Source organism: Enterobacteriaceae endosymbiont of Plateumaris braccata (assembly GCF_012563325.1).
Taxonomy (GTDB): Bacteria; Pseudomonadota; Gammaproteobacteria; order Enterobacterales; family Enterobacteriaceae.
This window is the reverse complement of the sequence record NZ_CP046232.1, coordinates 175334-290676: the sequence shown is the minus strand read 5'-3', so window position 1 is coordinate 290676 and position 115343 is coordinate 175334. Positions and strand designations below refer to the sequence as shown.

At 20.2% G+C, this 115343-nt stretch carries 92 protein-coding genes, 8 tRNA genes and 1 pseudogene (1 of these 101 cut by a window edge); 68 read left to right on the top strand and 33 right to left on the bottom strand.

The features are described from left to right. The 7 genes and pseudogenes from GJT80_RS02500 to GJT80_RS01300 form a co-directional block, all read left to right on the top strand. Positions 1-681 (top strand): annotated as a pseudogene (locus GJT80_RS02500) (hypothetical protein) (it extends 69 nt beyond the left edge of the window). Between the two features lie 3 nt (positions 682-684). Continuing rightward, the gene (locus GJT80_RS01325) at positions 685-1059 is read left to right on the top strand and encodes a class I adenylate cyclase (RefSeq protein ID WP_168867812.1); all 375 of its coding nucleotides are present in this window, start codon (positions 685-687) and stop codon (positions 1057-1059) included. A gap of 132 nt (positions 1060-1191) precedes the next feature. After that, complete coding sequence (gene trxA / locus GJT80_RS01320; RefSeq protein WP_168867593.1) at positions 1192-1521, top strand: thioredoxin; 330 nt, start codon at positions 1192-1194, stop codon at positions 1519-1521. A gap of 257 nt (positions 1522-1778) precedes the next feature. Continuing rightward, complete coding sequence (gene rho / locus GJT80_RS01315; RefSeq protein ID WP_168867592.1) at positions 1779-3038, top strand: transcription termination factor Rho; 1260 nt, start codon at positions 1779-1781, stop codon at positions 3036-3038. Between the two features lie 207 nt (positions 3039-3245). After that, positions 3246-3319, top strand: a tRNA-Arg gene (locus GJT80_RS01310). A gap of 28 nt (positions 3320-3347) precedes the next feature. Beyond that, positions 3348-3420, top strand: a tRNA-His gene (locus GJT80_RS01305). Between the two features lie 16 nt (positions 3421-3436). After that, positions 3437-3510, top strand: a tRNA-Pro gene (locus tag GJT80_RS01300). 26 nt (positions 3511-3536) lie between these two features. Here GJT80_RS01300 and ribB read toward each other — a convergent pair. Then, the gene (gene ribB / locus GJT80_RS01295; RefSeq protein ID WP_168867591.1) at positions 3537-4193 is read right to left on the bottom strand and encodes a 3,4-dihydroxy-2-butanone-4-phosphate synthase; all 657 of its coding nucleotides are present in this window, start codon (positions 4191-4193) and stop codon (positions 3537-3539) included. A gap of 91 nt (positions 4194-4284) precedes the next feature. Continuing rightward, entirely contained in the window at positions 4285-5253 is a 969-nt protein-coding gene (gene rfaE1, locus GJT80_RS01290; RefSeq protein WP_168867590.1) for a D-glycero-beta-D-manno-heptose-7-phosphate kinase, read from the bottom strand. Positions 5254-5399: 146 nt separating this feature from the next. On the opposite strand from rfaE1, the gene GJT80_RS01285 reads away from it, so the two are divergent. Beyond that, positions 5400-6632 carry a multifunctional CCA addition/repair protein gene (locus GJT80_RS01285; RefSeq protein WP_168867589.1) on the top strand — a complete coding sequence of 411 codons (1233 nt, stop codon included), beginning with the start codon at positions 5400-5402 and terminating at the stop codon, positions 6630-6632. Here the strand turns inward: GJT80_RS01285 and GJT80_RS01280 are convergent. Both GJT80_RS01280 and tsaD read right to left on the bottom strand, forming a co-directional pair. Further along, positions 6625-7434 (bottom strand): undecaprenyl-diphosphate phosphatase, encoded by an 810-nt coding sequence (locus tag GJT80_RS01280; RefSeq protein WP_168867588.1) that lies wholly within the window; start codon positions 7432-7434, stop codon positions 6625-6627. The genes GJT80_RS01285 and GJT80_RS01280 overlap by 8 nt on opposite strands. A 23-nt stretch (positions 7435-7457) precedes the next feature. Next, a complete protein-coding gene (gene tsaD / locus GJT80_RS01275; protein WP_168867587.1) occupies positions 7458-8471 on the bottom strand; it encodes a tRNA (adenosine(37)-N6)-threonylcarbamoyltransferase complex transferase subunit TsaD in 1014 nt (337 codons plus the stop codon). A 134-nt stretch (positions 8472-8605) separates the two neighbouring features. Here tsaD and rpsU point away from each other — a divergent pair, with 134 nt between their 5' ends. The 4 genes from rpsU (at position 8606) to rpoD (ending at position 12614) form a co-directional block, all read left to right on the top strand. Further along, positions 8606-8821, top strand: coding sequence for a 30S ribosomal protein S21 (gene rpsU, locus GJT80_RS01270; protein ID WP_168867586.1), 216 nt, complete (start codon positions 8606-8608; stop codon positions 8819-8821). A gap of 77 nt (positions 8822-8898) precedes the next feature. Next, entirely contained in the window at positions 8899-9435 is a 537-nt protein-coding gene (locus tag GJT80_RS02530) for a CHC2 zinc finger domain-containing protein (protein ID WP_168867585.1), read from the top strand. Further along, positions 9432-10658, top strand: a complete 1227-nt coding sequence (locus GJT80_RS02525; protein WP_168867584.1) for a DNA primase — start codon at positions 9432-9434, stop codon at positions 10656-10658. Before GJT80_RS02530 ends, GJT80_RS02525 begins: the two co-directional genes overlap by 4 nt. A 135-nt stretch (positions 10659-10793) precedes the next feature. Beyond that, positions 10794-12614, top strand: coding sequence for an RNA polymerase sigma factor RpoD (gene rpoD / locus GJT80_RS01255; protein WP_168867583.1), 1821 nt, complete (start codon positions 10794-10796; stop codon positions 12612-12614). Positions 12615-12703: 89 nt separating this feature from the next. On the opposite strand, the gene map is transcribed toward rpoD, so the two are convergent. After that, positions 12704-13483, bottom strand: coding sequence for a type I methionyl aminopeptidase (map, locus tag GJT80_RS01250; RefSeq protein ID WP_168867582.1), 780 nt, complete (start codon positions 13481-13483; stop codon positions 12704-12706). Between the two features lie 114 nt (positions 13484-13597). Here map and rpsB point away from each other — a divergent pair, with 114 nt between their 5' ends. The 10 genes from rpsB to tilS all read left to right on the top strand — a co-directional run bounded on the left by rpsB (position 13598) and on the right by tilS (position 27845). Then, complete coding sequence (gene rpsB / locus GJT80_RS01245) at positions 13598-14326, top strand: 30S ribosomal protein S2 (protein WP_168867581.1); 729 nt, start codon at positions 13598-13600, stop codon at positions 14324-14326. Between the two features lie 18 nt (positions 14327-14344). Next, positions 14345-15148 carry a translation elongation factor Ts gene (tsf, locus tag GJT80_RS01240; protein WP_168867580.1) on the top strand — a complete coding sequence of 268 codons (804 nt, stop codon included), beginning with the start codon at positions 14345-14347 and terminating at the stop codon, positions 15146-15148. A 71-nt stretch (positions 15149-15219) separates the two neighbouring features. Then, entirely contained in the window at positions 15220-15951 is a 732-nt protein-coding gene (pyrH, locus tag GJT80_RS01235) for a UMP kinase (protein ID WP_168867579.1), read from the top strand. Between the two features lie 81 nt (positions 15952-16032). Next, complete coding sequence (locus tag GJT80_RS01230; RefSeq protein ID WP_168867578.1) at positions 16033-16560, top strand: ribosome-recycling factor; 528 nt, start codon at positions 16033-16035, stop codon at positions 16558-16560. Between the two features lie 49 nt (positions 16561-16609). Next, positions 16610-17830 carry a 1-deoxy-D-xylulose-5-phosphate reductoisomerase gene (gene dxr, locus GJT80_RS01225; protein ID WP_168867577.1) on the top strand — a complete coding sequence of 407 codons (1221 nt, stop codon included), beginning with the start codon at positions 16610-16612 and terminating at the stop codon, positions 17828-17830. Between the two features lie 19 nt (positions 17831-17849). Further along, positions 17850-18587, top strand: a complete 738-nt coding sequence (gene uppS, locus GJT80_RS01220) for a polyprenyl diphosphate synthase (RefSeq protein WP_168867811.1) — start codon at positions 17850-17852, stop codon at positions 18585-18587. 180 nt (positions 18588-18767) lie between these two features. Beyond that, the gene (gene rseP, locus GJT80_RS01215) at positions 18768-20141 is read left to right on the top strand and encodes an RIP metalloprotease RseP (RefSeq protein WP_168867576.1); all 1374 of its coding nucleotides are present in this window, start codon (positions 18768-18770) and stop codon (positions 20139-20141) included. Next, positions 20122-22605: an outer membrane protein assembly factor BamA gene (gene bamA / locus GJT80_RS01210; protein WP_168867575.1), complete on the top strand. Its 2484-nt coding sequence runs from the start codon at positions 20122-20124 to the stop codon at positions 22603-22605. Before rseP ends, bamA begins: the two co-directional genes overlap by 20 nt. 345 nt (positions 22606-22950) lie before the next feature. Beyond that, a complete protein-coding gene (gene dnaE, locus GJT80_RS01205) occupies positions 22951-26442 on the top strand; it encodes a DNA polymerase III subunit alpha (protein WP_168867574.1) in 3492 nt (1163 codons plus the stop codon). Between the two features lie 77 nt (positions 26443-26519). After that, entirely contained in the window at positions 26520-27845 is a 1326-nt protein-coding gene (gene tilS, locus GJT80_RS01200; RefSeq protein WP_168867573.1) for a tRNA lysidine(34) synthetase TilS, read from the top strand. Here tilS and GJT80_RS01195 read toward each other — a convergent pair. From GJT80_RS01195 to GJT80_RS01185, 3 genes are all read right to left on the bottom strand, one after another. Beyond that, entirely contained in the window at positions 27838-29568 is a 1731-nt protein-coding gene (locus tag GJT80_RS01195) for a proline--tRNA ligase (RefSeq protein ID WP_168867572.1), read from the bottom strand. The two genes, tilS and GJT80_RS01195, sit on opposite strands and share 8 nt — an antisense overlap. Before the next feature lie 72 nt (positions 29569-29640). Next, positions 29641-30528, bottom strand: coding sequence for a homoserine O-succinyltransferase (locus GJT80_RS01190; RefSeq protein ID WP_168867571.1), 888 nt, complete (start codon positions 30526-30528; stop codon positions 29641-29643). A gap of 133 nt (positions 30529-30661) precedes the next feature. Further along, positions 30662-31237 (bottom strand): NifU family protein, encoded by a 576-nt coding sequence (locus GJT80_RS01185; RefSeq protein ID WP_168867570.1) that lies wholly within the window; start codon positions 31235-31237, stop codon positions 30662-30664. 179 nt (positions 31238-31416) lie between these two features. Here GJT80_RS01185 and GJT80_RS01180 point away from each other — a divergent pair, with 179 nt between their 5' ends. The 7 genes from GJT80_RS01180 to dapE all read left to right on the top strand — a co-directional run bounded on the left by GJT80_RS01180 (position 31417) and on the right by dapE (position 39763). Beyond that, positions 31417-32196 carry an inositol monophosphatase family protein gene (locus GJT80_RS01180; protein ID WP_168867569.1) on the top strand — a complete coding sequence of 260 codons (780 nt, stop codon included), beginning with the start codon at positions 31417-31419 and terminating at the stop codon, positions 32194-32196. Positions 32197-32330: 134 nt separating this feature from the next. Then, on the top strand, positions 32331-32624 hold the full coding sequence (locus tag GJT80_RS01175) for a BolA/IbaG family iron-sulfur metabolism protein (protein WP_168867568.1): 294 nt from the start codon (positions 32331-32333) through the stop codon (positions 32622-32624). An 83-nt stretch (positions 32625-32707) separates the two neighbouring features. Beyond that, complete coding sequence (gene tig, locus GJT80_RS01170) at positions 32708-34027, top strand: trigger factor (protein ID WP_168867567.1); 1320 nt, start codon at positions 32708-32710, stop codon at positions 34025-34027. Between the two features lie 99 nt (positions 34028-34126). Beyond that, positions 34127-34753 (top strand): ATP-dependent Clp endopeptidase proteolytic subunit ClpP, encoded by a 627-nt coding sequence (gene clpP / locus GJT80_RS01165; RefSeq protein ID WP_281349003.1) that lies wholly within the window; start codon positions 34127-34129, stop codon positions 34751-34753. A 52-nt stretch (positions 34754-34805) separates the two neighbouring features. Continuing rightward, a complete protein-coding gene (gene clpX / locus GJT80_RS01160) occupies positions 34806-36059 on the top strand; it encodes an ATP-dependent Clp protease ATP-binding subunit ClpX (RefSeq protein WP_168867566.1) in 1254 nt (417 codons plus the stop codon). A gap of 122 nt (positions 36060-36181) precedes the next feature. After that, a complete protein-coding gene (gene lon / locus GJT80_RS01155; RefSeq protein WP_168867565.1) occupies positions 36182-38527 on the top strand; it encodes an endopeptidase La in 2346 nt (781 codons plus the stop codon). A 54-nt stretch (positions 38528-38581) separates the two neighbouring features. Then, a complete protein-coding gene (dapE, locus tag GJT80_RS01150) occupies positions 38582-39763 on the top strand; it encodes a succinyl-diaminopimelate desuccinylase (protein WP_168867564.1) in 1182 nt (393 codons plus the stop codon). A gap of 91 nt (positions 39764-39854) precedes the next feature. On the opposite strand, the gene lpdA is transcribed toward dapE, so the two are convergent. The 9 genes from lpdA to GJT80_RS01105 form a co-directional block, all read right to left on the bottom strand. Continuing rightward, positions 39855-41267, bottom strand: coding sequence for a dihydrolipoyl dehydrogenase (gene lpdA, locus GJT80_RS01145; RefSeq protein ID WP_168867563.1), 1413 nt, complete (start codon positions 41265-41267; stop codon positions 39855-39857). Between the two features lie 53 nt (positions 41268-41320). Continuing rightward, positions 41321-42817 (bottom strand): 2-oxo acid dehydrogenase subunit E2, encoded by a 1497-nt coding sequence (locus GJT80_RS01140; RefSeq protein WP_168867562.1) that lies wholly within the window; start codon positions 42815-42817, stop codon positions 41321-41323. A 16-nt stretch (positions 42818-42833) separates the two neighbouring features. Beyond that, positions 42834-45494, bottom strand: coding sequence for a pyruvate dehydrogenase (acetyl-transferring), homodimeric type (gene aceE / locus GJT80_RS01135; RefSeq protein ID WP_168867561.1), 2661 nt, complete (start codon positions 45492-45494; stop codon positions 42834-42836). A 329-nt stretch (positions 45495-45823) separates the two neighbouring features. Next, complete coding sequence (gene parE, locus GJT80_RS01130) at positions 45824-47722, bottom strand: DNA topoisomerase IV subunit B (RefSeq protein ID WP_168867560.1); 1899 nt, start codon at positions 47720-47722, stop codon at positions 45824-45826. A gap of 229 nt (positions 47723-47951) precedes the next feature. Further along, positions 47952-48041, bottom strand: a complete 90-nt coding sequence (gene cydX / locus GJT80_RS01125; RefSeq protein WP_168867559.1) for a cytochrome bd-I oxidase subunit CydX — start codon at positions 48039-48041, stop codon at positions 47952-47954. 34 nt (positions 48042-48075) lie between these two features. Further along, positions 48076-49209, bottom strand: coding sequence for a cytochrome d ubiquinol oxidase subunit II (cydB, locus tag GJT80_RS01120; protein ID WP_168867558.1), 1134 nt, complete (start codon positions 49207-49209; stop codon positions 48076-48078). Between the two features lie 52 nt (positions 49210-49261). After that, positions 49262-50824, bottom strand: a complete 1563-nt coding sequence (locus GJT80_RS01115) for a cytochrome ubiquinol oxidase subunit I (protein ID WP_168867557.1) — start codon at positions 50822-50824, stop codon at positions 49262-49264. A 211-nt stretch (positions 50825-51035) separates the two neighbouring features. Further along, the gene (gene odhB, locus GJT80_RS01110) at positions 51036-52214 is read right to left on the bottom strand and encodes a 2-oxoglutarate dehydrogenase complex dihydrolipoyllysine-residue succinyltransferase (protein ID WP_168867556.1); all 1179 of its coding nucleotides are present in this window, start codon (positions 52212-52214) and stop codon (positions 51036-51038) included. 30 nt (positions 52215-52244) lie between these two features. Beyond that, on the bottom strand, positions 52245-54971 hold the full coding sequence (locus tag GJT80_RS01105) for a 2-oxoglutarate dehydrogenase E1 component (RefSeq protein ID WP_168867555.1): 2727 nt from the start codon (positions 54969-54971) through the stop codon (positions 52245-52247). A 337-nt stretch (positions 54972-55308) separates the two neighbouring features. Here GJT80_RS01105 and GJT80_RS01100 point away from each other — a divergent pair, with 337 nt between their 5' ends. Beyond that, positions 55309-56772 carry an amino acid permease gene (locus GJT80_RS01100; protein ID WP_168867554.1) on the top strand — a complete coding sequence of 488 codons (1464 nt, stop codon included), beginning with the start codon at positions 55309-55311 and terminating at the stop codon, positions 56770-56772. Positions 56773-56991: 219 nt separating this feature from the next. Here the strand turns inward: GJT80_RS01100 and corA are convergent, their stop codons facing one another. The 4 genes from corA to rpiA form a co-directional block, all read right to left on the bottom strand. Then, the gene (corA, locus tag GJT80_RS01095) at positions 56992-57939 is read right to left on the bottom strand and encodes a magnesium/cobalt transporter CorA (RefSeq protein ID WP_168867553.1); all 948 of its coding nucleotides are present in this window, start codon (positions 57937-57939) and stop codon (positions 56992-56994) included. Between the two features lie 126 nt (positions 57940-58065). Continuing rightward, complete coding sequence (locus GJT80_RS01090; protein WP_168867552.1) at positions 58066-60240, bottom strand: UvrD-helicase domain-containing protein; 2175 nt, start codon at positions 60238-60240, stop codon at positions 58066-58068. Between the two features lie 66 nt (positions 60241-60306). Then, positions 60307-61125: a diaminopimelate epimerase gene (dapF, locus tag GJT80_RS01085; protein ID WP_211080450.1), complete on the bottom strand. Its 819-nt coding sequence runs from the start codon at positions 61123-61125 to the stop codon at positions 60307-60309. 72 nt (positions 61126-61197) lie between these two features. Further along, positions 61198-61881 (bottom strand): ribose-5-phosphate isomerase RpiA, encoded by a 684-nt coding sequence (gene rpiA, locus GJT80_RS01080; protein WP_168867550.1) that lies wholly within the window; start codon positions 61879-61881, stop codon positions 61198-61200. 208 nt (positions 61882-62089) lie between these two features. Between rpiA and GJT80_RS01075 the strand changes: the two genes are divergently transcribed. From GJT80_RS01075 to lysS, 4 genes are all read left to right on the top strand, one after another. Continuing rightward, entirely contained in the window at positions 62090-63559 is a 1470-nt protein-coding gene (locus GJT80_RS01075) for a Do family serine endopeptidase (protein ID WP_168867549.1), read from the top strand. 66 nt (positions 63560-63625) lie between these two features. After that, positions 63626-63698, top strand: a tRNA-Ile gene (locus GJT80_RS01070). Positions 63699-63796: 98 nt separating this feature from the next. Further along, positions 63797-64895 (top strand): peptide chain release factor 2 gene (prfB, locus tag GJT80_RS01065; RefSeq protein WP_211080447.1). Its coding sequence is split into 2 segments (ribosomal slippage): positions 63797-63871 and positions 63873-64895, totalling 1098 coding nucleotides; the frame shifts between segments, so codons are not numbered across the junction. A gap of 21 nt (positions 64896-64916) precedes the next feature. Beyond that, a complete protein-coding gene (gene lysS, locus GJT80_RS01060; protein WP_168867547.1) occupies positions 64917-66422 on the top strand; it encodes a lysine--tRNA ligase in 1506 nt (501 codons plus the stop codon). Here lysS and tpiA read toward each other — a convergent pair. Both tpiA and GJT80_RS01050 read right to left on the bottom strand, forming a co-directional pair. After that, positions 66415-67191, bottom strand: coding sequence for a triose-phosphate isomerase (tpiA, locus tag GJT80_RS01055; protein WP_168867546.1), 777 nt, complete (start codon positions 67189-67191; stop codon positions 66415-66417). The two genes, lysS and tpiA, sit on opposite strands and share 8 nt — an antisense overlap. Positions 67192-67223: 32 nt before the next feature. Continuing rightward, positions 67224-67976 carry an FAD-binding oxidoreductase gene (locus tag GJT80_RS01050; RefSeq protein ID WP_168867545.1) on the bottom strand — a complete coding sequence of 251 codons (753 nt, stop codon included), beginning with the start codon at positions 67974-67976 and terminating at the stop codon, positions 67224-67226. Positions 67977-69494: 1518 nt separating this feature from the next. Between GJT80_RS01050 and GJT80_RS01045 the strand changes: the two genes are divergently transcribed. The 6 genes from GJT80_RS01045 to ilvC all read left to right on the top strand — a co-directional run bounded on the left by GJT80_RS01045 (position 69495) and on the right by ilvC (position 76421). Further along, a tRNA-Trp gene (locus GJT80_RS01045) sits at positions 69495-69568 on the top strand. A gap of 317 nt (positions 69569-69885) precedes the next feature. Then, complete coding sequence (ilvG, locus tag GJT80_RS01040) at positions 69886-71550, top strand: acetolactate synthase 2 catalytic subunit (protein WP_168867544.1); 1665 nt, start codon at positions 69886-69888, stop codon at positions 71548-71550. Further along, positions 71547-71777, top strand: a complete 231-nt coding sequence (ilvM, locus tag GJT80_RS01035) for an acetolactate synthase 2 small subunit (protein WP_168867543.1) — start codon at positions 71547-71549, stop codon at positions 71775-71777. The genes ilvG and ilvM overlap by 4 nt, the downstream gene beginning before the upstream one ends. Before the next feature lie 49 nt (positions 71778-71826). Continuing rightward, positions 71827-72753 (top strand): branched-chain amino acid transaminase, encoded by a 927-nt coding sequence (locus GJT80_RS01030; protein WP_168867542.1) that lies wholly within the window; start codon positions 71827-71829, stop codon positions 72751-72753. Between the two features lie 38 nt (positions 72754-72791). After that, entirely contained in the window at positions 72792-74651 is a 1860-nt protein-coding gene (gene ilvD, locus GJT80_RS01025) for a dihydroxy-acid dehydratase (RefSeq protein WP_168867809.1), read from the top strand. Positions 74652-74945: 294 nt separating this feature from the next. Beyond that, positions 74946-76421, top strand: a complete 1476-nt coding sequence (gene ilvC / locus GJT80_RS01020; protein ID WP_168867541.1) for a ketol-acid reductoisomerase — start codon at positions 74946-74948, stop codon at positions 76419-76421. 101 nt (positions 76422-76522) lie between these two features. Here the strand turns inward: ilvC and lpcA are convergent, their stop codons facing one another. Beyond that, a complete protein-coding gene (gene lpcA, locus GJT80_RS01015; protein WP_168867540.1) occupies positions 76523-77110 on the bottom strand; it encodes a D-sedoheptulose 7-phosphate isomerase in 588 nt (195 codons plus the stop codon). 153 nt (positions 77111-77263) lie between these two features. Between lpcA and carA the strand changes: the two genes are divergently transcribed. The 5 genes from carA to fabA all read left to right on the top strand — a co-directional run bounded on the left by carA (position 77264) and on the right by fabA (position 84667). Next, positions 77264-78430 carry a glutamine-hydrolyzing carbamoyl-phosphate synthase small subunit gene (gene carA / locus GJT80_RS01010; RefSeq protein ID WP_168867539.1) on the top strand — a complete coding sequence of 389 codons (1167 nt, stop codon included), beginning with the start codon at positions 77264-77266 and terminating at the stop codon, positions 78428-78430. A gap of 2 nt (positions 78431-78432) precedes the next feature. After that, positions 78433-81642: a carbamoyl-phosphate synthase large subunit gene (carB, locus tag GJT80_RS01005; protein WP_168867538.1), complete on the top strand. Its 3210-nt coding sequence runs from the start codon at positions 78433-78435 to the stop codon at positions 81640-81642. 121 nt (positions 81643-81763) lie between these two features. After that, positions 81764-82768: a tRNA-modifying protein YgfZ gene (gene ygfZ / locus GJT80_RS01000; RefSeq protein WP_168867537.1), complete on the top strand. Its 1005-nt coding sequence runs from the start codon at positions 81764-81766 to the stop codon at positions 82766-82768. A 165-nt stretch (positions 82769-82933) separates the two neighbouring features. Further along, complete coding sequence (locus tag GJT80_RS00995; RefSeq protein WP_168867536.1) at positions 82934-83989, top strand: OmpA family protein; 1056 nt, start codon at positions 82934-82936, stop codon at positions 83987-83989. A gap of 177 nt (positions 83990-84166) precedes the next feature. Further along, on the top strand, positions 84167-84667 hold the full coding sequence (fabA, locus tag GJT80_RS00990) for a bifunctional 3-hydroxydecanoyl-ACP dehydratase/trans-2-decenoyl-ACP isomerase (protein ID WP_168867808.1): 501 nt from the start codon (positions 84167-84169) through the stop codon (positions 84665-84667). Between the two features lie 18 nt (positions 84668-84685). On the opposite strand, the gene GJT80_RS00985 is transcribed toward fabA, so the two are convergent. Both GJT80_RS00985 and GJT80_RS00980 read right to left on the bottom strand, forming a co-directional pair. Next, positions 84686-84758 (bottom strand) — tRNA-Phe (locus tag GJT80_RS00985). Between the two features lie 90 nt (positions 84759-84848). After that, positions 84849-86123 carry an anaerobic C4-dicarboxylate transporter family protein gene (locus tag GJT80_RS00980; RefSeq protein WP_168867535.1) on the bottom strand — a complete coding sequence of 425 codons (1275 nt, stop codon included), beginning with the start codon at positions 86121-86123 and terminating at the stop codon, positions 84849-84851. 261 nt (positions 86124-86384) lie between these two features. On the opposite strand from GJT80_RS00980, the gene GJT80_RS00975 reads away from it, so the two are divergent. From GJT80_RS00975 to acpS, 17 genes are all read left to right on the top strand, one after another. Next, the gene (locus tag GJT80_RS00975) at positions 86385-86678 is read left to right on the top strand and encodes a co-chaperone GroES (RefSeq protein ID WP_168867534.1); all 294 of its coding nucleotides are present in this window, start codon (positions 86385-86387) and stop codon (positions 86676-86678) included. 66 nt (positions 86679-86744) lie between these two features. Then, the gene (gene groL, locus GJT80_RS00970; RefSeq protein ID WP_168867533.1) at positions 86745-88406 is read left to right on the top strand and encodes a chaperonin GroEL; all 1662 of its coding nucleotides are present in this window, start codon (positions 86745-86747) and stop codon (positions 88404-88406) included. 153 nt (positions 88407-88559) lie between these two features. Then, the gene (efp, locus tag GJT80_RS00965; protein ID WP_168867532.1) at positions 88560-89135 is read left to right on the top strand and encodes an elongation factor P; all 576 of its coding nucleotides are present in this window, start codon (positions 88560-88562) and stop codon (positions 89133-89135) included. Positions 89136-89398: 263 nt separating this feature from the next. Continuing rightward, positions 89399-89941: an oligoribonuclease gene (gene orn / locus GJT80_RS00960; RefSeq protein ID WP_168867531.1), complete on the top strand. Its 543-nt coding sequence runs from the start codon at positions 89399-89401 to the stop codon at positions 89939-89941. 81 nt (positions 89942-90022) lie between these two features. Beyond that, positions 90023-90096 (top strand) — tRNA-Gly (locus tag GJT80_RS00955). 25 nt (positions 90097-90121) lie between these two features. Next, complete coding sequence (gene mutL / locus GJT80_RS00950) at positions 90122-91837, top strand: DNA mismatch repair endonuclease MutL (RefSeq protein ID WP_168867530.1); 1716 nt, start codon at positions 90122-90124, stop codon at positions 91835-91837. 1 nt (position 91838) lies between these two features. Beyond that, on the top strand, positions 91839-92780 hold the full coding sequence (gene miaA / locus GJT80_RS00945; protein ID WP_168867529.1) for a tRNA (adenosine(37)-N6)-dimethylallyltransferase MiaA: 942 nt from the start codon (positions 91839-91841) through the stop codon (positions 92778-92780). A gap of 97 nt (positions 92781-92877) precedes the next feature. Continuing rightward, positions 92878-93636, top strand: coding sequence for an FtsH protease activity modulator HflK (gene hflK, locus GJT80_RS00940; RefSeq protein WP_168867528.1), 759 nt, complete (start codon positions 92878-92880; stop codon positions 93634-93636). A gap of 138 nt (positions 93637-93774) precedes the next feature. Further along, positions 93775-94518, top strand: a complete 744-nt coding sequence (locus tag GJT80_RS00935; RefSeq protein ID WP_168867527.1) for an SPFH domain-containing protein — start codon at positions 93775-93777, stop codon at positions 94516-94518. Positions 94519-94833: 315 nt separating this feature from the next. Next, positions 94834-95058 (top strand): hypothetical protein, encoded by a 225-nt coding sequence (locus GJT80_RS00930; RefSeq protein ID WP_168867526.1) that lies wholly within the window; start codon positions 94834-94836, stop codon positions 95056-95058. A gap of 709 nt (positions 95059-95767) precedes the next feature. Further along, complete coding sequence (rlmB, locus tag GJT80_RS00925) at positions 95768-96514, top strand: 23S rRNA (guanosine(2251)-2'-O)-methyltransferase RlmB (protein ID WP_168867525.1); 747 nt, start codon at positions 95768-95770, stop codon at positions 96512-96514. A gap of 65 nt (positions 96515-96579) precedes the next feature. Further along, the gene (locus tag GJT80_RS00920) at positions 96580-98628 is read left to right on the top strand and encodes a M3 family metallopeptidase (protein ID WP_168867524.1); all 2049 of its coding nucleotides are present in this window, start codon (positions 96580-96582) and stop codon (positions 98626-98628) included. 29 nt (positions 98629-98657) lie between these two features. Continuing rightward, positions 98658-100448 carry a translation elongation factor 4 gene (lepA, locus tag GJT80_RS00915; protein ID WP_168867523.1) on the top strand — a complete coding sequence of 597 codons (1791 nt, stop codon included), beginning with the start codon at positions 98658-98660 and terminating at the stop codon, positions 100446-100448. 28 nt (positions 100449-100476) lie between these two features. Beyond that, positions 100477-101415 (top strand): signal peptidase I, encoded by a 939-nt coding sequence (gene lepB / locus GJT80_RS00910; RefSeq protein ID WP_168867522.1) that lies wholly within the window; start codon positions 100477-100479, stop codon positions 101413-101415. 37 nt (positions 101416-101452) lie between these two features. Then, on the top strand, positions 101453-102130 hold the full coding sequence (gene rnc / locus GJT80_RS00905) for a ribonuclease III (protein WP_168867521.1): 678 nt from the start codon (positions 101453-101455) through the stop codon (positions 102128-102130). Positions 102131-102151: 21 nt separating this feature from the next. After that, positions 102152-102994, top strand: a complete 843-nt coding sequence (gene era, locus GJT80_RS00900; protein WP_168867520.1) for a GTPase Era — start codon at positions 102152-102154, stop codon at positions 102992-102994. Between the two features lie 38 nt (positions 102995-103032). After that, entirely contained in the window at positions 103033-103416 is a 384-nt protein-coding gene (gene acpS / locus GJT80_RS00895; protein ID WP_168867519.1) for a holo-ACP synthase, read from the top strand. A gap of 25 nt (positions 103417-103441) precedes the next feature. Here acpS and djlA read toward each other — a convergent pair whose 3' ends face one another. After that, on the bottom strand, positions 103442-104398 hold the full coding sequence (gene djlA, locus GJT80_RS00890; protein WP_168867518.1) for a co-chaperone DjlA: 957 nt from the start codon (positions 104396-104398) through the stop codon (positions 103442-103444). 184 nt (positions 104399-104582) lie between these two features. Between djlA and GJT80_RS00885 the strand changes: the two genes are divergently transcribed. Genes GJT80_RS00885 through rsmC form a run of 5 tightly spaced genes read left to right on the top strand, consistent with a single transcriptional unit; the run spans position 104583 to position 109046 of the window. Continuing rightward, the gene (locus GJT80_RS00885; RefSeq protein ID WP_168867517.1) at positions 104583-105911 is read left to right on the top strand and encodes a peptidylprolyl isomerase; all 1329 of its coding nucleotides are present in this window, start codon (positions 104583-104585) and stop codon (positions 105909-105911) included. Between the two features lie 52 nt (positions 105912-105963). Beyond that, on the top strand, positions 105964-106767 hold the full coding sequence (rsmA, locus tag GJT80_RS00880; RefSeq protein WP_168867516.1) for a 16S rRNA (adenine(1518)-N(6)/adenine(1519)-N(6))-dimethyltransferase RsmA: 804 nt from the start codon (positions 105964-105966) through the stop codon (positions 106765-106767). A gap of 13 nt (positions 106768-106780) precedes the next feature. Continuing rightward, complete coding sequence (gene apaG / locus GJT80_RS00875; RefSeq protein ID WP_168867807.1) at positions 106781-107158, top strand: Co2+/Mg2+ efflux protein ApaG; 378 nt, start codon at positions 106781-106783, stop codon at positions 107156-107158. 23 nt (positions 107159-107181) lie between these two features. Next, positions 107182-108015, top strand: a complete 834-nt coding sequence (locus tag GJT80_RS00870) for a symmetrical bis(5'-nucleosyl)-tetraphosphatase (protein WP_168867515.1) — start codon at positions 107182-107184, stop codon at positions 108013-108015. A 5-nt stretch (positions 108016-108020) separates the two neighbouring features. Beyond that, positions 108021-109046 (top strand): 16S rRNA (guanine(1207)-N(2))-methyltransferase RsmC, encoded by a 1026-nt coding sequence (rsmC, locus tag GJT80_RS00865; protein WP_168867514.1) that lies wholly within the window; start codon positions 108021-108023, stop codon positions 109044-109046. Positions 109047-109172: 126 nt separating this feature from the next. Here the strand turns inward: rsmC and secF are convergent, their stop codons facing one another. Genes secF through yajC form a run of 3 tightly spaced genes read right to left on the bottom strand, consistent with a single transcriptional unit; the run spans position 109173 to position 112366 of the window. Beyond that, complete coding sequence (gene secF, locus GJT80_RS00860) at positions 109173-110117, bottom strand: protein translocase subunit SecF (protein WP_168867513.1); 945 nt, start codon at positions 110115-110117, stop codon at positions 109173-109175. A 41-nt stretch (positions 110118-110158) separates the two neighbouring features. Then, positions 110159-111985 carry a protein translocase subunit SecD gene (gene secD, locus GJT80_RS00855; RefSeq protein ID WP_168867512.1) on the bottom strand — a complete coding sequence of 609 codons (1827 nt, stop codon included), beginning with the start codon at positions 111983-111985 and terminating at the stop codon, positions 110159-110161. Positions 111986-112012: 27 nt separating this feature from the next. Continuing rightward, the gene (gene yajC / locus GJT80_RS00850) at positions 112013-112366 is read right to left on the bottom strand and encodes a preprotein translocase subunit YajC (protein ID WP_168867511.1); all 354 of its coding nucleotides are present in this window, start codon (positions 112364-112366) and stop codon (positions 112013-112015) included. Between the two features lie 129 nt (positions 112367-112495). Between yajC and GJT80_RS00845 the strand changes: the two genes are divergently transcribed. Then, complete coding sequence (locus GJT80_RS00845) at positions 112496-113101, top strand: redoxin domain-containing protein (RefSeq protein ID WP_168867510.1); 606 nt, start codon at positions 112496-112498, stop codon at positions 113099-113101. Here GJT80_RS00845 and aroC read toward each other — a convergent pair whose 3' ends face one another. The 3 genes from aroC to GJT80_RS00830 all read right to left on the bottom strand — a co-directional run bounded on the left by aroC (position 113102) and on the right by GJT80_RS00830 (position 115314). After that, positions 113102-114175 (bottom strand): chorismate synthase, encoded by a 1074-nt coding sequence (gene aroC, locus GJT80_RS00840; RefSeq protein WP_168867509.1) that lies wholly within the window; start codon positions 114173-114175, stop codon positions 113102-113104. A 4-nt stretch (positions 114176-114179) separates the two neighbouring features. Further along, the gene (gene prmB, locus GJT80_RS00835) at positions 114180-115124 is read right to left on the bottom strand and encodes a 50S ribosomal protein L3 N(5)-glutamine methyltransferase (protein ID WP_168867508.1); all 945 of its coding nucleotides are present in this window, start codon (positions 115122-115124) and stop codon (positions 114180-114182) included. A gap of 117 nt (positions 115125-115241) precedes the next feature. Continuing rightward, positions 115242-115314: transfer RNA gene (locus tag GJT80_RS00830), tRNA-Asn, on the bottom strand. Positions 115315-115343 lie beyond the last annotated feature (29 nt).

Genomic DNA, 115343 nt, shown 5'->3' with positions numbered 1-115343 from the left:
ATTTATAGATCTATAAACTTAATGAATTATATTTTTAAAAAAATATATATCTTATTACCTATATTATTACATTATAATCATCCATTAATTCCAGGATATATTTCAGATAATATTCCATACGGCATAGATAATTTTTATCCTAACAAAAAATATTTATCTTTATTAACAAAAAATTTTAATATTTTTATAAAAAAGAAATATTTTAAATATAACAATCCAATTACAGGAATATATTCTATGGGTAGTATATCATCCATTGGTCAAAATAAAAATTCTGATTTTGATATCTGGGTGTTTCATCAAATATAGTTAAGTAAAAAAAAATGTTTATATTTAAGAAAAAAATTTTCTATTTTAAAAAAATGGTGTAATTTAATGGGTGTGAAAGTAATTTTTTTTTTAATAGGTGAAAAATATTTTCGTAAAGAAAATATTTTAATAAAAAAACCCTCTTTTAATATTATTAATAAAAATCTTTTATTAGATGAATTTTATAGAACAGCTGTTCGTATGGCTGGTAAACCTATAATATGGAATATTATACCAATTAATAAAGAAAATTGTTACAATGATTATGTAAATTTTTTATATAAAAAAAATTTTTTATTAAAAAATGAATGGTTAGATTTAGGAGGATTAAAAAACATTTCTGTTGAAAACTATTTTAAATATAGTTTATGATATATTTATAAAAAAATAGATTTAGATCCTTATAAAACGATCTTAAAAATATTATTATTAGAAAGTTATTTATACGAAAATCCTAATATTAAATTATTAGCTATCGATTTTAAAAAATATTTACATGATGGTAGTATCACTTCATTAGAATTAGATTCTTATTATATGATGTTAAAAAAAATTACAATTTACTTAATTAAAATTGGTGATTTAAAAAGATTGGATTTAATTAGAAAATGTTTTTATATTAAAACACGTGTAAAATTATCAATAAATAAAAAAATTTGTAATTGGCAATATTATGAAATAAACATTTTAGTTAAAAATTGGAAATGGAATTTTAATAAAATAAAATATTTAGATAATATTAAATATTAATAAAAATTAAATTTGTATATTTATTAAATTCATTATACAATAATAGATCATATTTGTTTTAAATAGTTATTTAGTATAAACAATTATTTTTAATAATATATAAATATATACAAAAGGATATTAATTCATTTTATGAAAAATTCAACTATTATTCATTTAACTGATATAAATTTTAAAACACAAATTAATATTAATAATTTTATTATAGTTGATTTTTGGGCCGATTGGTGTAATCCATGTAAAATGTTTTCTTTAGTTCTAGATGAAATATTTAAAAAATATAGTAAAAAAATATTTTTTGCTAAATTAAATATTGATAAATATCCAAATATAGCTCAAAAATATGATGTCCGTAGTATACCAACAATTATATTATTTAATAATGGTATTATCATAGATCAAATTACTGGCTCAATTAATAAAATTCAATTAACAAAGTTTTTAGATAAACATTTAAAGTAATAAATTTATATTTTAATAAAAATTAAATTTATTAATTTTTATTAAAATAATATAAATTATATAAATTATAGGAGGATTTTATAATGTTTAATTATAAATATTTATTTTGATATAAAATATATACTAGTAATATATAACTTAATTAAAATTTTATAAATTATATTAAAATATTAAATATAATATATATATTAATTATTTAACAATGCCATTTCAAAAGAAATGTTTCAGATTTATTCAAAGATTAAGACCTCACCATTATGAATCTTACCGGATTAAAAAATAAACTAATATCGGATTTACTTAATTTAGGAAAAAGTATCAATTTAGAAAATTTATCTAGAATGCGTAAACAAGATATTATTTTTGCTATATTAAAACAACATTCTAAAATTGGAGAAGATATTTTTGGTGATGGAGTATTGGAAATATTACAAGATGGATTTGGATTTTTACGTTCATCTGATAGCTCTTATTTAGCTGGACCGGATGATATCTATGTTTCTCCAAGTCAAATTAGACGTTTTAATTTACGTACTGGAGATACAATTTCAGGTAAGATACGTCCTCCAAAAGAAGGAGAAAGATATTTTGCTTTGTTAAAAGTTAATAAAGTTAATTACGATAAACCTGAAAATGTTCGTAGCAAAATTCTTTTTGAAAATTTAACTCCATTACATGCTAATTCTCGATTAAGTATGGAAAGAGGTAATGGATCTACAGAAGATTTAACAGCTCGTGTTTTAGACTTAGCTTCACCTATTGGAAGAGGTCAAAGAGGATTAATTGTAGCACCACCTAAAGCTGGAAAAACTATGTTATTACAAAACATAGCACAAAGTATAGCTTATAATCATTCAGAATGTATGTTAATAGTATTATTAATTGACGAACGCCCTGAAGAAGTTACTGAAATGCAAAGATTAGTTAAAGGAGAAGTTATTGCATCAACTTTTGACGAACCTGCATCTAGACACGTTCAAGTATCAGAAATGGTTATTGAAAAAGCTAAAAGATTAGTTGAACATAAAAAAGATGTTGTAATCTTATTAGATTCTATGACTCGTTTAGCTAGAGCTTATAATACAATTGCTCCTGCTTCAGGTAAAGTATTAACAGGTGGTGTAGATGCTAATGCTCTTCATCGTCCTAAACGTTTTTTTGGTGCTGCAAGGAATGTTGAAGAAGGTGGTAGTTTAACTATAATAGCAACAGCATTAATTGATACTGGATCTAAAATGGATGATGTAATTTATGAAGAATTTAAAGGCACAGGTAATATGGAATTACATTTATCACGTAAGATAGCTGAAAAAAGAGTTTTTCCTGCTATTGATTATAATCGTTCTGGAACTAGAAAAGAAGAGTTATTAAGTTCTCAAGAAGATTTACAAAAAATGTGGATTTTAAGAAAAATTATTCATCCTATGAGTGAAATTGATGCTATGGAGTTTCTTATAAATAAATTATCTATGACTAAAACAAATGATGAATTTTTTGATATGATGAAAAGATCATAAATGATAAATTTATAAAATTTATTATTTATTTAAACTAAAGAAATTATTTTTCATAATAAAAATAATATATACAATATACATTTGAAATTTTTAATTTTACATATATTTATATAAACATTTTATTTACTAAAATTTTTTATATTTTTTATCAAAATTACTAGACATTAAAGTTATGAATTTGTAATATCAATTATATAAATAATTAAAGCATCCGTAGCTCAGTAGGATAGAGTACTGTTTTCCGAAAACAGAGGTTTCAGGTTCAATTCCTGTCGGGTGCATAAAATTTATTTAATATTATTTATTATGGTGGCTATAGCTCAGTTGGTAGAGCACTGGATTGTGGTTCCGGTTGTCATGGGTTCAAATCCCATTAGCCACCCATGTAGAAAAATTAACGGCGAGTAGCGCAGTTTGGTAGCGCAACTGGTTTGGGACCAGTGGGTCGGAGGTTCAAATCCTCTCTCGCCGATAATTATTAATTATTATTATTTTTTTTTAAAAAAAAAGATTATATTTAATTCTAAAGTTAATGATATCTTTTACAGTTAATACTGGCATATGATTTTTTTTAGCAAATAAAATAGTATCTTTAATACGAGCCATTGATCCATTATCATTTGTTAATTCGCATAGTATTCCTGTAGGATTCATTTTTGCTATTTTTAATAAATCTATAGTAGCTTCTGTATGTCCTTTTCTTTTTAAAACTCCTTCTTTAACAGCTCTTAATGGAAAAATATGTCCAGGTCTATTTAAATCTTTAGGTTTTACATTAATATTTATAGCTGTTTTAATAGTTGTAAATCGATCCTGTGCGGATACTCCAGTAGTAATACCTTTTGCTGCTTCAATTGTAACTGTAAAACCTGTTTTATAAAAATTAGTATTATTTTTGACCATCATAGGTAAATGTAATTTTTTACGTAAATGTTCAGTAATACATAAACAAATAATACCACTCCCATATCTAATAGTTAAAGCTATTTGTTTTACAGTAATTTTTTCTGCAGAAAAAACAATATCACTTTCATTTTCACGATTTTCATTATCTAATATTAATACACCATTTCCATTATTAAGAGATAAAATTGCATTATTTATTCTAGTAATTGAATTACCAAATTGATAACAAAGTAAACTATGATTATTCATAATATATATATAATAACTTTAAATAAAATTAATATATTCATTATAAATAATAAATTAAAATATCAAATTAATTAAATATCAATTATTTGATTTATTGATGTTTATCAAAATTTTCTTTTATTAAATTTTTTAATTCATCAAAACTAACAGTAGCAGTACCAAATTTACTAACTGCTATACTTGCTGCCATATTAGATAAAAAACATGAATCTTCAAGTGATATTTTATCTTGAACTAAAAATGCTGATAAAACACCAATAACAGTATCACCAGCACCAGTTACATCTAAAACTTGATTTGCTTGAGATTTAAAATGAATAGGTTTTTTATTTTTTTGAATTAAACTCATTCCATGTTCTGACCTAGTGACTAACAATGAATTTATATTATAACGTAAAATTAAATTTAAACCTTTATTAACTAATTCTTTTTCAGAATTACATTTACCTACTACTAATTCAAATTCAGTTAAGTTAGGAGTTAATAATGTAGCACCAGAATATTTTTCATAATTTTTGCCTTTAGGATCAATAATAACGGGTATTTTTGACAAATTAGCTAATTTAATCATAGATTGTATATTACATAATGTTCCTTTATTATAATCAGAAAAAACAATAATATTAATATTAGATATAATTTTTCTAATATTTTCTAATAAAAGATTATTATAATGTATATTTTTATATTTTTTTTCACAATCTAATCGTATTAATTGTTTATTTAAAGATAATACTCTTGTTTTAATTATAGTTTTAAACTTAATACTTTGAATAAAATTATAATCAACATGATTTTTTTTTAATTTATTTTTAATGATATTTGCTGCATAATCTATACCTAATAAGCCAAATAATTTAACATTAGCACCAATAGAAGCTATATTCATAGCAACATTTGCTGCTCCTCCAGGTATATAATTTATATTTTTAATTTTTATTACTGGTGCATCAGCTTCTGATGATATTTTATTTATTGATCCATGAAAATAGCGATCTAACATTATATCACCTACTACTAAAATTGTTTTGTATTTTAAATCAGGTAATATTAATTTCATTTTAATAGTCCATTATAATAATCTTAGTTTATAATTATATTAAATAGTTTTATTATAATAAATTTAATATAAAAATAATATTTATATAAAATTAATATTTTAACAAATTTATAACATAAATTATATTTAATTAAGGAGTATAATAATTGAAAATTTATTTAGTAGGTGGTGCTGTTAGAGATATTATCTTAAATTTAAAATTTTCAGATAGAGATTGGTTAGTAGTAGGTGCAGACATAAATTTAATGATTAAATTAGGTTATAAATTAGTTGGAAAAGATTTCCCTGTATTTTTACATCCAATAACACATGAAGAATATGCATTAGCTAGAACTGAAAAAAAATCAGGACATGGATATGAAGGATTTACTTATTATTCATCACCTAATGTTACATTAGAAGAAGATTTATTACGTAGAGATCTTACTATTAATGCTATTGCTCAAGATCAATCTGGAAAATTTTATGATCCATATAATGGAATAAAAGATATTCATGATAAATTACTTAAACATGTTTCTAGTTCTTTTAAAGATGATCCTTTAAGAGTATTAAGAGTTGCTAGATTTGCTGCAAAATTATCACATTTAAAATTTAGTATCGATAAAAATACATTTAAATTAATGAAAATAATGAGTTCTTCTGGAGAATTATCTTACTTAAAACCAGAAAGAATTTGGAAAGAAACTGAAAATGCTCTTAAAGGATCAAATCCACATATATATTTTAAAACATTAAGAAAATGTGGTGCATTATCTATAATTTTTCCAGAAATTGATAAATTATATGGCGTTCCGGCTCCAGCTAAATGGCATCCTGAAATAGATACTGGAATTCATACTATGATGACATTATCTATTGCATCAAAATTAACTTCTAATATAGAAATAAGATTTGCTGCTTTATGTCATGATTTAGGTAAAGGAATTACTCCTAAAAAATTATGGCCTAGACATCATGGACATGGTATTGCTGGAATACCTTTAATAAAAAAATTATGTAAAAGATTAAAAATACCAAATAATATTCGTGACTTAGCTGTTTTATCTGCTAAAGTACATGATATAATACATGATATTTATAATCAAAAAGCAGAAGATATACTTAATATATATAATATAATTGATGCATGGAGAAAACCTTATAGAGTTAAACAAATTGCATTAATTAGTGAATCTGATGCTAGAGGAAGATTTACATTAGATTCTATTTGTTATAAACAAGGAAAATATTTTATTGATATATATAAACATATATTTAAAATAAATAATAAGGATATAATTCAAACTGGTATCAAAGGATTCAATATTTCTAAAATAATAAATCAACGTAGATTAAAATTATTAAAATTATTTATCTTATCTAAAAAACTTAAATAAATTTTATATATAAAAATAAAACAATGAATAGACGATATATAGCAAACCATTTTAAAGAAAAATTACTTATAATATATAAAAAAAATTTAATAGTCATTAAACTAATAATAAATGATATGATGAAACCTATAATAATAAATTTAATATCTTCTATAGAAAATATTCGAAAATGTTTATACATTTCTAAAAAACTAGCGCCAAAAATTATTGGTATTGCTATGATAAAACAAAATTCTAATGATGCTAAACGACTTATTCCTAATAACAAACTAATTGATAAAGTTGAACCTGATCTAGATATACCAGGAAATAAAGATAAACATTGAAAAAATCCAATAATTAATATTTGATTATATGTTAAACAATTAATATTATTAATGCTAGGTGTCTTTGGTTTAAATATTTCAGATAAATATAGCATTATACTACCAAACATTAATCCGTAAATAACTGTAATAATATTCATGAAAGATTTAATTTTATTATAAAATAATAATCCAATAATAATTATTGGTAATATACATACTATTATATGTAATAATGTTAGTTTCTTTTTATAAAAAATACCATAAGTTAATGTATTATTAATAATTTTAATTATTTTAGACCAAAAAATAATACAAGCTGATGTTATAGATCCTAATTGAATTATTATTTCAAAAATTTTTATTTTTTCATTTTCAGTTATATTAAGTATATTATTAAATATAATCATATGTCCTGTAGATGATATAGGTAAAAATTCAGTTAATCCTTCAATAATACTTAATAAAATAATTGTAGAATATTGTAATATAATCATAATATAAATTTAATTTATAAAAATTATTTATTAAAATTTAATTTTAATTTATTATTAATAATAATATTGTGTGATATATAATTATTTTTTTGATAAAATTTTTTTATACCAACATATGCAATCATCGCTGCATTATCAGTACATAACTTAGTAGTATTATAAAAAATTTTAATTTTAGTTTTTTTAAATTTTTTTATTAAATATGATCTTAATTTTTTATTAGCACTTACTCCTCCTGAAATTACTAATTTTTTTATTTTATATTTTTCTAAGGCCCATAAACTTTTTATAAAAAGAGTATCTATAACAGCATCTTCAAAAGCACAAGCAATATCTGCTTTTGTTTGAAAATTTAAAAAATTATATTTATTAATAAAATTTTTGGTAAAAGTTTTTAATCCAGAAAAACTAAAATTTAAATTATTTTTATTTTTTATCATAGGTCTAGGAAAAATAAAACGTTTTGAAATACCAAATTTAGCTATTTTAGATAAATTTTTTCCTCCTGGAAAATTTAAACCTAACATTATTGCAATTTTATCTAAAGCCTCTCCAGCTGCATCATCAATATTATGTCCTAATATTTTATATTTTCCAAACTTATAAACATAAATTAATTGTGTATTACCTCCAGAAACTACTAAAACAATAAAAGGAAAATCTGGTTTTTTTTTTTCTAACATTATAGATAACAAATGTCCTTCAATATGATTAATAGGAATAACTGGTATTTTTAAAGAAAATCCTAATGTATGTGCCATAATTGCACCTATCATTAATGAATTAATTAATCCTGGACCTGCAGTATAAGCAATCATATTAATTTCATTTATTTTTTTTCTACTAAAAAATAATGTTTTTTTAATTAACGGAATAATTTTTTTTAAATGTTGTCTAGCAGCTAATTCAGGAACGATACCTTTATATTTTTTATGTATTTTTTGATTATAAACATTATTACATAATAATCCATGTATACTATCATAAATAGATATAGCAGTATCATCACATGATGTTTCTATCCCCATTACTAACATTTTTTCACCTATAATAAAATTTTTAATATAAATTATATTTAACTAAAAAAAATATATTTTATAGTATATATTATAAAATATGATATAATTTATTACTTATAATAGTAATTATATATAATAGAGAATTTTAAAAAATGCCAGTAATTAAAGTACGTGAAAATGAACCATTTGACTTAGTTTTAAGACGTTTTAAACGTGCTTGCGAAAAAGCAGGTATTTTATCAGAAGTTAGACGTCGAGAATTTTATGAAAAACCTACAACAGAAAGAAAAAGAACTAAAGCATCAGCAATTAAACGACATGCAAAAAAAATAGCAAGAGAAAATTTAAAAAAAATTCGTTTATATTAATAAATATATAACTAGAGTAAATAGATAATATACAAATATAAATAGTTATTTACTTATTTAAATAATATATCATATCCATGAAAACATATATTTCCCATACATATATAAATGATTTACTTAGTAAAAGTAATATTTTATCAATAATACAAAACAGGATACAATTAAAAAAAAGAGGTAAAAATTTTTTTGGTATTTGTCCATTTCATTTAGAAAAACATCCTTCATTTGTTGTTAGTGAAGAAAAACAATTATATCATTGTTTTGGCTGTGGAGTACATGGTAATATAATTGACTTTATAATGAATTATGATCATATTAATTTTATTGAAAGTGTTAAATTAATATCTAATTTTTTTGGTATTATAATTCCTTATAAAAATGACAAAAACAATTTACATAATATAAATAAAAAACAATATATATATAATTTAATGTTTGATATTAATAAATTATATAAAGATTCTTTAGTAAATTCTTCTTTAGGAAAAAAAGCTTATCAGTATTTATTAAATCGTGGTTTTAATAAAAAAATATTGGATGAGTTTTCTATTGGTTTTTCTAATAAAAATTTAATTTATTTCATATGTGATGATGAAAAAAAAAAAAATATTTGATTAAAGAATTAAAAATATTAATTTATAGTAAAACTACAAAAAACTATTTTGATATTTTCTATAATCGTATAATATTTCCAATTAAAAATATACAAGGTCAAATTATTGGTTTTGGTGGTCGAACCTTAGAAAATAAAGAACCAAAATATTTAAATTCCCCAGAGAATATTTTTTTTCATAAAAGAAATGAGTTATATGGTTTATATGAAATAAAAAAAAAATTTCATTTATTAGAAAAAATTTTAGTTGTAGAAGGATATACTGATGTTATTAGTTTATTTCAATTTAATATAAAATATGTAGTAGCAATTTTAGGTATATCCATCACAAATGAACATATAAAAAAGTTATTTCAAATTACTAATAAAATTATTTATTGTTATGATGGGGATAATGCTGGAAGAAAAGCTAATTGGCATTCATTAAAAATTAGCTTATCTCATATGGTACATGGTAAACAAATAAATTTCTTACTGCTTCCAGATGGAGAAGATCCGGATAGTTTAATAAAAAAAGAAGGAAAAATTTTGTTTGAAAAACATATTAATAATAGTTTATCATTTTCAGATTTTTTTTTTAAAGTTTTAATAAATAAAATAAATCTTAAAGATTGCGAAGGAAAAACTAAATTTATTAATATAGCATTATCATTAATACATAGTATACCAGATTATATTTTTCAAGTTAATTTAATAAAAAAAATAGGAGAAAAAATAGGTATTTTAAATTTTTTTGAAATATATCAGTTAACTATTAAAAAAAAAAATATAAAAAAATTATTCAATAATGATTATTTAAGTAACTTTAGAAAAACAACAGTACGAATGTTAATTAGTTTATTATTACAAAAACCTGAATTAATTAAAATTATACCAAAATTAAAATTATTTAAAACATCTAATATTAATGGTTTAAATTTTTTTGTAGAATTAATCAAGATTTGTAATAAAGAAAAAATCACAACAGTACAAATATTAGAACGATATAGAGGAACAAAATTTAAAAAACCTCTTGAAATATTAGCAGTATGGAACCATATGGTTCCAGAAGAAGAAATAGAAAATTTTTTTATACATTTAATTAATAAGTTAAAAATGAATCTTATAGAAGAAAGACAAGAATATTTAATTTTTTTAGATAGAAAAGAGGGATTAGATCTGAAAAAAAAAAAAGAATTATGGTCTTTAAATAAAAATTTGGTTAAAATTAAAAAAAATTTTTAAAATATATTAAATTTTATTTTTTATTAAATATTAGATATATATTATAATATAATTATGAATAAAATATTCGTTTTTTATTTGTTTTTGTAAAATAATAATCTTATAAAATATGATAGTAGAAGTATGGAATTTTTTATGGAGCATAACTCACAATTACAGTTTAAACTTCTTGTTATACGTGGTAAAGAACAAGGATATTTAACTTATTCAGAAGTTAATGATCATCTACCAGATGATATTATTGGTTCCGATCAAATTCAAGATATTATTCAAATGATAAATGATATGGGAATTCAAATAATGGAAGAAGCTCCTGATGAAGACGATTTAAATCAAAATGATAATATAAACAATGAAACAGAAGAAGAATCTTTAGTACAAGTGTTATCTACTAATATTGATTCAGAAATAGGTAGGACTACAGATCCAGTACGTATGTATATGCGTGAAATGGGTACGGTAGAACTATTAACAAGAAAAGGCGAAATTAATATTGCTAAAAGAATAGAAGAAGGTATTAATCAAGTACAGTGTTCTTTTGTTGAATATCCAAAAGCTATTATTTATTTATTAAAAAAATATGATCAAGTAGAATTAGGAAATATTCGTTTATCTGATTTGATTAACGGTTTTATTAATATAAATATTAATGAAGAAATTATGTTAAATAAAATTATTAATATTAAAAAAGAATTCTCTGAAGAAGAAAATGAATCAAGTGATAATGAAAATATTATAGATCCTAAATTAGCTAAAGAAAAATTTTCAGAATTAAGAAATCAATATCATATTACATCTTTTATAATAAAAGAAAAAGGTAGAAATCATAATCATTCTATAAATGAAATACAGAATCTTGCAGAAATATTTAAACAATTTCGTTTAGTGTCTAAAGAATTTGATTTTTTAGTTAATAATATTCGTTCTATAATGTCACGTATTCGTATACAAGAACGTTATATAACAAAATTATGTGTTGAAAAATGTAAAATATCTAAAAATAAAACTATTTTATTACTTGTTTCAAGTAAAACTAATATAAATAATTTTTGTAATCAATTAGAAAAATTAAAAATAAATAATAAATTATCATTATCAGAATTAAAAAATTTATTTGAAAAAATAGAAAATAGTTTTATACAATTAATTAAAATTGAAAAAGAAACTGGATTAACTATTAATCAAATAAAAAATATAAACAAAAAAATATCAATAGGTGAAGCTAAAGCTAAACGTGCTAAAAAAGAAATGGTTGAGGCTAATTTAAGATTAGTTATTTCTATTGCAAAAAAATATACAAATAGAGGATTACAGTTTCTTGATTTAATTCAAGAAGGTAATATTGGTTTAATGAAAGCAGTAGATAAATTTGAATATAGAAGAGGTTATAAATTTTCCACATATGCCACTTGGTGGATAAGACAAGCTATAACAAGATCTATTGCTGATCAAGCTAGAACTATACGTATTCCAGTTCATATGATTGAAACTATTAATAAATTAAATCGTATTTCTAGACAAATATTACAAGAAATTGGTAGAGAACCTACTCCTGAAGAATTATCAGATAGAATGATGATTCCAGAAGATAAAATTAGAAAAGTATTAAAAATAGCAAAAGAACCTATCTCTATGGAATCTCCTATAGGAGATGATGAAGATTCACATTTAGGTGATTTTATTGAAGACAGTTCTCTAGAATTACCTTTAGAATCAGCAACTTCAGAAAGTTTACGCTTAGCTACATATAATATATTGTCTAGTTTAACTCCAAGAGAAGCTAAAGTATTAAGAATGAGATTTGGTATTGATATGAATACTGACCATACATTAGAAGAAGTAGGAAAACAGTTTGATGTAACTCGAGAAAGAATACGTCAAATCGAAGCTAAAGCATTAAGAAAATTACGTCATCCAAGTCGTTCAGAAATACTTAAAAGTTTTTTAGATGATTAAATCATATTTAATTATTTTTTGATATAATCAAGTAACTATTGTGAATAATAAATTATTTGATTATATCTAAAATTTAGGTAAATAAATTATTATATTTTGTTATATTCTTCTTTACGTATCGTTAATATTTTACATCCATTATTATTAACTAAAATAGTATGTTCATATTGTGCAGATAAAGTTTTATCTTTTGTTTTTACTGTCCATCCATCATTTGACAAATAAACATGATGTTTACCAATATTTATCATAGGTTCAATAGTAAAAACCATACCTGGTTTTAATATAATTCCATAATCATAAGCATCATAATGTAAAATTTGTGGTTCTTCATGAAAATTTTTTCCAATACCATGACCACAATATTGTCTAACAACAGAAAAATTTTTAGATTCAACATATTGTTGAATAGTTTTTCCGATTAAACTTAAAGATATACCAGGTTTAATTATATTAATAGCTTTATATAAACTTTTTTTAGCTGTTAAACATAATAATTTTGATTTTTCAGATATATAATCACCAACTACAAACATTTTAGAAGTATCACCATAATAATTATTATTAAATATAGTAACATCTATATTTAGGATATCACCGTATTGTAAACATTCTTGTTTATTAGAAATACCATGACATACAACATCATTAACAGAAATACATACAGATTTTGGAAATCCTTTATATCCTAATGTGGCTGGTTTAGCTTTTTGAACATTTACAATATAATCATGACATATATTGTTTAATTTTTCTGTATTAATACCTGGTTTTATATATTTTTCAATCATTTCAAGAACTTCTGCTGCTAATTGACATGATTTATTTATTTTTTTTATTTCTTCATCATTTTTAATTAGAATAGTCATTAATATTTCAATATAATTATTAATTGTATAATAATTAATATTACATTATAAATAACTAATAAAATAATAATTTTACAAATAATTAATACAAAAATAATAGAGAGGAGTGTAATAATGGATATCTCCATAAATAAAATGTTTAATGTTGGTATACATTTTGGACATCAAGCACGTTATTGGAATCCAAAGATGAAAGAATTTATTTTTAATAAACGTAATAAAATCCATATTATTAATTTAGATAAAACTATTGCTATGTTTAATATTGCTTTAATAGAATTAAAAAAAATTAGTTCTCGTAAAGGAAAAATTTTATTTGTAGGTACAAAAAAATCAGCTTCAAATTTAATTAAAGAAACAGCTAATACTTGTAATCAATTTTTTGTTAATCATCGTTGGTTAGGAGGAATGTTAACAAATTGGAAAACTGTAAAACAATCTATTAAAAAATTAAAAGAATTAGAAATTGAAAGTAAAGATGGTACTTTTATTAAGTTAACAAAAAAAGAAGCATTAATTAGAACAAGAAAATTATTAAAATTAGAAAAAAGTTTAGGAGGTATAAAAAATATGGGAGGATTACCTGATGCATTATTTATAATAGATGCTAATTATGAAAAAATTGCGATTAAAGAAGCAAATAAATTAAATATTCCAATTTTTGCTATTGTTGATACTAATTCAAATCCTGAAGGTATTAATTTTATTATTCCTGGAAATGATGATGCTATACGTGCTATAAAATTATATTTATATTATATAAAAAAAGCTATTTTACAAAGTCAAATAATAAATAATAATATAACATTAGAAAACAAAATTGAAAATTATAAAATTTATTAAAAATAAAAGAGATATTTAATGATTAAAATTACTGCTAATCAGGTAAAAGAATTAAGAAATATTACTGGTATAGGTATCATGGAATGTAAAAGAGCATTAATAAAAACAAACGGAAATATAAAGTTAGCTATAAACTATATTCGTAAATTTTCAAAAGTACAATCTATAAAAAAATCAGTTCTTATAACAAAAGAAGGATTTATTATAGATTTTATACAAGATAATTATGGAATTTTATTAGAAATAAATTCTCAAACAGATTTTGTTGCTAAACATAGTTTAGTGCAAAACTTTGCTAAAGATATAATTAAATATTCTTTTGAAAAAAAAATTACGAATATAACTGATATAAAAAGTATTTTTGAAGAAAAAAGAATAAAATTAATTAATATTATGAAAGAAAATATTATTATTAATCGTTTAGGTGTAATTATAGGAAATTTTATAGGAAAATATTTACATCATAGCAAACGTATCGGTGTAATAGTACAATCTAATATAAATAATCCGTTAATAATAAAAAAAATAGCCATGCATATAGCTGTATTAAAACCACAATATATAAGTAAAAAAGATGTATCTAAAAAAATTATTCAAAATGAATATAAGTTACAAATGGAAATTGCAAAAAAATTTAAAAAACCTTCTAATATAATAGAAAAAATAGTAACAGGACGTATAAATAAATTTATAAATAATATAACTTTAATTAATCAACCATTTTTATTTGATAGCAATCAAACAGTATTACAATTTTTAAATAAAAATAATGTTTGTATTTCTAAATTTATACGTTTTGAATTAGGTGAAAAACTACTTTAAATTAATTGTTATATTTATATATTTTAAAATAAAAAATAAATAAAAAATTTTAATTATGTGTAATTAATATTATGAAGATAAAAAATAAATTAATTTATAAAAGAGTAATTATTAAGATCAGTGGTGAATTTTTACAGGATAGAAATGATTTAAGTATAACTATAAATATTAATCAATTAAATTATATAATTCAAGAAATTAAAAAAATATTACCTTTAGGAATACAAATTGGTATTGTAATAGGAGGAGGAAATTTATTTAGAGGTAAATCTATTGTTTTAAACAATAATCTTGATCGTATAATTGCTGATCAAATGGGAATTTTAGCAACTATAATAAATGGTTTAGCATTATATAATTCTATGAAACTTTACTTAAAAAATATTTATTTAATGTCTTCTATAAAAATAAATGGTATTTGTGATGAATATGATATAATGAAAGCTAGAAACTTAATTAAAGATAATATAATTATATTATCAGGCGGTATTGGTAATCCTTTATTTACAACTGATACAACTGTCTCTTTAAGAGGAATTGAGTTAGAAGCTGATGCTATATTAAAAGCAACAAAAGTTAATGGAGTATATTCTAAAGATCCACAAAAAAACTATGATGCAAAATTTTATAGTAAATTAACATATGATTATGTTTTAAAAAAAAAAATACAAGTAATGGATGATACTGCTTTTATTTTAGCTCGTGATTATGATATTCCAATCCATATATTTAATATTAATAGATCAGGATCATTATATCGTGTTCTTACGGGAGAAATAGAAGGTACGATAATATCATTATAATTAAATTTTTAAATTTATTTAAATTTAAATATATGGAACAACAATATGTATAATTATATATTACAGAATAATGAAAAAAATATGAAAAAGTGTTTAGATATTTTTCAGAATAAAATTAATACAATATATATTAGTAGAATTTCTCCACATTTACTTGATAAAATCAGTATTAAAATTTCTAATAAATTTATATTAATAAAATACATAGCTACTATAGTAGTAGAAAATTCAAATACTTTAAAAATTACTCCTTTTGATTTTTTAATGTTAAAAAAAATTGAAAAAGCTATATTATTAGCAAATTTAAATTTAAGTATTAAATTGATAACATCAAATAATATTTATGTTATAATACCTCCTCTTACAGAATCTAGACGAATTAATATGATTAAAATCATAAAAGAAGAAACTGAACAAAATCGTATTAATATACGTAATATTAGAAGAGATTCTAACAATAAAATTAAATTTTACTTAAAAGAAAAAAAAATAAGTGAAAATGAAGAAAAAAAATTATATAAATATATTCAAAAACAAACAATTTACTATATAAATTATATATCTGATATTTTAAAAAAAAAAGAAAAAGAATTATTAAGTTTTAAATAAAAATTTAATTTTATTAAATATTTTATTTTCAATATTATAATTGGATTGTATGAAATACTTAACTATATTAGGTTCAACAGGATATATAGGAAGAAATGTTTTATCAGTAGTATTAACAAATCCTGAATTATTTAAAATAAAAGTATTAGTTTCTCATAGTAATGTAGAGTTAATGACTAAACAATGTATTTTATTTAATCCTGACTATGCAGCTATGTTAAAACAAAATGCAGCTGAAAAATTAAAAAGTAATTTATCTAATACTGAAATAAAAACACAAATTTTATTTGGTGAACAAAAAATAGAACAATTAGCATCTTTAGATGATGTAGATCAAGTTATTGCTGCTATAAATGGAACAGCTGGATTTTTATCTGTACTATCTGCTATTAGAGCAGGAAAAAATGTATTATTAGCAAATACAGAATTAATTGTAATTTCTGGTAATATTTTAATGTATGAAGCTAAAAAATTTCAAGCTAAAATTTTTCCTTTAAATAAAAATCATAGTTCTATTTTTCAAATGATGCCTACAAATATTCAAAAACAATTAGGATTTTGTGATTTTAATCAAAATAATATTAAAAAAATTATTCTTACTCATTCTGGTGGTCCTTTTCTACATACTCCTAAAAAAAAATTTAAATATATTAATATGAAAGATGTATGTAAATATACACATGGTAATATGAAAAAAAAATCAATAATTAATTCAGCTACTATGATGAATTTAGGATTAGAATATATAGCTAGTAAATATTTATTTAATGCAAAAAAAAATCAAATAGAAATTGTTATTCATCCTGAATCAAAAATTAATGCTATGGTGAAATTTAAAGATAGTAGTATTTCAACACAATTAAGTATTTCTGATATACGTGTTACTATTGCTAGTATGATAAATTGGCCTATTAAAATAGATTCCGGAGTTAAACAAATTAATTTACAAGAATTGAAATTTTTAACATTTTTAAAACCAGATTATATAAAATATTCTTGTTTAAAATTAGCGATTGAAGTTTGTTATACAAAAAATATTTCTTCATCAATAATATTACATGCAGCAAATGAAATAGCTATAAAATCTTTTATTAAGGAAGAAATATCATTTAATGATATTTCTTCCTTAAATCATACTATAATTAATACATTATCTTTTAATAATCCAAAATCTATTCATGATATATTATGGATAGATAATTATGTACGTAAATATACTAAATATATATTAAAAAACAAATTTAGAAATACATTAACTAATGTATATTAATATTATTAATAAAATTAAAATGATAATTAATAAAATAAATTTAAAATTAAAAAATACATCTTATCCAAATCATGTAGCTATTATTATGGATGGTAATAGAAGATGGGCAAAAAAAAAAAAAATGTGGAAATTTTCAGGTCATAAAGAAGGGGTAAATACTGTAAAAAAAATTATTAATTCTGCATTATATTATAGATTAAAAGTATTAACATTATACGCTTTTAGTAGTGAAAATTGGAAACGATCTGTTAATGAAATTACATTTTTAATGAATTTATTTACTAAAGTTTTAAATAATGAAACAATAAATTTTAAAAAAAAAAATATTTGTTTAAAAATTATTGGTAATATTAGTAAATTTAATATTAATTTACAAAAATCTATTATTAAAGCTGAAAATTTTACTAAAAATAATAATGGATTAATTTTAAATATAGCTGTTAATTATGGAGGACGTTGGGATATTATTTCGGGAATAAAAAAAATTGCTGTAAAAATTAAAAAAGGTTTATTAAATCCTAAAACAATTAATGAATATAATTTTTCTAAATATTTATGTTTAAATAATATAATTCCTGTAGATTTAGTAATAAGAACTGGAGGAGAATTACGTATTAGCAATTTTTTAATTTGGCAAATTGCTTATTCAGAACTTTATTTTACTAATATATTATGGCCGGACTTTAATAAACAAAATTTTAAAGATGCTTTAGAAGAATTTTCTAAAAGAAAACGTCGATTTGGTGGTAATAATTAATAATCAAATTATTATAAAATAATATTTTACAAAAATTTTTAAATTTTAATTATTATATATAAATGTTTTTTTATATTAATCAGAAATAAAAAATAAAATTTTTTATATATAATTAATAATAATTATAAAAATTATAATTTTAATTAACTATTTATATTTTTAATGTTTAGAGGAGTTAATATGTTGTTTAATGTTATTTGGGATATAATAATATTTATTATAACTTTAAGTACATTAATAATGGTGCATGAATTTGGACATTTTTATGTTGCACGTTATTTTAATATATATATTGAATGTTTTTCTATTGGATTTGGAAAAAAAATATTACAATATCGTGATAAATATGGAACTAGTTTTGTAATTAGATTAATACCTTTAGGTGGTTATATCAAAATGCCTGATAATCATCATATTACAACTAACCAAATTAAATATATAAATAAATATAAGTTATTATATTTTAATAATTTAGCTTTTTTTAAAAAATGTTTAATTATACTTTCTGGTCCTATATTTAATTTATTATTTTCAGTAATGATCTATTGGAGTGTTTTTTTTACAGGATTTCCTATTCATAAACCTATTATTAATGAAATTTATTATTCTTCATTAGCAGATATTTCTGGATTAACTCCGAATACAATAATTAAAAAAGTTAATGGAATTAAAACTTCTGATTGGGATACTGTTAATACAGTATTAATTCAAAATATACATAAAAATTTTATTGATTTAGAAGTCAGTAATCTAAATTCAAATATTTTATCTAAAAAAAAAATAATTCTTACAAAAGATTTCATTAAACTTAATAAAAATTATTTGATAACAAGTTTAGGTATTTTGCCAAGAGGATTTAAAATAACGCCTATTATTACTCAGATAATTACTCAATCACCTGCAGAAAAAGTAAAATTTAATGTAGGAGATAAAATTATAAAAATACAAGGAAAAAATTTTACAAATTGGTATGATTTTCAAAAAATTATTTCTAGTAATATAAATAAATCTATTTTAATTACTGTAAAAAGAGATAAAAAAAATGTAAATATTATTTTAAATCCTAATAAAGAATATTTATATAATAAAAAAAATGGATTTATAGGATTAATTCCACAAGTATTACATTATAGAAATAGTAATGAATTTACAACATATAGGTATAATATTTATCAATCTTTTATTAAAGCAATTGGTAAAACTTATATATTAATTAAATTAATGCTAATTATTATTATTAATTTATTTCATGGAAATATAAGTTTTCATAGTATTAATGGTCCTGTTTCTATAGCACATAATGCTGGAATATTATCTCGTGATCATTTTGTATATTATTTTATGTTTTTAGCTTTAATTAGTATTAATCTTGGTATTATAAACTTATTACCTATACCAGTATTAGATGGTGGTCAAATATCTTTTTTATTATATACTAAAATTACAGGACATAAAGTATCAAAAAAAACACAAGAATTAATATATAATATTAGTTTAATATTTTTATTCTTAATAATGGGGATTGCATTGATCAATGATTTTTCACAATTATAAACATGAATATTTATTTTATATAAAAAAAATTAAATATTTTATTTTATGTATAATAATTATTAGTAATAATATTTATTGTACAACTATAGATTTTAATCGAAACGATATTTTTTGTATAAATAAAATCACAATTTTTGGATTAAATAATTTTAATAAAAATAATATAATGCAAAATTTACCTATAAAAAAAGGAGATTATATTAAAAATGAAGATTTAACTAAATTAATTCATATTTTATTTGATATTGGTATATTTGAAAATATAAATGTTTTTAGAGATAAAAATCATATAGTAATTAAATTTTTAGAAAAACCTACTATTTCTGACATTTTTTTTAGCGGTAATAAATTACTTAAAAATGATGTATTAGTAAATATTATTAATAATATTGGAATAACCAAAGGTATCATAATTGATTATCCAGCATTATTTTTTGTCAAAAAACAAATAGAACATATTTATTTAGATAATGGAATGTTTAATTCTAAAGTTAAAATTAAAATTATTAGAAACTCACAATATAATAATGTTGTTATTAAATTTATAATTTATGAAGGAACAATTACAAAAATAAAACAAATAAATATTTTAGGAAATGATTATTATTCAAAAGAATATTTATTCTATTATTTAAAATGGATTTCTAGAAGATCTTTTATAGACTTTTTTTTAAAAAATAATTATCATACACAATATGTTCATAATTTTATAGAAAATTTAACAAATTTTTATTTAAATCAAGGATTTGCTCTTTTTAAAATAGAATCTATTTCTCATAATTTTTCAAAAAATAAAAAAAACATATATATTACTTTAAAAATTAATGAAAATAAAAAATATATATTCGAAAATATTATATATTTTATTAATAAAAAAGAATTTTTAGATAAAATACAAAATTCAATAAAAATTAAATCAGGAGATTTATATAATAATAATAAAATTATACAAATTAAAAATAAAATAATAAATATTTTAGGAAAATATGGATATTTATATCCTAAAATTAAAATTTTTAATAAATTTAATATAAATAATCATTCTGTTCAAATAACATTTAACATTTATACAGGTAAAAAATATTTTATAAGAAAAATAGAATATTTAGGGAACTATTTAACTAAAGATAAGATCTTGCGTAATGAAACCATACAAATGGAAAATACTTGGTTTAATAGTGATTTAATAAAAAAAACTAAAAAACGTTTAAATTTATTAGGATATTTTAATAATATAGAAATTTTTTTAAAAAAAAATAATGATTTAAATAATACAATAGATTTAATTTTTAAAGTTAATGAACGTGATAGTGGTATTTTTAATATTCATTTTGGTTATAGTACTCATCATAATTTTTCATTACTTTCAGATGTAGGAGAAGATAATTTTCTTGGTACAGGTAATGATATAAATATTAAAGTTAATATAGATTCATTACAAACTTATTTAGAATTTTCTTTAATGAATTCTTATTTTTTAAATAATAATGTTAGTTTAGGTACAAAATTATTTTTTCATAATCTTAAAATAAAAAATTCTAATCTTATAAATAGAAGTAGAGGTATTTCAGGTATATTAACTTATCCACTTAGTAAAAATTTACAAATACAAAATAATCTTGAATATAATATTAATAATTTTTTAAATGTCAAACCTCAAATATCTGTTTGGAATTATTTAAAAAAAATAGGTTATAAATTTAACTTAAATAATTCGAATAAATATATTATAAATAATTTAAATTTAAATAATTCATTAATTTTAAATACTTTAAATGATAAATTTTTGCCTAGTAAGGGTTACTTGAGCATATTAAATATAATGTTTAATATTCCGATATCTAAAAGTTATTTTTACAAAATAAATTTTTATAATTCTACATATATTCCTTTATATTTCTTAATAAAAAATAATAAATTTAATCCTTTTTCAAAATTGATTTTTTTATTTAAAAATAATATTGGATATGGTAATGGTTTTACAAATGGCAATTTTCCTTTCAATAAAAATTTTTTTTTAGGTGGACAAGAAACATTACGTGGTTTTAAAATAAATCATATAGGTCCAAAAGCAATATATTATAATTCATCAAAACATTTTTGTAAAAATAAACATATAATTTGTAAAACTCATGATTATATTGGAGGTAATTTAATAGCTAATTTTAGTACTGAAATTATTTTTCCTCTTCCTTTTATAAAACAATCATATAAAAAAAATATACGTACTTCTATTTTTTTAGATATTGGAAATATTTGGGATACTTTTCTTAAAGATAATTATTTAATAAAATTATATAACTTTTCTAAAGTAAATATATTAACTAATATGAGATCTTCTATTGGTATTGCTTTTAAATGGAATTCTCCTTTTGGAGTAATGATTTTTTCTTATGCATATCCTCTAATGAAATATGATCAGGATCAAATTGAACAATTTCAATTTAATATAGGTAAAATATAAAAATAGTTTATTTATAATAAATAATTTAAATAAAATTTATATAAATATAAAATTTTTTTAAAAAATTTTTATTATAATATATTATAATAATATATAATATATAAATAAAAAAATTATAAAAAAATAAATATAGTTAACAAAATAATATTTTTATAAAATTTTAAATTTTACTTTTATAAAAAATATTAAAAATATAATTAATAAAATTTATTTAGGTGTAAATTTTAAAGATAAAAAAATTTTTTTTAAGTAATTATTTAATGCTAAATAAAAAATTTTAGCATTAAATATATATTCATATGAAATTATACGTTAATATTTTTAATAAAAAATCTTATATATAAAATGAACAAAAATAACTTTATTCATTTACATGTTCATAGTGATTATTCAATGAAAGATGGATTAGCAAAAATTGAACATTTAGTTGAGAGAACAGTTGAATTTAATATGCCTGCATTAGCTATTACAGATATTACTAATATATTTGGATTAATAAAATTTTATAAAAAATCTTATAATTCAGGAATTAAAGCAATCATTGGATGTGAATTTATAATAAAAAATTGTATTAATTCATATAATTATTTTACTCAAATAACAATTTTAGCTAAAAATAATATTGGTTATCATAATTTAAAATTGCTTATATCTGATGCTTATAAAGATGGTTATAATAATGTGATTGGACCTTTTATAACTTATAAAATGTTAGTAAAATATAACAATGGTCTAATTATATTATCAGGAGGTGTTAAAGGTGATGTTGGAAAAAATATTTTAAATAAAAATATTTTTTTAGTCAAAAAAATTATTAATTTTTACAAAAAATATTTTACAAATAACTTTTATTTAGAATTAACTCGTACTAATCGCATTGATGAAGAAAAATATATATATTTAATTTTAAATATAGCTAATGATTTTAATTTACCTGTGGTTGCAACAAATGATGTGTGTTTTTTAGATAAAAAGGATTTTTTTGCTCATGAAATTCGTGTATCTATTAATAAAGGATATACTTTAAATCAATTTAAAAAAGAATCTAATTATAGTTCAGAACAATTTTTTCGAAGTTCTAAAGAAATGAATGATTTATTTTATGATATTCCTGAATCATTAGAAAATAGTATAGAAATAGCAAAAAGATGTAATGTATTTTTAACATTAGGTAAACATTTCTTACCTAAATTTAGTAAATGTGTAAATAATAAAGATTATCTTATAGAAAAAGCAAAAATTGGATTAAAAAATCGTTTAAAAAATTTATTTCCTAATAATAAAATAAGAAATTCTAAAAAAAATATATATGAACAAAGATTATTAAAAGAATTAGATGTTATTAATCAAATGGGTTTCCCTAGTTATTTTCTTATAGTTATGGAATTCGTTCAATGGTCTAAAGATAATAATATACCTATTGGACCTGCTAGAGGTTCTGGTGCTGGATCATTAGTTGCTTATTGTTTAAATATTACTAATATTGATCCAATTAAATTTGATTTAATTTTTGAAAGATTTCTTAATCCTGAAAGAATATCTTTACCGGATTTTGATATTGATTTTTGTATGGAAAAAAGAGATTTAGTTATTGAACATGTAAAGAGTATATATGGTTATGAAAAAGTATCTCAAATTATAACATTTGGTACTATGACAGCAAAAGCAGTAATTAGAGATGTTGGAAGAGTATTAGGATATCCTTATGATTTTGTTAATCGCATTTCAAAATTAATTCCTTTAGATATTGGAATAAGTCTAAAAAAAGCTTTTATTATAAATAAAAAATTATCTAATTTATATAAATTGGATAATAATGTAAAAGATTTAGTAAATACTAGTTTAAAACTAGAAGGTACAATACGTAATATTGGTAAACATGCAGGTGGTGTTGTTATAGCACCATCTCAAATAATAAAATTCACTCCTATATATTGTGATAGTAAAGGTGATAATATAGTTACTCAATTTGATAAAGATGATATAGAAGATATTGGATTAGTAAAATTTGATTTTTTAGGATTAAGAACATTAACTGTAATTAATCATGCGCTAAAAATAATTAATAAGCAAAACATAAAGGAAAATAAAATACCAGTTGATATTAATTCTATTAATTTAGATGATAAAAAAATTTACTCTTTTTTAAAAAAAGCTAATACAACTGCAATATTTCAATTAGAATCTAAAGGTATAAAAGATTTAATAAAAAAATTAAAACCAGATAATTTTGAAGATATTATTGCTTTATTAGCTCTTTTTCGTCCTGGTCCATTACAATCTGGTATGGTTGAAAATTTTATTAATAGAAAACATGGGAAAGAAATTATTTCTTATCCAAATATTAAATGGCAACATAAAAAATTAAAATCAGTATTAAAATCTACATACGGTATTATTTTATATCAAGAACAAGTTATGAAAATAGCACAGATACTTGCTGGATATAGTTTAGGTAAAGCTGATGTTTTACGTAGAGTAATTAGTAAAAAACAACATAAAGAAATGTTAAAACAAAGAACTTATTTTTTAAAAGGATCAAAAAAACTTAATATTGATACTAATTTGTCAATGAAAATTTTTGATTTTTTAGAAAATTTTGCTGCTTATGGTTTTAATAAATCTCATTCTGTAGGTTATGCATTAATATCATACCAAACACTTTGGTTAAAAGTATATTATCCAGCAGAATTTATGGCAGCTGTATTAACATCGGAGATGGATAATACAAAAAAAATTATTAATTTAGTAAATGAATGTTGTAACATTAAAATAAATTTATTACCACCTAATATTAATACTAGTATTTATGAATTTCATGTAAATAAAAAAGATAGTATTATATATGGTTTTGGAGCAATAAAAGGAATAGGAAAACATCAAGCTAAACATATTTTAAATACTAGAAAAAAATATGGACCTTATAAATCAATAGTAAATTTATGTATAAATACAAATTTTAAAAAAATAAATAAAGGTGTTATAGAAAAGTTAATAACTTCAGGTGCAATGGATTGTTTTGAATATAATAGAGGCATTTTATTTAATAAATTAAATGAAACTATACGAACAGCACAACAATATTTAAAAATAAAAAGAACAGGTCAAATAGATATGTTTAAATTAATAAATAAAAATCAAAATATTTTAAATGATTTAAATTTAATTTGGTCAAATAAAGAAAAATTTTTAAAAGAAAAAAATACTTTAGGTTTTTATTTATCTGGTCATCCTTTTATTGAATATTCTAAAGAAATAAAAATTTTTTATAAAATTAATAATATAAAAAATATAAAATTATTTTTTAAAAAAAATAATTTAAATTTTAAAATAGCAGGAGTTATTAGTAATATACATTATATTTATAATATGAAAAAAAATAAAATAATAGCTTTTGACATTGATGATCATACAGAAATAATAGAAGTTAATTTAACATTAGATATCTTTAATAAATTTTCTTCTTTAATAACATTAGAAAATATTCTTATTATAAGAGGATTTTTATTTTTTGATCATTTTACAAAAAAAATTAAGTTTCAAGGAAATAATATAATAGATATTGAAACTTTTCATAAAAAAAATATATATAGTATAATAATAATTATTCAAGAAAAAGAAATATTTTCTAATAAAAAATTTTTTAAAATTTTAAAAAATTTTTTATTAGAAAATATTAATATTAAAGGAGTACCTATATTTTTTTATTATAAGGATAATATTATAAAAATATATCATCAAACATATAAAATATTAATCGATGAAATTTTATTAAAAAAATTAAAATATATTTTAGAAAAAAACAAATTAAAATTAAAATTTAATTTTAATAAATAAAACAAATAATTTAATAAAATTAAATATAATTTTTTATTAAATTAAAATTTATAATAAAATTATTACACAATATATATATGATTTTTAAAAAAAAGACACAATTTATTTTACATAAATTTCAAAAAATATTAGTAGCATATAGTGGAGGATTAGATTCTACAGTTTTATTATATAATTTAGTAAAATTACGTAAAATATATCCTTATATAAAATTAAGAGCTATTCATGTTAATCATAATCTAAATTTTTATTCAAATCAATGGTCTAAAATGTGTTTTTTACAATGTCAAAAATGGAATATACCATTTATATGCAAAAATATAATTTTAAATAAAAAACAAGGTAATATTGAAGAAAAAGCACGTTTAGAACGATATAAAATATTTAATGATTTTATTGAAAACAACGAAATTATAGTAACAGCTCATCATTTAGATGATCATTATGAAACTATTTTATTATTCTTGAAAAGAGGAAGTGGCTTAAAGGGATTATCAGGTATATCACAAATAAATATCATAAATAAGTTAAGATTATTTCGTCCTTTATTAGATATAAGTCGTAAAGAATTATTACATTATGCTATAAATAATAATTTACATTGGGTAGAAGACCAGAGTAATTTAAATAATAAATATGACAGAAATTTTTTACGTAACGTAATTTTACCCCAAATACATAATAGATGGCCTTTTTTTAAAAAATCTGTATTAAAAACTTCATCTATTTGTCGTGAACAAGAAGAATTAATAACAGAATTATTAAATTCTGTTATGAAAAGATTAATACAATCTAATAATAGTTTATTTTTTATTCCATTATATAAATTTAGCATTGTAAAAAGAAATTCTATAATCAGAAAATGGATAGAATTTAATCAATGTCAAATGCCTTCTAAAAAAATATTATCTATAATATGGAAAAATATTGTTTGTTCAAAATCAGATTATAAATCTTATTTAAAAATAGGTATTTATCAAATTAGAAAATATAATTTTCATTTATTTTGTATAAAAAATTTTTTCACATTAAAAAACAAAGTTTATTATTGGAGTAATATATCATTACCATTTATATTACCTAATAATTTAGGAAAATTATTTATTTTAAATAAATATAAAAAAAATACTCTACAAATAAGAAAACCTAAAAACAAAGAAAAAGTATATATAAAATTTTTTGTTACTGGTGAATATTTTTTTTTAAATAATATGAAAAAAAAAACTAAAATACATGATATATGGAAAAAATTAAATATTCCTATATGGGAAAGATATAATATTCCATTATTGTTTTATAACAATTTATTTATTGCTGAATTAAAAAATAATATAGTAACTTTAGAAGGAAACGATAATAAAGAAAAAATTTTTATTTTTTGGAATAAAAAAAATATTAATTAAATTTTTCTTTATTTGAAATAAAATCAACTATATTATTAACAGATATTATTTTTTGTTCTCCTGTTTGTCGAAACTTATATTCAACATTATTATTTATAATATTATTATTACTGATAATAATCATATGTGGTATACCTATAAGATCTATATCTGCAAACATAACTCCAGGACTTTCTTTTCTATCATCTAAAATTACTTCTATTCCAATAGAAGTAATTTTCTGATAAATATCAAAAGATATTTTTTTAATTAAATTATATTTATACATATTAATCGGTATTATTGCGACTTTAAAAGGTGCAAGTAATGAAGAAGGCCAAAAAATTCCATTTATATCATGATTTTGTTCTATAATTGAAGCAATTATACGAGAAACTCCAATACCATAACATCCCATATATAAAGGAACTTTATTCCCTTTTTCATTTTGTATAAAAGTATTCATTAATTTAGAATATTTTGTACCTAATTGAAAAATATGAGCTATTTCAATACTCTTTTTAATTATTATTGAATTTTTTTTATCAAAAATAAACTTTTTATTATATGTTTTACGAATATCTTGAATATTTTCTGGTAAAGGTAAATCTCTTTTCCAATTAATATTTATATAATATTTATTATTAATATTTGATCCTATTATAAAATTAATCATAGAAACTACAGAATAATCAGCAATTATAGGTATATTTAAATTTATAGGACCTAAAGAATATTTATTGATTTTAAAATGATGACTAATTTCTTTTTGAGATAATATATACAATGGTTTAAATATATTTTTATTTAGTTTTTCTATTTTAGAAATACTTATTTCATAATCACTTCTAATTAATAATGCTACTAAAGGAAATTTTTTTTCTGTATTTTTAATTATAATAATTTTAATAATATTATTTATTGTTGAATGTAATTTTTTAGCAATATATTCAAAATTTACTGATTTATCAATTTTTATTAATTGTTTAATTAAAAATTTTGTATTAATATTTAATTTTATTTTAGGAATAAAAAATTTTACTGATTCAATATTATATGCATGTCCATACTTTGATAACGCAATAGAATCTTCTCCATTATTAGATAAAATATGAAATTCATGAGAAATTTTTCCACCTATAAAACTATTATCACCTTTTACAATATAATATTTTAATTTAATTAAATCAAAAATTTTTTTATATGTATTTAATACAATATTATATGTTTTTTTTAAAGATTTTTCATCAATATGAAAAGAGTATCCATCTTTCATTAAAAACTCTTTAGAACGTACTACACCTAAACGAGATCTAATTTCATCACGAAATTTTACTTGTATTTGATATAAATTTAAAGGTAAATTTTTATATGATTTTATTTCATTATTAATTAAATAAGTAATTACTTCTTCATGAGTAGGACCTAAAAAAAAATTTTTTTTATTACGATCTGAAATTTTAAATAACTCATTTCCATAATCATTAATACGTCCACTTGTTTTCCATATATTACTAGGTTGTATTATAGGCATTAAAATTTCAATAAAATTTATATTATTCATTTCATGACGTATTATTTTTTTAAAATTTTTAATAATTTTTAAACCTGTAGGTAACCAAGTATATATACCTGAAGATAATTTTTTAATCATACCAGCTTTTGTCATTAAATAATAACTATCTATTTTATTATTTGTTATTATATTTTTAGATGTAAAAAATAAATATTTACTAGCTAACATTCATTTAATCCTATTAATAATAAATTAAATAATACATTTTTGTAAGTGATAAATAATTTTTATTCATTTATGTTAACAAACAAAATAATGTAACCAATTAGAAAATAATAAACTACCATGACTTCTCCAATTAACTTTAGGAGTTAATGTGATATCATCATTAGGAAAATAATTAAATGGAATTGGAGGATTTAAATTAATACTGGAGTCATATTTATATTCTTCAGCTATAGTTTCAGCATCATATTCTGGATGGCCAGTTATAAATGTATATTGTTTATTATTACTAGTTAATAAATAAACTCCAGCTTTTTTAGAATCGGATAAAATATTTAAATCTGTATAGTTTTTTATTATATCTATAGAAAAATTAGCATATCTAGAATGTGGAACAAAAAAATAGTCATCAAATCCTTTTGTTAAAAGATTATTTTTAAATAAAATCTTATGTTTAAATATTCCTGATAATTTAAATTTATTAATTTTTTTAGGAATATCATATAATATATTTAATATCGCTTGTACTGACCAACATATAGATAAAATAGAATGTACGTGATTTTTTGCCCATGTTATTATTTTTATAAATTTTTTCCAATATCTAATTTGAGAAAAATCAATTAATCCTAAAGGAGCACCAGTAATAATTAATCCATCAAAATATTCATTTTTGATTTCTTCTAGAGTAAAATAAAATTTTTTTGTATGTTTTATAGAAGATATATTATTAGATTGACAATCATTTATACATAATAAAGATAAATTGATTAATAAAGGAGAATTTGACAATAATCTAATAAGTTGATTTTCTGTATTTATTTTTTTAAACATAAGATTTAAAATAATAATTTTTTTTGAACAAAATATTTTTTTATAATTTTTAGGCTTAGTCAATAAAACTATATTTTCTTTTTTTAAAAAATCAATAGCAGGTAATTTTTCTGGTACTATTACTGGCATATTTCTTCCTTTTTATATATATTTTAATATATTTACATATAAAAAGCTAAATATTTATGTTAAATAAATAACAAAATATATTTTTATATATAATTTATATTAAAATATAAATTTTTAATAATTAAATTATTTATTAATAATAAGAAAATTTATTAATATTATGTTTTGTAATATCTAAAATTCCTTTTAATTCGGTAAAATTACTTAATAATTCTTTTTCTATCCAATATTTAAAAGTATTATTAATCATAGAACATCCTTTACAACCTCCATAAAACTCTAACATTAATAAATAATCTGGAGTAATTTTTTTTAATATTACATAACCACCATGATTTAATAATTTAGGATTAATTTTTTCTTTTAAAAAAAAATTAATTTTTTCTTTTAAAAAAATTAGATTTTTATTATTTTTATTAATATTGTTTTGTGTTATTGTAAATAATAATTTTTTACTTAAATTATCATTAATTAAATCTAATTTTAATTTTTGTAATAATTTAAAATTATTTTTTTCAATAAATATAGAAAAATTTTTTAATTTAATTTCAAAATCAGTATCTTTTATTTTTTTTGTATCGCAAAAATAAACATTTCCTGTAAAAGAATTGTTTTCATTTTTTAGAATTCTAATTCTAATTTGTTTATTTTTTTTAGAAGATAATAAATAATAAAGATATTTTTCTGCTGTACTAGTAATTTTTAACATAAAAATTAATTAAATTTATTATTGATAAAAGATATTTTATAATATCTTTGAAAAAAAATCACAATATATTATATATAAATAACTTTTTATAAAAAAATAAAATATTTTATATTTAATAAAATTTAAATACATGTTTAAGGTATTATTTAATTTATATATTAATTTAATGAGAAATACATATGCGTCCTATGCTTAATATTGCTATACGTATAATTCGAGAAATTGGTAATATTATTATAAAAAATTATGAGATACAAACAACTAATATTTTAAATAAAAAAATAAATATTGATATTTTTATAGAAAAAATAAATAAAAGTATAAAAAATATTATTTTACAGAAATTTTCTGATATATATTCAAAAAAAATTATTATTTTTAATAAAAAAGGAATTTTTATTATTCAATATAAAAAAACTAAATGGATCATAAATCCTTTAGATGGAATTATAAATTTTATAAATAAATTACCTCATTTTGCTACTTCTATTGCTATTTGTATAAAAGGTAAAACTGAAATATCATTAATTTATGATCCATTAAAAAATGATTTATTTACAGCTATTCGAGGTCAAGATGCTCAATTAAATGGTTATAGATTACGTATTAATCATTATTTAAATAGTAAAATGTTACTTGCTTTAAATAAAAATTTTATTTCTGAGAATAATATAAATATTAATTTAATTAAATTATTTATAAATAATTTAATATCTTTTCGTATTAGTGGTTCTTTATCTTTAGATTTAGCATATTTAGCTGCTAATAGAATTAATTGTTATATAAGTAATAATATTACTAATTTTGATAAATTTATTGCTGGAGAACTTATTATAAAAGAATCAGGAGGATTAATAACAGATTTTTTAGGAAATTGTAATTATAAATATTCAAAAAATATATTAGCTGGAAATTCCACTATAATAAAATTTATTATTTCTGAAATGAAAAAATATTAATTTTAAATTTATATTTTTTATATTTAAAATAATATATTTATTTTTATAAAAAATTATTAATTTTTTATAAAAATTTATATGTAAACAGAAAACTTATTAGTTCATATTAAATTTAATTTAATAAAGTAAAAATTATGTTTAAAACACAAATAGAAAATAAATTAAAAACCATATTTAATCCTATATATTTAGAAATTAATTACGTGAATAATAATTCAAATAATATATTTAATAATATTAAAAGTAATTTTAAAATTATTATAGTAAGTGATAATTTTAATGGACAACGATTTATTACTCGTCATAGATCTGTATATAATATATTAAATAAAGAATTAAATAATATCCATGCACTATCATTATATACTTACACTAATAAAGAATGGAAAAAATTAAAATATACAATACCTATTATTTCAAATAATTAAAATAATAATAAATAAAGAATTCATTTAAAAAATAAATCTATTATAAATTATTAAATGTAATATGTATATAAGGTTATAACATTATGTATGATTTAGAATTACAAAATATCAATCATAAAATGATTCTTAAACTTAATAGTACAAACATAGAAAATATTATTCAAAAAGAATTAAAAATTTTATCAAAAAATAAAATAATTAAAGGATTTCGTAAAGGGAAAGCTCCTTTGAATCTTATTAATAATCTTTATAAAAAATCAGTACAGTTAAATGTATTAAATAATTTAATGAAAAAAAAATTTTTAAAAGAAATTCAATTGAAAAAAATAAATATAATAGGATTACCTAAATATAATTATAATAAATATGAAATAAATAAGGATTTTATTTTTACTGTAACATTTCAAATTTATCCTGAATTTAATTTATTAAAATTAAATAATATAAAAATAAATATACCAACAGTAAAAATTGATAATAATGATATTAATAATTATATTTATAAAATTTATAATAAAAAAATTATATGGATAGATAAAAAAAATCAAACAGCTGATTTATCAGACAGAGTAATTATTGATATATTTATATATATGAATAATTATAAAAATAAAATATTTACTAATGTCAAATTATTTTTATCTGATAAATGGACATTAATACCTAATTTAGAACCAAATATTATTGGTAAAAAAAGTGGAGATAAATTTAATATTAAAGTATTAATTTCTAATAATTATCCTAATAAACAATTAATTGGAACAGAACAACATTTTTTTATTTTAATTAAAAAAGTAGAAACTCAAAAAATTTTCTTTACAAATAAAAAAAATATATTTAATTCTAATTTTATTACTAATTTTACTTTTACAGATTTATATAAAATAGTTAAAAAACAACTACAATTTAAAACAAATAAAATGATTCGCTATATTATTAAATATAAAGTAATAACTATTTTAGTTAATTTACATAAAGAGATTAAATTACCATTATTATTAGTAAATTCAGAATTTAATTCTATTAATAAAATATATAAAAAAAATAAAAATAAATTTAATAAATTAAATTTAAATACTTTATATAATAAAGCTAAAAAATATACTTTAATAAAAATTTTAATAAATAAAATTATTACTGATTTTAAAATTCAATTTAACAAAAATTTAATAATAGATTTTATTTATGAAGAATTATCTTCTTATACATGTTATTACGATAATCTTCAATTACAAAAAATAATAAAATATTATTTAATAAATAAAAATTTAAAACAAAAATTATATAATTCAATATTAGAATATCAAGCAATTCAAGTAATTTTAAAAACAATGTTAGTAAATAAAATTCAATATAGTTATAAAGATATAAAACATGAATATTTAAATATAAGTTTAAAATAAAATTTAATTATTTATGTATATAATTATACAACTATTATATGAAATATATATAATTATCTTATATAAAAAATAAATATATACATAAATAAAGGATAAATAATGTTATATACAAATAATAACAAAATTTTTGTTAAAAATAAATTAAATATGATTCCAATGGTTATTGAACAAACTCCTCGAGGAGAAAGATCTTATGATATTTTTTCTAGATTATTAAAAGAAAGAATTATTTTTCTTATAGGAAATATTGAAGATAATATGGCTAATTTAATAGTTGCTCAAATTTTATTTTTAGAATCAGAAAATTCTAATAAAGATATATATCTTTATATAAATAGTCCAGGAGGTACTATAACATCAGGAATGTCAATATATGATACAATGCAATTTGTTAAACCAGATATTAGTACTATATGCATAGGACAAGCATGTTCAATGGCTGCTTTTTTACTTTTATCAGGGAAAAAAAATAAAAGATTTTGTTTACCTAATGCAAGAATGATGATACATCAGCCAATAGGTAGTTATCAAGGACAGGCAACAGATATTGAAATTCATACTCAAGAAATTTTGAGAATTAAAAATCATATAAATAAATTAATGTCATTTCATACTGGTCAATCAATTGATCTTATTGAAAAAGATACTGATAGAGATAGATTTTTATCAGCTGAAGAAGCGGTAAAATATGGTCTTATAGATAATATTATATATAATCGTAAATAAGATTAATATTATTAAAATATATAAGTTTCATTATTTATGAATGAGGTATTTAATGACAAATAACAAAGAGAAATCAAATAATCTTTTATGTTGTTCTTTTTGTGGAAAATATCAAAATGAAGTTAATAAATTAATATCTGGAAATTCTGTTTATATTTGTGATAAATGTATTTTTTTATGTAATAACATGCTTCAAGAAGAATTTGATAATCAAGATAATAATATTTATTTATATAATAATAAAAAATTACCTACACCCCATGAAATTTTTGATTATTTAAATAATTATGTTATAAATCAAACAATAGCTAAAAAAATACTTTCAGTAGCAGTTTATAATCATTATAAAAGATTATATAGTAATAATAAGAATATAGAAATAGAAAAAAGTAATATTTTATTATTAGGACCTACTGGATGTGGTAAAACACTTTTAGCTAAAACATTAGCAAAATTTTTAGATGTTCCTTTTGCTATAACTGATGCTACTACACTAACGGAAGCAGGATATGTTGGTGAAGATGTTGAAAATATTATTCAAAAATTATTACAAAAATCTAATTATGATATAATAAAAGCACAAAAAGGAATAATATATATTGATGAAATTGATAAGATATCAAAAAAGTCAGAAAATGTTTCTATAACAAGGGATGTTTCTGGTGAAGGAGTACAACAAGCTTTATTAAAATTAATTGAAGGTACAATATCTTCAGTACCACCAAAAGGAGGTAGAAAACACCCTCAAGAAGAATTTATTCAAGTAGATACAAAAGATATATTATTTATTTGTGCTGGATCGTTCTATGGTTTAGATAAAATTATATCTAATAGATTAAATATTTCTAATAAAATGGGTTTTAGTATTAAAATAAAAGATAATAATTATAAAAAAAATAAACTTCAATCATTTTTAAAAGCTAATCCTGATGATTTAATCAAATTTGGATTAATTCCTGAATTTATAGGAAGATTACCGATTATTGTTCCATTAGAAAAAATAGATAAAAATGGATTAATAAAAATTTTATTAGAACCTAAAAATGCTTTAACTAAACAATATCAAGCTTTATTTGAATATGAAAATATAAAATTAGAATTTCAAAATGATGCTATTCATGCTATTGCAAAAAAAGCAATATTATTAAACATCGGTGCGCGTGGATTAAGATCTGTAATAGAAAAAAAATTATTAAATATAATGTATGATATACCATCATTAAATAATATAAAAAAAGTTATAATTAATAGTGCAGTAATTAATGATTCATCTAAACCAATTATTCAATATAAAAATAATATTTAAATAATTTTTTAAAAACAAAAAAATATTTATTAAATAAATATTTTTTAATGTTTTAAAATTTAATTGATATTTTTATAAATTATATAATTTAATATTTATCATCAAAATAAAGAGAAATCTCTATGAATTCTGAACATTCAGAACGTATTGTAATACCTGTGTTGCCATTACGTGATGTTGTAGTATATCCTCATATGGTCATTCCTTTATTTATTGGTAGGGAAAAATCTATTCATTGTTTATCATCTGCTATGGATAATGATAAAAAAATTATGTTAGTTGCTCAAAAAGACGCATCTAATGATGATCCGAGCATTGATGATTTATTTTCTGTTGGTACCATTACTTCTATTTTACAAATGTTAAAATTACCAGATGGTACTGTAAAAATATTAGTAGAAGGATTACAAAGAGCTCATATAATTACCCTTACTGATAATAGTAATTATTTTACTGCTCAAGCTATTTATATCATTTCTCCAAATATTGAAGAAAAAGAACAAAAAGTTTTAGTACGAACAGCTATTAATCAATTTGAAAATTATATTAAATTAAACAAAAAAATACCTCCAGAAGTATTAACATCATTAAATAATATAAATAATGCAGCAAAGTTAGCAGATACTATTGCTTCACATATGACTTTAAAACTAAAAGATAAACAATTAATTTTAGAGATGTCTAATATTAACGAAAGATTAGAACACCTTATGGCTATTATGGAGTCAGAAATTGATTTATTACAAGTTGAAAAAAAAATCCGTAATAGAGTAAAAAAACAAATGGAGAAAAGTCAAAAAGAATATTATTTAAATGAACAAATTAAAGCTATTCAAAAAGAATTAGGAGAAATGGATAATAATAATCTTGATGAAAATGAAATATTAAAAAAAAAGATAGAATTAGCTAAAATGCCAAATGAAGCTAAAGAAAAAGCTGATTCTGAATTACAAAAATTACGAATGATGTCTCCAATGTCTGCAGAAGCAACAGTAGTTAGAGGTTATATAGAGTGGTTGGTACAAATACCATGGAATACTAAAAGTAGATTAAAAAAAGATTTATCTAAAGCAAAAAAAATGTTAGATGCTGACCATTTTGGATTAGAAAATGTAAAAGAACGTATTTTAGAATATTTAGCAGTACAAAATAGATCAAATAAAATAAGAGGTCCTATTTTATGTTTAGTTGGTCCACCAGGAGTAGGGAAAACATCATTAGGTAAATCTATTGCTAAAACTACTGGAAGAAAATTTATTAGAATGGCATTAGGTGGTATTCGCGATGAAGGTGAAATAAGAGGACATAGACGTACATATATAGGTTCTATGCCTGGTAAAATTATCCAAAAAATATCTAGAATTGGTGTTAAAAATCCTCTACTTTTATTAGATGAAATAGATAAAATATCATATGATATGAGAGGTGATCCTGCTTCAGCATTATTAGAAGTATTAGATCCCGAACAAAATGTTTCTTTTAATGATCATTATCTTGAAGTTGATTATGATTTATCTGATGTTATGTTTGTAGCTACTTCTAATTCAGCTATTAATATTCCATCTCCATTATTAGATAGAATGGAAGTTATTAGATTATCTGGATATACTGAAGATGAAAAATTAAATATAGCACAAAAATATTTATTACCAAAACAATTTCATAGAAATGCATTAAAAAAAAATGAGTTAAAAATATATAATACAGCTATTATAGATATAATTAGATTTTATACCAGAGAGTCAGGAGTTCGTAATTTAGAACGTGAATTATCTACTTTATGCAGAAAAGCAGTTAAAAATATTTTAATAAAAAAAAATATTAAATCTATTATAATAAATAATTTAAATTTAAAAAAATATTTAGGAGTAAAAAGATTTGATTACGGTAAATCAGAAAAAGAAAATCTTATTGGACAAGTTACTGGATTAGCATGGACAGAATCTGGAGGAGATTTGTTAACTATTGAAACTGCATGTATGGTTGGAAAAGGAAAATTAACATATACAGGTTCTTTAGGTGAAGTAATGCAAGAATCTATACAAGCAGCACTAACAGTAGTAAGATCAAGAGCACAAATATTAGGTATTAATAATGAATTTTATAAAAAATTAGATATACATGTTCATGTACCAGAAGGAGCTACTCCTAAAGATGGACCTAGTGCTGGAATTGCTATATGTATAGCACTTATATCATGTTTAACTAATAATCCTGTAAAAGCTAATATAGCTATGACAGGAGAAATTACATTAAGAGGACAAATTTTACCAATAGGTGGATTAAAAGAAAAATTATTAGCAGCACATAGAGGAGGAGTACATACTGTTTTGATTCCTGAAAAAAATAAACGTAATTTAGAAGATATACCTAAAAATATTATTACAGATTTACAAATTTTTCCTGTAAAAAAAATAGAAGAAGTATGGTTATTAGCTTTACAAAATAAAATTTATTTAAATAAATAATTTTATTTTTAATAAATAATTATTTAATTAATATTATATAAAATAATAAAAAATATGTTAAATCAAATAGTAACTTTAACAAAAAAATTAATTAATTGTCCCTCAATCAGTCCTTATGATGCAGGATGTCAAGATATTTTAATAAATGCTTTACATGCACTAAATTTTAATATAGAAATTTTTAATATTAAAGATACTAAAAATTTTTGGGCATATCGTCATAATAATACAGATATTAATATAGTTGATACATTGATTTTTGCAGGACATACAGATGTTGTGCCTCCAGGAGATATAAAAAAATGGAAATTTAATCCATTTCAAGCTATTATTAAAAATAATATATTATATGGTCGTGGTTCTATTGATATGAAAGGTGCTTTAGCTGCGATGATTATTGCAGCTAAAACATTTTTTAATAAATATTCTAATTGTTATAATGGTCGTTTAGCTTTTTTAATTACTTCTGATGAAGAAGGTACTGCAGTTAATGGAACTCAAAAAGTTATTAAAGAATTAATAAATAGAAAAGAAAAATTAGATTATTTTATATTAGGAGAACCAACAAGTAATAAAATATTAGGAGATAATATAAAGAATGGTAGAAGAGGTTCTTTAAATATTGAGTTAATTGTTAAAGGAATTCAAGGTCATGTTGCTTATCATAAATTAGCAATTAATCCTATTCATCAAATAATCCCTGCTTTAAATGAATTATTATTAATTAAATGGGATAAAGGAAATGAATTTTTCCCAAAAACTAGTATGCAAATTACACATATGTTATCATCTATAAAAAATAATATTAACAATATTATTCCTAGTAATATTTTATTGAAATTTAATTTTAGATTTAGTAATGAAATTCATTATAAAGATATTTTAATTATTTTTAATAAAACTATTAAAAAATATATTAAAAATTTTAATATAAAATGGAATATTAGTGGATTACCTTTTTTAAATTTACCTGAAATAAATAATTTAAATACAAAAAATTTAATAAATATTGTTAAAAAAAACATTAAATTAGTAAATAATATATATCCAACAGTTTTTAATGATGGTGGTACATCTGATGCCCGTTTTATTATAAAAAGCAAATCACAAATAATTGAATTAGGACTTATAAATTCTACTATTCATAAAATTAATGAATGTGTAAAAATTAATGATCTTTATTTATTAAGCAAAATTTATTATAATATAATTAAAGATATTTTATTAAAAAATTAAATATTTATATAAATAAGATATTAATGGAGAGTAATTAATACATTTAATTACTTCCCATTTAAATAATTTTATTAACATAATATTTTAAATATTATTTATTTAATATATCTGTTGCTGATCCTAAAAATACTTCTGTAGTTATACCTATAGATTCATAAAATGTTGGATGAGCATGTATTGTTAATGATATATCTTCTGCATCACATCCCATTTCTATGGCTAAACTAATTTCTCCTAATAGTTCTCCAGCATTATATCCAATGATTAAACCACCTATGATTTTATTAGTGTTTTTATCAAAAATTAATTTTGTCAAACCATTTTCTGCATTAGAACATAATCCTCTACCTAACGCATTCCATGGAAAAGATGAGATACCATAATTTATATTTTTTATTTTTGCATCTTTTTCTGTTATTCCTACCCAACCTATCTCTGGATCAGTATATGCAATAGAAGGTATTACTTTTGGAATAAAAAAATGATTTTTACCAGATATAATTTCTGCAACTAAGTGACCTTCATGAATTCCTTTATGAGCTAGCATAGGATGTCCTATAACATCTCCAATAGCATATATATGAGAAATATTAGTTCTCATTTGATTATCAACTTTAATGAATCCATCATTATTAGTTTGAATATTAAATGAATTATTTTTAATAAAATTTGAGTTAGGTTTTCTTCCTATAGCTGTTAAAATAATATCAAATTTTTTAGAAAAAATAGATTTATTATTATCATTAGTCATATAAACTTTTAATAAATCTTTTTTATTATCTATAGATATAACTTTTGTATTTAACATAATATTAAATTTATTTTTTATGCTATTATTATAAACTTGCATAATATCATTATCAACTAATGGTAATATTTTATTAGACATTTCAATAATATTAATTTCAGTACCTAAAGCATGATAAATAGTTGCCATTTCTAAACCAATAATTCCTCCTCCTAAAATTAATATTTTTTTAGGAATCTGTTTTAATAATAGTGCGTCTGTAGAATTCCATATTCTATCATCATCATAAGGAATAAATGGTAGTTTTATAGGTTTAGATCCTGTAGCAATAATAGCGTGTTCAAATTCTATTTGATAATAATCATTATTATTTTTAACATCGAGAATATTTGGTGTTTTAAATTTACCAATTCCATTAATAACATTTATTTTTCTAGAACGTGCAAGAAAATTTAATCCATTAGATAATTTTTTTATTATTTCATTTTTCCATAAAATAATTTTTTCTATATTTAAATTTGGAATATTGTTTAATATACCTTTGTTAAAAAAATTATTATTTTCTTTTATTAATTTTGCTATATGTAGTAATGTTTTAGAAGGTATACATCCTACATTTAAACATACACCACCTAGATTTAAATAATTCTCTACTATTATAGTTTTTATTCCTAAGTCACTACAACGAAATGCAGCAGAATATCCTGAAGGTCCTCCTCCTATTACAACTACTGAAGTTTTAATTTTTTTACTCATAATTATCTCTATAATTAATTACTAATAAATTTAGTATCTTATTTTAATTTTTACTACATTAATAAATTTCTAATATCAGATATTAAATCACAAATATAATTTAAAAAAATAATAGCTTCAACACCATTTATAACTCGATGATCATATGATAAAGATAACGGTAACAAAAGATGAGGAATAAATTTTTTTCCATCCCAAATAGGTTTAATATTAGCTTGAGAAATTCCTAAAATTGCTATTTCAGGTGAATTAATTATAGGAGTAAAAAAACTACCAGTTTTACTGCCTAAATTAGATAGTGTAAAACATCCACCTTGCATATCACTAGGAATTAATTTACCTAATTTAGCTTTATTAGATAATAAAATCAATTCCTTCGATATATCAATAATATTTTTATTCATTAAATCAAATATAACCGGTACTAATAATCCTTTATTGGTATTTATAGCTATACCTATATTATAATATTTTTTTAAAATTATTTTTTCATTATCTAATAAAGAAGAATTAAATATAGGATATTTTTTTAAAGCATTTGCACATATTTTAATTAAAAAACTTAATAATGTAATTTTAATATCTTGATTTTTTTTATTAAATTCATTATTTTTTTGAAGACGAAATGATTCTAATACAGTTATATCTGCTTCAATATGCTGAGTAACATGAGGAATATTTACCCAATTTTTAGTCAAATTTTTAGCTGATATTTTTTGAATTTGATTCATTTTTTTTTCTTCTATTTCTCCAAATTTTTGAAAGTAATTATGAGATAATGGAAGAGAAATATTACTTATATTTTTTTGATTATTATCATTTATTGATATATATTTTAATAAATCTTCTTTTAAGATTCTTTTTTTTTTACCAGTTCCAATTATATTTGATAAATTAATATTTAATTGTCTTGCTATTTTTCTTACAGAAGGTGAAGCATGTATACTATTTTTTTTAATAATATTATTTATATTTAATAAAGAATTTATATCTATATTATCTTTTTTTATATTTTTTGATGTAATAACAGATATCAACATTATAATATCACCTGATTTAACATCATCACCTGTTTTAATTATTATTTTTTTTATTAAACCATCATAAAATGAAATTACATTAAAATTAGTTTTATTATTTTCTAATGTTACTAATGGATTATTTTTATAAATTTTATCTCCTTCTTTTACAAAAATTTTAATTATTTTCATAGATTCATTATTGTTAATATTAGGAACAATAATTTTATTAATTAAATCAACATCAGAGGATTTTTCTTTAATATGATTAGAAATTATATTAGTATTATTATTTATTGTTGAAATATTATTATTTAATTCTAAAATTATAGATCCGGTATGTACTATATCTCCAATTGATACTTTAATATTTTTTATAATACCATTTTCTGTTGAAGGTATTTCCATAGAAGTTTTTTCTCCTTCTATAACAATAATAGATTCATCTTTATATATTTGATCTCCTTTTTTTACTAGAATATCAGTAACCTTCATTTTTTCAATTCCTATGTCTGGTAATTTTATTTTCATATTAATATTTTCCTTTTTATGATATTCTAGGATTATTTTTATTAACGTTAATGTTATATTTTGTAATAAAATTTAGAACTAATTTTTTATCAATTAAATTTAGTTTAACTAACATATTTAATGTTGCTAAAACAATATATAATTTATTAATTTCAAAAAAATCTCGTAAATTATTACGACTATCAGAACGGCCAAATCCATCTGTTCCTAAAACAATGTAATTATTTGAAGGTATATATTTACGAACTTGTTCTGCATAAAGTTTCATATAATCAGTAGCAGCTACTGTTGGTTCGTTATTCATAACACTTGTAATATATGGTATACGATTTTTTTCTAATGGATGTAACATATTCCATCTATCACAATCTTGACCTTCTCTAGCTAGTTCTGTAAAAGAAGTTACACTAAAAATATTAGATCCTATATTGTATTCGTTATATAATATTTCTGCAGCTTCAATAATATGACGTAATATTGACCCTGATCCTAATAATTGAATTGTTATATATCCTGTTATTGTTTGTAATTTATAAATTCCTTTACAAATACCATATTCAATATTAGAATTAAGAGTTAATTCAGGCATATAATAACTTTCATTTGTGGTAGTTATATAATAATATATATTTTCTTGTTTTTTACCATACATTCTTTGTAATCCATTATATATAATTATAGCTATTTCATATGCGTAAGCAGGATCATATGAAATACAATTAGGAATTGTTAAAGAGTGAATATGGCTATGACCATCTTCATGTTGTAATCCTTCACCATTTAATGTTGTTCTTCCAGAAGTTGCTCCTATTAAAAAACCTCTAGCTTGCTGATCTCCAGCAGCCCAACAAAAATCACCTATTCTTTGAAAACCAAACATAGAATAATAAATATAAAAAGGTATCATAGGAAAATTATTAGTAGAATAAGATGTAGCGGCTGCTATCCAAGAAGCAAATGCTCCTGATTCATTTATACCTTCTTGTAAAATTTGTCCTTTTTTATCTTCTTTATAATAAGCTAATAATTCTATATCTTGAGGTATATAATTTAATCCATTAGAATTATAAATTCCTATTTGTCTAAACAAACCTTCCATTCCGAATGTACGTGCTTCATCAGCAATAATAGGTACTATTCTATTTTTAATAGAATTATTTCTTAGCATTATATTTAATATTCTTATAAAAACTATAGTAGTAGATGTTTTTTGTTCTTGTTTTTTAAATAAAGAACTAAAATCAGATAAAAATGGTAATTTTAATTTTTCACTAAAATTTCTTCTTCTAGTAGGAAGATATCCTCCTAGTTTTTTTCTTTGATGATGTATATATTTATATTCTTTAGAATTTTTTTCAAAAGAAAGATAAGGTAAAAAATGTAAATCTACATCATTAATTGGTATATTTAAACGATTTCTAATATATTTAATTGTATTAAAATCCATTTTTTTTATTTGATGTGCTATATTTTTACTTTCTGCTATATTACCAAGACCATATCCTTTAATTGTGTGTAATAATATTATTATAGGTTTATTTTTAATACTATATGCTTTTTTAAAAGCAGCATAAATTTTTTTAGAATCATGTCCACCATAATTTAATTGTTCTATTTCTAGATCCGTCATATCTTTTACAAGATCTAATGTTTGTTTATATTTTCCAAAAAAATTTTTTCTTATATAATCACCATTTTTAGATTTAAGATTTTGGTAATTTCCATCAGTAGTTTCATTCATTAATTGAATTAATTTTCCTGTTTTATCTTTTTTAAACAATAAATCCCAATTATGTCCCCAAATAACTTTTATTACTTCCCAGCCGGCACCATAAAAAATATTTTCTAATTCATTAATAATTTTACCATTACCATAAACTGGACCATCTAAACGTTGTAAATTACAATTTACAACAAAAATTAAATTGTCTAATTTTTCACGAACTGCTATATTAATAGCACCTTTAGATTCAGGTTCGTCCATTTCACCATCACCTATAAATGCATATATTTTCTGTTTAGATGTATTTTTCAATTTTCTATTTTCAAGATATTTTAAAAATTTTGCTTGATATATTGCTGCTATAGGACCTAAACCCATAGATACAGTAGGAAATTGCCAGAAATTAGGCATTAATTTAGGATGTGGATATGAAGAAAGACCTTCACCTGATATTTCTTGACGAAAATTATTAAGATTATTTGTATTTAATCTTCCTTCAATAAAAGCTCTAGAATATATTCCTGGAGAAATATGTCCTTGAAAATAAATTAAATCTCCACAATTATCTTTAGTTGATGCTCTAAAAAAATGATTAAAACAAACTTCATAAATATGTGCTGAAGATTGGAAAGATGAAATATGACCTCCTAAATCTAAATCCTTTTTTGAAGCCTTTAAAACCATCATAATTGCATTCCAACGAACAAAAGATCTTATTTTTTTTTCTAAAAGAATATTTCCAGGATATATAGGTTCTTTTTCTGGTGAAATAGTATTAATATAATTATTATTTTTTATTTTTAATATTACTCCATATTTGTTAGCATGTATTATTAATTTTTTTAATAAAAATTCAGCTCTTTCAATACCTTCTTCTTTTATAACAGATACTATGGATTGTATCCAATCATTAGTTTCAATTGGATCCACGTCATTATATAAATTATCTGACATGGTGTATTATTCCTTATTTTAATAAAAATTATATAAATATATATTAAATGTTTTGATAAAATTATTAATTAATAATGTTAAAAATTATATTTAATTAAATTAATTAAATAATTATATATTTATAAAAATAAATTTTTCATGTAATTGTAAAATTTTATAATATAATTATTATAATTAATAATTATATATTAAAATTAAATATTTATTTAAAACTGAAATTAATATTTTGACATAAAAAATTATATCTTTTTTAAAATAATTTAATTAGTTAATAAATGAACATATATTATAATATATAATTTTTTATAAATTAATAAATATTTTCAAATCTATATATTAGAAATATCACCTTTTTTTTGTAACCATTTACGACGATCTTCAGATCTTTTTTTAGAAAGTAACATATCCATAATAGATAATGATTCTTTTATTTCTGTGTCAGTATTATTAATTATTAATTGCACCAATCTTCTACTAACAGGATTTAATGTTGTTTCACGTAATTGAATAGGATTCATTTCACCTAATCCTTTAAATCTTTGAACATTAATATTATTCTTTTTATTTTTTAATTTATTTAAAATAGTAATTTTTTCATTTTCATCTAAAGCGTAAAATACTTCTTTACCTAAATCTATACGATATAAAGGAGGCATAGCAACATAAATATGTCCTTCCTTTACTAAGGGGAAAAAATGACGAATAAATAAAGCACATAGTAGTGTAGCAATGTGTAATCCATCAGAGTCAGCATCTGCCAAAATACAAATTTTATTATATCTTAATTTTTTTAAATCTTTATTATTAGGACAAATTCCTATTGCAAGAGAAATATCATATATTTCTTGAGAAGATAAAATTTCTTCAGAATTAATTTCCCATGTATTTAAAATTTTTCCTTTTAAAGGCATAACTGCTTGATAATATTTATCTCGAGCTTGTTTAGCTGAACCTCCTGCAGAATCTCCTTCTACTAAAAATAATTCTGTATTTTTAGAATTATGAATTATACAATCAGCTAATTTTCCAGGTAATATTGAACTAATACTATTTTTTTTTTTAACTAATTTTTTTGATTCTCTAATACGTTTTTGAGCATTAGAAATCACCATATTAGCTAAATAAGTACCAATTTCAATATTTTGATTTAACCATAAAATAAAAGCATCTCTAATTATGTTAGAAACAAATATCGTACATTGGCGTGAAGATAATCTTTCTTTAGTTTGTCCTGTAAACTGTGGGTCTTGAATTTTTATAGATAGTACATAAGAACAATGACTCCAAATATCTTCTCCTAATAATTTTATATTTCTAGGTAAGATATTATGAAAATGACAAAAATTACGCATAGCATCTAATAATCCTAAACGTAATCCATTAACATGAGTTCCTCCATATGTTGTTGGAATTAAATTAACGTAACTTTCTGTAATAAAATGATGATTTTCTGGTACCCAAAACAAAGCCCAATCTATATGTTGTTTATCATTATAACATTCACCTTTAAATGGAATTTTTGGTATTGTATTAAAATTTTTTATAGAATTAGATAAATAATCAGATAAACCATCTTTATAGTGCCAATGATAATTATCCTGTGTATTTTTATTTTTAAAATATACTTGTAATCCAGGACATAATACAGCTTTAGCTTTTAATAAATTTATTAAACTAGAAACTAAAAAAGTAGAGTGATCAAAAAAACGTTTGTTAGGCCAAAATCTTATTTTTGTTCCAGTACTTACTATTTTAGTATTATTGATTATTTGAAGATCTTGAATTTTATAACCATTTTTAAAAATTATAGTATAAACTTTACCATGACGAAATATAGTGACTTTCATTTTTTTAGATAATGCATTTACTACAGAAATTCCAACTCCATGTAATCCTCCAGAAAAATTATAATTTTTATTAGAAAATTTACTTCCTGAATGTAAACGACATAAAATTAGTTCAACAGCTGGAATTTTTTCTTGAGGATGTATATCAACAGGCATACCTCTACCGTCATCAATAACTTCTAATGATTGGTCTTTATATAAAATTACTTCAATATTTTTTGCATAACCAGATAATGCTTCATCTACACTATTATCTATGATTTCTTGACCTAAATGATTAGGTCTAGTAAGATCTGTATACATTCCTGGTCTACGTCTTACAGGATCTAATCCTTCTAATACTTCAATAGCATCAGCATTATATTTATTTGAATTATTCATTCTTTATTAAAAATAAGTTTATTTAAATATGTTATAATATAGATAAATTATTATTTAACTAAAAATTTAATATATTATTACTAATAATAGTTATATTAAATAAATATTTAAATAATAACATATTTTTATATACAAAGAAAAACCATCTAAAAATATCTTTATTACTAATAATTAATTTATTAATAATGAATATTAATATTTAACAATATTTTATTAAATATATATTATTTTATTTTTCTTTATATTCTATAGTAAGTGAAATTATTATACTAAAAAAACATGCTAATAAAACACCTATAAACCATGTAAAATACCACATACTCATCACCATTGTAATTATATTTTTATATTTTTTAATAATAATTATTTGTATTTTTTTTAATTTCTTCCTTATTAAGGGGAAAAAACATTTTCTTATAACACCAAAAAGTATAACCTAAAATAATAGGTATGAAAATAATAGCTGCATATAACATTATACTTAATGTAAGTTTACTTGAAGCTGAATTCCACATAGTAAGACTTTGTAATGGTACAGTACTAGAAGGTATAATAAAAGGAAACATTGTAATTCCTACAGTAAATACAATAAATGTTATAGTTAACGAAGAGCAAATAAAAGTCATAATTTTATTTTTAAGTTGTGAATATATTATTGTACAAACTGGTAATATTAAACATATTAATGGTATTATTAATGAATAATTATGTATTTCAAAATTAGCAAACCAAGAACCATATGTATGTAAAACTTCTTTTTTATTTAAATTAATAATGCCATTCATAATTGATAATTTATATCCTTTAATATAAAACATTGTATTTATAAAAGATAATATAAAAAATACAATTAATATTATTGATGAAATTAGAGTGATAATATGAGCTTTATAACTAATATCTTTATCGTTTATTCTAAGTTGTAAATAAGTAGATGCTTGATTAATAAACATAGTAACACTAGTCATACTAATTATTATACTAAATATATTAAATAAATTAAAAAAATGTAATGTAGAATGGATAGAGAAATACCTATCAATATAAAAAGGAATACCTTTTAATAAATTTCCCATAGCTATTCCTATTATAATAGGTGGAATAATACTACCTATAGAAATTAATATATCACATACATTTTGCCATTTATAACTTTTTATTTTAGAACGATATTCAAAACCAACAGGACGTAAAAATAACGATAATAACATAATTATCATTGCTATGTAAAAACTAGAAAAAAGTGTAGCATAAACAATAGGCCAAGCTGCAAATAACGCACCTCCTACTGTAATTAACCAAACTTGATTACCATCCCAATGAGGTGCAATGCTATTAATCATAACTCGTCTTTCAAGATTATTTTTACCTATGATAAATAATAAAATTCCTACTCCCATGTCTAAACCATCAGTAATAAGAAAACCAATAACTAATATTCCAATTAAAAACCACCAAATTATACATAAAACATTATAATCTAACATTTAAAATAACCTACTATAGTATATATTTTTATATAAATAATTTATGTAAAAATTATAATTGATTAGAAAAAATTTTTTTTTCAAAATAATATCTTCCAGTATTTAAAGAACTAGGTCCAATACGAGAAATTTTAAACATTAAATATAACTCAATTAATAATAATATTGTATAAAAAACAAAAATCGTAACTATAGAAAATAAAACTTCTATTGTTTTAATTGATGAACCCGCCATAAATGTAGGTAATATTTCACCTATTGCCCATGGTTGTCTACCATATTCTGAAACAAACCATCCTGATTCAGATGCAATCCAAGGTAATGGAATTATATATAAACAAAATTTTAATAAATATGTTTTATTTACTAATTTGTTATTTAATATATTAATAAATACTAAAATAACAGTAATTAATAAAACAACGCTGGAAGCAACCATAATTCTAAAAGCAAAAAATAGAGGTGCTACTAATGGAATAGTACTTGTAGCTATTTTTTTAATTTGACTTATTTTTATATTATTTATATCATTAGTATATTGTTTAACTAAAAAACCATATCCTAAATCTTTTTTAATTTTATTAAAATAATTTATATTATTATTATTAGCTGAACCATTTTGTATTTTTTCAAGAATAATTAATGCTTTTAAACCATTATTAATTTTTAATTCATGGTTTTTAATTAAATCCTTAATTCCTAAAATAGGAGTATTCGTAGATCTTGTAGCTATTAATCCTAATAAATAAGGTATCTCTATTGAATACTTATTTAATTGATGTTTTTGATTAGGAAAACCTATAATTGTAAATGATGCTGGTGGTTTTTGTGTTTCCCATTCTGCTTCAATAGTTGCAAGTTTAGTTTTTTGTACTTCTCCCATTTGATATCCTGATTCATCACCAAGAACTATAACAGAAAAAATAGAAGCCAAACCAAAACTAGAAGCAATAATTATTGATTTTTTTGCAAATATAATATCTCTTTTTTTTAAAAGATAATAAGAACTAATACCAATTATAAACATTGCTCCAGTTATATATCCAGCTGAAACTGTATGTACAAATTTTACTTGAGCTACAGGATTAAAAATTAAATCCCAAAAATTATCCATTTCCATTCTCATATTTTTATAATTAAAATGAGAAGCTATTGGATTTTGCATCCATGCATTAGCTATAAGAATCCACAAAGCAGAAAAATTGGAACCAATTGCTACTAACCAAGTAACAATCATATGTTGAATTTTATTTAAACGGTTCCATCCTAAAAAAAATAAACCAACAAAAGTTGATTCAAGAAAAAATGCCATTAATCCTTCAATTGCTAATGGTGCACCAAAAATATCTCCTACATAATGAGAATAATATGACCAATTTGTTCCAAATTGAAACTCCATTGTTAATCCAGTAGCTATACCTAAAGCAAAATTTATACCAAATAATTTTCCCCAAAATTGTGTCATGTCTTTATATATTATATTTTCAGATAAAACATATAATGTTTCCATAATAGCTAACAAAAAAGACATACCTAATGTTAAAGGAACAAATATAAAATGATACATTGCTGTTAATGCAAATTGTAATCTTGATAATTCAATAACATTTAACATTATTAATCCTTAACTACTAATCTAATTTTATATGATAAAATCATTTATTTAAAATACAATATAATTGTATTACACATATTAACTTAAATGAAATTTAAAATCATATTTTTATAATAAAAATTATTTTAATTTTTATTTAATTAAATTATATATATTTAGAATATATAATATTAAAATTAAAATTAAATTTTTAATTATAAATTTAATTAATTTAAATATTTAATAATAAACGAAATGGATCTTCTAATAATTGTTTTATTAAAAATAAAAATTTTATTGAATCTTTCCCATCTATTAAACGATGATCATATGATAATGCTAAATACATTATAGGTACAATACTAATTTTATTATTTAATACAAATGGTCTATTATTAATTGCATGTATTCCTAATATAGCACTTTGAGGAGGATTTATAATTGGTGTAGACATAAGTGAACCAAAAACACCTCCATTAGTAATTGTAAAATTACCGCTAGACAAATCATCAACAGATAATTTATTTGTATTTCCTTTAACAACTAGTTTTTTTATTTCTTTTTCAATTTCAACTAAAGATAAATTATTAGTATTTTTTATAATAGGTGCTAATAAACCTCTTTCTGTTGATAATGCTATATTGATATTATATATATCATTATAAATAATATCTTCTCCATCTATAAAAGCATTTAGTTTAGGGAAAAATTTAAGTGCTTGAGAAACAGCTTTTACATGAAAAGATGTTAAACCTAATTTAATCTCATATTTTCTTTTAAAAAGTTCACCATATTTTTGTCTTATATTAATAATTTTTTGCATATTAACTTCATTAAAAGTAGTTAACATTACAGAATTATTCTTTGATTCCATCAATCTTTGAGCAATATGTTTTCTAATTGGTGTCATTTTAACACGTTTATAATTATTAACTAATGAACTATCTTTTTCTTTTTTATGAAAATTTTTTATTTTATTTATATTTAAATTATTAAAATCATTAATTTGTTCTATAGTAATGTTATTTGTTTTAATTTTTTTACGAATAGATGGACTAAAATCATTAATTTTTTTATCTGTAAAATTATTTTTTTTAAAATTATTTAATTGTTTTTTTAATTTGTTATTTTTATTATTTGTTATATTTAATGCAACATTATCTAAATTTTTTGTTAAATTTATTGTACCTATAATTTGTTGAGATTCTACTATGTTACCAGTATCCACTAAAATACTATTTAAAATACCATTTTTAGTAGCAGGTATTTCTAATACTACTTTATCAGTTTCTAATTCTACAAGAATATCATCAAGATATATTTTGTCTCCTGGTTTTTTATGCCACTGAATTATAACAGCGTTATTAACTGATTCTGGTAATTCTGGAACAATAATATTAATAATATTCATATATTATATTTTCCTAATTTTTTAAAAATTTTATTTATTATAAATTTTATTAGTATTAAATGCTGAGTATAATATTTTTTGTTGTTCTTGTTTATGAATAGATAAGTGACCTGTGGCTGGAGAAGAAGATTCACTTCTGCCTATATAATTAATTTTACAAAAAAATTTTTTTTGAAAATTATACTGAATATAGTTCCAAGCTCCTTGATTTCTAGGTTCTTCTTGACACCAAATAAAATTATTGATTATTTTATATTTTTTAAAAATTTTATTTAAACTTTTTAATGGTAACGGATATAATTGTTCAATTCTAATAATAAATATATTATTATTTTTTATATTATTTTTATAGTTTAATAAATCATAATATATTTTTCCTGAACAAAAAATAATACGTTTAACATTTAAAATATCAATATCAATTTTATTTTCATCTATAACAGAAAAAAATTTTTTATTTACTAAATCATTTAGATTTGATTTAGCTAAATTATATCTTAAAAGAGCTTTTGGAGAAATAATAATAAGTGGCTTTTTATTTACATTAAATGCTTGTTTACATAATAAATGATATATTTGTGATGTATTAGTTGGTATACAAATTTTCATATTATTTTCTGCACTTAATTGTAAATATCTTTCTATTCTAGCAGAAGAATGTTCAGGACCTTGACCATCATATCCATGAGGTAATATAAGAATTAAATTAGATTTATAATTCCATTTTTTTTCTCCTGAACTTATAAATTGATCTATAACAATTTGAGCTCCATTAGCAAAATCTCCAAATTGACTTTCCCAAATTGTTAATATATTTGAATGATTAATAGAATAACCATATTCAAACCCTAATACAGCCTCTTCTGATAAAACAGAATTATAAATATAAAATATTCCTTGGTCTGATTTAATATTTTGTAAAGGGCAATAAGAACTTCCATTTAATTGATCATAGATAACAGCATGTCTATGTGAAAAAGTACCTCTTTTTACATCTTGTCCAGTTAAACGACATGAAATTCCATAATTTAAAATATGAGCATATGCTAAATTTTCTGCTGCTCCCCAATCAATTTTTTTTGTATTTACCATATTAATTCTATCAGAAAAAATTTTTATTACTCTAGGATGTGCATTAAAATTTTTAGGAATAGTAGAGATTTTAATAAGTAGTTTTTTTAAATAATCTATATTTATAATATTTTGATTGATAGATTTATTTTTCTTTTTTTTATTTAAAAAAGTTTTTGTTAAATAATCACCATTATTAAGTAAATTATAATATTTTTTTTCTAAATTTAGATAATATTGTTTATCTATTATTTTATTTGCAATTAATTTAGAAGAATATAATTCTTGAATTGTTGGATGTTTTTTTATTATATTATACATAATTGGTTGTGTAATATAAGGATCATCAGATTCATTATGTCCATACCTTCTATAAGAAACTAAATCTATAAAAACATCTCGATTAAATTTATTTCTAAAATCAATAGCTACACGTAATATAAAAATTACATCTTCTACATTATCAGCATTTACATGAAAAATAGGAGACTGAATCATTTTTGCTATATCACTACAATAATGACTAGACCTAGAATCTTTAATATTTGAAGTAGTAAATCCTATTTGATTATTGATAATAATATGAATTGTTCCTTTAACATTATATCCTCTAGTATTAGACATATTTAAAATTTCTTGTACAACTCCTTGTCCTGTAATAGAAGAGTCACCATGGATATTAATAGGTAGTATTTTTTGATTTTTATTTTTTTCTTTTGATAAATCATTTTTTGCTCTAGTTATACCCATAATAACAGAGTTAATTATTTCTAAATGTGATGGATTAAAAGCTAATTTTAATTTAATAATTTTATTATTTATGTTTATATTACAATCATATCCTAAATGATATTTTACATCATCCGAACAATATTCATTAATAATAATATTATTAAATTCATTTATAATATCTTCAGTTTTTTTACCCATAATATTTGTTAAAACATTTAATCTTCCTCTATGAGCCATACTTAATACTATTTCTGTTATATTATTTTTATTATTACTAGAATAACGTATTATTTCTTTTAATATTGGAATTAAAACATCACATCCTTCTAAAGAAAATCTTTTTGATCCTGGAAATTTTTTACTTATAAATTTTTCAAATATTAGTGAAGCCATTAGTTCTTCTAAAAATATTTTTTTTTCGTCATGAGAAAAATTTTTTTTTATTATTTCAATTTTATTTTGAATCCAAATTTTTTCATTTTCATATATATGCATATATTCTATCCCAATAGAATTACAATATACATTTTTAAAAAAATGATAAATATCAATAATTGATATTTTATTTGGGAAATTATTTATTTTTAATTTTTCATTTAAATTTTTTTTAATAAATTTATAATTTTCTAAATTAAAAATATGATTTATTTTTTTTTCGTTTTTTTTTAAAGGATTTATATTAGAATAATAATGACCTAGAATTCTAAAGTTATTAATTAATTGATTTAATTTTTCTATTAAGTATAAATTTTGAATATAATTCTTATTAAGATTTTTTTTATTTAAAAAATTTATAAAATCACTATTTGTATTATTTGTAAATGTTTGAAAAAAATTTTTCCAAGATTTATCTATAGAAAAAGGATTTACTAAAAATTTTTGATATAATTTTTCTATATAAAAAATATTTATATCTAAAAAATTTATTTTAGAACTTATATCATAATTATTCATTTAATATTCCAAAAATATATTTTATAAAAGTTTATTTATTTAAAATAATTAAAATAAATTATTATAAAAAAAATTTAATATATAATATACTATTAATTATTAATATTAATATATATATTAATATAATTATGTATAATTTATGATATTTAATAAAATTATAAGTTTTAATAATCTTATAATATCATAAATAATTATTTAAATTTATATAAAAAATTTATATAAAAAATTTATATGTAATATAATTATTTAAAATTTTTTAGATTGATAAAAATCTAATATTTTATTATTCGATATTTTCCAGTTAATTATAAATATAAAATTAAATTAGGAATGAATAATGAGAAAAAATCAAAAGGATATTAACTCTAAAACAGATACTGATAGGAATGGTTCTACTCGTCAAAGCTCTAAATATAATCAAGTAATGACTAACCGTCATGTACAAATGATTGCAATTGGTGGTGCTATTGGTTCTGGTTTATTTTTAGGAACAGGTTCTAGATTGCATAGTATGGGAATAGGATTAATTGTCATGTATTTAATATGCGGTTTATTTTGTTTTTTTATTATGCGAGCATTAGGAGAATTATTATTATATAGACCTTCTAGTGGAAGTTTTGTTTCTTATTCTTCAGAATTTTTAGGTAATAAAGCAGCATATGTATGTGGTTGGATGTATTTTATTAATTGGATAATAACTGGTATTATAGATATAACAGCAATAACAATTTATATGTATTATTGGAATATATTACATTTTATACCTCAATGGTCAATAGGTTTAATTACAGTAATAATTATTGGAGTTATTAATATTATAGGAGTTAAATGGTTTGCAGAAATAGAATTTTGTTTCTCTATGATAAAAGTTATAGCAATTATAACTTTTCTTGTAGTTGGTACAATAATGTTTTGTAGTCAGTATTATTCTCATACTAATGTTATTATACATAATGGGTATAATTTTGTTTTACAAGGACACGGTCAAATTTTTCCTAATGGTTTTTTTACATCAATATCTTTAATACAAGGTGTAATATTTTCTTTTGCATCTATAGAATTAATTGGTACAGCTTCAGAAGAATGTAAAAATCCTAAAAAAATAATACCTAAGGCTATTAATAATGTTATTTTTAGAATTGTTATTTTTTATGTAGGTTCAATATTATTATTAATTTTATTAATGCCATGGAATGAATATAAAGCTTATGAAAGTCCTTTTATTACATATTTTAATAAAGCAGGTTTTAAATATATAGCCGGAATAATGAATTTTGTTGTTTTAAGTGCAGCTTTTTCAAGTTTAAATGCAGGATTATACTCTACAAGTAGAATTCTAAGATCTTTAGCAATTAGAAGATGTGCACCTAAGATATTAACTAAAATGAATAAAAATAAAATTCCTTATGTTGGGATAATTATAACTCTTATATTTTATATGATAGGTGTATATTTAAATTATATTTTTTCTTATAAAATATTAGAAATAATGATTAGTATTGCTTCTTTAGGAATTATTTCTGCATGGACTTTTATTATTCTTTGTCAAATGAAATTAAGAAAAGCTATTAATTTAGGAAAAATTAAAAAAATTAATTTTAAAATGCCTGGAGCTCCTTTTACTTCATGGTTAACTTTATGTTTTCTTATATTTGTAACAATTTCAATGTTTTTTACATATCCTAATTGTATATATTTAATAATTTGTATACCTATATTAACGATAATATTATATATAGGATGGTTAAAAGTTAAAAAAAATGTAAAAGAATATGAAAAAAATAACAAAATAACAAAATAATATGATTATTATTTTATAAATATTTAGTAAAATTTTCAAAAATTAACATAGGTTAAATAAATTTATTTTTCCTATGTTAATTAAAATTAAATAAATATTTAATTTTAATTAATATAAAATTATGACATTTTTAAAAATATTTTTAATATTAGATTATTTTTCCTTTAATTTTGTTAAAATAAGATTTAAAATTTTATTTTAAATTTTTAAAGTGTTTTATTATAACCATTTTTTTTTTTTGAAATAAAAATATGGAGCTAATCCAGCTAATATCATAAATATTAATGCATATGGATAACCATATTTCCATTTTAATTCAGGAATAAAAGAAAAATTCATACCATAACTCGAAGCAACTAAAGTTGGTGGTAAAAATATTACAGAAACTAATGAAAAAATTTTTATAATTCTATTTTGTTCTATATTAATAAAACCCATAGCTGCTTGCATTAAAAAAGTAACTTTTTGTAATAAAGATTCGTTATGTGGTAATAATGACTCAATATCTCTTTGTATTTCTCTTGCTTGTTCCATTTGATTATTAGGTAATTTTGTTTTTCTCATTAAAAAATTTAATGCTCTTTGTGTATCCATTAAACATAATCTAACTTTCCATCCAATATCTTCTAATTCAGCTAAAGTTGGAAGAGCATTATCAAATTTATCATCTTGATGTCCTTTCATAATTATTCTGCTTAAATGTTCTAAATCACTATATATATTTTCAATTTCATCCGCTAACTGTTCAATTTTTGTTTCAAGTAAAGCTAATAATATTTCATATGGATTACCATCTGCTATTTTTTGATTACGTGTACGCATTCTATATAAACGGAAAGCAGGTAACTCACGTTCTCGTAATGTATATAAACGTCCATCTTTAACAGTAAATGCTACTGTTGCAGTTCCTGCATGATCATCAATATCTTCATAAAAAAAGAATGAATGAATATGTAATCCTTCTTCATTTTCAAAAAATCTTGCAGATGCTTCTATATCTTCTAATTCAGGTCTAGTAGCTAAATTTTGTCCTAACAAATAATATATTTTTTTTCTTTCGTTATTATTAGGTTTTATTAAATCTATCCAGATAGAATCTGAAAAATTATTATCATTTAATTCTAGACGTGTTAAACGATTTTTATATATTTTAAAAACACTTAGCATATTATGTTTACTCCCATAATAAGAGATATATTAATATATATAATTTAAAATTCTAATAATAATTTTTTAAAATTATAATTTTGAATTATTATCTGTTATAACATAATTTATTAAGTTGTAATATTATTATTGTTCATATGTTGTAATATAATTAGACATTATCCATTTGATACCGATGTTTGTAAATTTTATTTTTACTTTCTTATTATTTTTTACTTGTTCAATTTTTAAAATAATTCCTTTACCAAAAATATTATGATAAATTATTTGTCCTAAATAAAAATTATTATTAGTAATAAAAGTATTTGTAGAATTTTTTTTATTATCTAAATAACTAATTTTTTTAATACAATCATTAGGTAATTCATGTATAAATCTAGATGGTAATGAATTAATCTCTTTTCCATAAAAATGACGTTTTTTTGTATAAGTTAATATTAGTTTTTTTTTAGCTCTTGTAATACCTACATATGCTAAACGTCTTTCTTCATAAATATATTCGTCATTATTTAATGATGTTTTATTAGGAAAAATTCCTTCTTCCATACCAATAATGAATACTTGAGAAAATTCCAATCCTTTTGAAGAATGAATAGTCATCATTTGTACAAAATTACTATTTTTATTTTCTTTTTGTTCATTTTTACTATCATATTCTAATATAGTTTGTGATAAAAATTCTATTAAATTATCTTTTTTATTTATATTATGATTAGATTTATATTTTACAAACTGAACTGCAGAATTAATTAATTCTTTTAAATTATTTATTTGAGTATTATTTTTTTCATAATTATTTTGTAAATATAAATTCCATAATCCTGAAGATTTTATAATTTCTTCAATTTTTATTGGTAATGAATAATTTATTGTATTTTTTTTTAAAAGTTTTATTAAATAAATAAATTTTTTTAATGAATTAAATGTTATTTTACTTAAAATATTTTTCTTTTCATTAATAATGAAATTACTTGCTTTCCATAATGTCAAATTTAATTTTTTAGCTATAGATTTTATAGTATTTATAGTAATAATTCCTATTCCTCTTTTAGGAATATTAATAATTCTTTCAAAAGAACTATCATCATTATAATTAGATATTAATTTTAAATATGATAAAGTATTCTTTATTTCTTGTCTTTCATAAAACCGAATACTACCAGTAATTTTATAAGGAATATTATTTTTTAACATATTTTCTTCTATAATACGTGACTGAGAATTATTCCTATATAAAATTACACAATTATCTAATTGTATATTTTTTTTTATTAAATTATCTTTTATATAATTTATAATATATTTTGCTTCATCAAATTCATTTAATGCAAAATATATTGATATTAATTTTCCATTATTAGTATTTGTCCATAATTTTTTTTCTAATCTAAATGAATTATTATTTGATATTAATTTATTTGCAGCATTAAGAATATTACTTGTAGAACGATAATTTTGTTCTAATAAAATTGTCTGAACATTATGAAAATCTTTTAAAAAATAATTAATGTTTTCTATTTTTGCACCACGCCATCCGTAAATAGATTGATCATCATCACCTACTATAGTAATTTTAACTTTATAATTTTTTTTATATAATAAATAAATACAATTATATTGTATACTATTAGTATCTTGAAATTCATCAATTAAAATATTTTGAAAACGATTTTGATATATTTTTAATATGTCTTTATTATTTAATAATAATTTATGTAATTTAAATATTAATTCATTAAAATCTATAACACCATTAATTTCACATAATTTTTGATATTCATCATAAATTTTATAAATTGGAATATTAAGTATATTTTTCTTATCATTTTTTAAACAATTATTTTTAATTTCATTAATACATTTTATAATATATTCGATTGAATGTTTTTGTTTATTTATATTTAAATTCATTATATTAATAATACGTTTTACTAAACGTTTTTGATCTTCATTATCTATTATTTGAAAATTTTTAGGTAATTTCGCTTTTGCATAATGTATTCTCAGTACATAATAAGCAAAACCATGAAAAGTTCCTATCCAAATATCTTGTTGTTCCTTATATCCAATAAGTTGTGATACTCTCATTTTTATTTCTTTAGCAGCTTTATTAGTAAAAGTTACAGCTAAAATAGATTTTGGACAACAATTTTCTATAGATATTAACCATGCTATTCTACGAACTAATACAAGTGTTTTCCCACTTCCTGCTCCTGCTAATACTAATAAATTTTTACGTACTGCAGATACCACTTGTCGTTGTTTATCATTTAAATTATTTAATAATTTTATATTATACATTTATTTTCAATATACCATATATTAAATAATAAAGTTTTAAAATTTAATTTAATATAATTAACTATATTATAGTTTTATTATACCATCATAAATATAGTGGGCATCACCTATCATAAATATATGATTATCTTTACAAACTATGTTCAAAGATCCACCTATCAAATTAACTTTAACTTTATTGGATAAAAATTTTTTTTTAGTACCTACAGCTACAGCTGCACAAGCTCCTGTACCACAGGCATTAGTTTCTCCTACACCACGTTCAAAAACACGCAACTTAATATTATTAGGATTAATTAATTCCATAAAACCCACATTAACTTTATTTGGAAATAATTTATGATTTTGTATAAAAGATCCTATTAAATTAATAGAAATATTAGATAAATTACTTACTTGAATAATACAATGAGGATTACCTAAAGAAACGATATGAAAAATAATACGTTCATTATTATAAAATAATGAATAACCATTATTTGATAATTTACCTAAAAAAGGTATTGATTCTGGATCAAACAAAGGAGTACCCATATTAACACATATTTTATTATTTTTTAAAAATTTTAAATATATAATACTATTATTTGTACTAACACATATATTTTCTTTAAAAGTTAATTTTTTATACTTTATATATTTTGCAAAACATCTTGCTCCATTACCACATTGATTTACTTCATTACCATCTGCATTGAATATACGATAATGAAAATCAATATTTTTATTTTTAGATAGTTCTACCATTAATAATTGATCAAATCCTATACCTGTATATCTATTTGATAATTTTTTAATAATATCTTTTTTTAAATAATAATGTTGTTTTATATTATTTATAATAATAAAATCATTACTTAAGGCATGCATTTTAGTAAATTTTATTTTCATAATATATAATAAATTTTATGTATATACTTTAAATTAAATTGTTATAAAAATATTTATTTCAAATAATTAATTACTTGATAATAATTTTATGTTTTTTTTAACAGATATAGTATAATCATAATTGCCTGTTATAACAATATCTGCACATCTATTAGCAAATAAACCTACTGTTACTACTCCAGCAATAGAATTAATATATTTTTCTAATTTTATTGGCTCAATAATATCTAAATGATATATATCTAAAATTATATTTCCATGTTCTGTAATAATTCCTTCTCTAAGTTTTGGTAAACCTCCTAATTTAAATAATTCTTTAAAAACATATGATTTAGCTGTAGGTATAATTTCAATAGGTAAAGGATGTATTTTCCCTAAAATATTTACGTGTTTAGATTGATCTACAATACATATAAATATATTAGCAATACTAGAAATAATTTTTTCATTTGTTAATGCTGCTCCTCCTCCTTTTATCATTTCCATATTATTATTTATTTCATCAGCACTATCAAAATATACATCAATAAAATCTATTTCACTACTATCATATATAGGAAAATTATATTTTTTTAATTCATTTGTAGATGTTATAGAAGTAGAAACAAATCCATTAATTCTATTTTTAATTTTAAATAACATATTTATAAAATATTTTATTGTTGTTCCAGAACCAATACCAATAATACTATTATTATTTATATATTTTAAAGCAGCTTGAGAAGCAATTTTTTTAAATTTATTTGACATATATGTTTATTAATATTAAATATAAGTGTATAATATATATTATATTAACTATATAATTTTGTAAAAATTTATAATATAATTTAAATAAATTTTATATATGTATTTTTTTATGTTATTCTTATATATAAGGTTATTAATTTTTAACTATTATTTTTATATATTTTTTATATATAAAGTAAACTATTGAATTTTATTATGAGACAATAGAATGAAAAAATTAAAATTAATTGTATATTTATTATTTTGTATTTTTATATCAACACCAACATTAGTTAAAATTAATGCAACACCAATACCCCCTCAACTATCTAATAAAAAATTACCTAGTCTATCTAAAATGTTAGATAAAGTAATGCCGGCTGTTGTAAGAATAACAGTAGATAGTACTATTATACTTCATAATATTAATTTACCCCCAAATTTACAACAATATATGGGAGAACATCCACAATATTGTCAAGAAGGATCTATATTAAAGGGGACTTTATTATGTAAAGGAAATGATGATTCCATAATGGAATCAAATTATAGTTCATTAGCATCTGGTGTTATAATAGATGCTAAAAATGGATATATTATTACTAATAATCATGTTGTAGAAAATGCTAAAAAAATTGAAGTTGAATTATCAGATGGTCGTTCTTATGAAGCTACTATAATAGGTACAGATGAACTATTAGATATAGCATTAATTAAAATAAAAAATGCTAAAAATCTTGTAGGTTTTAAAATAGCTGACTCTGATAAGTTAAAAGTTGGAGATTATACTATTGCTATAGGTAATCCTTTTGGATTAGGCAATACTGCAACTACTGGTATTATATCTGCTTTAGGACGCAATGGAATTAATTCAACAAAACATTTTGAAAATTTTATTCAAACAGATGCTGCTATGAATAGTGGTAATTCTGGTGGTGCACTAATAAATTTAAATGGTGAATTAATTGGTATTAATACTGCTATAGTATCTCCAGATGGAGGAAATGTAGGAGTTGGGTTTGCTATACCTAGTAATTCGATTATAAGTTTAAGTCGCCAATTAATTAAATATGGTAGAATTAAACATGTTTCATTTGGTATTGTAGGAATAAGTGTTAATAAAGAATTAGCTCGTATTATGAATGCTCCTATTAAATGTATTGATGGAGGTACATTCGTTGGTAGTGTTATAAAAAATAGTACTGCATATAATGGTGGAGTTAAAGCTGGTGATATAATTACTGCATTAAATGGTAAAAAACTTAATGGTTTTTATTCATTAAGATCACTAATGAGTATATTGCCTGTTGGTTCTAAAGTAGATCTTACTGTTATACGTGATAGTAAAATTAGACATTTAACTCTTATATTACAAGAAGATAAAGAAAGTAAACTACACTATTCTATGATGTCTTCTGTAATAGAAGGTGGTATATTTAAAAATATAATAATTACTAAAGGCAAGAAGAAGTTTAGATATGTTAAAGTTACAAATGTATCTGACGGATCTTTTGCAGATGATATCGGTTTTGAACCAGAAGATATTATCGTAGATATTAATAAAATTAGAATTCATACTATAAAAGATATAAAAAGAATTATTTCATCTAAAAAGAAATCATCAATTCTTGTTATACATGTGTTAAGAGATAATTCTAATATGTATTTATTAACAATAGTACCTAGATATGTAGATTAATAAGTAGTTATTTAACGTAAATTAATTGTAATAAATTAAATTATTTATTAATATAACTAATTATTTGGCCCTTTAGCTCAGTGGTTAGAGCAAACGACTCATAATCGTTAGGTCGTTGGTTCAAATCCAACAAGGGCCATATTTAATGTTAATTTTTTCTTGTCATTTTTTTCTTTCATATTTATTATAAATAAATTAATAATTTTTTAAATTTTATTTAAAGGAAAATAATTTGTTATGTTTGAAACTAATTTAATAAAAAATAATCTACAAAAAATAAAAAAAAGAAATAATTTTATTAGGAATTTTCTTTGATTATTTAAAATTAAAAAAAAAATTATTTATTATAAATAATCAATTTAAAAATTCAAATATTTGGAAAAATATTAATTTTGGAAAAAATTTAAGTAAAGAAAAATTTTATATAGAAAATATTATATCTACTTTAGATATAATTAATCAAGAAATAGCAGATATTGATGAATTAATTACATTAGCTATTGATACTAATGATAATACTATATTACATGAATCTATTCAAATATTATATAATATAAAAAATAAATTGGATAAATTAGAATTTCAAAAATTTTTTATAAAAAAAAATGATAATAAAAATTGTTTTATTGACATAAAAGCAGGATCAGGAGGAATAGAATCACAAGATTGGGCACAAATGATTATGAGAATGTATTTAAAATGGGCAGAAAAAAAAAATTTTAAAACATGTATAATTAAACAATCTTCTGGAGAAAAAATAGGAATAAAATCAGCAACCATAAAAATAATGGGTAATTATGCTTTTGGTTGGTTACGAACAGAAAATGGTATTCATCGTTTAGTTAGAAAAAGTCCTTTTAATACATATGGCAGGCGTCATACTTCATTTAGTTCGACATTTATATATCCTGAAACTAATAAACATTCAAATATAATAATAAAACCAGATGATTTACGAATTGATGTATATAGATCTTCTGGAGCTGGTGGTCAACATGTTAATCGTACAGAATCAGCTGTAAGAATTACTCATATCCCTACGGGAATAGTGACTCAATGTCAAAATAATAGATCACAACATAAAAATAAATATCAAGCTATCAAACAAATAAAAAAAAAATTATATGAATTAGATTTTAAAAATAAAACAATAGCAAAACAAAAAATAGAAAATAGTAAGTTAAACATTAGTTGGAGTTATCAGATAAGATCTTATATATTAGATGATGCAAGAATTAAAGATGTACGTACAGGAGTAGAAACTAATAATATTCAATCTGTTTTAAATGGTAATATAGACATATTTATTAAAGCTAGTTTAAAAATAGGTTTATAAAAATATAGGATAATATTCATTATGTCTGAAAAAAAAAATATATATATTAAAATAATTAATAATGAAAGAGAAGCACGTATAAAAAAATTAATTAAATTACGAAAAAATAATAATGCATTTCCTAACAATTTTAAAATTAATGTTACATCTGATATTTTATATAAAAAATATAATAATATTAATTCTATTTTAGATAAAAAATTAGTATTTTATATTGCTGGACGTATTATTAATTTTCGCATTATGGGTAAAGCATCTTTTATTAAAATTAAAGATGAAACAGGATATATTCAAATATATTTATCTACTGATAGTTTATCTATAAAAAAATACCAAAATATTATAAAACAATTAGATCTTGGAGATATAATAGGTATTATTGGTAATATTTTTAAAACTAAAACTGGAGTTTTATCAATATATTCTAATAAATGTTATTTATTAACAAAATCTATAAGACCATTACCTAATAAATTTCATGGATTGAATAATCAAGAAATAAAATATAGAAAAAGATATTTAGATCTAATTGTAAATGATAAATCAAAAAAAATTTTTGAAATAAGATCAAAAATAATATTTATTATACGTAATTTTATGAATAAAAAAAATTTTATTGAAGTAGAAACACCAATAATGCAGATTATTCCTGGTGGAGCTACAGCTAAACCATTTATAACACATCATAATACTTTAAATTGTGATATGTATTTACGTATAGCTCCAGAACTATATTTAAAAAGATTAATTATAGGTGGATTTAATAAAATATTTGAAATTAATAGAAATTTTCGTAATGAAGGTATTTCTACACAACATAATCCTGAATTTACTATGATGGAGTTATATATAGCATATGCTAATTATACTGATTTGATGATTTTTTTTGAAAAAATGTTATTTTATATAGGTAAAAAAATATTAAATTCTAATAAGTTATTATTTAATAATAATGAATTTGATCTGAGTAAACCATTTAATAAATTAACTATGAAAGAATCTATAGTTTATCACTATCCTAATATTGATTATAATCATTTAAATAATTTTAATAAATTAATAGAGATTAGTAATATGTTAAAAGTTAAAATTAATTATAATTGGAGTATAGGAAAAATAATTTCTTCTATTTTTGAAGAAAAAATAATAAATAAATTAATTTCACCTACTTTTATTACAGAATATCCTACAGAAATATCACCATTAGCACGTAGAAATGAGTTAGATGAATCTATAACTGACAGATTTGAATTTTTTATTTGCGGAATGGAAATAGCTAATGGTTTTTCTGAATTAAATGATCCTGAAGATCAAAAAATAAGATTTGAACAACAAATGATTCGTAAAAATGAAGAGGATAATATTCAAGATCAATTTTATGATAAAGATTATATAGAAGCGTTAGAGTATGGATTACCGCCTACAGCAGGATTAGGTATTGGAATAGATAGATTAGTAATGTTATTTACAAATTCTACTTCTATTAAAGATGTAATTTTATTTCCTACTTTAAGACCTATTAAATAGAACTTAGAATTTTTTCAGCTTTTTTAACGATAGATATGAAATCTTCTGCTGTTAAAGAAGCTTTACCAATTAAAAAACCATTTATATCTTTTTGTTTAATAAACATATCCATATTATTTTCATTAATTGATCCTCCATATTGAATAATAATATTTTTAGATATTTTAAAATCTTTTTGAGAAATATATTCTCTAATAAATTTATGAATTTTTTGAACTTCTATTGGATTAGCTAATTGTCCTGAACCAATAGCCCAAATAGGTTCATAAGCTATTATAGTATTATTAAATGCTTCTATCCCATAATCATTTAAAATTACATCTATTTGTTTAACACAAATATCTTTTGTTTGATTCATATTTTTTTGTAATTCTGTTTCTCCTAAACATAAAATTGGTATTAAACCATTAGATTTAATTATATAAAATTTTTTAGATATATATTTATCAGTTTCTTTATGAAACATTCTCCTTTCTGAGTGTCCAACAATAACATATTTTACACCTATATCTTTTAACATATTTATTGATATTTCACCTGTAAAAGATCCAGAAAGATGAATATCTACATTTTGTGCTGTTAAACTCATTTGAATATTATTTAAATAAATGTTAAATAAATATAAATAAGGATAAGCGGGAGCAATAGAAATTTTACAATAATCTAATTTTTTTTTATTTAAAAATTTTTTTATTTTATTTATATAATCTTTTACAAATATAATACTACCGTTAAGTTTCCAATTACCAATAATTAAAAATGGTTTCATATTTAAAATTCTTTTTGATTTTAATGTTAATATTACCAATATTTTTCAATAGTAATATTTCCTGTTTTATTTTTTAAATTTTTAGATAATCCATAATTTTCTTGTAATAATTTTTGTGTATCATAAACCATTTGAGGATTACCACATAACATTATATGACTATTATTTTTTTTAATTAATAAACCTATTTTTTTTTCTAAAATACCATTTTGTATTAATTCTGGTATATGTCCTGTTAATAAATTATTTTGTTTTTTTTCTCTACTAGTAATAATTTGAGTAATTAACTTATTTTTAAATTTATTTTTAAGATTATATATTAAGTTAATATAACTAAGATCTGATATATATCGTACAGCATGTATTAAAATAATTTTTTTAAAGTTTTCTAAATAATTTCCATTTTGTAATATTGACAAATATGGTCCAATACCTGTTCCAGTAGATATCATCCATAAATTTTCACAATATTGGATATTATTAATAGTGAAAGTTCCTAAAGCATTTTTAGAAATCAGGATTTCATCATTATTTTTTAATTTATATAAATAAGGTGTTAAATGTCCTTTGGTATCTATATTTTTTATATAAAATTCATGATTAATATTTTTAGGACAGTTTATATAAGAATATGCTCTATGTATACGTTTACCATTTATAATTAAAGATAATTTTGCAAATTGACCTGGAATAAAAGAATTTATTTTTGCATTTAAAATAATAGAAAATAAATTATTTTTCCAATAATTTATTTTTTTTACTTTTCCTATAACCCAATCAGTCATATTTTTTAACCTTAAATATTTATAAAATTAATATATTTTAATTATTATTTTTTAAAATTACTTAATAAATATTATATATGGTTAGATATTAGTATTTAATGACAAAAATAACGTGTGTTATTAAATATTATAGATAAATGATTATATAATTAAATTAATTAAATTAACAACATGAATAACTTTTTTATCTTTTATAAATCTTCATATATAAATAATATATTTTATTATTAAATTTAAAATAAAATAAATACTACCTCCTTTAAATGAAAAAATATATCAAAAATTATGATGAACTTTTTAAAAAATAAATTTCCTTTCGTTTACTTTTATATTAGCTAATTTTTACAGTATTAATTCTATTCATTTGTCTAGCTCTATTAACTCTTATATTTAAAATTATACTATTTTTATTCTAAAAATAGTATTTAAATTTAACAAATTTTACTATTTTCTGCCCATAAATAATATTATTTATTTCACTTTTTTTTAGTATTTTACTCTTACTAAAAATAATAAGATTATTTTATTAATAAAATTTAAATTAGTAATTTATATAAATATATTATTATTAATGCATTTTATTTCAAATAATATTTTATCATTAATATTATATAATAATATACGTATATTATTTTTTTTTATCAATCAAAATTTTAACTCTATTATTAATAGATAGGATCTTTATTAATTTAATATAATGATTTTTTATAATAATATTAACAGTTTCTAAATTTAATTTTCTATTGAAAACTATTATTTTTCTAAAAAATAAAATTAGATCAATATTATATACGTTCATATTGATATATGTTTTTTTAAATTATTTTATTACTTAAAATATCACATGGATTTATATATTTAATAATAACATAAAATAAATTTAAAAATTTTTGTACAAATTCTAAAGTAATATTGGAATAAATAATATTGTTCTATAAAAGTTTTTTATTTTTTAGTTCTTTAAAATCATTATTATTAATAAATTTATTATTAATATAATATAAAATATTTTTTTAATAACAATTTTTATTATATTTTAAATATTATTTTTAAGAAAAGTATTATTTTTTTTATTAAAGTTTGTTTAAAAAGATAAAAATCAATTACGATTTATATCAATAGATTTTATATTATCAATATTCATAAATTTATTAAAATTAAGATATTATAAAATTTTAATTATATTATTTACTCTTAAGTTTTTTAAAAAAGATATGTTTCTTTAATACATATTAAATAATAATTTTATTCTATTAATTTTTAAATTAAAAAAAATATTAGATTTATACGAAACACTATTTAATACATATTTATTATTTTTTTATATAATAATTATTATTAATAATATTTGAATAATTATAATTATTTATAATTATAGTTATCAGATAATTTGTCAAATAAAATTATTTCTAATATAATTATTTATACTTTTTTTATATTGAATCATAAGAATTAATAATATATTATTATTTACTTCCATATATTAAATTATTAAAATATTCATTATAATGAAATTTAAGGGGTGTAGTTCAAATTGGTAGAGCATCGGTCTCCAAAACCGGTAGTTGGGGGTTCAAATCCCTCCACCCCTGGATTATTTATAAATAAAATAATATTTTTGTAAATTATACAATTAGTATAAAAATAATTTATTTAAAATAATTTTAATTCACTCAAAAAAGTATTTTCACAATTTTATTAAATAATATTATTTAATAAAATTTAAAAACGTAATTATATTTATTAAATTTAATAAATATAATTTACTTAATGAATATTAAAAATAATTTAATAATATCAATAAATAAACTCTCCTATATTTATCTAAGGAGTTTTGTATAAATATTAACTAAGACTAATATTGAATTATACATATAATTTTTTATAAATAAAAGAGGTAATAATTAATATGAATGGAGCAGAATGTATAATTCAAGCATTAAAAAAACAAAATGTAAAAACAGTATTTGGACATCCAGGAGGGGCTATTATGCCTCTTTATGATGCACTATATGATAGTGAAATTGAACATATATTATGTCGACATGAACAAGCAGCAGCTATTGCTGCTATAGGTTATTCAAGAGCTACTGGTAATATAGGAGTTTGTTTAGCAACATCAGGTCCTGGAGCAACTAATTTAATAACAGGTATTGCAGATGCTATGGTAGATTCTATACCCATTATAGCTATAACTGGACAAGTACCTACTACATTAATTGGAACAGATGCTTTTCAAGAAATTGATATTATAGGAATGTCTTTATCATGTACTAAACATAGTTTTTTAATAGATTCAATAGAATCATTAAATGATATTTTTGATAAAGCTTTTTTAATAGCTTTATCTAATAGACCAGGACCTGTTTTAATAGATATACCTAAAGATATACAATTATCTAATTTTATTCCTCAAAATATATATAATAAGTTTAAAATAAAAAATTTAACAAATAAAAAAAATATTTCAATAAAAAATATAAATAAAATTAACGATTTTTTAAAAAAATCTAATATGCCTATATTATATATAGGCGGAGGTGTAGGAATAGGTAATGCTATTTTTACATTAAAAAATTTTATTAAAAAAACAAAAATACCAGTAGTAGTTACATTGAAAGGTTTAGGATCTGTAGATAATACATATCCTTATTATCTTGGTATGTTAGGAATGCATGGTAATAAAGCTGCAAACTATGCTGTACAAAAATGTGATTTATTAATAGCTATTGGTGCTAGATTTGATGATCGTGTTACAGGAAATCCAAAAGATTTTGCTTCTAATGCATATATAATACAATTAGATATAGATTCATCTGAAATTAATAAAATTTGTAAAACAGATTTTCATTTATTAGGTAATTTAAACAATATACTCCCATTTTTACAAAAACCAAAAAATATTTTTGAGTGGCAAACTTATATAAAAAAAATAATAATAAAATATTCTTGGAACTACAAAAATTTCAATAAAAATAAAGTTTATGCACCTATTCTTTTAAAAAAATTATCAGATCTTAAAGATTATAATACTATTATTACTACAGATGTAGGACAACATCAAATGTGGACTGCACAACATGTTAATTTTACATCTCCAAAAAATTTTATTACATCAAGTGGATTAGGCACAATGGGATTTGGATTACCTGCAGCTATTGGTGCACAAATAGGACGTCCTAATGATACAGTAATATGTATCACAGGTGATGGATCATTTATGATGAACATTCAAGAATTAAATACAATTAAAAGAAAACAATTACCTATAAAAATTATATTATTAGATAATAAAAGATTAGGCATGGTTAAACAATGGCAACAATTATTTTTTTCTAAAAGATATAGTGAAACCATATTATGGGATAATCCTGATTTTTTATTATTAGCAAGTGCTTTTGGTATATCTGGAGAAAAAATAAATCATGTTAATCAAATAGATGTGAGTTTAAAAAATATGTTTAATAAAAAAAATGCATATATATTACATGTTTCTATAAATGAATCTGATAATGTTTGGCCATTAGTCCCTCCCGGTTATAGCAATGAAAATATGATAGAAGAAATTAAATGAATCAATATAAAATATATATTAACACGTATATAAGTCCTGAAATTATTGAACGTATTTTACGTATTATTCGTCATAGAGGATTTAGAATTTGTTATATGAAAGTTAATTCAGTATTAAAAATAGGTAATATACTTATTGAAATAATTGTAGAAAGTAAAAAACCTATAGATTTTCTTATAAAACAATTATCTAAATTAATAGATGTATTTGATATTAAAATAATCTAATAAATGTCATAATAATACTGCTAATTATAGTAGATAAGGAAATATTATAATGAAAACGAAAAAAGCAGATTTTATTTGGTTTAATGGAAATATAGTTAAATGGGAAAATGCAAAAATTAGTGTAATGTCACATGCATTACATTATGGAACTTCTGTTTTTGAAGGAATAAGATGTTATAAATCTTTTAAAGGTCCAGCTATCTTCCGTCATAAAGATCATATTGAACGTTTATATAATTCTGCAAAAATTTATCGTTTGCCATTAAAATTTACAATGAAAGATTTAATGAATGCAGTACATATTATATTAAAATATAATAAATTAGAAGAAGCTTATATAAGAATTTTAATATTTATAGGAGATGTGGGTTTAGGAGTGAATCCTCCTGAAAACTATTATACTGATGTAATAATTAGTTCGTTTTCATGGGGTAATTACTTAGGTAATAAAGCTATAATTAATGGTATTGATGCCATGATATCATCATGGAATAAAATAAGACCAAATACTATTCCTAGTATTGCAAAAGCTGGTGGTAATTATTTATCTTCTTTTCTTATTGGTAGTGAAGCAAGAAGGAATGGATATCATGAAGGAATATCATTAGATAGTTTTGGATTTGTATCGGAAGGAGCAGGGGAAAATATATTTAAAATAAAAGATGATATTTTATTTACTCCACCTCTTCATTCTTCAGTATTACCAGGAATTACTAGAGACTCAGTTTTAAAAATAGCTAAAAAAATAGGAATTAAAACAAAAGAAACTTTAATATTAAGAGAATCATTATACTTAGCAGATGAAATATTTATGACAGGAACTGCTGCAGAAATTACTCCAGTAAGGAGTATAGATGGTATTAAAATTGGTTACGGAAAAAGAGGTAAAATTACAAAAAAAATTCAACAAGAATTTTTTAATTTATTTGATGGAATAATAGAAGATAAATGGAATTGGTTAGATTATATTTATTAGATAAAAATTCAATTTTTAAAAATAAGAGAAAAAAAATAATGTCTAGTTATCGTTCATCTATTACTACAACAGGTCGTAATATGGCAGGAGCTCGTGCTCTTTGGAGAGCCACTGGAATGGATGATTCTGATTTTAAAAAACCAATTATTGCTATAGTTAATTCATTTTCACAATTTGTTCCTGGTCATATTCATTTACAAAAATTAAGTAAAATTATTTCAAAAGAAATAAAAAATATGGGAGGAGTACCAAAAGAATTTAATACAATAGCTATTGATGATGGTATTGCTATGGGTCATGAAGGAATGTTATATTCTCTTCCTTCTAGAGAACTAATTGCAGATTCAATAGAATATGTTATTAATGCTCATTGTGTAGATTCTATGATTTGTATTTCTAATTGTGACAAAATTACTCCTGGTATGTTAATGGCTAGTTTACGTTTAAATATACCTACTGTAATGATTTCTGGTGGACCAATGGAAGCTGGAAAAATAGATATTTTATCAAAAACAAGAAGAATTGATTTAGTAGATGCAATGGTAAATGCAGCTGATTTAAATAAATCAGATCAATATATTAATAAAATTGAAAATAATGCATGCCCTACATGCGGTTCATGTTCCGGAATGTTTACTGCAAATTCGATGAATTGTTTATTAGAAGTTTTAGGTTTAGCATTACCTGGTAATGGAACTTTATTATCAACACATATATATCGTAAAAAATTATGTATACAATCAGCTAAAATTATAGTTGATCTTACAAAAAAATATTATCTTAATAATGATCAAAGTGTTTTACCTAGAAATATTGCTAATAAAAAAGCTTTTGAAAATGCTATAATGGTTGATGTTGCAATGGGTGGTTCTACTAATACAATTTTACATATATTAGCTTTAGTACAGGAAGCAAATTTGAAATTAAATTTATCTCATATAGATAATTTATCGAAAAAAGTTCCATGGTTATGTATGGTATCTCCTAGTACTAGAAAATTTTATATTGAAGATTTTCATAGAGCAGGAGGTGTAATGTCTTTATTAGGTGAATTATATCGTATTGGACTAATACATTCTAATACAAAAAACATATTAGGATTAACTACAAAGCAAATGATATCTAAATATGATATTATTAATAATAAAAATGAAAATATCAAAAAATTTTTTTTAGCTGCACCAGGTAATATTAAAACTATACAACCTTTTACACAAAAAAATAAATGGTGTAATTTAGATAGGAATAGAAAAACTGGATGTATTAGATCATATAAATATTCTTTTAGTAAATATGGTGGAATAGCAGTTTTATATGGTAATATAGCTCAAGATGGATGTGTAGTTAAAACTGCAAGTGTAAATAAAAAATTAATGGTATTTAGAGGTCCAGCTAAAGTATATGATAGTCAAGAATCTGCAGTAAGTGATATACTAAATAAAAAAGTTTTTCCAGGAGATGTAGTTGTTATACGTTATGAAGGTCCTAAGGGTGGTCCTGGTATGCAAGAAATGTTATATCCAACATCTTATTTGAAATCAATGAAATTAGATCAAAGTTGTGCTTTAATTACAGACGGAAGATTTTCTGGTGGAACTTCTGGATTATCTATTGGACATATTTCACCAGAAGCTGCAAATAAAGGATATATTGCTTTAATAAAAAATGGAGATATTATTGAAATTAATATACCTAAGAGATATATTAATCTGCTTATTTCACAAGAAAAAATAAATTTAAGAATTAAAGAAGAAGAAAATCGTGGTAAATTATCTTACCATCCTCATAATATTCGTAAACGTAAAATATCTTTTGCATTAAAAGTTTATGCTGCATTAGCAACAAGTGCTGATAAAGGAGCGGTACGAGATAAAAATAAATTAAAAGATTTTAAATAATTTTATAAATAATATAAATCATATTTTTATATAATAATTATTATTAATTAATATCAATAATATTGATGGCATTAATTTTTTATTAAAATACTTTTATAATAATTTTTATTAAATTTTAATATCAGTTATTAATATTAAATAACAACAAAATATGCTGTTATATTGTCCATGATCAATTAATATTATTTACTATACAATTAAAATTGTTTTAATAAAAATATTAATAATTAACACTATTATGTATAAATATATTTATAATTTATAATTTAATATTATTTATATAAGGTTGTACAAATGAAAAATTATTTTAATAAATTAAATTTTCGTGAAAAATTAAAAAATTTAAGAAAATGTAGATTAATGAACTTTAGAGAATTTTCTAATGGAATTAATTATTTAAAAAATAAAAAAATAGTTATTATAGGATGTGGAGCACAAGGTTTAAATCAAGGACTAAATATGAGAGATTCTGGTTTGAATATATCTTATGCTTTGAAACAAAATTCTATTAAAAATAAAAATTTATCTTGGGAAAAAGCTTATAAAAATAAATTTATTATTGGTTCATATAATGAATTAATTCCTAATGCTGATTTGATAATTAATTTAACTCCTGATAAAAATCATAGTCAACTTTTACAAAATATAAAAAACTTAATAAAAGCTGGTGCTACATTAGGATATTCTCATGGTTTTAATATTGTAGAAGAAGGAGAAAAAATTCCTAAAAATATTAATGTAATTATGGTTGCTCCAAAATGTCCAGGAACAGAAGTAAGAGAAGAATATAAACGTGGTTTTGGTGTACCATCATTAATAGCTGTACATCAACAAAATGATTATAATAACAATGGATTAGAAACTGCAAAAGCTTGGGCTGTTGCTATAGGCAGTCATAAAGCAGGTATATTAGAATCTTCTTTCATTGCAGAAGTTAAATCTGATTTAATGGGTGAACAAACTGTTTTATGTGGTATGTTACAAACTGCTTCAATAATATTATTTGATCAATTAATTAATCGTAAAGTAAATAAAGAATATGCATCACAATTCATCCAATTTGGTTGGGAGTATATTACTGAGTCTTTAAAACAAGGAGGTATTACATTAATGATGGATAGATTAAATAATAAAAATAAAATTAGAGCTTACGAACTTTCTTTGATTTTAAAAAAAATTTTAAAACCATTATTCAGATTACATATGGATAATATTATTTCTGGAATTTTTTCTAAACAAATAATAGAAGATTGGAATAATAATAATAAAAATTTATTAAATTGGAGAAAAAAAATAGGAAATAATAAATTTGAACAAACTTTAGTTAGTAATAATATCATTATAAATGAACAAGAAATTTTTGATCGCGGATTACTTATGGTAGCCATAGTTAAAGCTAGTGTTGAATTATCATATGATATAATGATAGAAACAGGAATTTCACCAAAATCAGCATATTATGAATCATTACATGAATTACCTTTAATTGCAAATATCATTGCAAGAAAAAAATTATATGAAATGAATAAAGTAATATCTGATACAGCAGAATATGGTAATTATTTATTTTCTAATGAAGCTATACCCTTATTAAAAAATTTTATAAATAGTTTAAAAGATGAAGATTTAGGAATTATAGATATGAAAAATATATCTATAAATAATAAATATTTATTAGATATTAATCTTACTACTAGAAATCATTCAATTGAAAAGATTGGTTATATATTACGTAAATATATGACTGATATGAAAGTCATTTCAAAATAATTATTATTATATTTATTTACTCTCTTAAATTAAATTTTTTAAGAGAGTAAAGTTATATATATTTAGTTTATGTAAAAATATTATCTATATTTAAATATATATTATATTTTTTTACTTATTAATTTTTCAATTAATAATATTATTATATGAATTATTTTAATATGTATTTCTTGTATTCTATCTGAATAACCATTATACATTACTGCTATTTCTATATCACTTAAATCTTTCATTTCACTTGTAGAATTATTGCCATTTAATAATATTATTTTCATATTTCTTTGTTTTGCAGTATGTAATGCATTAAGTATATTAGTAGATTTTCCAGAAGTAGTTAAAGCAAACAAAACATCATTAGGTTGACCTAATGCTTCTATATAACGAGAGAAAACATATTCATAACCATAATCATTACTAACACAAGAAAAATGAGATACATCTGATATACATAATGCAGGATATGCAGGTCTTTTATTTCTATATTTTCCAGTTAATTCTTCTGCAAAATGCATAGCATCACAATGTGAACCACCATTACCACAAGAAATAACTTTATTATTGTTTAAAAAAGATTTAACAATTAAATCAGCTGCTAATTTAATATTATTAATGTTGTTACTATTTTTAATAAAATTTTTTAAAACATTAGATGCTGATAATAATTCTAAATTAATAATCTCATTATACATTATATAGTCTTTATTAAAATATTTTAACTTGAATAATTAATTATTAAAAAGTAATTTTAACTTATATAACAAAATTTAACAATAATTGTTAACAAGAAATATATTAAATATATAATATTAATTTTAGTAAAATTAAATACTTTGGAGGTTTATTTGATTAAAAACAAAGCATTTTTAATAATGGAAGATGGAACAAAATTTGTTGGTAAATCTATTGGAATTAATGGAATAGTTATAGGAGAAGTAGTTTTTAATACATCTATGACTGGATATCAAGAAATACTTACAGATCCATCTTATTATAAACAAATTTTGATTTTTACATACCCACATATTGGAAATGTTGGTATTAATAAAGAAGATGAAGAATCATCTAAAATTTATTTAAAAGGACTTGTTATTCATAACTTATCTAAAATATCAAGTAATTATAGAAGTCAAAATACTTTAGATATTTATTTAAAAAAAAAAAATGTAGTTGCTATTTCAGATATTGATACTCGTCAATTGACACGTTTATTACGTAATAAAAAAATTAATATTGGCTGTATTATCACTACTAATATAGTAAATATTAATTTACAATATTTTATAAATAAAATGAAACAATTTTCAAATTTACAAGAATTAGATTTAGTTAAAGAAATAACAACTAATAGAAATTATTCTTGGATTAAAGGAAATACTAATTATAAAATAATAAAAAAAAATATAAAGAAAAAATCTTTACTACCTATGAATATAATAGCATTTGATTTTGGGATTAAAAAAAATATTTTAAATATTTTAGTAGATCTTGGATGTCATGTAACTGTTGTTTCTGCTCATACAGATTTTAAAAAAATTATAGATTTTAATCCAGATGGAATTTTTTTATCTAATGGACCAGGAAATCCTGAATTATGTTTTTATGCTATTTACTCTGTAAAACAATTATTAAAAACAAATATTCCAATTTTTGGAATATGTCTTGGACATCAAATTCTTGCACTTGCCAGTGGTGCTAAAACAAAAAAAATGTTCTTAGGACATCACGGAAGTAATCATCCCGTAAAAGATATAAAAACTAACAAAATATTTATAACAACACAAAATCATGGTTTTACAGTAGATATAAATAGTATACCAGTTAATTTAAAAATAACACATAAATCATTATTTGATAATACTATACAAGGTATTCATCGTATTGATAAACCTGCTTTTGGTTTTCAAGGACATCCTGAAGCTAGCCCAGGTTCTCATGATGCTTCTATATTATTTGATTACTTTATAGAATTAATTCAAAAATATTGTTTAGAAAAATATGAGAGATTATAATAATGCCAAAAAATATTAATATAAAAAGTATTATGATTTTAGGTGCTGGTCCTATAATTATAGGACAAGCATGTGAATTTGATTATTCAGGAACACAGGCTTGTAAAGCTTTAAAAGAAGAAGGATATAAGTTAATTTTAATTAATTCTAATCCAGCTACTATTATGACAGATCCTGATATTGCTGATATTACTTATATAGAACCTATACAATGGGAAATTATAGCAAAAATTATAAAAAAAGAAAAACCTGATGCTATTTTACCAACTATGGGTGGACAGACAGCTTTAAATTGTATTTTAGATTTAAATAAAAATAATATTTTAAATAAATTCAATGTAAAAATTATTGGAGTTACTATTGAAGCAATTCATAAAGCTGAAAATCGTTATTATTTTTCAAAAATTATAAAAAAATTAGGTTTGAATATAGCTATATCGAAAATTGTTAATAATATTGATGAAGCTATTAACTTTGTAAATAAAATTGGATTCCCATGTATTATTAGACCATCTTTTACTATGGGTGGTAGTGGAGGTGGTATAGCAAATAATTTAAAAGAATTTATAAATCTTTGTAAAATAGGTATAAATTTATCTCCTAATAAAGAATTATTAATTGATGAATCTTTAATAGGATGGAAAGAATATGAAATGGAAGTCATAAGAGATAAAAACGGAAATTGTATTATTATATGTTCGATTGAAAATATTGATTCTATGGGTATTCATACTGGAGATTCGATAACTGTTGCTCCTGCTCAAACTTTATCTGATAAAGAATATCAGATAATGAGAAATGCTTCTATATCTATAATGAAAGAAATTGGAATAGAATCAGGTGGATCTAATGTACAATTTGCTGTAAATCCTAAAAACGGTAAATTAGTAGTAATTGAAATGAATCCTCGTGTATCACGATCATCTGCTTTAGCTTCTAAAGCAACAGGATTTCCTATAGCAAAAATATCAGCAAAATTATCTGTAGGATATACATTAGATGAATTAATGAATGATATAACTGATAAAAAAATTTCAGCTTCTTTTGAACCTAGTATTGATTATGTAGTTATAAAAATACCAAGATTTAATTTTGAAAAATTTACTGGGGCTAATGATAGGTTATCTACACAAATGAAATCTGTAGGGGAAATTATGTCTATAGGAAGAACATTTCAAGAATCTATTCAAAAAGCTTTACGAAGTTTAGAAATAGGAATTAATGGTTTTACACCTATCATAAAAAATTTCAGTAAAAAAAATTTAAATTTAATTATACATGAATTAAAAGTACCTGGACCAGATAGAATTAGATTTATAGCTGATGCTTTTAGATTAAATATGTCAATAAAAGATATTTATTCTTATTCTAAGATAGATCCTTGGTTTTTAACTCAAATAAGAGAAATAATTATTATTGAAAATAAAGTAAAATTTTTAGGTATAAATTATTTAAAAAATAAAAATAATTTTTTTAATTTAAAAAAAAGAGGATTTTCAGATTCTCGATTAGCTGATTTATTACAAACATCTGAAAATAAAATACGTAATTTACGTTATAATCATAATTTACATCCAGTATATAAAAGAGTAGATACATGTGCAGCAGAATTTGAAACTAATACTGCATATATATATTCTACGTATGCATTAGAATGTGAATCTAATCCTAGTAATTATAGTAAAAAAATTATGATCTTAGGAAGTGGTCCTAATAGGATTGGTCAAGGAATAGAATTTGATTATTGTTGTGTACATGCTGCTATGGTTTTGCGTGAAAATAATTTTGAAACTATTATGGTAAATTGTAATCCTGAAACAGTTTCTACTGATTATGATATTTCAGATCGTTTATATTTTGAACCTATTACTTTAGAAGATATATTAGAAATTATTAGAATAGAAAAACCTCAAGGAGTTATTATACAGTATGGAGGACAAACTCCATTAAATTTAGCTAAGTTATTAGAAAATCAAGGAGTAAATATTATAGGAACAAGTCCATCTTCTATTGATAAAGCTGAAAATAGAAAAAAATTTCAATATATTGTTAAATCTTTAAAGTTAAAACAACCAGAAAATTTTATTGTATATAATTTAAACGAAGCAATAAAAAAATCTAAAATAATTGGTTACCCTATAGTAATTAGACCTTCTTATGTATTAGGAGGTAGATCTATGGAATTAATATATAATATAGATGATTTAAAAAAATATTATGATATTAATGATACTCCTGTTTTATTAGATAAATTTTTAGATAATGCAATAGAAGTAGATGTAGACGCTATTTGTGATGGAAAAAATATTTTTATTGGGGGGATAATGGAACATGTAGAACAAGCTGGTATACATTCTGGTGATTCTGCTTGTTCTTTACCTACAAATAATCTTAGTGATTTTATTTTAAATAAAATTCGATCTCAAGTAAAAAAATTAGCTATAGCAATTAATATTTGTGGTTTGTTTAATATACAATTTGCTATTAAAAATAATGAAGTTTATTTAATAGAAGTTAATCCAAGAGCTTCACGTACTATACCATTTATATCTAAAGCTATAGGAATACCTTTAGCAAAAATAGGAACTTTAGTAATGGTTGGTAAATCTTTAATTGATTTAAAAATTAGTAAAGAAATTATTCCTAATTATTTTTCTGTAAAAGAAGTGGTTTTTCCATTTAATAAATTTTATGGTGTAGATCCAATTTTAGGCCCTGAAATGCATTCAACAGGAGAAGTAATGGGTATTGGATATTCTTTTGATGAAGCTTTTGCAAAAGCTATGCTAAGTATAAATATTAATATAAATAAAATTGGTTCAGTATTAATTTCTGTTAGAGATCAAGATAAAATTGCAGTTATTCCATTAGTAAAACAATTAATTGAATATGGTTTAAAAATTGATGCTACGAATGGCACTGCTAAATTTTTACAACATAAAAATATTAAAGTTAATATTGTAAGAAAAGTAACAGAAAAATCACCTAATATTATAGATTTAATAAAAAATAAACATTATAATTATATTATTAATACTACATCAATTAAAAGTTCTATTGAAGCATCTAAACTTATTAGAATTTCTGCTTTGGAAAATGGCATTCATTGTGATACAACAATTAATGGTTCTAAAGCTACAATATTAGCTATGGGTATTAATCCTAAAAAAAGAATATTTTCTTTACAAGAAATTAATAAAACATTGATTTAAATTTTATAAGTAAAAAATATATTTATTATATGATATTTGAAATGTTATTATTTAGTGATAAATATATTTTATTATTTTAAATAATATACTATAATTAACAAAGAAATAATTTCAGTAAGATATGATTAATATAGAAAGATATTTTCTTAATAAAAATTATGTTGATTTTTCAAATGATCTATTAAAATTAATTTTATTAGATACATGGAGTTTTATAATTATACAAGGACAAGATAGTAAAATTTTTTTACAAAATCAACTTACAATAGATATTAATGAATTAGATAATCATCCATTGCGTTTTTTTAATGCATTACATTGCAATGTTAAAGGAAAAATATTCACAAATATGCATATATTTAAATATAAATATGGATATTGTTATATTATTAAAAAAAATATTGTTAAACATTATTTAAAACAAATAAAAAAATATATTTATTTTTATAAGATAAATTTTTTTTTACAGAAATCACAAATTCTTTTAGGATTATCAGGAGTAAATTCGAATAAAATTTTATCTCAAATATTTAGTAAATATAAATTTTGTTCTAATGAACAAAATTTATTTATTTATAATAATAATATTTTTTTAAAGTTTATAAGTCCTATAAAAAGATATTTTATGATTTTAGATGAAAAACATGCAAAATTTTTAATAAAATATATAATTAATAGCAAAATATTAATATATGATAGTGATCAATGGACTAAATTTTATATGGAAATAGGTTATCCTATTTTTAATAAAGATAATAGTATTAAATTTTTTGCTCAAGATTCTAATATGGAAGTTTTTAATGCTATTAATTTTAATAAAGGATGTTACTTAGGACAAGAGATAATTAGTATTTCTAAAGTTAAAAAAAAGAAAAATAAATCATTATTTTTATTAGAAGGTACTGCTAATTTTAAACCATCATTTTGTGATGGATTAGAATTTTGTAATAATCCAAAGACAGATATCCATAAAATATATTCAAGAGGAGGTATATTATCTGCAATAAAATTTAATAATAATATTATTTGGATACAAGCAATATTAAAGAAAGAATGTCAATTCTTTTCTTCAATAAAATTAATAAAAGATAAAAATAGTAATTTTTTTATTAAAAAATTTAATTAATTAAATAAATTTTATTTTCTAATAATAAATTATTAAATTAATATTATATATTATAATTAAATTAATCATTTTGTAAGTAATTAAATATTTTAAAAAAATTAAATATTTATGTATTATTAATTTTTATTATATAGTTATTTAGTATAATAATAGGAACTGAAAAAAATGAAAAAAATAGTTACTATAATTTTTACAGTATTTATTGGTTTTTGTTATAATATAAATAATGTTATAGCTGATACTATTAAGAATGACTGGTATTTAGGATCAAAAATCGGATGGTCTCAATATGATAATCTTTTAGGTTATTCTACTAAAGAACAAGATGATGAAAAAGTTAATAAATTAGGTAGTGGATTATTTATAGGATATAAAGAAAACGAAATTTTAAATTTTGAATTAGGTTATGATTGGTTAGGATTAGTTTCTTATACTGAAAAAAATTTAACTAATTTATTTAAAGCACAAGGTGTACAATTATCTGCTAAAATGATTTGTCCAATTTATGGAGGTTTAGATCTTTATGGTCGTTTAGGTGCTATTGTTACACGTATAGATGTTCAAGATACTAATAATATTAGGTATTATTATAATGCTACACCATTATTTTCTTTTGGTAGTGAATATAAATTAAATAATAATTGGTCTTCTAGATTAGAATATCAAATTGCAAGAAAAATTGGTGATAGTTATTTTCTTGGAAAAGAAACTAATAATGCGATGTTAGTATTTGGTTTATCATATTCTTTTGATAAACATAAACCTACTGAATTAATTGATAAAATTTTTGTTAGAAGATTAAGTAATCGACGTTTTCACTTAAAATCTAAAATATTTTTTAAATATGATGATTTTAATTTACAAAATAAATCTAAAATGATGTTAAATCAAGTTGCTCATAAATTAAAATTTATTGAATATAAAAATCATTTTGCACATATTATAGGATATGCTGATTTTATTGGTAAAAAAAAATATAATTTATCTCTTTCTAAAAAAAGATCTGATATAGTATCTAAATATTTAATTTTACAAGGTGTATCAGGAAATTATTTGTATGTCCAAGGAGTAGGAAGTATTAAATCAGAAAATAATACAGATTGTAAAAAATTAAAAAATTATAAATTATTAAAACAATGTTTAGCATCAGATCGTGTTGTAGAAATAGATATTACAGGTTCTTATGCTAATTTACTAAAACCTTTATTCACAAAAAAATAATTTTTTAACCCAAAATAAATAAGTAATACAGAAATATATATTTCTGTATTACTTATTTAAGTATAATAACGTAAATAATTAATTATTTATTATTTAATATATTAAATAATAATAATTAATTATTTAAAATTAATTAATATTAAATTTTATAAATAATATTCTTATTAAGATTATTTAATCATGTGTAAAAAAAATTTTTTTTCCAAAAAAGAATTAATTATTGCTAGTCATGGAAAATTATTTAAAAATACAAATCCTAAATTATCATCAAATAAAATGTTATTAATAGATAAAATTGTTAAAATTACAAAATATGGAGGAAAATATAATAGAGGATATATAGAAGCAAATCTATATATTAATCCTAAAATATGGTTTTTTTCTTATCATTTTATTGATGATCCTATCATGCCAGGATGTTTAGGATTAGATTCCATGTTTCAGTTAATTGGATTTTATTTAGGATGGTTAGGTAGTAAAGGTAAAGGTAGAGCTTTAGGAGTAAAAAATGTGAAATTTATTAGAGAAGTTTTACCAACATCTAAAAAAATTACTTATTGTATTCATTTAAAACGTATAATTAATATAAATTATATAATTGGTATAGCAAATGGAATAGCATTAGTTGATAATAAATTAGTATATCAAGCTAATAATTTAAAAGTAGGTTTATTATAAATATCTAATTAAAACAAATGCCCGAAGGTGGAATTGAACCACCGACACGGGGATTTTCAGTCCACTGCTCTACCAACTGAGCTATCCGGGCATATTAACAATGTTTATTATGACAATAATTACCATCTAACGTCAATAGTTTATTATTAATAATATACTATTATTTCTTAATAAATTATTTTTATAAAATAAATATTTCTATAAAAAAACTTAACATAATTGATAAACTAGTAATTACAATACCTGGAATTAAAAAAGAATGATTAAAAATATAATTTCCTATCTTAGTTGAACCAGTATCATCCATTTCTACCGCAGATAATAAAGTTGGATATATTGGAAATAAAAAAAGAGCTGAAACAGCAGTAAATGATCCTATTATAATTTTAGGAGAAATGCCTAAAGTAATTAAATTTGGAATAATAGCTTTGGTTGTTGCTGCTTGAGAATAAAATAGAGATGTTATAAAAAATAAAATAATAGATAATACCCAAGGATATTGTTGTACTATATTTAAAATAATAAATTTCATTTCATGAATATGAGATTTAATAAAGGTATCTCCTAACCAAGATACTCCCATTACACAAATACAAGCATTAATACCTGATTTAAAAATTTTTGTATCAGTAATTTTTTTTATTTTAATTTTACATATAATTGATATTATTAATGCAGTTGTTAACATAAATATTACTGTTGATTCTGTTCTTGATAAAATTTTTGTTTGGTTAAAAAATACATAATCACATAAAACATTATATATAAGTATTGTTATAATTCCTATTAAAAATAATAAAATTGAATATTTACCATTTTTTTTATTTTTTAATTTTTTATTAAAAGAAAAATTCTGTTCATTTAGTAAATTTTTATTTTGTTTATTAAATAAATTAATTATTATTGAAGTAATTAAAATTGATATAAATGTTGATGGAATTAAAATTATTAATAATTGATTATAACTAATCCCTAATGGATCTAGTATTTTTGATAAATATATTAATGATGCAGATATTGGTGATGCTGTAACTGCTATTTGAGATGACACTACAGATAATGATAATGGATATACTGGTTTTATACCATTTTTTTTAGATATATTAATAATAACAGGAAATATTGAAAGTGCAGTATATCCAGTTCCTGAAAACAAGGTAATAAAATAAGTTACTATAGGCGAAAGAATAATAATATATTTTTTTCTTTTAGATAGAATTTTATTTATATAAAATACCAAATATTCTATACCTCCAGATAATTTTACAGTAGAAATTGCAATTATCACAGATAAAATTATTTCTATTACATCAAATGGAATGTTACCAATTTTGTTATGAAAAAATATTGTTAATATTAATACACCAAAAGTGCCAAATAAACCTAATGCCATACCACCGAATTTACAACCTAAATATATGAGTAGTAAAATAATAATTAATTCAATAAAAATCATAATATTCCTTTTATTTTAGTTTTATTTATATTATTTAAAAATAAACAATATAGTTATAAACTACACTTTTTATAAAAAAAATTCTATTTCTCATTATTTTTTGATACAATTATTACATAATAAATTATATTTAAAATTTTTTAAAATATAGACCTTGAAACCGATAAAATATGTCCTTATCTTTCAGGTCACCTTACTTAATAAAATAAATGAATATTGATTGATAGTTTTATTGATATATCTAATTAAAAGGAGAATTTAATGAATATTCGTCCATTGCATGATCGTGTTATTGTTAAAAGAAAAAAAATTGAAACTAAATCTTCAGGTGGTATTGTATTAACAGGTTCTGCTATTGGTAAATCTACACGTGGAGAAGTTTTAGCTGTAGGTAAAGGCCGTATTTTAGATAATGGTCAAGTAAAACCATTAGATGTAAAAAAAGGAGATATAATAATATTTAATGATGGTTATAATGTTAAAATAGAAAAAATTGATGATAAAGAAGTACTAATAATGTCAGAAAGTGATATTTTAGCTATTGTAAAAGAATAATTTTTTTACAAAAAATGTTTATTTCTAATAATTAGTTTAATTTAAATGAATTAAGGAGCATTTAAAATGGCAGCTAAAGATGTAAAATTTGGTAATGATGCTCGTGTAAAAATGTTACGTGGTGTAAATGTATTAGCTGATGCAGTAAAAATTACTCTTGGTCCAAAAGGAAGAAATGTAGTTTTAGATAAGTCATTTGGTGCACCAGCTATTACTAAAGATGGAGTAACAGTAGCTAGAGAAATTGAGTTGGAAGATAAGTTTGAAAATATGGGAGCACAGATGGTAAAAGAAGTTGCTTCTAAAGCTAATGATGTTGCTGGTGATGGAACAACAACAGCTAGTGTTTTAGCACAAGCTATTGTTAGCGAAGGATTAAAAGCTGTTGCTGCTGGAATGAATCCTATGGATTTAAAAAGGGGAATAGATAAAGCAGTAATAGCTGCAGTAGAAGAATTAAAAATACTTTCTGTACCTTGTACTAATGCTAAATCTATAGCTCAAGTGGGAACTATTTCTGCTAATGCGGATGAGGCAGTTGGTGATTTAATTGCACAGGCTATGGAAAAAGTAGGTAAAGAAGGAGTTATTACAGTTGAAGAAGGAAGTGGATTACAAGATGAACTAGATGTTGTTGAAGGAATGCAATTTGATAGAGGATATTTATCTCCATATTTTATTAATAAATCAGAATCTGGAACAGTTGAACTTGAAAATCCATTTATATTATTAGTTGATAAAAAATTATCTAATATACGTGAAATGTTACCTATTTTAGAAATGGTAGCTAAGGCAAATAAATCATTATTAATAATTGCTGAAGATGTTGATGGAGAAGCATTAGCTACTTTAGTAGTAAATACTATGCGTGGAGTAGTAAAAGTAGCTGCAGTTAAAGCTCCTGGTTTTGGAGATCGTCGTAAAGCAATGTTACAAGATATAGCAATTTTAACAGGTGGAAATGTTATTTCTGAAGAAATTGGTTTACAATTAGAAAAAACTAAATTGAGTGATTTAGGACAAGCAAAACGTATTGTAATAAATAAAGATACAACTACCATAATAGATGGTATGGGCAAACAAAACAATATTTCTGGTCGTGTAGTACAAATAAGACAACAAATAGATGAAGCTACTTCAGATTATGATCGTGAAAAATTACAAGAAAGAGTAGCGAAATTAGCTGGAGGAGTTGCTGTATTAAAAGTTGGAGCTGCGACTGAAGTAGAAATGAAAGAAAAAAAAGCAAGGGTAGAAGATGCATTACATGCTACTAGAGCAGCTGTAGAAGAAGGAGTTGTTGCAGGTGGTGGTGTTGCATTAGTTCGTGTTGCAGCAAAATTATGTAATTTAATTGGTCAAAATGAAGATCAAAATATGGGTATAAAAGTTGCATTAAGAGCTATGGAAGCTCCATTGCGTCAAATAGTATCCAATTCTGGTGAAGAACCATCTGTTGTAGCAAATAATGTTAAAGATGGTCATGGTAATTATGGTTATAATGCAGCTAGTGAAGAATATGGTGATATGATTAAGTTTGGTATTTTAGATCCAACTAAAGTAACACGTTCTGCTTTACAATATTCAGCATCTGTTGCAGGTCTTATGATTACTACAGAATGTATGGTAACAGATTTACCAAAAAATGAAAAATCTGAAATGAATAATAATACACCTTCATCTGGTATGGGTGGCGGTATGGGTGGTGGTATGGGTGGTATGATGTAATAATATAAAATATATTTTTATATTACATTTTAAAATTAATAGTATAAATTGTTTAGTTTTTTTGCTGTGCTTTATTATAAAGCACAGCATTTATTTATTGTTTTAAAACATACCAATATTTATAAAATGTTTATTTTTATAGGTTATATAATAATGATTAATTATTCTAGTAATAATTTTAAAATTGGTATGAAATTTATATTTTTAAATGAACCATATTTCATAGAATCTAGTGATTTTATTAAACCAGGGAAAGGTCAAGCATTTGTTAGAGTTAAAATGCGTAATATAATCAATGAAAAATTAATTGATAAAACTTTTAAATCTACTGATTCTTTAAATACTGCAGATATTATAGAAAATAATTTGATATATTTATATACTGAAAAAAATAATTTTTATTATTTTATGTATAAAAAAAATTTTGAACAAATAATAATTAATAAATTAATTATAAAAGATAAATATAAATGGTTAGTTTCTAATCAAACTTATAATATAGTATTTTGGAATAAAGTTCCTATATTTATAAATTTACCAAATTTTATTAATTTAACAATTATTAACACAAATATGAATATAAAAAATGAAACAATAAATAACGTTAACAAACAAGCAATACTTAGTAATGGAGAAATAATTAAAGTTCCATCATTTATTAAAATAGGTGATAAAGTTAAAATAGATATTAGATATAAATCTTATATTTCTCGTATTAAAAAAAAATAATCTATTATAAAATAATAATTTTAAAATATATATTTTATACAAATATTTAATAAAAAATTTTTTTATAAAAAATAAGTAATTATCTTTTAAATTCAAAAATTATAAAATAAAATAATTATTATTATATAGAACTGAAATTTAATTAATGATATAATAAGATATTTGTTGATAAATTTTTATTTATATTAAAATTTTAAATTTTTTAGTATTTAAATAAACTTTTATAAATGTAATATTGAAATCAAATTTAATATATTTTAAGTATGATTAAAAATAATAATTTAATATGGATAGATCTAGAAATGACAGGATTAAATCCTAATTTAAATCGTATTATTGAAATAGCTATCTTAATTACAGATAATAATTTAAATATATTAATAGAAGGACCTATTATAGCAATTCATCAACCAAAAAAAGAATTAGATAAGATGGATTTATGGAATATAAATACACATAAAAAAACTGGATTAATTAATAGAGTTAATCAAAGTATATTTAATGAAAAAAAAACTGAAAAATATATTTTAAACTTTTTAAAATTATGGGTATATCCACAAAAATCTCCTATGTGTGGAAATAGTATTTGTCAAGATAGAAGATTTATATATAATTATATGCCTAATTTAGAAAAATATTTTCATTATCGTAATATTGATGTAAGTTCTATAAAAGAATTAATAAAAATATGGAAAAAAAACACTTTTATTAAATTTTACAAAAATAAAACACATAGTGCTATACAAGATATATATCAGTCATTAGAAGAATTAAAATTTTATAGAAAAAATTTTTTTAATATTTAATTATATATTTATATAAAATATTGACAATAAAATAGTATTTTTATTACTATAAAAATAATTTTTTGAAATTTGTTCAATTATGCGGGAATAGCTCAGATTGGTAGAGTACAACCTTGCCATGGTTGGGGTCGCGAGTTCGAATCTCGTTTCCCGCTTAAAATAATTGATTAATTAAAATAAATGTCTATAAAAATATTACCTAAAGAAATTATAAAACAAATAGCAGCTGGAGAAGTTATTGATAGACCATCAGCAGTTGTTAAAGAACTTATTGAAAATAGTATTGATGCTTTATCATCTCAAATAAATATCTTTATTGAAAAAGGAGGAGTTAAATTAATTAAAATTCAAGACAATGGAATTGGTATGTCTAAAAATGATCTATTATTATGTTTAACAAAATATGCAACAAGTAAAATAAAAAATTTAAATGATCTAGAATCTTTTAAAAGTTTTGGTTTTAGAGGTGAAGCATTAACTAGTATTAAAAATATATCTAGAATAAAAATTATTTCAAAAACAGTATATCAAAAAATAGCTTGGGAAATATATACAGAAGGTATGGATAGCAATATAATTTATGTAAAACCATCACCAAATTCTGTAGGCACAACAATAGAAGTATTAGATCTTTTTTATAATATTCCAGTTCGGAGAAAATTTATACCTAATAATAAGATAGAATTTATATATATTAAAAATATAATTAAATCTTTTATTTTAATGAAATTAAATATAGGTATTAAATTTGTTTATAATAATAAAATTATTTATAATTTTTCAAATGTAAAAAATAATATTTCTTATATTAATAGAATTGATAAAATATGTGGTAAAGATTTTATTAATCAATCATTAAAAATAAATTCAAATTATGATAAAATGAGTTTGTTTGGTTGGATCACAATTCCTGAAAATAAATATTATTCGAACAATATAAAAAAATATTTTTATATTAATAATCGTATTATTCATAATAAATTTATTAATCATATCGTTAAAGAAATATGTAAAATTAAATTTGGTTTATATTATCATCAATCATTTTTAATTTATTTGGAAATAGAACCAAATCAAATTGATATTAATATACATCCACAAAAAAAAGATGTAAATTTTTTTCAATTAGAATTAATTTATAATTTTTTTTATAAAAGTATATTAAATTCTTCATTTTATTATGAAAAACACTGTTTAAATAAAAACAAAAAAAATAATAATTTTATTAAAGAAAATAAATTGATTATAACAAAAAATTTAAAAAATATAGGTGATGATTATAATAATAATTTTTTTAACCAAATTAAGAAAAAAAAATTAGTTATATTAAAAAATATTCCTCTTTTTCATTTTAAAAATTTTGGTATATTAAGAACAATAATAAAAAATACTTGGATTATAGTCGAAAAAAATGATATTTTATTTTATTTGTCTGTAAAAGAAATAGAATTTTTTTTATTAGAAATTAAATATAAATTTTATTTAGAGAATAAAAATAATATCGAAATCATTTTTTTAAATTTACCAATAAAATTAATTCCAAAAGAATTAGATATTTTTAAAAAATTAAAAAAAATTTTAAAAACTTTAGGATTTAACTTTATTATAGATAAATTTGATAAATATCAATTAAAATTAATATCGATACCATCTTTATTACTAAATTTTAATTTGCAATTATTTTTCATAAATTTGTTTAAATATTGTCTAATTAAAAGTAATATTACTTTTACAAAAATATTAAAATGGATTTTTTTATATGTTATTAATATAACAAAATTATGGGATTATTTTAAAATAATTGATTTATTAATGGAGTTTGAATTATTCATTTCAAATAATAATACTATTATTATTAAAAAATTATTTTATCCAATAACTTTTAATCATATATAATATGAATAATAAATTATCACCAATAATATTTTTAATGGGTACTACAGCTTCAGGAAAAACTTATTTAGCAATGAAATTATCTAAAATTTTTCCTATTGAATTAATAAGCGTAGATTCTTCTTTAATATATAAATGGATGGATATAGGAACAGCTAAACCAAATAAAAAAGATCTTTATTACGTAAAACATTGGTTAATTGATATTAAAGAACCTCATGAATACTATTCTGTATCTGAATTTTATTATAATGTTTTAAAAATTATTAAACTAATAATAAAAAAAGGAAAAATACCATTATTAGTTGGTGGTAGTATGTTTTACTATAAAAAACTAATTGAACCAATTTCTCCTTTACCATCTACTAATATTCAAGTTCGTAACTTTATTATTAATAAAATTAAAAATAATGGTAAATATCAAACTTTACATGATTTATTAAATAAAGTAGATTCATATTCTGCAAATAAAATTCATCCTTCTGATTTACAAAGAAATTTAAGAGCATTAGAAGTGTTTTTTTTAACAGGTAAACCATTAAGTAAATTAATAAAAATTAAAAAAAATAAAATTCCTTATAAAATATATCAATTTGCTCTTACTTATTATGATCGTAATAAATTATATAATGCTATAAATACAAGATTAATGAAAATGTTTCAATTAGGATTTGAAGTAGAAGTAAGAAATCTTTTATATAATAAAAAATTACAAATAAATTTTCCTGCAATGCGTTGTATTGGTTATAAACCAATGTATTCTTACATTAATAATGAAATAAATTATACAGATATGTTTAATCAAATAATTTTATCTACACGTCATTTAGCTAAAAAACAATTAACATGGCTTAGAAATTGGAATAATGTACATTGGTTAAATAGTGAAAATTTAGATTTTGCATATAATTCTATAATAAAAATTATAAATAAAATATTTTTATAAAAATAATTTTATGATTAATGAAAAATATGATATATATAATTAACTAAAATTATATAATAAAATTAAAATTTTTTATTTTAACAATAATTAAAAAAGTATGGATCGAGATAATTTTAATAAAAATAAAACAATAAAATATTTTTCTATATTTTTTGTATTCATTTTTTTATTTTTTTTCGTTAATGGATTTTATATTATTAAAAATACAGATAAAGGTATTATTATTAGATTAGGTAAATTATATAATTTAGTTGATCCAGGATTGCATTGGAGATTTATTTTTTTAGACAAAATTAAAGTTGTAAATGTTGTTTCTGTAAAACCATTAATTATAGATAATATGATATTAACTTCAGATTTAAGTTTAGTTAATATTAAAGTAACTGTACAATATAAAATTTTTAATCCATTAGCATATATATTTTCAAATCAAAATTTAATGAATAATTTTAAAGAATCTATTGATAGTGTTTTAAATGAAGTTATAGGAAAATTTTCAATAAATTATATTTTAACTAAAAACGATAATGTAATAAGTGATGAAATTAAAAAAAAATTACAATTAATAGTACAAAAATATAATTTGGGTATTGATATTTTAGATATTAATATTGAATATTTTAAACTCCCTAAAGAAATAGAAAAATCATTTAATGAATTTTTTCTTGTTAAAGAAAATAGAAAAAAACATATAAGAGAAACAGTATTATACTGTGAAAAAAAATATTTTCAAATACAAAATATAATTTGTTTTATAAAAAAACAAGATAAACTCTATACATTAGAAGTAATTAAAAATTATTCTAAAAAAAACAATTTATATAATTTGTTTAAAAAAATAAAATATAAATTATAAATTTAAAAACAATAAAAAAATATTTAATAAATTTATTATAAAAAATAATATTTTATTATTAATAATAGATAAAAATAATAAAAATAATATATTTAAAATATTTTTTATAAATCTAATTTAAATAAAAGAATTTAAAAAATGTATAAATGTTTAATTTATTTATTAGTAATTCTGTTAAATTTTTTATATTTATCCTCCTTCATTATTAATGAAGGATACGTTGGTATTAATATATATAATCATAATAATGATAAAACAAAAAATATTGTTACTATATATAAACCAGGATTATATTTTAAAATTCCATTTTTAAATCAAACTAAAATTTTACATACTGGATTATTAAATACTAATTTTGAAGTTGAAAAATTTATTTTAAATTCTAAAAAAAATCTAATAATTAAAGGATACATAATATGGAAAATTACTAATTTTAAAAATTATATTAAAGCAACTAATGGTAATTTAATTCAAACTGAAATTATACTTAGAAAAAAATTTAGTGATAAATTACAATTAGAGTTTGATAAATTAAATGTTGAAAATATTTTTAATAATTATAATGATTTTTCAATAAAAAATTTATTAAATTATAAAAATAATACAATTAATAGTTTTAAAAAAAACTTTATATCTAAATTAATATTTCAAAATAATAGCAAAATTATTACTAAAAACTTAGCTGATATAGGAATTAGTATTATTGACGTTAGAATAAAAAATATTTCTTTATCTAAAGAAATATTAAAAAGTATATTTGATCGTATAAATTATGAAAAAAGATATATTATTTATAATGAAGAAAATAGAGCAAAAGAAATTGCAGAAAAAATCAAATGTAAATTTTATAATAAAAATATTATTTATTCAAACAATATTTAGTATATTTTTTTAATTATAAAAAATATTTAAATTATATATAATTATAATTATAAAAAATTATATAAAATTTAATATCTTCAAAAATTTATACATATTAATATTACAGTGATTATAGGTAATGAGATATTTATCTCATTTAAAAATTTTTTAAAATAAATTAGAAAAACTCAAATTTTTTTAATTAAAATAAACTTTTTTTACTATATATATTTATTAATTTTAAAAAATTATATTGTTGTAGATGTAGCTCAAAAAATTTTTTTAAAAAATTAATAGATATTATAAAAAAATATAATATTAACATATACAGATAAAATGTCTAAATATTTATTACTTATAGATGATTTATTTAATAAAAATCTTTTTATTAAAAAATTTTTAAAAGTTATTGATTACTATAATTTTAAACCAATTTATTTTTATAAAAGTAATTCTGTAAATTATAAAGAAATATTAGAAGAAATATTAGACATATCAAAAAATTTTACTAAAATATTTATAGATGTAAATAAATATTTATATAAAACAGAAAAAAAATAAAAAACATTATTTTAAATATATACAAAATACATATTTTAAATATGTATCATATAATATATTTTTTCAATTCTATAGTTAGATAGTATAGATAATAAAACTTAAATAATTTCTATATATAAATTGTGTTTACGAACAATTAAAATTTATACTACTAGAACAAGTTTAAAAATTTTTTTTAAATAATTTTTTAATAAATATTATGTACATATTAGTAAATAAAGAAAAATGATTTAGTTTAACAACTGTAAAAATATTTTGTATTTATTAAATATTAATTTTTTTAAAAAAGCTATAATAATTAATTTTTTAAGTAATTTTTTTCAACTAAATTAAATATTTTAAATAGTTTAAATTTTATTAAATTATTTTTTGCTTATGTAACAATGTTTAATAAAAAATTTTTAATTTATCTAAAAAAAGAAGATTGAAATTTTATAAATCAATATATGAAATTTATTCTAAATAGAAAAGATATAAACGGTATTATAAATAGATTAAAATCATTTTAAGTAGATTTTAATCTATATTAAGAAAAATAGAAGAGTTAGTATAATTTTTATAGAATATAATAAGAATTATTATAGATAACTTTTTATAATTATATTTATCTATATAAAAATTAAATTTTTATTTAAATATATTAAAATTCTTTTTTTAAAATTTTTTAAATGATATAATAAATTTTTAATATTAAAATAAATTATATTATATGGAAGATATTATTTTTGGAATTTATCCTGTAATAAATCTTTTAAAAAACAATCCAAAACTATTTAAAAAAATTTACATTTTAAATAACAAAAAAATTACAAATAAAATTAAAGAAATATTTATTAATATAAAAAAATATAATATTCCATATTATGAAGTAAAAAAACAATGGTTAGATCAAAAAACTAATAATCATGTTCATCAAGGAATATTAGGTATAATATATTGTAAAAAAATTAAGTATAATCAAAATGATATAATAAAAATTATTAATAAATTTGAAAAACCATTTATTTTAATGTTAGATAAGATTACAGATCCTCATAATTTTGGAGCATGTATAAGAACTGCTGTAGCAGCTAACATAAATATTATTATATTATCTAAACATTATTCACCAAAATTAAATTCAACAGTTAAAAAGGTATCTTGTGGAACATCAGAAATGTTACCAATTATATTTGTAAATAGTTTAATTCACACAATTAATTTATTAAAAAATCATAATATAACTATCATAGGTACTGATATTAAAAGTAAAAATATTATTTTTGATAAAAAAATATATCTACCAGTATGTATAATTATGGGATCAGAAAATAAAGGAATACGTCCTATTATAAAAAATAATTGTGATATGTTATTAAGTATACCATTATTTAATAATATTAATTCTTTAAATGTTTCTGTATCTACTGGTATTTTTCTATTTGAAATAATAAGACAACATTTATTTTTAAAATAGTATAAATGATATGCTGTATTATTTAAAAAATAGTTTACTATTTAATATAGAATTGAGATCTTATTATGAATAATCCTCTTCTTAAAAATTTTATTTTACCTCCATTTGATAAAATCAAATATAAATTTATAATACCTGCTATTCAAATAATTATTAATAATAATAAATTATTAATAAATAAATTATTAAACAAATATGAAAATATTTATAATTGGGAAAATTTTTGTCAACCAATTTTAGAATTAGATGAAAATCTTAATCGTATTTGTTCTATAATAAATCATTTAAATTATGTAGAACATACTGATGAATTACGTAAAATATATAATATTTTTATTAACATAATTAATGAATATAATTTATGGATTAAACAAAATAAAAAATTATATGATGCTTATATCTTTATAAAAAATAATAAATTTTATTTATATAATTATATGAAAAAAAAATCTATTAATAATATAATTCATTATTATGAATCATCAGGTATTTTACTAAATGAAAAAGATAAAAAAAAATACGTAAAAATTATAAAAAATTTATCCTATTTAAGTATTATTTTTAATAATAATATGTTTGACAGTATAACATCTTGGGAATTAAATATTTTTAATAAAATAGAATTAAAAGATATACCTAATAATATTCTTAATCTTATCAAAGATAATGCTAAAAAAAAGAACAAAAAAGGATACTTAATATCTCTAGATATTCCAATTTATTTAGGCATAATGCAATTTTGTAAAAATAAAATACTTCGTAAAACATTATATTATGCCTATAATACTAGAGCTTCAAATAAAGATAAAAAAAATTGTTGGGATAATTTTCCTATTATAATTAAAGAATTAAAACTACGTTATAGATTAGCAAATTTATTAAAATATAATTCTTATACAGAAAAATCTCTTATGGATAAATCAGTTAAAAATTTTAATGAAATTATATTTTTTCTTAATAATTTAGTCAAAAATTCTTATAATCAAGCTCAAAAAGAAGTATCTGATTTAAAAAATTTTATTAAAAAAAAATACAATTTAATTAAAATTAAACCATGGGATACTTTATTTTATGTAGAAAAATATAAATACCATTTATATGGTATAAATGACAATATTATACGTTCTTATTTTCCATTATCTTATGTTATATACGGAATGTTTAAAGTTATAAATAAAATATTTGGTTTAATCTTTGAAAAAAGAAAAGTAAATGTTTGGAATAAAAATATATTATTTTTCGATGTTTTTAATGAAAATCATGAGTTATATGGAAGTATATATTTTGATTTATATATTCGTAAAAATAAAAGAAATGGAGCTTGGATGGATATTTGTCAATCCAGACTAATGAAATCTAATAATAGATTACAATATCCAGTGGCTTATATCAATTGTAATTTTTCTGCTCCTATTAATAATATTTCTTTATTAACACATAATGACGTTATAACATTGTTTCACGAATTTGGTCATGCACTGCATCATATAATAACAAAAATAAATATACCGAATATTTCGGGAATTAATGGAATTTATTTTGATATAGTAGAATTTCCTAGCCAATTTATAGAGTCTTTATGTTGGGAACCAAAAGTTATTACTTTAATTTCTAATCATTACCAAAATAATGAAATTATGCCACCAAATATTGTGAATAATTTAGTAAAATCTAAAAAATATAATTCTGCATTATCTATGATGCGTCAAATTGAATTAAGCTTATTTGATATAAGAATTCATAATGAATTTAATCCAGTAAAAGACAATAATCAAATATTAGAATTAATGAATGAAATTAGATCTAATTTAATTTCTATTGTACAAACTCCATCTTGGAATAAATATATAAATATTTTTAATCATATATTTGCGGGAGAATATGCAGCTGGTTATTATAGTTATTTATGGTCAGAACAATTTGCTGCAGATTCTTTTTTATATTTTAAAGAAAATAATTTATTTAATAAAAAAATAGGAAAAAATTTTTTAGATAATTTTTTATCTCAAATTAATATTGAAGATCCTTTTATTTTATTTGAAAAATTTAGAAATAGAAAATTAGACAGTAATATTTTACTTATACATAAAGGAATTAAAATTTTAAAAAAATAATTATTAATAATATACATATAAAATATTTTATGAAAAATATAAGAAATTTTTCCATTATCGCTCATATTGATCATGGAAAATCTACATTTGCAGATCGTCTAATAGAATTGTGTGGTGGTTTATCTAATAGAGAAATGAAATCTCAAGTATTAGATACTATGGAATTAGAAAAAGAAAGAGGAATTACAATAAAAGCACAAAGTGTAACTTTAAATTATCAGTCAAAAAATCAAAAGATATATAAATTAAATTTTATTGATACTCCAGGGCATGTTGATTTTTCTTATGAAGTATCTAGATCTTTATCTGCATGTGAAGGTGCTCTATTATTAATAGATGCTGTACAGGGTATTGAAGCACAAACATTGTCTAATTGTAATATTGCCATAAAAATGGGATTAAAAGTTTTACCTGTTATTAATAAAATTGATTTATTTAATGCTAATGTTAATAAAGTTCAAAAAGAAATAGAAGAAATTATAGGAATTAAATCAAAATTTAATTTACAATGTTCTGCAAAAACAGGTTTTGGTGTTTTAGAAATAATAGAAGAATTAGTAAATCAAATTCCATCTCCATCAGGCAAATCTTCTTTTCCTTTACAAGCATTAATTATAGATTCCTGGTTTAATAACTATTTAGGAGTAGTATCATTAATTAGAATTAAAAATGGTAGTATTAGTAAAGGAGATAAAATAATAATTATGAATACACAAAAAAAATATTTTGTAGAAAAATTAGGTATTTTTACTCCTAAACGAATAGAATTAAAAAAATTATATTGTGGAGAAGTTGGTTGGATAATTTTTGGTGTAAAAAATATAAGTGAACTCCCTATAGGAAGTACTATAACATCATATGCTAATCCATCTCATACAATATTATCTGGATTTAAAAAAATAAAACCGCAAGTATATGCAGGTTTATTTCCAATTTCTTCTAGTGATTATAATATATTTAATAATGCATTAAGAAAGTTAAGTTTAAATGATGCATCATTATTTTTTGAACCAGAAAATTCTAATATATTAGGTTATGGATATAGATGTGGTTTTTTAGGTTTACTACATATGGAAATTATACAACAAAGATTAGAACGTGAATATAATATTAATATTATTACTACTATACCTACAGTAAAATATCAAATAGAAACAATAGATAAAAAAATTATTTATGCAGATAGTCCATCTAAATTTCCAGAAATTAATAAAATTAAAGAATTAAGAGAACCAATAGCTAAATGTAATATTTTATCTCCTATACAATATATTGGTAATATAATGAAATTATGTGCAGAAAAAAATGGAGTACATATTAATATGATTTATCATACTAATCAAGTATTATTAATATATGAAATACCTATGTTAGAAGTTATCATTAATTTTTTTGATAATTTAAAATCAATATCTAGTGGTTATGCATCACTTAATTACCATTTTATTAAATTTAAAAAATCTGATTTAGTATGTGTTAGTATATTAATTAATCAAAAACGTGTTGATGCATTAACTACTATTACTTATAAAAGTAAAATTTATTATTATTGTAATTTATTAGTCGAAAAAATAAAAAAATTAATTCCAAGACAACAATTTGATATTAAAATACAAGCTGCTATAGGAAAAAATATTATTGCTAGTTCGATTATTAAACAACTTAGAAAAAATGTTATAGCAAAATGTTATGGAGGAGATATAAGCCGCAAAAAAAAATTAATTCAAAAACAAAAAGAAGGAAAAAAAAAAATGAAAGTTATTGGTAACGTTTTATTACCTACTTCTGTTTTTTTAGCTATATTAAAAATAACAAAATAAATAATTTATTACTTTAAGTATGGAAAATATGAATATTAATAATAATATATTTCAATTAGTACTAATGTTTAGTTTATTAATAACAGGGTGTATATGGTTTTATTATAAAATCATAATATTATATATTTTTTATAAAAAAAGACATAATCAAAATATATATTATTATAATGTTAGTAAGTATAGAGAATCTTGGCAAAGAGAAATTGGATCTTTGTTTCCTATTATATTAGCAGTATTTTTAATTCGTTTTTTTTTATACGAACCATTTTATATTCCATCAGAATCAATGATGCCAACTTTACTTATAGGAGATTTTGTTTTAGTAAATAAATTTATTTATGGTATAAAAAATCCATTAAATAATCATTATTTTATAAATAATAAAAATCCTAAAAGAGGAGATATTGTTGTTTTTCAATTTCCTAAAAATCCTAAAGTAGTTTATATCAAAAGAATAATAGGTTTACCAGGAGATAAAATTGTATACAATATAAAAAATAAGCAAGTCTTTTTGTATTCTTTTAATAAAAACAATAAAATTATTCAATATAAAAAATTTAAAATAAGTAATTATGTTCAAATGTTTAAAAGTTTTAATAAAAATTTAGATAAAAATATTATTCTTTATAATATTCATAATAAAAATATTTTTGGGGGTTTAAAATTATTTGAATATACAGAAAAAATACATGATTTTTCTCATAAAATTCTATTTTCTCCTGAAATATTTCAAACATTAGAAATATATCATCAAGATAATCAACCTGATTATACATGGATAGTACCTTATGATAGTTATTTTGTAATGGGAGATAATCGTGATGATAGTTATGATAGTCGTTATTGGGGTTTTGTAAATAAAAAATATTTATTAGGAAAAGCTACTTATATTTGGATGAGTTTAGAAAAACAAAAAAATATATGGCCGTCTAAAATACGTTTTTATAGAATAAAGGAAATTAAATAACACTAATTATTATATAAAAATATTAGAATATAATTATGTGAATTTTATTATGATAAACCAATTACAACAAAAGTTAGGTTATACTTTTAACCGTCAAAATTTATTATATCAAGCTTTAACTCATCGAAGTGCAAGCTGTAAACATAATGAAAGATTAGAATTTTTAGGAGATTCTATACTTAGTTATATTATTGCTAAAGAATTATATAATAAATTTCCTAACGTAAATGAAGGTAATATGAGTCGTATGAGAGCTACTTTAGTGAGGGGTAATACATTAGCTAATATTGCTAGAGAATTTAAATTAGGAGAATATTTATTATTAGGTCCAGGAGAATTAAAAAATGGAGGATATAATAGAGAATCTATTTTAGCAGATACTATGGAAGCTTTAATTGGTAGTATTTGTATAGATTCTAATATTAAAATTGTAGAAAAAATTATATTAAAATGGTATAAATTTAGATTAAAAGAAATTATACCTGGCAATAATCAAAAAGATCCTAAAACAAAATTACAAGAATATTTACAAAGATCTCATTTACCATTACCATATTATTTTATATTACAAATAAATGGTGAGGTACATAATCAGAAATTTATTATTCAATGTAAAATTAACGGTATATCAGAAATAATAACAGGAATAGGTTCTAGTCGCCGTAAAGCAGAACAATCAGCAGCAAAACATGCATTAATTAAATTAGGAATTTAAAAAGATAGGTATATTAAAAAAGTGAATAGAATAATATCATTTTATTTTGGTAGAGTTTTAATATTAGGTAGAACTAATGTAGGAAAATCTACATTATTGAATTCTCTAATAGGAAAAAAAATTTCTATTACATCTCATAAAATAAATACTACTTGTTTTAATATTTCTGGAATATACAATTATAATAATTATCAAATTGAATACATTGATACTCCTGGTTTTATAGAGAATAATAATGTTATTTATAATAATTTATTTAATAAAAATAATATTGATGTAATTTTATTAGTCTTAGATCAAAATAAATGGAACAATATAGAAGAAAATATTATTAAAATAATCAATAAAATTACTATTTTTATTCCAATTATTATTGTAATTAATAAAATAGATAAAATTTATAATAAAACAATATTATTAACATATATTAATTTTATTAAAAAAAAAATATTGTTTACTGATTTAATTATGGTTTCGGCAAAAAAAAAATTATATGTTAATGATATTAATCATGCTATATTTAAAATTTTACCTAAAAAAAAACATTTATTTCCAAAAAATTACATTACAAATCAATCGAAAGAATTAATTATTTCTGAAATAATACGAGAATATATTATAAGATATATTCATAATGAATTACCATATATGATAAAAATCAAAATAGAACCATTTATTAGAAATTCTAAAATTCTCTTAAAAAATATTAATGTACTAATTTATGTTAAAAAAATAAGTCAAAAAAAAATATTAATAGGTAAAAATGCTAATATAATAAAATTTATTGTCAATAGATCTCAAAATAGTATAGAAAAATTTTTTAAAAAAAAAATTACATTAAATATATGGATTAAATTAAAATAAATATTTTGATTTATTTTAATTTTAAATTAAGATTTAATATGAAAATTATTGGAATAGGTATTGATATCGTAGAAATTAGTAGAATTCAAAAAATTTTTTATAAATTTAAAAATCGTTTTATACATAAAATTCTTACTATAAATGAAAGAAATGATTATAATAACAATTATAAAAATAATATATATTTTTTAGCTAAACATTTTGCTATTAAAGAATCAGCCGTAAAAGCTTTAAATACTGGTTTTACCAATGGAATATTTTTTAATCAATTTGAATTATACTCTAATAAATATGGTAAACCAAAATTAAAAATTTTTCATCAAGCATTAAAAGTTGCAAATAAAATGAAATATAAAAAAATTCATGTATCATTATCTGATGAAAAAAAATATGTTTGTGCAATTGTTATAATTGAAGGTTAAGTTTATTTAATTAAATATTTTTTATTTAATGAAAAGATTTTTGTTTTTTTATTAAATTATATGCAGCTTGTATATTTTGTGTTTTTACTTTAGCTTTTTCTAATGTTTCCGCGGAATATCCTTTTGAAACTAATTTATCAGGATGATATTTACTCATTAATTTTCGATAAGCTCTTTTAATTTTTAATAAACTATCACTTTTCTTTACTCCTAATATTGTATAAGCTTTTTCTATATTTAATTGATTGAAATCATCTTGATGATTATGATAATAATTATTATCTTGATAATTATCATAATAATTGGATTGATTATCATAATAATTGGATTGATTATCATAATAATTGGATTGATTATCATAATAATTATTATTATAATAATTATTATTATTATTATTATAATATTTAAAAAAGTCTTTAAAAAAAAATTTTTTTGCAGATTCATTTAGAATTAAATTATTTATAAAATGTCTTATTTGAATTTCAGATATATTTAATTCATTAAATATTATAAATAATACTTTTTTTGTTTTTTTATCTAAATAATCATTTATAAATGCTATTTTTATTTGAATTTTTAAAAAATTTTCTATTAAGTCACTCCTAGTAATGAATATATTGTATAAATTATTCAATTTATGAGTTAAAGGATAATCATCTTTTTTACCATTTTTAAATGAATTTTGTGCATATAAAATATCTCTTTTATTAAGATTCATATCTTTCATTAAGTCTGTAGTCATTTTAATATCTTTATTACTAATAAAACCTTTAGACTTACTGATATATCCCATAACTTCAAAAATAGTTTTTAAGTATAATTTTTTTATTAATTCTTGATTTTCAAAATATTGATTTTCATAATACATTTCATTTATTTTATCTACTATCGAACCAATTAAAATACCAAATATTATACTAGAAAAATTATTTCCAAACATTACACTAATTAAAAAACCAATTAATCTACCCCAATACAACATATATTCCTCAATAAATATATGAAAAATTATAGTTTTATATAATATATATTTATATAAATATTACTATACTATTTACAATCGATTTTATATTATATTATATAATTAATATTATTTTTAATATTTATTTAATTATAATATAAATTAAATTTTTATGATTAAAAATTTTATTAAAAATAGGAAAAAAATGAAAATTAAACAAATAATTTTTATTATTACTTTATGTTTTTTAACATATTATAATAATTTATATGCATCATTTCAAATGATTGATCAAGTAGGAATTATTATTAATAATGATATGATTACAAAAAAAGATATTTGTAATTTAATAAATGTATTTGATACTCAAAAAAAACAATATTCATGTATTGATTCAAATTTTTTAAATAAAATAATTATTAAAAATTTATTTATGAATAATATATCTTTACAAATAAGTAAAAATTATAATATTTATATACCAGATAAAAATATTAATAATATTATTAATAATATATTAATAAATTTTAATATAAATATTGATATATTTAATAAAGAACTTATAAATAATAAAACAAATTATGATGAATATCATAATTTTATAAAAAAAGAATTAATTATTAATTTAATAAAACTTGAAATAGTAAAAAATAATATTGTTATTTTTGATGAAGAAGTAGATTCTTTAAAAAAATTTTTATATATGAAAGATAGAAAAAAAATACAATATAATATTACTATATTTTATATCCCAATTAAGAAAAATACATTAAAAAGTAATTTTAACAAAAAATTATATTTAACTAAAATATTAATAAATAAATTTAAAAATCATAATTTTATTTTATCTAGTAAAGTTAATATAAATTTTTATAAAAAAAAAGATATTCAAGTAAAAGATTTAGGTTGGATAACACAAGATACTTGTCCAGAAAAATTTATTAAATATTTAGATTATTCAGTACATGTAAAAGATATAATAGGACCTATATATTTAGATTCAGGATTTTATTTATTAAGGATCAATAATTTAAAAATTTATAATTATGTAAATAAAAAAGTTTTAATAAAATATATTTTTTTTAAAAAAAATAATTTAAATAAAAAATTATTAATTAATAAAATAAATAACATCCGTAATATTATTATAGATAATGAAATAAGTTTTGAACAAGCAATTAATTTATTTTCTGATGAAAGTAAATTAATTCAATCTCAAAATAAAGTAAATAACAAATGGATTCCTTTAGAAAATTTTTCTTCAGATATAAAAAAAGTTATTAATAAATTAAAAATAAATGAAATTAGTTCTATCATTAAAAATGATAATGGGTATTTTTTATTAAAATTAATAAATGTTAAAAATCTCTCAAAAAAAGATTCTTTTTTTGAAAAAAAAGCTAAAGATATTATTTTTAGTCAAAAATTTTTTCAAGAGTTAAATCATTGGTTTTTTACATATTTAAGTGGAGTATATATAAATAATCTATTAAATAATAATTACCAATTAAATTATAATAATATAGATTCATAATAATTTAATTATTAATAATTAAATTATATATAAATGTTTATAAGAAATTAAAATGAAATTATTTTTCAAAAAAAAATATGGACAACATATATTAAAAGACAAATTGGTTATTAATAAAATAATTTCGATGATTAATCCTAAATCTTCTAATATTATGGTAGAAATAGGTCCAGGATTAGGTGCATTAACTATTCCTATGATAAAATATAATAATTTTATATCAGTTATTGAAATAGATCAAAATTTTGTAAATTATTTAAAATATAATAAAAAAATTGTAGAAGCTAAAGTTTTAATTTTCCTAGCTAATGCTTTAAAATTTAATTTTAATATTTTATTTGAAAAATACAATAAAAAAATACGTATTTTTGGTAGTTTACCTTATAATATTGCTACAACATTAATTTTTTATTTATTTAATAATTATATAAATAGTATAAAAGATATGAATTTTATAATGCAAAAAGAAGTAGTAAACTCTTTAATTGCAAATACTGGTGAAAAAAATTATGGATGTTTAAGTATTATGTCACAATTTTATTGTAAGATAAAATCTTTAATAGAGATAAAACCAATTTCTTTTTATCCTATTCCTAAAGTATTATCTAATATGGTATATATAAAACCTTATAAAAATAATCCTTATAAATTAAATAATATTAATTTATTAAAAATGATAGTACAAAAAGCTTTTAGTATGAGAAGAAAAATATTACGTAATAGTTTAAAAGATTTATTTTCAATAGATGATCTAAACTATTTTGGTATAGATTATAAAATTCGTGCTGAAAATGTTTCAATATCAGAATATTGTCAATTAGCTCAATATTTAGAATTACATGGTTATTCTTTATAAAGGATATAAACTAATGAAATCATTATCTCAAGTTTATATAAAAGTAGACAGTATTTATATAGAATCACAATCTATTCCTAAATCTAATCGTTATGTTTTTGCATATACTGTAACTATTAATAACTTAGGTAAAAAATTATTACAACTAATAAGTCGTTATTGGATAATAACAAATGGAAATGGTAAAAAAACTCAAATACATGGTGAAGGAGTGATAGGTAAAAAACCCTATATAAAACCAGGAAGTGATTTTAAATACACTAGTGGAGCTATTTTAGAAACTCCAATTGGTACTATGCAAGGTCATTATATCATGATAGATGAAAATGGAAATATTTTCCATGTAGATATTCCTGTTTTTCGTTTAGCAATTAAAACTTATATTCATTAATTTAAATTAATATGTAAAATTATATGACAACTTATATTATTGGAGATATTCATGGTTATTATAATGAATTTTTGTCTTTGTTAAAAAAAGTTAATTTTAATTATAAAAAAGATCATTTATGGATAACTGGAGATATTATTGCTCGTGGTCCTGATTCAGATAAAATATTATTTTATTTATATAATATTCAAAAATCTGTAAAATTAGTTTTAGGTAATCATGATTTATATTTATTAGCTTTACATTCTGGAATACCTAATACTGGCACTATATATGATCAAAAAATATTAGAATTATTAGCAAATAAAAAAATTTCTTTTATTATTGATAATTGGTTAAAATATCAACCTTTAATTCAAATAAATAAAGAAAAAAAAATTATAATGACACATGCAGGTATTACTCCACAATGGAATAATATTGATATATTAAATTCTGTTTCACGTGAAGTAAAAGATATTTTAGTAAGTAAAAATAATAAAATTTTTTTTGCTTCTATGTGTAATAAAAGATATCAAATAAATAACTGGAATAATAACAAACTTACAGGATTTAAACGTTTTAACTTTATTTTAAATTCATTAACAAAAATGAGATATTGTTATCCAGACGGAACATTAGAAATGACAACTAAAGGAGAACCTAAAAATGTATCTAAATTATTAAAACCATGGTTTTTAATACCTAATGATATATATAAAAAATATACAATACTATTTGGACATTGGTCATCTTTAAATGGAAGATATACTCCTTCACATATAATGGGATTAGATACTGGTTGTTGTTGGGGAAATAAATTGACAATGCTTTCTTGGGAAAATAAAAAATTTTACACAGAAAATTGTAAAATTTAAAATTTATGTTTAAATTATTACCTATAAGTAAATATATTTTATATAAATTTAAAAATAAATTTATAAATCGTAATGTAATTTTTTCTGGAAATATTAGAGATTCTATACCAATTTATTTAGATACTTTAACTAGTATTATTAATACTCATCAATATGATTATTATATATGGTTAAAAAAATTTTTAAATAATAAAGTACATTATGATTTAGTAAAAAATATATCAATAAATAATTTTGATACACTTTTATTTTTTTGGTCAAAAAATAAAAGTGAATCAATTTTTTTATTAGAAAATATATTATCTATTTTAAGTATAAATAGTGATATTTATATAATAGGAGAAAATAATAGTGGAATAAATCAAATAAAAAATATAGAAAATTTTTCTACTCATATAAATTTTAATAAAATTATTAGTGCAAGAAAATGTAGTATTTATTATGGATTTTTACGTAAAAAAATTATTTTTAATAAAGATATTTATTGGATTAATTATTTTTATAAAAATTATAGTATTAATAGTTTACCTGGTGTATTTAGTTCTAATAAATTAGATTATGGTAGTAAATTATTAATTTCTACCATTACAATTAATAATATAAAAGGTAAAATATTAGATATTGGTTGTGGATCTGGTATTCTTTCTACAATCATTGGTGGTAGTACTAATAAAAATTATTTATTATTTTTAATTGATACAAATTCTAACGCTATTACTTCAAGTAAAAAAACAATTTTTATAAATAAAATTAAAAATACATATATATTTCCAAGTGATATATATTCTAATATTCATGAAAAATTTGACTTAATTATATCAAACCCACCTTTTCATATAGGATTAAATTATTCCTTAAATATATTATATAAAATAATTTATAATGTAAAAAATTATTTAAATTATGGTGGAGAACTTCGTTTTGTTACGAATAATTTTTTACCATGTTTTAAATTATTTAAAAAAAAATTTAATATAAATATATTACGTAAAAATAAAAATTTTACAGTATATAGTATTAAAAATATTTAGTATTTAATTAATCTAATATTAATAGAAAATAAATTATAAAATCATAAAAATAATTAAATCTAGTAATATATATACATATTATATAATTTTAATATATTTTTATAAAAAATATAATGTCAATTATTATTATTTATAACTAATCATATTATTAATATTCATACCCATTTTAAGTGCTATAGATGATACTATATATATAGAAGATATAGTTCCGAAAATTACACCAATAAACATAATTAAAGAAAAGTTCTTTAATATAATACCTCCAAAAATATATAAAACAAATATCATAGTTAAAACTGTTAATGAAGTAATAATACTTCTTTTAAAAGTTTGATTAATTGATAAATTAATAATTTTATAAATATTATAATTATTTAATTTATAACAATTTTCACGTATTCTATCTGAAATAACAATACTATCATTAAGAGAATAACAAATTATAGACATAAGAGAAGAAATTATAGAAAGATCTACTTCAATATAAAATATTGATATTATACCTAAAGTAATGATTAAATCATGTAATAAAGATATGATTATACTATATGCTAAATGCCATTCAAAACGAAAACCTACATAGATCCAAATACCTATTAAAGTAACCATTATAGTAGCAATACCAGAAAAAATTAAATTTTTACCTATATTTGGTCCTATATATTCTATATTTTTAATTATAAATTTTTGTTTATATAATTTTTTAATTAAATTTACTAATTTTGGATCAATTATTTGTTTATCTTTTAATATAGATTTATTTTTTGATAATTTAAGAGTTAAATTATGATTATTATTTACTAAATTAATTTCAATTTTTGAAGAATATAATTTTTGTATTAATAATCTAGTATTATTAATTTTATTAATTGGATTTTTAAAATGTAATTCTATTATTGTACCACCTGTAAAATCTACTCCCCAATTTAAACCTTTATATAATAAAACTATTATAGATAATGTAATTAAAATTACTGAAATAAATAAAGCATAATTATTCCATTTCATAAAATCATAATATTTTAACTTATTTTGTTTAATTGTTTTAATTTTGTTAAAAAAAAAATACATATTTTTTAATATTCTCCATATATAATAAAATTAATAATTTATTAAATAGGTAATTTTTTTATTTTTTTACCACCATAAATAATATTTACTATTGCTCTGGTAATAATTACAGAAGTAAACATAGATGTTAAAATACCAATAAAAGTAGTAATAGCAAAACCTTGTATTTCTCTAGAACCTAAGCTATATAAAACACAAGAAGTAATTAGTGTAGTTATATTTGCGTCACAAATACTAGAAAAAGCTCCTTTATAACCATAATCTATAGCTTTTTGAATAGATATTTTATTATTTAATTCTTCTTTAATTCTTTCATTAATTAAAACATTTGCATCTATAGCAATAGCTAAAGCTAAAACTATTCCTGCAATACCTGACATTGTTAGTGTTGCTCCAGGTAAAAGAGAAAGAAAACTAATGGTAAAAATTAGATTAATAAATAAAGCAATAATTGCAATTATACCAAATACATGATAATAAAATATCATAAATATGATACATATTGAAATACCTATAATACAAGCTTTTATCCCTTGTCTAATATTTTCTTTTCCAACTGAAGGACCAATATTTTGTTCTTCTATTATTTGTATAGGTGCACTTAGCGAACCAGATCTTAGTAAAATTGATAATTTATTTGCTTCTTTTATATTTTTTAAACCAGTTATCTTAAAACTATCATTTAATTTTGACTGTATAGTTGCTATATTTATTATTTCTTCTTTTTTATATTGTATAAAATGTCCTTTTATATCTTTTTTATTACTATTTATATAATTTACAAGTACTGTTGCAATATTATCTCCAATATGTTTTTCAGAAAATTTTGATAAAATATCTCCACCTTTTTTATCTAAAAAAATATTTACTTGTGGTTGATTATATTCATTTCTGCTAATATTTGAATGAATAATATTTGATCCATCTATTATTATTTTTTTATCTAAAAAAATAGGAACGTTATTATTCCATAAATAATAAGAAAAATTTTTATTTTGAAGATTATTCATATTGTTATCAACTAAATGAAATTCTAATGTTGCTGTACTACCTAATATTTCTTTTGCTTCTAAAATATTTTGTATCCCTGGTAATTCTATTACAATATTATTTGTACCTTTTTTTTGTACTATAGAATCAGAAATACCTATTTGGTTAACTCTTTTACGTAATACATTTATATTATTTTCTATAATAGATTTTTTTAAATCTAAAAACCATTGTTTTTTCATAGAAACTAATAAACCATTTTTAATAATATTATAATTAATAAAATTATTATTTTGATTATTTAAATATTTTTTTGTTTTATCTCTTATATTATTATTTTTAAAAAAAATTTTGTAATTAAAATTATTAGATCTTTTTAATTTAAACGAAATATTTTTATTCTTTAATATTAATTTTAAATCTTCAATATTTTGTTCTCGTAATTTTTGAAAAATATAATTATCATTAACTCTTAATAAAAAATATATACCACCTCGTAAATCTAATCCTAACCTTATTGGTTTTGCTCTTAAAAAAGATAACCATCTTGGAATAGATGAAATTAATTTCACTATTACAATATATTTTTTAGATGAATCTTTTTTAAGAATTTCGTATGCTCGTAATTGATTTTCTATATTATTAAAAATAATACTAATATTATTATTTTTAAAAAAAATTTTTTTATAATGAATTTTATTAGAGCTTAATTTTTTTTTAATATTTATTATTATTTTTTTTTGCGAAAAATTTTTATTTAAAATATTAATTTTAACAATAGGAATATCTCTATATATATTTGGTAATGAATATATAACACCAATTATTATAAATAAAACTATTAGAGTATATTGCCACCAATAATATTTATTTAACACGATAAAATTCCTATTGGTAATAGTAAATTATGAAAAAAATTTTTTAATAGTACCTTTAGGTACAATTGCAATAACAAAATCTTTTTTAATAACAATTTGATTGTTCTTATTTACTAAAATAGTAATATATCCACAATCTGATGTTTTTACGATTTTTCCAATAATTCCACCAGTTGTTAATATTTCATCTCCATTAGAAAGTGAATTTATTAATTCTTTTTTTTCTTTATTTTTTTGATTTTGTGGTTTAATTATCATAAAATAGCATATTATACCAAAAATTAAAATCATAACTAGTAAAGAAATAATATTATCTTTAGAATGTATTCCATTATTTACAGCTGTTGTAGCTGCTTCTATATTAGAAATAAAAAAATTCATCTAGTTTATTCCTTAATAATTAAAAATAATTATTTTATATTTTAAAATAATTAATTGAATGATAAACAATTATTATATAAAATAACATAAAAAATTACATTTTATCAAATAAAATTTTAGGAATTTATTATGGTTTTAGTAACAAAAAAAGCTCCTGATTTTGATGCTGCAGCAGTTTTAAATGATGGTTCAATTATTAATAATTTTAATTTTACAGAATATTCTAAAAATAATATTACTGTTATATTTTTTTGGCCTTTAGATTTTACATTTGTCTGTCCTTCGGAAATAATATCGATTAATAATCATTATAATGATTTTAGTAGAAGAAATGTAAAAATTTTAGGTATTTCATGTGATTCACAATTTACTCATAATGCATGGCGTAATACTTCTGTTAAAAATGGGGGTATTGGAAAAATAAAATTTATAATGATATCTGACTTAAAAAAAGAAATTCAAAAAAAATATGGTATTGAATATTCTGAATTAGGAATCGCATTAAGAGCTTCTTTTTTAATAGATAAAAAAGGTATTATAAGACATCAATTGGTAAATGATCTACCCTTTGGTAGAAATGTTAATGAAATGATAAGAATGATTGATGCTTTAAATCATTATGAAAAATATGGTGAAGTGTGTCCTGCCCAATGGGAAAAAGGTAAAAAAAGTATAATACCTACATCTATCGGAATAGCTGATTATTTAACTAATAATATAAATGAACTAAATTAATTATTTAAATAAAATATCTGCACATTGTGCACGATAACGTAGTAAATGATCTAATATTGTTATTGCTACCATTGCTTCTCCTATAGGTACAGCTCTTATTCCAACACAAGGATCATGTCTTCCTTGTGTTGTACATTGAACCTCATTATTATCTAAATCTATTGTTCTACTTATCATAGAAATACTAGAAGTAGGTTTTATAGCAAAATTAATAATAATATTTTGTCCTGTACTAATTCCTCCTAAAATACCTCCAGAATGATTACTTTGAAATCCATTGGATCTAATTTCATCACGATAATCACTTCCTAGTGTATTAACAGATTTAAATCCATCACCTATCTCTATTCCTTTAACAGCATTTATACTCATCAAAGAATGAGCTAAATCTGCATCTAATTTATCAAAAACCGGTTCACCTAACCCTACTGGAATATTTTCTATAATAATAGTAATTTTAGCTCCTATAGAATTACCTATCTTTTTTAAATTATTTATCATATTTTTTAAATCTTGTACTTGATGTATATTAGGACAAAAAAAAGGATTTTTATTTACTTCTGACCAACTTTGAAAATCACAAATAATATTACCCATTTGTGATAAATAACCTCTTATTTTGGTATTGTATTTTGTGAATAAATATTTTTTTGCAATAGCACCTGCAGCAACACGCATAGCTGTTTCTCTTGCAGAAGAACGTCCTCCACCTCTATAATCTCTTATGCCATATTTTTTTTGATATGTATAATCAGCATGTCCAGGACGAAATATATTTTTAATATTATTATAATCTTGTGATCTTTGATCTATATTTTTAATCATAAGACCAATGCTAGTTCCAGTAGTTAAACCATTAAATGTTCCAGACATAATTTTAACTATATCTAGTTCTTTTCTTTGAGAGGTATATTTCGAGTATCCAGGTCTTCTTTTGTTTAAATCTTTTTGTAAATCATTTTCTTCTAAAGGAATACCAGGTGGAACACCATCTACAATACATCCTAAAGCAATACCATGAGATTCTCCATAGGTAGTTACACGAAATATTTTTCCTATACTATTACCTGACATATTATTACCTCTTCATTATTCTTATTTTTTTTATTGTATTTCGACTTATTTTAAATATACCTATACCTCCATTTTTTATTTTTAACCATTTAAATTTTACAAAATGATATTTTTTTTTTATATATTTTATTTGATTACCTACTTCACAAATTAAAAAACCCTTTTTTTTAAGAAAAAAAAAAGAATTTAGTATAATTTTATTAATAAGATCTAATCCATTATCTTTGGATATTAATCCTATTTGTGGTTCATATGAATATTCTTTAGGTAAATATTTTAATTCTTTTTTATCAATATAAGGTGGATTAGCTATTATTAAATCATAAGTAGGAAAGGTATATAATTTTTCAAATAAATTACTATGAATTGGAGTAATACGATTTTCTAAACCGTGTAATTCAATATTATATTCAGCAACATGAATAGCATCTAAAGAAATATCAATAGCATCTATATGAGCATTAGGAAATAAATATGCACATGCAATAGCAATACATCCACTTCCAGTACACAAATCTAATATATTTTTAGGAGTAAATGTTAATTTTAATCCATTAAATTGAAATTTATTATTAATTAATTCTGATATTGGTGATCTAGGAATTAATACTCTTTGATCAATATACAATTCATGTCCACAAAACCAAGTTTTATTTGTTAAATATACTACAGGAATCCTATCATTTATTCTTTTAGATACTAATTGAAATATTAATTGTCGTTCCTGTAAAGTTAATTTTGCATCACATATATTATTCCATATGTGTGGTGGTAATCCTAATATAGAAAATATTAATTGAATAGATTCATCTAAAGGATTATTAGTTCCATGACCATACCATATATTAGATATACTAAAACAACTAGCTGACCAACGAACCATATCTTTAATAGATAAAAATTCATTTAAAATCTTTTCTTGAAGAAGATCTTTTAAATTTATATTCATAAAAATAGTAAATTAATAAATAAAATAATTAACAATTCATAATTTGATAAATATAATATAAAATATTTAAAAATGATATAACCATAAATTGATAAATAAAATTTATTATTTAATTTGCTCCCCTGACTGGATTCGAACCAGTGACATACGGATTAACAGTCCGCCGTTCTACCAACTGAACTACAGAGGATTATTAAATATATAATATTATTAATAATA

Bases quoted from the DNA above. Each gene is read 5' to 3' on its own strand.
- trxA (WP_168867593.1), top strand. From the start codon at position 1,192: ATGAAAAATTCAACTATTATTCATTTAACTGATATAAATTTTAAAACA.
- rho (WP_168867592.1), top strand. From the start codon at position 1,779: ATGAATCTTACCGGATTAAAAAATAAACTAATATCGGATTTACTTAAT.
- ribB (WP_168867591.1), bottom strand. From the start codon at position 4,193: ATGAATAATCATAGTTTACTTTGTTATCAATTTGGTAATTCAATTACT.
- rfaE1 (WP_168867590.1), bottom strand. From the start codon at position 5,253: ATGAAATTAATATTACCTGATTTAAAATACAAAACAATTTTAGTAGTA.
- GJT80_RS01280 (WP_168867588.1), bottom strand. From the start codon at position 7,434: ATGATTATATTACAATATTCTACAATTATTTTATTAAGTATTATTGAA.
- tsaD (WP_168867587.1), bottom strand. From the start codon at position 8,471: ATGTTAGTAATGGGGATAGAAACATCATGTGATGATACTGCTATATCT.
- rpsU (WP_168867586.1), top strand. From the start codon at position 8,606: ATGCCAGTAATTAAAGTACGTGAAAATGAACCATTTGACTTAGTTTTA.
- GJT80_RS02530 (WP_168867585.1), top strand. From the start codon at position 8,899: ATGAAAACATATATTTCCCATACATATATAAATGATTTACTTAGTAAA.
- rpoD (WP_168867583.1), top strand. From the start codon at position 10,794: ATGGAGCATAACTCACAATTACAGTTTAAACTTCTTGTTATACGTGGT.
- map (WP_168867582.1), bottom strand. From the start codon at position 13,483: ATGACTATTCTAATTAAAAATGATGAAGAAATAAAAAAAATAAATAAA.
- rpsB (WP_168867581.1), top strand. From the start codon at position 13,598: ATGGATATCTCCATAAATAAAATGTTTAATGTTGGTATACATTTTGGA.
- tsf (WP_168867580.1), top strand. From the start codon at position 14,345: ATGATTAAAATTACTGCTAATCAGGTAAAAGAATTAAGAAATATTACT.
- pyrH (WP_168867579.1), top strand. From the start codon at position 15,220: ATGAAGATAAAAAATAAATTAATTTATAAAAGAGTAATTATTAAGATC.
- GJT80_RS01230 (WP_168867578.1), top strand. From the start codon at position 16,033: ATGAAAAAGTGTTTAGATATTTTTCAGAATAAAATTAATACAATATAT.
- dxr (WP_168867577.1), top strand. From the start codon at position 16,610: ATGAAATACTTAACTATATTAGGTTCAACAGGATATATAGGAAGAAAT.
- uppS (WP_168867811.1), top strand. From the start codon at position 17,850: ATGATAATTAATAAAATAAATTTAAAATTAAAAAATACATCTTATCCA.
- rseP (WP_168867576.1), top strand. From the start codon at position 18,768: ATGTTGTTTAATGTTATTTGGGATATAATAATATTTATTATAACTTTA.
- bamA (WP_168867575.1), top strand. From the start codon at position 20,122: ATGATTTTTCACAATTATAAACATGAATATTTATTTTATATAAAAAAA.
- dnaE (WP_168867574.1), top strand. From the start codon at position 22,951: ATGAACAAAAATAACTTTATTCATTTACATGTTCATAGTGATTATTCA.
- tilS (WP_168867573.1), top strand. From the start codon at position 26,520: ATGATTTTTAAAAAAAAGACACAATTTATTTTACATAAATTTCAAAAA.
- GJT80_RS01195 (WP_168867572.1), bottom strand. From the start codon at position 29,568: ATGTTAGCTAGTAAATATTTATTTTTTACATCTAAAAATATAATAACA.
- GJT80_RS01190 (WP_168867571.1), bottom strand. From the start codon at position 30,528: ATGCCAGTAATAGTACCAGAAAAATTACCTGCTATTGATTTTTTAAAA.
- GJT80_RS01185 (WP_168867570.1), bottom strand. From the start codon at position 31,237: ATGTTAAAAATTACTAGTACAGCAGAAAAATATCTTTATTATTTATTA.
- GJT80_RS01180 (WP_168867569.1), top strand. From the start codon at position 31,417: ATGCGTCCTATGCTTAATATTGCTATACGTATAATTCGAGAAATTGGT.
- GJT80_RS01175 (WP_168867568.1), top strand. From the start codon at position 32,331: ATGTTTAAAACACAAATAGAAAATAAATTAAAAACCATATTTAATCCT.
- tig (WP_168867567.1), top strand. From the start codon at position 32,708: ATGTATGATTTAGAATTACAAAATATCAATCATAAAATGATTCTTAAA.
- clpP (WP_281349003.1), top strand. From the start codon at position 34,127: ATGTTATATACAAATAATAACAAAATTTTTGTTAAAAATAAATTAAAT.
- clpX (WP_168867566.1), top strand. From the start codon at position 34,806: ATGACAAATAACAAAGAGAAATCAAATAATCTTTTATGTTGTTCTTTT.
- lon (WP_168867565.1), top strand. From the start codon at position 36,182: ATGAATTCTGAACATTCAGAACGTATTGTAATACCTGTGTTGCCATTA.
- dapE (WP_168867564.1), top strand. From the start codon at position 38,582: ATGTTAAATCAAATAGTAACTTTAACAAAAAAATTAATTAATTGTCCC.
- lpdA (WP_168867563.1), bottom strand. From the start codon at position 41,267: ATGAGTAAAAAAATTAAAACTTCAGTAGTTGTAATAGGAGGAGGACCT.
- GJT80_RS01140 (WP_168867562.1), bottom strand. From the start codon at position 42,817: ATGAAAATAAAATTACCAGACATAGGAATTGAAAAAATGAAGGTTACT.
- aceE (WP_168867561.1), bottom strand. From the start codon at position 45,494: ATGTCAGATAATTTATATAATGACGTGGATCCAATTGAAACTAATGAT.
- parE (WP_168867560.1), bottom strand. From the start codon at position 47,722: ATGAATAATTCAAATAAATATAATGCTGATGCTATTGAAGTATTAGAA.
- cydX (WP_168867559.1), bottom strand. From the start codon at position 48,041: ATGTGGTATTTTACATGGTTTATAGGTGTTTTATTAGCATGTTTTTTT.
- cydB (WP_168867558.1), bottom strand. From the start codon at position 49,209: ATGTTAGATTATAATGTTTTATGTATAATTTGGTGGTTTTTAATTGGA.
- GJT80_RS01115 (WP_168867557.1), bottom strand. From the start codon at position 50,824: ATGTTAAATGTTATTGAATTATCAAGATTACAATTTGCATTAACAGCA.
- odhB (WP_168867556.1), bottom strand. From the start codon at position 52,214: ATGAATATTATTAATATTATTGTTCCAGAATTACCAGAATCAGTTAAT.
- GJT80_RS01105 (WP_168867555.1), bottom strand. From the start codon at position 54,971: ATGAATAATTATGATATAAGTTCTAAAATAAATTTTTTAGATATAAAT.
- GJT80_RS01100 (WP_168867554.1), top strand. From the start codon at position 55,309: ATGAGAAAAAATCAAAAGGATATTAACTCTAAAACAGATACTGATAGG.
- corA (WP_168867553.1), bottom strand. From the start codon at position 57,939: ATGCTAAGTGTTTTTAAAATATATAAAAATCGTTTAACACGTCTAGAA.
- GJT80_RS01090 (WP_168867552.1), bottom strand. From the start codon at position 60,240: ATGTATAATATAAAATTATTAAATAATTTAAATGATAAACAACGACAA.
- rpiA (WP_168867550.1), bottom strand. From the start codon at position 61,881: ATGTCAAATAAATTTAAAAAAATTGCTTCTCAAGCTGCTTTAAAATAT.
- GJT80_RS01075 (WP_168867549.1), top strand. From the start codon at position 62,090: ATGAAAAAATTAAAATTAATTGTATATTTATTATTTTGTATTTTTATA.
- lysS (WP_168867547.1), top strand. From the start codon at position 64,917: ATGTCTGAAAAAAAAAATATATATATTAAAATAATTAATAATGAAAGA.
- tpiA (WP_168867546.1), bottom strand. From the start codon at position 67,191: ATGAAACCATTTTTAATTATTGGTAATTGGAAACTTAACGGTAGTATT.
- GJT80_RS01050 (WP_168867545.1), bottom strand. From the start codon at position 67,976: ATGACTGATTGGGTTATAGGAAAAGTAAAAAAAATAAATTATTGGAAA.
- ilvG (WP_168867544.1), top strand. From the start codon at position 69,886: ATGAATGGAGCAGAATGTATAATTCAAGCATTAAAAAAACAAAATGTA.
- ilvM (WP_168867543.1), top strand. From the start codon at position 71,547: ATGAATCAATATAAAATATATATTAACACGTATATAAGTCCTGAAATT.
- GJT80_RS01030 (WP_168867542.1), top strand. From the start codon at position 71,827: ATGAAAACGAAAAAAGCAGATTTTATTTGGTTTAATGGAAATATAGTT.
- ilvD (WP_168867809.1), top strand. From the start codon at position 72,792: ATGTCTAGTTATCGTTCATCTATTACTACAACAGGTCGTAATATGGCA.
- ilvC (WP_168867541.1), top strand. From the start codon at position 74,946: ATGAAAAATTATTTTAATAAATTAAATTTTCGTGAAAAATTAAAAAAT.
- lpcA (WP_168867540.1), bottom strand. From the start codon at position 77,110: ATGTATAATGAGATTATTAATTTAGAATTATTATCAGCATCTAATGTT.
- carB (WP_168867538.1), top strand. From the start codon at position 78,433: ATGCCAAAAAATATTAATATAAAAAGTATTATGATTTTAGGTGCTGGT.
- ygfZ (WP_168867537.1), top strand. From the start codon at position 81,764: ATGATTAATATAGAAAGATATTTTCTTAATAAAAATTATGTTGATTTT.
- GJT80_RS00995 (WP_168867536.1), top strand. From the start codon at position 82,934: ATGAAAAAAATAGTTACTATAATTTTTACAGTATTTATTGGTTTTTGT.
- GJT80_RS00980 (WP_168867535.1), bottom strand. From the start codon at position 86,123: ATGATTTTTATTGAATTAATTATTATTTTACTACTCATATATTTAGGT.
- GJT80_RS00975 (WP_168867534.1), top strand. From the start codon at position 86,385: ATGAATATTCGTCCATTGCATGATCGTGTTATTGTTAAAAGAAAAAAA.
- groL (WP_168867533.1), top strand. From the start codon at position 86,745: ATGGCAGCTAAAGATGTAAAATTTGGTAATGATGCTCGTGTAAAAATG.
- efp (WP_168867532.1), top strand. From the start codon at position 88,560: ATGATTAATTATTCTAGTAATAATTTTAAAATTGGTATGAAATTTATA.
- orn (WP_168867531.1), top strand. From the start codon at position 89,399: ATGATTAAAAATAATAATTTAATATGGATAGATCTAGAAATGACAGGA.
- mutL (WP_168867530.1), top strand. From the start codon at position 90,122: ATGTCTATAAAAATATTACCTAAAGAAATTATAAAACAAATAGCAGCT.
- miaA (WP_168867529.1), top strand. From the start codon at position 91,839: ATGAATAATAAATTATCACCAATAATATTTTTAATGGGTACTACAGCT.
- hflK (WP_168867528.1), top strand. From the start codon at position 92,878: ATGGATCGAGATAATTTTAATAAAAATAAAACAATAAAATATTTTTCT.
- GJT80_RS00935 (WP_168867527.1), top strand. From the start codon at position 93,775: ATGTATAAATGTTTAATTTATTTATTAGTAATTCTGTTAAATTTTTTA.
- GJT80_RS00930 (WP_168867526.1), top strand. From the start codon at position 94,834: ATGTCTAAATATTTATTACTTATAGATGATTTATTTAATAAAAATCTT.
- rlmB (WP_168867525.1), top strand. From the start codon at position 95,768: ATGGAAGATATTATTTTTGGAATTTATCCTGTAATAAATCTTTTAAAA.
- GJT80_RS00920 (WP_168867524.1), top strand. From the start codon at position 96,580: ATGAATAATCCTCTTCTTAAAAATTTTATTTTACCTCCATTTGATAAA.
- lepA (WP_168867523.1), top strand. From the start codon at position 98,658: ATGAAAAATATAAGAAATTTTTCCATTATCGCTCATATTGATCATGGA.
- lepB (WP_168867522.1), top strand. From the start codon at position 100,477: ATGAATATTAATAATAATATATTTCAATTAGTACTAATGTTTAGTTTA.
- acpS (WP_168867519.1), top strand. From the start codon at position 103,033: ATGAAAATTATTGGAATAGGTATTGATATCGTAGAAATTAGTAGAATT.
- djlA (WP_168867518.1), bottom strand. From the start codon at position 104,398: ATGTTGTATTGGGGTAGATTAATTGGTTTTTTAATTAGTGTAATGTTT.
- GJT80_RS00885 (WP_168867517.1), top strand. From the start codon at position 104,583: ATGAAAATTAAACAAATAATTTTTATTATTACTTTATGTTTTTTAACA.
- rsmA (WP_168867516.1), top strand. From the start codon at position 105,964: ATGAAATTATTTTTCAAAAAAAAATATGGACAACATATATTAAAAGAC.
- apaG (WP_168867807.1), top strand. From the start codon at position 106,781: ATGAAATCATTATCTCAAGTTTATATAAAAGTAGACAGTATTTATATA.
- GJT80_RS00870 (WP_168867515.1), top strand. From the start codon at position 107,182: ATGACAACTTATATTATTGGAGATATTCATGGTTATTATAATGAATTT.
- rsmC (WP_168867514.1), top strand. From the start codon at position 108,021: ATGTTTAAATTATTACCTATAAGTAAATATATTTTATATAAATTTAAA.
- secF (WP_168867513.1), bottom strand. From the start codon at position 110,117: ATGTATTTTTTTTTTAACAAAATTAAAACAATTAAACAAAATAAGTTA.
- yajC (WP_168867511.1), bottom strand. From the start codon at position 112,366: ATGAATTTTTTTATTTCTAATATAGAAGCAGCTACAACAGCTGTAAAT.
- GJT80_RS00845 (WP_168867510.1), top strand. From the start codon at position 112,496: ATGGTTTTAGTAACAAAAAAAGCTCCTGATTTTGATGCTGCAGCAGTT.
- aroC (WP_168867509.1), bottom strand. From the start codon at position 114,175: ATGTCAGGTAATAGTATAGGAAAAATATTTCGTGTAACTACCTATGGA.
- prmB (WP_168867508.1), bottom strand. From the start codon at position 115,124: ATGAATATAAATTTAAAAGATCTTCTTCAAGAAAAGATTTTAAATGAA.